At 37.3% G+C, this 115,343-nt stretch carries 116 protein-coding genes, 2 pseudogenes and 1 riboswitch (2 of these 119 only partly in view); of the genes and pseudogenes, 97 read left to right on the top strand and 21 right to left on the bottom strand.

Annotated features, from left to right (window positions below; translation table 11 throughout):
• From ACMGGO_RS17105 to ACMGGO_RS16985, 25 genes and pseudogenes are all read left to right on the top strand, one after another.
• A protein-coding gene (locus ACMGGO_RS17105) for a lantibiotic protection ABC transporter ATP-binding protein (RefSeq protein ID WP_420282097.1) crosses the window boundary here: on the top strand, positions 1–223 show its 3' portion. The gene continues 485 nt to the left of window position 1, outside the view; only the last 223 of its 708 coding nucleotides appear in the window; the start codon falls outside the window, past its left edge; the stop codon is at positions 221–223.
• 1 nt (position 224) lies between these two features.
• Positions 225–953, top strand: coding sequence for a lantibiotic immunity ABC transporter MutE/EpiE family permease subunit (locus ACMGGO_RS17100; RefSeq protein ID WP_221682720.1), 729 nt, complete (start codon positions 225–227; stop codon positions 951–953).
• Positions 954–956: 3 nt separating this feature from the next.
• A complete protein-coding gene (locus tag ACMGGO_RS17095) occupies positions 957–1,709 on the top strand; it encodes a lantibiotic immunity ABC transporter MutG family permease subunit (RefSeq protein WP_420282096.1) in 753 nt (250 codons plus the stop codon).
• A gap of 26 nt (positions 1,710–1,735) precedes the next feature.
• Positions 1,736–2,398, top strand: coding sequence for a response regulator transcription factor (locus ACMGGO_RS17090; protein WP_221682718.1), 663 nt, complete (start codon positions 1,736–1,738; stop codon positions 2,396–2,398).
• On the top strand, positions 2,386–3,768 hold the full coding sequence (locus tag ACMGGO_RS17085) for a sensor histidine kinase (RefSeq protein WP_420282095.1): 1,383 nt from the start codon (positions 2,386–2,388) through the stop codon (positions 3,766–3,768). The genes ACMGGO_RS17090 and ACMGGO_RS17085 overlap by 13 nt, the downstream gene beginning before the upstream one ends.
• A 188-nt stretch (positions 3,769–3,956) precedes the next feature.
• Complete coding sequence (locus ACMGGO_RS17080; protein ID WP_004224884.1) at positions 3,957–4,562, top strand: TetR/AcrR family transcriptional regulator; 606 nt, start codon at positions 3,957–3,959, stop codon at positions 4,560–4,562.
• 1,063 nt (positions 4,563–5,625) lie between these two features.
• Complete coding sequence (locus tag ACMGGO_RS17075) at positions 5,626–9,441, top strand: InlB B-repeat-containing protein (RefSeq protein ID WP_420282094.1); 3,816 nt, start codon at positions 5,626–5,628, stop codon at positions 9,439–9,441.
• 160 nt (positions 9,442–9,601) lie between these two features.
• Positions 9,602–12,532, top strand: coding sequence for a cadherin-like beta sandwich domain-containing protein (locus ACMGGO_RS17070; RefSeq protein ID WP_420282093.1), 2,931 nt, complete (start codon positions 9,602–9,604; stop codon positions 12,530–12,532).
• A gap of 75 nt (positions 12,533–12,607) precedes the next feature.
• The gene (locus tag ACMGGO_RS17065) at positions 12,608–12,751 is read left to right on the top strand and encodes a hypothetical protein (protein ID WP_420282092.1); all 144 of its coding nucleotides are present in this window, start codon (positions 12,608–12,610) and stop codon (positions 12,749–12,751) included.
• Between the two features lie 167 nt (positions 12,752–12,918).
• Entirely contained in the window at positions 12,919–13,182 is a 264-nt protein-coding gene (locus ACMGGO_RS17060) for an S-layer homology domain-containing protein (protein WP_420282091.1), read from the top strand.
• Positions 13,154–13,240, top strand: a pseudogene (locus ACMGGO_RS17055) (hypothetical protein); the annotation flags it as partial. The gene ACMGGO_RS17060 and the pseudogene ACMGGO_RS17055, both read left to right, overlap by 29 nt.
• 9 nt (positions 13,241–13,249) lie before the next feature.
• A complete protein-coding gene (locus ACMGGO_RS17050) occupies positions 13,250–13,504 on the top strand; it encodes an S-layer homology domain-containing protein (RefSeq protein ID WP_420282090.1) in 255 nt (84 codons plus the stop codon).
• Positions 13,505–14,011: 507 nt separating this feature from the next.
• Complete coding sequence (locus tag ACMGGO_RS17045) at positions 14,012–14,950, top strand: ABC transporter ATP-binding protein (protein WP_420282089.1); 939 nt, start codon at positions 14,012–14,014, stop codon at positions 14,948–14,950.
• Between the two features lie 3 nt (positions 14,951–14,953).
• A complete protein-coding gene (locus ACMGGO_RS17040) occupies positions 14,954–15,706 on the top strand; it encodes an ABC transporter permease (RefSeq protein WP_004225875.1) in 753 nt (250 codons plus the stop codon).
• A gap of 28 nt (positions 15,707–15,734) precedes the next feature.
• Positions 15,735–16,952, top strand: a complete 1,218-nt coding sequence (locus ACMGGO_RS17035; RefSeq protein ID WP_420282088.1) for an aminopeptidase — start codon at positions 15,735–15,737, stop codon at positions 16,950–16,952.
• Between the two features lie 12 nt (positions 16,953–16,964).
• Positions 16,965–17,483: a hypothetical protein gene (locus ACMGGO_RS17030; RefSeq protein ID WP_420282087.1), complete on the top strand. Its 519-nt coding sequence runs from the start codon at positions 16,965–16,967 to the stop codon at positions 17,481–17,483.
• Between the two features lie 72 nt (positions 17,484–17,555).
• Complete coding sequence (locus ACMGGO_RS17025; protein ID WP_255601691.1) at positions 17,556–17,933, top strand: ELKS/Rab6-interacting/CAST family protein; 378 nt, start codon at positions 17,556–17,558, stop codon at positions 17,931–17,933.
• A 234-nt stretch (positions 17,934–18,167) separates the two neighbouring features.
• Positions 18,168–19,256, top strand: coding sequence for an ABC transporter substrate-binding protein (locus tag ACMGGO_RS17020; RefSeq protein ID WP_066036561.1), 1,089 nt, complete (start codon positions 18,168–18,170; stop codon positions 19,254–19,256).
• A complete protein-coding gene (locus tag ACMGGO_RS17015; RefSeq protein WP_066036562.1) occupies positions 19,246–20,082 on the top strand; it encodes an alkaline phosphatase family protein in 837 nt (278 codons plus the stop codon). Before ACMGGO_RS17020 ends, ACMGGO_RS17015 begins: the two co-directional genes overlap by 11 nt.
• 71 nt (positions 20,083–20,153) lie before the next feature.
• Positions 20,154–20,999, top strand: a complete 846-nt coding sequence (locus tag ACMGGO_RS17010) for an ABC transporter permease (protein WP_181574653.1) — start codon at positions 20,154–20,156, stop codon at positions 20,997–20,999.
• Entirely contained in the window at positions 20,996–21,781 is a 786-nt protein-coding gene (locus ACMGGO_RS17005; protein WP_281216816.1) for an ABC transporter permease, read from the top strand. Before ACMGGO_RS17010 ends, ACMGGO_RS17005 begins: the two co-directional genes overlap by 4 nt.
• On the top strand, positions 21,778–22,779 hold the full coding sequence (locus ACMGGO_RS17000; RefSeq protein ID WP_066036564.1) for an ABC transporter ATP-binding protein: 1,002 nt from the start codon (positions 21,778–21,780) through the stop codon (positions 22,777–22,779). Before ACMGGO_RS17005 ends, ACMGGO_RS17000 begins: the two co-directional genes overlap by 4 nt.
• Positions 22,776–23,561 (top strand): DeoR/GlpR family DNA-binding transcription regulator, encoded by a 786-nt coding sequence (locus tag ACMGGO_RS16995; RefSeq protein ID WP_420282086.1) that lies wholly within the window; start codon positions 22,776–22,778, stop codon positions 23,559–23,561. Before ACMGGO_RS17000 ends, ACMGGO_RS16995 begins: the two co-directional genes overlap by 4 nt.
• Complete coding sequence (locus tag ACMGGO_RS16990) at positions 23,558–24,568, top strand: histidinol phosphate phosphatase domain-containing protein (protein WP_305193150.1); 1,011 nt, start codon at positions 23,558–23,560, stop codon at positions 24,566–24,568. Before ACMGGO_RS16995 ends, ACMGGO_RS16990 begins: the two co-directional genes overlap by 4 nt.
• A gap of 115 nt (positions 24,569–24,683) precedes the next feature.
• Positions 24,684–25,952 (top strand): ATP-grasp domain-containing protein, encoded by a 1,269-nt coding sequence (locus ACMGGO_RS16985; protein ID WP_066036565.1) that lies wholly within the window; start codon positions 24,684–24,686, stop codon positions 25,950–25,952.
• 1,575 nt (positions 25,953–27,527) lie between these two features.
• Here the strand turns inward: ACMGGO_RS16985 and ACMGGO_RS16980 are convergent.
• Positions 27,528–28,256, bottom strand: a complete 729-nt coding sequence (locus ACMGGO_RS16980; protein ID WP_244205561.1) for a hypothetical protein — start codon at positions 28,254–28,256, stop codon at positions 27,528–27,530.
• 349 nt (positions 28,257–28,605) lie between these two features.
• Between ACMGGO_RS16980 and ACMGGO_RS16975 the strand changes: the two are divergent.
• From ACMGGO_RS16975 to cobT, 22 genes and pseudogenes are all read left to right on the top strand, one after another.
• Positions 28,606–29,809: pseudogene (locus ACMGGO_RS16975) on the top strand (IS3 family transposase); the annotation flags it as partial.
• Positions 29,810–30,591: 782 nt separating this feature from the next.
• Positions 30,592–32,145: a tRNA (N6-isopentenyl adenosine(37)-C2)-methylthiotransferase MiaB gene (miaB, locus tag ACMGGO_RS16970; RefSeq protein ID WP_004225844.1), complete on the top strand. Its 1,554-nt coding sequence runs from the start codon at positions 30,592–30,594 to the stop codon at positions 32,143–32,145.
• A complete protein-coding gene (locus tag ACMGGO_RS16965) occupies positions 32,146–32,583 on the top strand; it encodes a RicAFT regulatory complex protein RicA family protein (protein ID WP_048391473.1) in 438 nt (145 codons plus the stop codon).
• A gap of 134 nt (positions 32,584–32,717) precedes the next feature.
• Positions 32,718–33,371: an outer spore coat protein CotE gene (cotE, locus tag ACMGGO_RS16960; RefSeq protein ID WP_175400709.1), complete on the top strand. Its 654-nt coding sequence runs from the start codon at positions 32,718–32,720 to the stop codon at positions 33,369–33,371.
• 128 nt (positions 33,372–33,499) lie between these two features.
• Complete coding sequence (mutS, locus tag ACMGGO_RS16955; RefSeq protein ID WP_054550560.1) at positions 33,500–36,070, top strand: DNA mismatch repair protein MutS; 2,571 nt, start codon at positions 33,500–33,502, stop codon at positions 36,068–36,070.
• 15 nt (positions 36,071–36,085) lie between these two features.
• Positions 36,086–37,948 (top strand): DNA mismatch repair endonuclease MutL, encoded by a 1,863-nt coding sequence (mutL, locus tag ACMGGO_RS16950; protein WP_420282085.1) that lies wholly within the window; start codon positions 36,086–36,088, stop codon positions 37,946–37,948.
• 18 nt (positions 37,949–37,966) lie between these two features.
• A complete protein-coding gene (gene glpK / locus ACMGGO_RS16945) occupies positions 37,967–39,460 on the top strand; it encodes a glycerol kinase GlpK (RefSeq protein WP_054550562.1) in 1,494 nt (497 codons plus the stop codon).
• Positions 39,461–39,478: 18 nt separating this feature from the next.
• Positions 39,479–41,125 (top strand): glycerol-3-phosphate dehydrogenase/oxidase, encoded by a 1,647-nt coding sequence (locus ACMGGO_RS16940; RefSeq protein ID WP_349725368.1) that lies wholly within the window; start codon positions 39,479–39,481, stop codon positions 41,123–41,125.
• A gap of 3 nt (positions 41,126–41,128) precedes the next feature.
• Positions 41,129–42,046, top strand: coding sequence for an alpha/beta fold hydrolase (locus ACMGGO_RS16935; RefSeq protein ID WP_016991959.1), 918 nt, complete (start codon positions 41,129–41,131; stop codon positions 42,044–42,046).
• Positions 42,033–42,935 carry a tRNA (adenosine(37)-N6)-dimethylallyltransferase MiaA gene (miaA, locus tag ACMGGO_RS16930; protein ID WP_420282084.1) on the top strand — a complete coding sequence of 301 codons (903 nt, stop codon included), beginning with the start codon at positions 42,033–42,035 and terminating at the stop codon, positions 42,933–42,935. Before ACMGGO_RS16935 ends, miaA begins: the two co-directional genes overlap by 14 nt.
• A gap of 97 nt (positions 42,936–43,032) precedes the next feature.
• Entirely contained in the window at positions 43,033–43,263 is a 231-nt protein-coding gene (hfq, locus tag ACMGGO_RS16925; protein ID WP_004225825.1) for an RNA chaperone Hfq, read from the top strand.
• 95 nt (positions 43,264–43,358) lie between these two features.
• Positions 43,359–43,661: a rhodanese-like domain-containing protein gene (locus tag ACMGGO_RS16920; RefSeq protein WP_009371183.1), complete on the top strand. Its 303-nt coding sequence runs from the start codon at positions 43,359–43,361 to the stop codon at positions 43,659–43,661.
• Between the two features lie 291 nt (positions 43,662–43,952).
• Positions 43,953–44,807, top strand: a complete 855-nt coding sequence (locus ACMGGO_RS16915; RefSeq protein ID WP_319840032.1) for a polysaccharide deacetylase — start codon at positions 43,953–43,955, stop codon at positions 44,805–44,807.
• A gap of 30 nt (positions 44,808–44,837) precedes the next feature.
• Positions 44,838–45,698, top strand: a complete 861-nt coding sequence (locus tag ACMGGO_RS16910) for a nitrilase-related carbon-nitrogen hydrolase (RefSeq protein ID WP_257961774.1) — start codon at positions 44,838–44,840, stop codon at positions 45,696–45,698.
• Positions 45,699–45,709: 11 nt separating this feature from the next.
• Positions 45,710–46,723, top strand: coding sequence for a sugar ABC transporter substrate-binding protein (locus ACMGGO_RS16905; protein WP_112117529.1), 1,014 nt, complete (start codon positions 45,710–45,712; stop codon positions 46,721–46,723).
• An 88-nt stretch (positions 46,724–46,811) separates the two neighbouring features.
• On the top strand, positions 46,812–48,338 hold the full coding sequence (locus ACMGGO_RS16900; RefSeq protein ID WP_112117530.1) for a sugar ABC transporter ATP-binding protein: 1,527 nt from the start codon (positions 46,812–46,814) through the stop codon (positions 48,336–48,338).
• On the top strand, positions 48,335–49,333 hold the full coding sequence (locus ACMGGO_RS16895) for an ABC transporter permease (RefSeq protein WP_112117531.1): 999 nt from the start codon (positions 48,335–48,337) through the stop codon (positions 49,331–49,333). Before ACMGGO_RS16900 ends, ACMGGO_RS16895 begins: the two co-directional genes overlap by 4 nt.
• Before the next feature lie 14 nt (positions 49,334–49,347).
• A complete protein-coding gene (locus ACMGGO_RS16890) occupies positions 49,348–50,094 on the top strand; it encodes an SDR family NAD(P)-dependent oxidoreductase (protein WP_420282083.1) in 747 nt (248 codons plus the stop codon).
• Positions 50,095–50,115: 21 nt separating this feature from the next.
• Entirely contained in the window at positions 50,116–50,874 is a 759-nt protein-coding gene (locus ACMGGO_RS16885) for an SDR family NAD(P)-dependent oxidoreductase (RefSeq protein ID WP_181574654.1), read from the top strand.
• Positions 50,875–50,896: 22 nt separating this feature from the next.
• Positions 50,897–52,237 (top strand): sensor histidine kinase, encoded by a 1,341-nt coding sequence (locus ACMGGO_RS16880; protein WP_288584043.1) that lies wholly within the window; start codon positions 50,897–50,899, stop codon positions 52,235–52,237.
• 26 nt (positions 52,238–52,263) lie between these two features.
• Positions 52,264–53,574, top strand: a complete 1,311-nt coding sequence (locus ACMGGO_RS16875) for a response regulator (RefSeq protein ID WP_112117535.1) — start codon at positions 52,264–52,266, stop codon at positions 53,572–53,574.
• A 417-nt stretch (positions 53,575–53,991) separates the two neighbouring features.
• Positions 53,992–54,168: riboswitch (cobalamin riboswitch) on the top strand.
• Positions 54,169–54,258: 90 nt separating this feature from the next.
• Entirely contained in the window at positions 54,259–55,314 is a 1,056-nt protein-coding gene (gene cobT / locus ACMGGO_RS16870) for a nicotinate-nucleotide--dimethylbenzimidazole phosphoribosyltransferase (protein WP_420282082.1), read from the top strand.
• Positions 55,315–55,365: 51 nt separating this feature from the next.
• Here the strand turns inward: cobT and ACMGGO_RS16865 are convergent, their stop codons facing one another.
• Positions 55,366–55,971, bottom strand: a complete 606-nt coding sequence (locus ACMGGO_RS16865; RefSeq protein WP_004225816.1) for a trimeric intracellular cation channel family protein — start codon at positions 55,969–55,971, stop codon at positions 55,366–55,368.
• A gap of 341 nt (positions 55,972–56,312) precedes the next feature.
• On the opposite strand from ACMGGO_RS16865, the gene ACMGGO_RS16860 reads away from it, so the two are divergent.
• The 3 genes from ACMGGO_RS16860 to glnA all read left to right on the top strand — a co-directional run bounded on the left by ACMGGO_RS16860 (position 56,313) and on the right by glnA (position 59,488).
• Entirely contained in the window at positions 56,313–57,566 is a 1,254-nt protein-coding gene (locus tag ACMGGO_RS16860) for an aminotransferase class I/II-fold pyridoxal phosphate-dependent enzyme (protein WP_420282081.1), read from the top strand.
• Between the two features lie 154 nt (positions 57,567–57,720).
• A complete protein-coding gene (locus ACMGGO_RS16855) occupies positions 57,721–58,098 on the top strand; it encodes a MerR family transcriptional regulator (RefSeq protein ID WP_004225812.1) in 378 nt (125 codons plus the stop codon).
• A gap of 55 nt (positions 58,099–58,153) precedes the next feature.
• Complete coding sequence (glnA, locus tag ACMGGO_RS16850) at positions 58,154–59,488, top strand: type I glutamate--ammonia ligase (protein ID WP_004225810.1); 1,335 nt, start codon at positions 58,154–58,156, stop codon at positions 59,486–59,488.
• Between the two features lie 98 nt (positions 59,489–59,586).
• Here glnA and ACMGGO_RS16845 read toward each other — a convergent pair whose 3' ends face one another.
• Entirely contained in the window at positions 59,587–59,892 is a 306-nt protein-coding gene (locus ACMGGO_RS16845) for a CotD family spore coat protein (RefSeq protein WP_016991980.1), read from the bottom strand.
• Between the two features lie 553 nt (positions 59,893–60,445).
• On the opposite strand from ACMGGO_RS16845, the gene ACMGGO_RS16840 reads away from it, so the two are divergent.
• From ACMGGO_RS16840 to ACMGGO_RS16820, 5 genes are all read left to right on the top strand, one after another.
• On the top strand, positions 60,446–61,456 hold the full coding sequence (locus tag ACMGGO_RS16840) for an ABC transporter substrate-binding protein (RefSeq protein ID WP_420282080.1): 1,011 nt from the start codon (positions 60,446–60,448) through the stop codon (positions 61,454–61,456).
• Between the two features lie 123 nt (positions 61,457–61,579).
• Positions 61,580–62,596 carry a FecCD family ABC transporter permease gene (locus ACMGGO_RS16835; RefSeq protein WP_112117540.1) on the top strand — a complete coding sequence of 339 codons (1,017 nt, stop codon included), beginning with the start codon at positions 61,580–61,582 and terminating at the stop codon, positions 62,594–62,596.
• Complete coding sequence (locus ACMGGO_RS16830; RefSeq protein WP_066036575.1) at positions 62,589–63,629, top strand: FecCD family ABC transporter permease; 1,041 nt, start codon at positions 62,589–62,591, stop codon at positions 63,627–63,629. Before ACMGGO_RS16835 ends, ACMGGO_RS16830 begins: the two co-directional genes overlap by 8 nt.
• Positions 63,630–63,635: 6 nt before the next feature.
• Entirely contained in the window at positions 63,636–64,505 is an 870-nt protein-coding gene (locus ACMGGO_RS16825; protein WP_259419278.1) for an ABC transporter ATP-binding protein, read from the top strand.
• Positions 64,502–65,263, top strand: coding sequence for an IucA/IucC family C-terminal-domain containing protein (locus ACMGGO_RS16820; protein WP_112117543.1), 762 nt, complete (start codon positions 64,502–64,504; stop codon positions 65,261–65,263). Before ACMGGO_RS16825 ends, ACMGGO_RS16820 begins: the two co-directional genes overlap by 4 nt.
• 63 nt (positions 65,264–65,326) lie before the next feature.
• Here the strand turns inward: ACMGGO_RS16820 and ACMGGO_RS16815 are convergent, their stop codons facing one another.
• Positions 65,327–65,899 carry a TetR/AcrR family transcriptional regulator gene (locus ACMGGO_RS16815; RefSeq protein ID WP_420282079.1) on the bottom strand — a complete coding sequence of 191 codons (573 nt, stop codon included), beginning with the start codon at positions 65,897–65,899 and terminating at the stop codon, positions 65,327–65,329.
• A 165-nt stretch (positions 65,900–66,064) separates the two neighbouring features.
• On the opposite strand from ACMGGO_RS16815, the gene ACMGGO_RS16810 reads away from it, so the two are divergent.
• The 5 genes from ACMGGO_RS16810 to ACMGGO_RS16790 all read left to right on the top strand — a co-directional run bounded on the left by ACMGGO_RS16810 (position 66,065) and on the right by ACMGGO_RS16790 (position 71,785).
• Entirely contained in the window at positions 66,065–66,988 is a 924-nt protein-coding gene (locus ACMGGO_RS16810; RefSeq protein WP_387254802.1) for a DsbA family protein, read from the top strand.
• 14 nt (positions 66,989–67,002) lie between these two features.
• On the top strand, positions 67,003–67,323 hold the full coding sequence (locus tag ACMGGO_RS16805) for a monooxygenase (protein ID WP_420282078.1): 321 nt from the start codon (positions 67,003–67,005) through the stop codon (positions 67,321–67,323).
• A 385-nt stretch (positions 67,324–67,708) separates the two neighbouring features.
• Positions 67,709–69,064 (top strand): YjiH family protein, encoded by a 1,356-nt coding sequence (locus ACMGGO_RS16800; protein WP_416141417.1) that lies wholly within the window; start codon positions 67,709–67,711, stop codon positions 69,062–69,064.
• Positions 69,065–69,370: 306 nt separating this feature from the next.
• Positions 69,371–69,622 carry a phage holin gene (locus tag ACMGGO_RS16795; RefSeq protein ID WP_048391360.1) on the top strand — a complete coding sequence of 84 codons (252 nt, stop codon included), beginning with the start codon at positions 69,371–69,373 and terminating at the stop codon, positions 69,620–69,622.
• Positions 69,623–69,703: 81 nt separating this feature from the next.
• Positions 69,704–71,785 (top strand): DUF2339 domain-containing protein, encoded by a 2,082-nt coding sequence (locus ACMGGO_RS16790; RefSeq protein ID WP_420282077.1) that lies wholly within the window; start codon positions 69,704–69,706, stop codon positions 71,783–71,785.
• A 73-nt stretch (positions 71,786–71,858) separates the two neighbouring features.
• On the opposite strand, the gene ACMGGO_RS16785 is transcribed toward ACMGGO_RS16790, so the two are convergent.
• The 3 genes from ACMGGO_RS16785 to ACMGGO_RS16775 are packed head-to-tail and all read right to left on the bottom strand — an operon-like array spanning position 71,859 to position 74,076.
• Positions 71,859–73,163, bottom strand: a complete 1,305-nt coding sequence (locus ACMGGO_RS16785) for a hypothetical protein (protein WP_420282076.1) — start codon at positions 73,161–73,163, stop codon at positions 71,859–71,861.
• Positions 73,163–73,597, bottom strand: a complete 435-nt coding sequence (locus tag ACMGGO_RS16780) for a prepilin-type N-terminal cleavage/methylation domain-containing protein (RefSeq protein ID WP_066036581.1) — start codon at positions 73,595–73,597, stop codon at positions 73,163–73,165. Before ACMGGO_RS16780 ends, ACMGGO_RS16785 begins: the two co-directional genes overlap by 1 nt.
• Before the next feature lie 11 nt (positions 73,598–73,608).
• Positions 73,609–74,076: a type IV pilus modification PilV family protein gene (locus ACMGGO_RS16775; protein WP_066036582.1), complete on the bottom strand. Its 468-nt coding sequence runs from the start codon at positions 74,074–74,076 to the stop codon at positions 73,609–73,611.
• Positions 74,077–74,504: 428 nt separating this feature from the next.
• On the opposite strand from ACMGGO_RS16775, the gene ACMGGO_RS16770 reads away from it, so the two are divergent.
• The 11 genes from ACMGGO_RS16770 to ACMGGO_RS16720 all read left to right on the top strand — a co-directional run bounded on the left by ACMGGO_RS16770 (position 74,505) and on the right by ACMGGO_RS16720 (position 84,831).
• Positions 74,505–75,836 carry a G5 domain-containing protein gene (locus tag ACMGGO_RS16770; RefSeq protein ID WP_420282075.1) on the top strand — a complete coding sequence of 444 codons (1,332 nt, stop codon included), beginning with the start codon at positions 74,505–74,507 and terminating at the stop codon, positions 75,834–75,836.
• Between the two features lie 17 nt (positions 75,837–75,853).
• Positions 75,854–77,524, top strand: a complete 1,671-nt coding sequence (locus tag ACMGGO_RS16765; protein WP_374805857.1) for a GspE/PulE family protein — start codon at positions 75,854–75,856, stop codon at positions 77,522–77,524.
• An 11-nt stretch (positions 77,525–77,535) separates the two neighbouring features.
• On the top strand, positions 77,536–78,582 hold the full coding sequence (locus ACMGGO_RS16760) for a type IV pilus twitching motility protein PilT (protein WP_048391346.1): 1,047 nt from the start codon (positions 77,536–77,538) through the stop codon (positions 78,580–78,582).
• A complete protein-coding gene (locus tag ACMGGO_RS16755) occupies positions 78,579–79,784 on the top strand; it encodes a type II secretion system F family protein (protein ID WP_036080216.1) in 1,206 nt (401 codons plus the stop codon). Before ACMGGO_RS16760 ends, ACMGGO_RS16755 begins: the two co-directional genes overlap by 4 nt.
• 125 nt (positions 79,785–79,909) lie before the next feature.
• A complete protein-coding gene (locus tag ACMGGO_RS16750) occupies positions 79,910–80,386 on the top strand; it encodes a prepilin-type N-terminal cleavage/methylation domain-containing protein (RefSeq protein ID WP_328012218.1) in 477 nt (158 codons plus the stop codon).
• A gap of 56 nt (positions 80,387–80,442) precedes the next feature.
• Positions 80,443–80,889 carry a prepilin-type N-terminal cleavage/methylation domain-containing protein gene (locus ACMGGO_RS16745; RefSeq protein ID WP_420282074.1) on the top strand — a complete coding sequence of 149 codons (447 nt, stop codon included), beginning with the start codon at positions 80,443–80,445 and terminating at the stop codon, positions 80,887–80,889.
• A 112-nt stretch (positions 80,890–81,001) separates the two neighbouring features.
• Positions 81,002–81,976: a type IV pilus biogenesis protein PilM gene (pilM, locus tag ACMGGO_RS16740; protein ID WP_054550587.1), complete on the top strand. Its 975-nt coding sequence runs from the start codon at positions 81,002–81,004 to the stop codon at positions 81,974–81,976.
• On the top strand, positions 81,976–82,569 hold the full coding sequence (locus tag ACMGGO_RS16735; RefSeq protein WP_115673522.1) for a PilN domain-containing protein: 594 nt from the start codon (positions 81,976–81,978) through the stop codon (positions 82,567–82,569). Before pilM ends, ACMGGO_RS16735 begins: the two co-directional genes overlap by 1 nt.
• A complete protein-coding gene (locus tag ACMGGO_RS16730) occupies positions 82,566–83,258 on the top strand; it encodes a hypothetical protein (protein WP_054550589.1) in 693 nt (230 codons plus the stop codon). Before ACMGGO_RS16735 ends, ACMGGO_RS16730 begins: the two co-directional genes overlap by 4 nt.
• Before the next feature lie 64 nt (positions 83,259–83,322).
• Entirely contained in the window at positions 83,323–84,075 is a 753-nt protein-coding gene (locus ACMGGO_RS16725; RefSeq protein WP_319840052.1) for a prepilin peptidase, read from the top strand.
• 33 nt (positions 84,076–84,108) lie between these two features.
• Positions 84,109–84,831, top strand: a complete 723-nt coding sequence (locus ACMGGO_RS16720) for a gamma-glutamyl-gamma-aminobutyrate hydrolase family protein (protein WP_315054919.1) — start codon at positions 84,109–84,111, stop codon at positions 84,829–84,831.
• A gap of 107 nt (positions 84,832–84,938) precedes the next feature.
• Here the strand turns inward: ACMGGO_RS16720 and lexA are convergent, their stop codons facing one another.
• Positions 84,939–85,556 carry a transcriptional repressor LexA gene (lexA, locus tag ACMGGO_RS16715; protein WP_004232118.1) on the bottom strand — a complete coding sequence of 206 codons (618 nt, stop codon included), beginning with the start codon at positions 85,554–85,556 and terminating at the stop codon, positions 84,939–84,941.
• A gap of 166 nt (positions 85,557–85,722) precedes the next feature.
• Here lexA and yneA point away from each other — a divergent pair, with 166 nt between their 5' ends.
• Positions 85,723–86,037: a cell division suppressor protein YneA gene (gene yneA, locus ACMGGO_RS16710; protein ID WP_066036589.1), complete on the top strand. Its 315-nt coding sequence runs from the start codon at positions 85,723–85,725 to the stop codon at positions 86,035–86,037.
• Positions 86,034–86,699, top strand: a complete 666-nt coding sequence (locus ACMGGO_RS16705; protein WP_004232122.1) for a YneB family resolvase-like protein — start codon at positions 86,034–86,036, stop codon at positions 86,697–86,699. Before yneA ends, ACMGGO_RS16705 begins: the two co-directional genes overlap by 4 nt.
• 28 nt (positions 86,700–86,727) lie before the next feature.
• Here the strand turns inward: ACMGGO_RS16705 and def are convergent, their stop codons facing one another.
• The 4 genes from def to ACMGGO_RS16685 form a co-directional block, all read right to left on the bottom strand.
• A complete protein-coding gene (gene def, locus ACMGGO_RS16700; RefSeq protein WP_259950923.1) occupies positions 86,728–87,303 on the bottom strand; it encodes a peptide deformylase in 576 nt (191 codons plus the stop codon).
• A complete protein-coding gene (locus ACMGGO_RS16695) occupies positions 87,296–87,487 on the bottom strand; it encodes a helix-turn-helix transcriptional regulator (RefSeq protein ID WP_066036592.1) in 192 nt (63 codons plus the stop codon). The genes def and ACMGGO_RS16695 overlap by 8 nt, the downstream gene beginning before the upstream one ends.
• Positions 87,488–87,585: 98 nt before the next feature.
• Positions 87,586–88,119, bottom strand: coding sequence for a DJ-1/PfpI family protein (locus ACMGGO_RS16690; protein ID WP_048391323.1), 534 nt, complete (start codon positions 88,117–88,119; stop codon positions 87,586–87,588).
• A 1-nt stretch (position 88,120) separates the two neighbouring features.
• Positions 88,121–88,654, bottom strand: coding sequence for a GNAT family N-acetyltransferase (locus ACMGGO_RS16685; RefSeq protein ID WP_420282073.1), 534 nt, complete (start codon positions 88,652–88,654; stop codon positions 88,121–88,123).
• Positions 88,655–88,841: 187 nt separating this feature from the next.
• Between ACMGGO_RS16685 and ACMGGO_RS16680 the strand changes: the two genes are divergently transcribed.
• The 3 genes from ACMGGO_RS16680 (at position 88,842) to ACMGGO_RS16670 (ending at position 91,953) form a co-directional block, all read left to right on the top strand.
• Entirely contained in the window at positions 88,842–89,075 is a 234-nt protein-coding gene (locus ACMGGO_RS16680) for a DUF896 domain-containing protein (protein WP_004232132.1), read from the top strand.
• 126 nt (positions 89,076–89,201) lie between these two features.
• Positions 89,202–91,196 carry a transketolase gene (gene tkt, locus ACMGGO_RS16675; protein WP_103117634.1) on the top strand — a complete coding sequence of 665 codons (1,995 nt, stop codon included), beginning with the start codon at positions 89,202–89,204 and terminating at the stop codon, positions 91,194–91,196.
• 109 nt (positions 91,197–91,305) lie between these two features.
• Positions 91,306–91,953: an HAD family hydrolase gene (locus tag ACMGGO_RS16670; protein WP_374805858.1), complete on the top strand. Its 648-nt coding sequence runs from the start codon at positions 91,306–91,308 to the stop codon at positions 91,951–91,953.
• Between the two features lie 45 nt (positions 91,954–91,998).
• Here ACMGGO_RS16670 and ACMGGO_RS16665 read toward each other — a convergent pair whose 3' ends face one another.
• From ACMGGO_RS16665 to ACMGGO_RS16645, 5 genes are all read right to left on the bottom strand, one after another.
• The gene (locus ACMGGO_RS16665) at positions 91,999–92,631 is read right to left on the bottom strand and encodes a response regulator (RefSeq protein ID WP_009370700.1); all 633 of its coding nucleotides are present in this window, start codon (positions 92,629–92,631) and stop codon (positions 91,999–92,001) included.
• A complete protein-coding gene (locus ACMGGO_RS16660; protein ID WP_103117635.1) occupies positions 92,606–93,646 on the bottom strand; it encodes a sensor histidine kinase in 1,041 nt (346 codons plus the stop codon). The genes ACMGGO_RS16665 and ACMGGO_RS16660 overlap by 26 nt, the downstream gene beginning before the upstream one ends.
• A complete protein-coding gene (gene liaF, locus ACMGGO_RS16655) occupies positions 93,643–94,326 on the bottom strand; it encodes a cell wall-active antibiotics response protein LiaF (protein ID WP_066036595.1) in 684 nt (227 codons plus the stop codon). Before liaF ends, ACMGGO_RS16660 begins: the two co-directional genes overlap by 4 nt.
• A 112-nt stretch (positions 94,327–94,438) precedes the next feature.
• Positions 94,439–95,077 (bottom strand): PspA/IM30 family protein, encoded by a 639-nt coding sequence (locus ACMGGO_RS16650; RefSeq protein ID WP_009370701.1) that lies wholly within the window; start codon positions 95,075–95,077, stop codon positions 94,439–94,441.
• Between the two features lie 15 nt (positions 95,078–95,092).
• On the bottom strand, positions 95,093–95,449 hold the full coding sequence (locus tag ACMGGO_RS16645) for a hypothetical protein (protein ID WP_048391315.1): 357 nt from the start codon (positions 95,447–95,449) through the stop codon (positions 95,093–95,095).
• 338 nt (positions 95,450–95,787) lie between these two features.
• Between ACMGGO_RS16645 and sirA the strand changes: the two genes are divergently transcribed.
• The 3 genes from sirA (at position 95,788) to ACMGGO_RS16630 (ending at position 97,145) form a co-directional block, all read left to right on the top strand.
• On the top strand, positions 95,788–96,213 hold the full coding sequence (gene sirA / locus ACMGGO_RS16640) for a sporulation inhibitor of replication protein SirA (RefSeq protein ID WP_004232148.1): 426 nt from the start codon (positions 95,788–95,790) through the stop codon (positions 96,211–96,213).
• 99 nt (positions 96,214–96,312) lie between these two features.
• Positions 96,313–96,531, top strand: coding sequence for a YneF family protein (locus tag ACMGGO_RS16635; protein WP_004232154.1), 219 nt, complete (start codon positions 96,313–96,315; stop codon positions 96,529–96,531).
• 110 nt (positions 96,532–96,641) lie between these two features.
• The gene (locus tag ACMGGO_RS16630; RefSeq protein WP_048391314.1) at positions 96,642–97,145 is read left to right on the top strand and encodes an S-ribosylhomocysteine lyase; all 504 of its coding nucleotides are present in this window, start codon (positions 96,642–96,644) and stop codon (positions 97,143–97,145) included.
• Between the two features lie 48 nt (positions 97,146–97,193).
• Here ACMGGO_RS16630 and ACMGGO_RS16625 read toward each other — a convergent pair whose 3' ends face one another.
• Positions 97,194–98,165 carry an alpha/beta hydrolase gene (locus ACMGGO_RS16625; protein WP_036080551.1) on the bottom strand — a complete coding sequence of 324 codons (972 nt, stop codon included), beginning with the start codon at positions 98,163–98,165 and terminating at the stop codon, positions 97,194–97,196.
• Between the two features lie 207 nt (positions 98,166–98,372).
• On the opposite strand from ACMGGO_RS16625, the gene ACMGGO_RS16620 reads away from it, so the two are divergent.
• The 3 genes from ACMGGO_RS16620 (at position 98,373) to ACMGGO_RS16610 (ending at position 100,532) form a co-directional block, all read left to right on the top strand.
• Entirely contained in the window at positions 98,373–99,557 is a 1,185-nt protein-coding gene (locus ACMGGO_RS16620; protein ID WP_374805585.1) for an acetyl-CoA C-acetyltransferase, read from the top strand.
• 23 nt (positions 99,558–99,580) lie between these two features.
• The gene (locus ACMGGO_RS16615) at positions 99,581–99,847 is read left to right on the top strand and encodes a YqkE family protein (RefSeq protein ID WP_036080173.1); all 267 of its coding nucleotides are present in this window, start codon (positions 99,581–99,583) and stop codon (positions 99,845–99,847) included.
• Positions 99,848–100,025: 178 nt separating this feature from the next.
• Positions 100,026–100,532, top strand: a complete 507-nt coding sequence (locus ACMGGO_RS16610) for a GNAT family N-acetyltransferase (protein WP_048391312.1) — start codon at positions 100,026–100,028, stop codon at positions 100,530–100,532.
• A gap of 16 nt (positions 100,533–100,548) precedes the next feature.
• Here the strand turns inward: ACMGGO_RS16610 and ACMGGO_RS16605 are convergent, their stop codons facing one another.
• Together ACMGGO_RS16605 and ACMGGO_RS16600 are read right to left on the bottom strand one after the other, a co-directional pair.
• On the bottom strand, positions 100,549–101,028 hold the full coding sequence (locus tag ACMGGO_RS16605) for a VanZ family protein (protein ID WP_066036598.1): 480 nt from the start codon (positions 101,026–101,028) through the stop codon (positions 100,549–100,551).
• Positions 101,025–101,924, bottom strand: coding sequence for an aldo/keto reductase (locus ACMGGO_RS16600; RefSeq protein ID WP_420282072.1), 900 nt, complete (start codon positions 101,922–101,924; stop codon positions 101,025–101,027). The genes ACMGGO_RS16605 and ACMGGO_RS16600 overlap by 4 nt, the downstream gene beginning before the upstream one ends.
• Positions 101,925–102,000: 76 nt before the next feature.
• On the opposite strand from ACMGGO_RS16600, the gene ACMGGO_RS16595 reads away from it, so the two are divergent.
• The 12 genes from ACMGGO_RS16595 (at position 102,001) to ACMGGO_RS16540 (ending at position 112,741) form a co-directional block, all read left to right on the top strand.
• Positions 102,001–102,558: an NUDIX domain-containing protein gene (locus tag ACMGGO_RS16595; protein ID WP_048391304.1), complete on the top strand. Its 558-nt coding sequence runs from the start codon at positions 102,001–102,003 to the stop codon at positions 102,556–102,558.
• Positions 102,559–102,611: 53 nt separating this feature from the next.
• Complete coding sequence (locus ACMGGO_RS16590; RefSeq protein WP_004232169.1) at positions 102,612–103,124, top strand: hypothetical protein; 513 nt, start codon at positions 102,612–102,614, stop codon at positions 103,122–103,124.
• 122 nt (positions 103,125–103,246) lie between these two features.
• The gene (locus ACMGGO_RS16585) at positions 103,247–103,711 is read left to right on the top strand and encodes a Fur family transcriptional regulator (protein WP_004232171.1); all 465 of its coding nucleotides are present in this window, start codon (positions 103,247–103,249) and stop codon (positions 103,709–103,711) included.
• Between the two features lie 175 nt (positions 103,712–103,886).
• Positions 103,887–104,789, top strand: a complete 903-nt coding sequence (xerD, locus tag ACMGGO_RS16580) for a site-specific tyrosine recombinase XerD (protein ID WP_054550601.1) — start codon at positions 103,887–103,889, stop codon at positions 104,787–104,789.
• Between the two features lie 98 nt (positions 104,790–104,887).
• Positions 104,888–106,069 (top strand): phosphopentomutase, encoded by a 1,182-nt coding sequence (gene deoB, locus ACMGGO_RS16575; RefSeq protein ID WP_066036601.1) that lies wholly within the window; start codon positions 104,888–104,890, stop codon positions 106,067–106,069.
• A gap of 13 nt (positions 106,070–106,082) precedes the next feature.
• Positions 106,083–107,333 carry a thymidine phosphorylase gene (locus ACMGGO_RS16570; RefSeq protein ID WP_054550603.1) on the top strand — a complete coding sequence of 417 codons (1,251 nt, stop codon included), beginning with the start codon at positions 106,083–106,085 and terminating at the stop codon, positions 107,331–107,333.
• A 239-nt stretch (positions 107,334–107,572) separates the two neighbouring features.
• Complete coding sequence (gene spoIIAA / locus ACMGGO_RS16565; RefSeq protein WP_004232181.1) at positions 107,573–107,926, top strand: anti-sigma F factor antagonist; 354 nt, start codon at positions 107,573–107,575, stop codon at positions 107,924–107,926.
• Positions 107,919–108,359 (top strand): anti-sigma F factor, encoded by a 441-nt coding sequence (spoIIAB, locus tag ACMGGO_RS16560; RefSeq protein WP_048391296.1) that lies wholly within the window; start codon positions 107,919–107,921, stop codon positions 108,357–108,359. The genes spoIIAA and spoIIAB overlap by 8 nt, the downstream gene beginning before the upstream one ends.
• A gap of 10 nt (positions 108,360–108,369) precedes the next feature.
• Complete coding sequence (gene sigF, locus ACMGGO_RS16555) at positions 108,370–109,161, top strand: RNA polymerase sporulation sigma factor SigF (RefSeq protein WP_009370709.1); 792 nt, start codon at positions 108,370–108,372, stop codon at positions 109,159–109,161.
• Between the two features lie 15 nt (positions 109,162–109,176).
• Positions 109,177–110,625: a spore germination protein gene (locus ACMGGO_RS16550; protein WP_374805586.1), complete on the top strand. Its 1,449-nt coding sequence runs from the start codon at positions 109,177–109,179 to the stop codon at positions 110,623–110,625.
• Between the two features lie 225 nt (positions 110,626–110,850).
• Positions 110,851–112,170 (top strand): diaminopimelate decarboxylase, encoded by a 1,320-nt coding sequence (gene lysA / locus ACMGGO_RS16545; RefSeq protein WP_103117641.1) that lies wholly within the window; start codon positions 110,851–110,853, stop codon positions 112,168–112,170.
• Positions 112,171–112,369: 199 nt separating this feature from the next.
• Positions 112,370–112,741, top strand: coding sequence for a GNAT family N-acetyltransferase (locus ACMGGO_RS16540; protein WP_004232192.1), 372 nt, complete (start codon positions 112,370–112,372; stop codon positions 112,739–112,741).
• Here ACMGGO_RS16540 and ACMGGO_RS16535 read toward each other — a convergent pair.
• Entirely contained in the window at positions 112,738–113,244 is a 507-nt protein-coding gene (locus tag ACMGGO_RS16535; protein WP_066036604.1) for a DUF309 domain-containing protein, read from the bottom strand. The genes ACMGGO_RS16540 and ACMGGO_RS16535 overlap by 4 nt on opposite strands.
• Positions 113,245–113,299: 55 nt before the next feature.
• On the opposite strand from ACMGGO_RS16535, the gene ACMGGO_RS16530 reads away from it, so the two are divergent.
• The 3 genes from ACMGGO_RS16530 to ACMGGO_RS16520 all read left to right on the top strand — a co-directional run.
• Complete coding sequence (locus ACMGGO_RS16530; protein WP_066036605.1) at positions 113,300–114,079, top strand: segregation/condensation protein A; 780 nt, start codon at positions 113,300–113,302, stop codon at positions 114,077–114,079.
• Entirely contained in the window at positions 114,051–114,644 is a 594-nt protein-coding gene (gene scpB / locus ACMGGO_RS16525; RefSeq protein ID WP_048391293.1) for an SMC-Scp complex subunit ScpB, read from the top strand. Before ACMGGO_RS16530 ends, scpB begins: the two co-directional genes overlap by 29 nt.
• A gap of 77 nt (positions 114,645–114,721) precedes the next feature.
• Positions 114,722–115,343 carry the 5' portion of a D-alanyl-D-alanine carboxypeptidase family protein gene (locus tag ACMGGO_RS16520; protein WP_054550607.1) on the top strand. Its footprint extends 449 nt past the window's final position, so only the first 622 of its 1,071 coding nucleotides appear in the window; it begins with the start codon at positions 114,722–114,724; its stop codon lies beyond the right edge, outside the window.

Below are 115,343 nucleotides of genomic sequence, written 5' to 3'. Positions count from 1 at the left end.
AATCGGTATACAAGAGCTTCGTAAGCTCATTCGCTCCTTTCCAGAACAAGGTATCACTGTTATATTGTCTAGTCATATTTTGCCTGAGGTAGAACAAGTCGTGGATGATATTGGCATTATTGCTGGTGGCAAGCTTGGCTATCAGGGACCAGCTCCACAAGGTCATGAATTAGAGTCACTCTTCATGCAGGTTGTCACTGCCAACAGAAAGGCAGGTCATTAGTATGTTAGCCATCATGAAAGCAGAACAATTAAAATGGAAGCGAACTTTTATTCCCAAACTACTTTGGCTTACGCCACTTATAACCTTACTTATAGGCGCTGTACTTATGGGAGGGGAGTATTTTCAAACAGGAGCTTATAACTGGTGGTATACGATGCTTCTGCCAGGTGCACTGACGATTTGCTGTGCCTTAGTGATCGAAAAAGATAAGAAGTTGAAATACCATAGTATACTTGCACTACCACTTGGCCTCAAAAAGGTTTGGTTGGGAAAAATCCTTTCATCAGGTGTATGGCTTTTCATTATCACTAGTATGTTCTTTGGAGGAATTACAGTAGGGGGCTGGCTATTTGGTCATAGCTTACCAATAACAAGCAGCTTATTAAGTTCTCTAGTTATTTTCGTAACGTTTTTGTGGCAAATTCCCTTATGTCTTTTTCTGGCAGCTAAATTAGGAACCTATTTGGCTATTTTGCTCAATGTAGTTGCCAATATCGTAGGGATTGTAGTATTTGCTGATGGAGAGCTATGGTATTGCTATCCTTTTGCAATTGGTGCACGTCTATTATGCTCAACTCTCGGTATATTACCAAATGGTCTACCAGTACCTGAGGGTAGTTCTTTACTCAATAACGATGTTATATTTCCTGGATTATTGATAACGATCACTTGGTTTATCATAATCACTTCACTCACGACAAAGTGGTTTCAAAAAAGGGAGGCCAAATAGCAAATGGACATGTTACGATTATTGAGAGCGGAAAGTCTTAAAACAAGACGAACTCCATTACTACTTACACATCTACTTGTCCCCATTGCTATTTCTGGATTGTTTTTAGCTTACTATTCCTATTCACCATGGGATTTTCACGGAAAAGTAACTGCCTATTTTCAAGGCCTAGCGTGTGGACTACCTATGATTATAGGATTAGTATGTGCAATGGCATCCGATCAGGAGGCGAAGGCAGGTCATTATCAAAGCATGCTAGTCTCAACAAAAATAAAAATAAAGGCATACTTGAGTAAGCTTATATTATTATTGATGTATAGCTTTGGAGCCATCTTTATGTCTGTAGCTATTTTTAGTATGGGCTTTAGAGAATTATTACATGAAGTAGATTTTGACTATTTATTTTATAGTGTTGCTGCCTGTATTTTATTCAGCAGTCATATTATTTTTTATATTTTACATTTATTTGTAAGCTTCCAATTTGGAAAAGGTGCTTCGATTGGTTTAGGCATTGTGGAAGCCCTGCTGGTCGCTTTGTTGCTTACTGGTTTAGGTGATGCTATTTGGCCCTTTTTACCGTATGGATGGAGCGGTCACTTTGTTTCTTTATGGATTTTAACTTCGGCGGGCACAAATTTAATATGGCTCGAAGGAAGTATCCAAACTAGTATAATATGGTGCTTAGGTGGAAGCATACTAGGTTTTGCATTATCTTGCCTATGGTTTTGGAGATGGGAAGGTAGAGCAGCTGAATAGTAGGAATGGATGGTTGAGGATAAATTATGGCAAATATATTAGTAGTTGATGATGAAATTGATATTTTAATGCTGGTTAAAAATGCACTACATAAAGATAATCATTTAGTAAATATTGTGTTTAATTCGACAGAGGTAGAGAAGATGGATCTAGGCTTTTTTGATCTAATCTTACTTGATGTGATGATGCCTGCTATTGATGGCTATACGCTATGTAGGCAAATTCGCCATGCTGTAGATTGTCCGATTCTTTTTCTTACCGCTAAAACCTTAGAGGAAGATATTATGTTTGGTCTTGGCTTAGGTGCAGATGACTATTTAATCAAACCTTTTAGTATTGGGGAACTACGGGCAAGGGTAAATGCTCATATTCGACGTGAAAATAGAGAGAAACGGAATGTTCTTTATCATGGTAAAGTTCATTTTAATCTTTCTGGTAAAGAACTATTTGTTCAAAATGAGAGGATTCCGTTAACCAAAAGTGAGTATGAAATATGTGAATTTTTAGCACGTCATCGCGGGCAAGTTTTTTCTAAAGATCAAATATACGAAACGATTTTTGGGTTTGATGGCAAAAGTGACAGTACAGCGATAACAGAGCATATTAAAAATATTCGTTCAAAGCTGCATGCATTTGATATAGAAGTCATTGATACGGTTTGGGGGATTGGCTATAAGTGGAAACCGTAAAACCGAGGAAAGGAACACGTCTGCATACATTTTTTCTGAGATATTTATTTTTTCTGTGCATTGGCATCATTCTTTTAGTGGCACTATTAATAGGTCTATTTATGTTTGCCTTTTCAGCTAATATTATTTTACCTGCAAATTATGCAGAGGCACAAATCACGTTAGCAAAAGATCGAATTGCTACAAGCAGCTCGGTAACGGATGCGATGATCCCTGACCTTGTAGAATATGCAGTGGTTTCAAACCAGGGAGAGTTTATTTCAGGCAATTTAACTAAAGAAGAGGCTTCCTATGCATGGCAGTTAAAACAAAAAGGAGAAAAGCAGGGAAGTTCTCGATTTTATGCATTTATTGAGCGCGAACAGGAAGTATGTATTTTACGCTATAGTTTAGTACCTGAGTATCGCTCTGCCATCATAAGAAATTATTTACCTAATCCGCAATTAACGGTTTTATTAGTTTTTATTATTGGAGTTGTTGTACAAGCAGCGGTACTTGCTGTTCATTTTGGCAGAAGACTAAAACAAAAAATGATGGGCTTACAAGAAGCTATTGAAAAAATACAACATCAAAATTTGGCATTTCATTTACAACCGTCTGGAATCCAAGAAATTGATGATATTGCTCTTTCCTTCGAACAAATGAAGGAAGCATTAAATACTTCTTTGACACAGCAATGGCGGGCAGAAAGATTGCGCAGAGAACAAATATCAGCACTGGCACATGACCTGAAAACACCATTGACGATTATTCGGGGAAATGCCGAACTTTTATTGGACACCGCCCAAGATGAAATGCAAAAAGAATTTAACCATTATATATTAAAAAATACGGTTGAAATTGAAAAATTCACAAAGCAATTAATGGATCTTTCGAATGTGGAGCAAGGTATTGTCACCTCAAAATCAAATGTCGCCATGCATTCTTTTATTCAACAGGTCGAACAACAAATGAAAGCTCTTGCTTTAGAAAAAAATCTTGAAGTTACTGTAGAAATGGTCAGGCTACCTACTTCCATTATGATAGAGGAAGAGCTTTTTTATCGGGCTCTATTAAATGTGATTGTCAATGCGGTTGAGCACACACCAAATAACGGGAAAGTCACTTTATCTATTGAAGGAAAGGTGAATGTTATTCATTTTACTGTGAAAGATAGTGGTACAGGTTTTTCAGCAAAAGATTTAAAAGAGGCTACCAAACAATTTTATCGTGGAGACCCAAGTAGAAATACAACAGATCATCATGGTATGGGTCTTTATATTGCAGAGTCAGTTATTAAAAAGCATGATGGGGTAATAACACTCGCTAATGATTCGATAACGGGTGGAGGAAAAGTGACAGTCACTATTCCTGTTATGAGGATGGAGTAACAGTTTATTTTTTCCAATTTACTGCGGGTAGAAATCAAAGTCATTGCTCTAATGAAGTCCTTCATGTTACCCTAGTAATAAATTTAGTCCTTTTTATTGGAAGTAAGGTTTTACAACTAACTATCCTTATAAAGGGCTTTTTTTATAGAAAAAAGTTTTAAGGGTACTTAAATGGAGGAGTTTTTTTTATGGCAGAAAGAGGTAGACCAAAAGGCGCAAGTGGAGAAGAAAGTCGCGCATTATTACTTGAAATTGCAGCGAAAGAGTTTGCGCAGCATGGATATCATGAAACGAAGGTGAGTACGATAGTAAAAAGTGCATCATTAAGTCAGCCTACTTTTTACCTGTATTTTAAAAATAAAGAGTCCATTTTTGAAGAATTAGAGAATCTTTTTCGTTTACGAATGATGGATTTAGCCAAAAAAAGCCGCTTACAGCCTGCATTAGAGCAAGCAACAGTAAAATCACGTATTATCCATAATGTTAAGGAATTATTAGCGTTTTTTGCTAAAAACCCAAATTTAACAAGAATTGGATTATATTTATCGACAAAGGCTGATGAAATAAAGGCACAAATCGTCAAGCAAATTAAAGAGAATCTGGATTATGAAGTAGATGCTGGCTATTTTCGGAAAGATTTAGATACACATATAGTTGCAGAGAGCTTAATAGGTATTATTGAGCGATTAACATTTGTTCAATTACTGCCAAAGCAAAAAAAGCCAGAAGAGATAGCCACTGATATTGTGAATTTATTAATAGATGGTATGTTGGATAGGGGAAGTCATGACTAATAATCAACCACTTCATAATTTTAAAAAAAGAAAATACTGATTTTTTCTTTTTTTAAAGTTGAATATTACTTTTGAGTAATATAATATTAGGAATATGTAGTGATTACCATTAGTATTTCAAATGGTTCACTCAATTAAAGAAGAAAAGAGGAGGTGAATGTAATGATGTATCCACCAATGCCATATGTAGGAGATAAAGGTGGCCGTATTACTGTTAAGTAATTATTACTTAAGGGTCTGGCTTATTTAGTCAGACCTTTATCTTTTAAAAGGAGAGACTGTTTAATATGCTTGAACAGAGTAAGTTAGAAAATGTAACTTTCTACTACAGAAAAGAAGGTATAAAGCAATTGATTGGTCAATTAGCAACTGTAGATGGATTAGTGAAATTTCAGGGGACAAGAAGATTCAGAAATACAAAGGTATCATTCATCTATGCGGGGTGTTTTTGGAAAGATTTAGTTACACATATGGGTTTCAGAGTGTTTTAGTGAATTGATTGAATGATTAGCATTCATTCAATTGTTGCCAAAGTAAAAAAGCCAAGAGATAGATAATTGTAACTTTAGTAATAGAAAGGATATTTACTAGAGAAAATAGAGGAAATAACTATATAAAAGAAAATGATTTTCTTTTATATAGTTTAATATTACTTTTGAGTAATATAAAATTGCTTATTGTTATTTTATATCAAGATGTAGAAAAAAGGATCTATGAGTACCAAAATAACATCTCTGTTAACGTTCATCCAGATTTTTTAGGATTAAATCAAACCTTCTAAACTACTGTAAAAATCGATGGGGCTTTAAATAGACTTAGTGAATGAGTGACACCATTAAGAAGAAGGGAGATTGTACATGGGATTGATGTTTAATATGTAAAATTAATCCAAAATGGAGTCGCATTTTGCTTTTATAGCAATTTAAAATTTTTAAATAATATAATTATCGTATATGTTTGTTATTCGTATATGCATTAGAACATGATTGATGTAAGAGAGTGCTCCTATTCTTTTTCAATCACATATTGGTAGAAGTAAAATGTATAGAAAGAGGAGAATGCTATGAGAAAATGGCAGCAGGCAGTATCGGTATTTGTCATCTATTTGTTAATGGCACAGATTGTAGTTGGTAGTTTCCCAGTGTATGCTGAAACGAATGATCATGAACAGCCCATACTAACTGTCACACTCACAACAGATGGAGAGCCTTATATAGATGGTGACATTGCTTCAAGTCCTGTTACTATTCAAGCGACAACAACTACAGTTGATAGTGCTAGTCTACAGATAGAGACTTCTAACGACAAAGGAAATACATGGACAGTATTCAATACTTTAACGCCACTTGTTTTAACAGATGCAGGGGACTATCATATTTGGTTTAGAATCATTGGGCAATCCGCCATTAGTAAGCATGTAATTCGCATCGCAGAACAAAAGCCATCGTTATTGTCAGCAGGTAACTCTATTATTTATGTGGACGCAACTGCTACTGTTGGGAATAATGATGGTACAAGTTGGGACAATGCATTTCAAGATTTACAATCCGCTTTACATAGCGCACTAAGTGGACAGCAAATCTGGATTGCCCAAGGAACATACACACCAACTAGAAAAATGGATGTAAATGATTCACGCAGCGTAGCATTCCGAATGAGAAATGGTGTGGAAATTTATGGCGGTTTTAAAGGTGATGAAGAGACATTAGCGCAGCGAGATTTTAACACATACAAAACTATACTAAGTGGAGCACTTCCTAGTGGAGAAAATGCCTATCATGTATTTTATCATCGATATGACCCTGATGTAAGTGTATTAAATGAAACAGCCATTCTCGATGGTGTCACCATTACGGGAGGTTTTGCTAATAAGGGGACGCATATGTATGGTGGTGGGATGTACAATAGCGATGGCAATAACCCACTCTTAAGAAATGTCCTATTTACCGGGAATAAGGCACAGGGAGATGGTGGAGGCTATGGAGGTGCTATGTATAATACTAGAGGAAGTAACCCGATTTTAACAAATGTTCGATTTAGCGGAAATGAAGCGTACCTAGGTGGCGCTATCTACAATGCTAGTAGTAGTCCAAGATTAAGTGGTGTCAAATTTGATGGAAATAAAGCGACTGGCTATGGAGGCGCTATCTATAATGGTGGTAGCAGTAGTCCGACTTTAACAAATATAACATTTACTAGCAATGAAGCAGTATACGGAGGTGGTATATACAACGGTAACGTGAGTAATCCCATCTTAACGGAAGTTGAATTTAATAGAAATAAGGCAACTCAACATGGTGGTGGCATGTACAATTATGCCAATAATCCAACTTTAACAAACGTAACCTTTAATGAAAATGAAGCTACTTTTTATGGAGGTGCTCTATACAATGATGCTAGCAGTCCCAACTTAATGGAGGTAACATTTAGCGAGAATAAGGCGGAGTATGGAGGAGGGATGTTTAATACTGGTAGCAATAGTAGTCCACTATTGAAAAATGTGCTATTCAATAAAAATCAGGCAAGTCAGTTAGGAGGAGGGATGTTTAATACGAACTATAGTATCCCAAGCTTAACTGATGTGACGTTTGATCAAAACAATGCAATCAATGGGGGCGGCATGCACAATACCAATAGTAGCCCGATGATGACAACTGTAACATTTCGTGAAAATAAGGCCGGTTATGGTGGAGGGGCTATGTCTAATGATGGTGTCAGTAATCCAATTTTAACGAATATGATATTCATTGGAAATGAAGCGTATATTGGGGGTGGTATGTTCAATGATGGCAGTAGCAGCCCCAATTTAAGAAATACGTTATTTACTGGCAACAAGGCAGATTTTGATGGTGCTACTATAAGTACTGACTCTCCAACTAGTAATATCATCTTAACGAATGTGACCATCAGTGGCGATGTTCCGAAATATGGAGTGGCTGCTATTTCTGGAGGTGGCTCAGCTAGTAAAATTCAAAATAGTATTATTATCGGCAATAACAAGAAAATTGCCTTTTATAATTATAAAGGTAAAGTTGAAAATAGCTTGCTCGATGTGGAAGTAGGAAAGAACATAAGAGGGAAACTATTTGATACGACTGGGACGGCTGTTGATACGCCCACTTATCTGCCAACAGATGTGTTTATGGATTCAAGCAAGAAAGATTATCGCTTAAAAGCAGATTCTCCAGTAATAGATCAAGGGAATGCTAGTTATCCTGAATTAGCAGATATAACGACAGACCTTGCTGGGAAAAAACGTGTGCAAGGAGCGGCGATTGATTTAGGCGCGTATGAAGTGCCAAATTATTATAACATTATCTACGATGCAAATGGAGCAACGGGAGGCAGTGTGCCACAAGATGATCAGAAATATGAAGAAAATGCCCTTGTGACAGTGAAGGTTAATAGCGATAATCTTGTGAAAACAGGCTATACCTTTAAAGGCTGGAATACACAGGCAGATGGTAAAGGCACAGCATATGCAGTGGATGATACCTTCCCAATGGGTACAGATAATATTATATTGTATGCGGAGTGGGTAGCTAACCAAACATATACAGTCAAATATGATGCAAATGGCGCAACAAGTGGTATAGTGCCACAGGATAGTCCATTATATGAGGAAAATGAAAAAGTAATGGTACAAGGAAATAGTGGAAATCTAGTAAGAGCAGGCTACACATTCAAAGGCTGGAATACACAAGCAGATGGTAAGGGAATATCCTATGCCGAAAATGCAACCTTTCAAATGGGAAAAGCCGATGTCATCTTGTATGCCCAGTGGACAGCGAACCCAACTTATACAGTCATATATAATGCAAATGGTGCAACAAGTGGGACAGTGCCAAAGGATAGTACATTATATGAAGAAAATGAAACAGTAATGGTACAAGGAAATAGTGGAAATCTAGTAAGAACAGGCTATACTTTTGCGGGCTGGAATACAGCACAGGATGGTAAGGGAATAGCCTATATAGCAAATACGCCTTTAATAATAGGTGAGGCAGATATAATTTTGTATGCTCAATGGATAGCGAATTCTTCAACACCTGGTGGAGGTAATGCCAATGGTCCTTCAATGCCGGATGGAGGTAGTGCTTCTCATCCATCAACGTCTATTCAAATATCCTTCGAGACAAATGGTGGCCTATCTTTAGAGGACATGGAGATTACCTATAATACAAGAGTCAGTGATTTACCTGTACCAACAAAGGAAGGTTTTCGTTTTGACGGTTGGTATATAGATAAAGCGCTAACGATACAATGGGCTGAAGATACGCTTATGAGGGAGAATTTAACGCTCTATGCAAAATGGATAACATTGACAGTGGAAGAACAGAAAGAACCACAGCAAAAGCCTTCCGTGATGACTTTCCAAGATATCGAAAACCATTGGGCACAGGATATGATTGAGGCATTAGCAACGCAGGGCATTATTAAAGGATATGAAGATGGTACTTTCCGACCGAATGAATCAATTAGCCGCCAGCATGTTGCCTCATTATTCACACGTGCTTTTGAATTCGAGGTGATTCGTCCAACAGCAGCCTTTTCGGATGTAGCATCAAATCATATGTACTATGATGCGATTATGACCTTACAGCAGGCAGGCATTATTGATGGAGCGGATGGAGCATTTCGTCCAACAGACAATATCACACGGGCACAATTAGCTAAAATTTTAGCAAATACACTACAGCTGAAATCAGAAGGTAAGAGTTCTTTTAAGGATGTAGATAGCAATCATTGGAGTGTTGGCTATATTGCGGCATTAGAGCGAGCAGAGATTACATTAGGGGATAATGGCAAGTTCCACCCTGAAGCTTCTGTGACAAGAGCCCAATTGGCGGTCTTTTTATACCGTGCAATGCAGCAATAAAAATGATTTTTTAGGCGTGAGGCTATCTAACAACTTCACGCCATTATACTATGATAGAGTAATATTTTTGTTAAATATTACTTTTCGGTAATATAAAGTAGTGAATAGATAGTGAGGATATTTCTGATGAATCACTAAATAAAGAAGAATGAGGGATTAGATGCAACAACCATTAAAAAAGGGGAAGCTATTGTTAGTCACTAGTGTTGTTATTATTTTATGTAGTTTAGGATTTTTACCAAATGCAGCAAAGGCAGCAGAAATTACAGTTAATGGAGAGGTTATATCCTATATCCAGTACCTAGAAGGAGATTCTGCAGGGATTCTTCATATATATAGTGGAGATTATTTAACAAAAAATTTTACCGATAGAGATAGTTTACCGACAGATGCGAAATGGATAACATTTTTTCCAATTACTTTGCCATTAGATAATGGTATAGAATACATGTTTAGTCGTGATGGAAAATCTGTAGAAAAGCAGTATGTTCACAATTGGACTGATATTCCTTCTGATGTTAAGTGGATAACAGTAAGTAATTTTGATGGTGATATTGGGAGTGGTAAAAACCCAATAACGAATCAAAAATACCGCTATAGTGTAGATGGTGTAAATGTTGTGGAAAGCGCTACCGTTCCTGCTAATGCTTTATGGGCTAATTTAAGCTACTATGAAACCATTTCTAATGGAACACATAAACGTTTAAGGTATGAAAAAGTGAATTACACATTAAAATTAAATCCAACTCCACCAGTGATCAATTTAACAAAGTCCCCTACAGGATGGACAAATGGTGATGTTACAGTTACGGCAAATATTAGTAGTGAAAGTGATTTGAAGATTCAAAAGTGGGATTATGGCATTCAAAATGAATCATATTTTAATACAGCTGGAAACTCATTAGTAGGTTCTTCTGTTAGTGTAGATCAAAATCGAACGATTACGTGGTATGCAAGGGATATTTTATTAAATTCAACTGTTCAAACGATTACTATTGATAATATCGATAAAGATGCACCAATCATTACAAGTGGCAATATGACCATAATTACCAATCAGAAATTAGAAGTTCCAATTACCATTACTGATAGTAAAAGTGGAGTGAAAACGAAGAAATGGGCATTTGGAAATCAGAATGAATCTTATTTTTTGACTGGAGGAAATACGTTCACTGAGAATAAAATTGTTGTGGATAATTTTGGGACATATACATTGTTTGCGGAAGATCATGCAGGAAATAAGTCAATCTCCACCGTGCATTTATATTCAGCGGATTTAGAGGGCTTACATTTAAATGAAGGAACGCTTTCCCCACAATTTTCTAAAGAAATACTTTCTTATGATGTCAATGTAATGAACACGGTTTCAACCATTACAGTCATACCAAATGCTATAGATTCAACTGCAACAGTTAAGGTTAATGGGAATCTAGTCAGTAGTGGTGCAACATCAGCTACAATTCCCCTTAATGTTGGAAGTAATACAATATTAATAGAAGTAACAGCTTTAAATAGCACAAAAAAGACATACCAAGTGAAAGTAACGAGGGCGCTATCAAGTAATGCTAATCTAATTAGTCTTACTTTAAGCTCAGGAATACTATCTCCTGAAATTAGTTCAGGAGATAGCAATTATACAGCAAGCGTAGAGAATGCCATTACTAGTTTAACAATAACACCAACAACAGCAGATGCTACAGCTAAAATAAAGGTGAACGGGCATGCCGTTAACAGTGGTACAGCATCAAATTCGATACCACTGAATGTAGGAGTGAATACAGTAACAATAGAAGTAACAGCAGAAGATGATACAACGCAGAGGACCTATACAATAACGATAACGAGATTCCCATCGAGTAATGCTAACCTGAGTGATCTCACTCTAAGCACGGGGTCATACCTTCCTGTATTTAATGGGGGAGATTTCACCTATACAGCAAGCGTAGAGAATGCTATTACTAGTTTAACAGTAACACCAACAGCAGCAGATGCTACAGCTAAAATAAAGGTGAACGGGCATGCCGTGAGCAGTGGCACAGCATCAAATCCGATTCCGCTGAATGTAGGACAGAATACGGTAACAATAGAAGTAACAGCAGAAGATAAAACAACACAGACCTATACAGTAACGGTAACGAGATTCCCATCGAGTAACTCAAATTTAAAAAGTCTAACGTTGAATTATGGAATTTTGAAGCCATCATTTGATTCTCAAAGAGAAAAATATTCAGTTAATGTTGATGTAAATGTGAATAGTATAGATTTAACACCAATACTCGATGACAATGATGCAACGCTGATGATTAATGGATTACCAAGCAGCAGTGGAAAGAAAATGACAGTGTCACTAAACTTCGGGGCAAATACTATTATACTAGAAATAACAGCACCAGACGGGGTTACGAAAAAGAAATACAAAGTTGAAATATATCGTGAACAGCTACCAGCACCCGTAGATTCACCACAAATTCCAGGAAACTCAGCGCCTGTAGAGCCAGCAGCACCAGCAGCACCAATAGAGCTTCCTCAGCTGGTACCTACTGATCCTAAGCAACCGCAAGAGCCCATTACAGATATTATCTTTCCAGACGTGCCCGTGCATCATTGGGCTTACACAATGATTGGTGATTTTGCTAAACGTGGATATATTACAGGGTATGCGGATGGTACTTTTAAACCAAATGATCCGATTTCTCGTCAGCATGTTGCGTTAATATTTTCCCGTATTTTTAAACTAAATCCAATACAGGAAGCACAAACATTTAAGGATATTCCACTAAATCATCGGTATTATGAAACCATCAAGTTGGTGCAACAAGCTGGTCTGTATCAAGGTATTAACGGATACTTTAAGCCAAATGAAAATATGACACGTGCTCAAATAGCGAAAGTATTAGCTATAGCATTAAACTTATCACCAACGAGCACACATACATTTAAAGATATTCCATCAACACATTGGGCACATGACTATATTATCGCTCTGGCGGCAAATGATATTGCGTTAGGGGATAGCGGTTACTTTAAACCAGAATCTTCAGTAACACGTGCCCAATTTGTAGCATTTTTATACAGAGCCTTACAACAATAATCAAATCTCCATCATGGTTCATATTTGTATAATTTTGTTAATCAACATGTGTGATTCTGGGATAAAGGGGATGTTATGAGAAGAACATGGCAACAAGTGGTTTCGTTATTTGTCATCAGGTTGTTACTTATACAACCTGTGTTTGGTAATGTGACCGTATTTGCAAATATAAGTGAGACACTTCATTTTACAATTACAACAGAATCCATCATCAGGTGACAATACCACATCCCCAAACGATAATAACTACTCTTCATTATCAACTGTAAAAATCATTTTTCATACAAATGGTGGTACAATACTTCCGCCACTAGAGATTGCTTATAATACAAGAATAAGTGATTTACCTTTACCTACCAAAGATGGATTCGCTTTGGAGGCTGGTAATGAGGATGCATGTAAAATTAAGTGGGATGAAGATACAGTTATTCGAGTTTGCCAGTGTACGACCGCAAGCACTGGTAAGGTTCGATGATATGGATAGCCATTGGGCAAAAGAGATAGTTGAGGAACTAGCGACACTAGAGATTATCCAAGGTTATGAAGATGGCACTTTCCGTCCGAATGAACCAATTAGTCGAATGCATGTAGCAGTATTATTTGCACGCGCTTCGAGTTTGAATCAATTGCTCAGCAAAAGTCTTTTCTGATATAGCAACAAATCATATCTACTATGAAGAGATCAACACGCTACAGCAAGGGGGAATTATTGATGGGATGGGTGACACATTCCGACCATTAGAAGCTATTACACGTGCACAAGTAGCAAAAATTTTAGCAAAAACATTACAACTAACTTCTAAGGGTACAAGTCCATTTAGTGATGTTTCTAGTAATCATAGGAGCACGGGTTATATTGCAGCACTAGAACAGGCTGGGATTGCATTGGGGAGTAATAGTGAATTTTATCCCGAAACGCCAGTAACACGTGCCGAGCAAGAGACCTTTTTATACAGGGCACTCCAATTTTAACTATCTTTTGTGTAATCTAACAGCTTCACATCGTTATGAACACAGTAAAGTCGAATATTACTTTAAGTAATATAGATTAGCGGTGAATAGATATTTTTATAATAACATTTGAAAGCTCATTAATTTAAAGAAGAAAAGTAATGGATATTACGTATAGCAACAAAGGGTAAAAATATTTACTTTTTGTAAATAGTCCAATAGATAGAAGAAATTATAAGTTAAATTAGTCTATTATTAGAAGTAAGAAAAAACTGATTTTTCTATTTTTCTAGTTGTATATTACTTTAAAGTAATATAGAATCAAAAATAAGTAGTGATTATCATTAGCTTATCTGATGGTTGTTCACTCAATAGAGAAAAGAAAGTGAGGTGAAAAGTAATGATGTTTCCTCCAATGGGTTTCCCAAAAGGCGATACAAAGCCATTCGGTAAATAATTATTACCTCAAGGTCTGACTTTTTAGTCAGACCTCATCTTTTGAAATTTAATCAGGGAAGGCTGTTTACCATGCTTGAACCAATATATGAATTAGAAAATGTAACTTTCTACTATAAAAAAGGTAAATTTAGAGCAAATAATGGCATTTCACTGACTATATATAAAGGTGAAATAATTGGGTTATTAGGACCGAATGGCGCAGGAAAAACGACACTGATAAAGCAAATGATAGGACAGTTAGCACCAACAGAGGGATCCGTGAAATTTCATCAACAAGAAGTATCTAAGAATCCGAAGTATGTATTGAAACAGATTGCCTATTATTCACAGGAGACTTTTGCTTTATCATTTTTAAAAACATGGGAAGCCATTTATTTTACGGGTAGATTAAAGGGGCTTTCCAAAAAAGAGTCGAAGCAACAGACAGATAATATTTTGCTGAGGTTAGACATGGAAGCTTATCGAGATAAGCTATTGTCAAAGCTTTCGGGTGGTCAAAGAAGACTCATTAGTTTAGGAGCAACTTTGATTGGTCAGGCATCCGTTATGATTTTGGATGAGCCTACAAATGAGCTGGATCCATTAAAACGGAAATTAGTATGGGACATCATTCGTGAGCTTAACCAAAAGGGTACAACAATTATTTTAGTCACTCACAATATTTTGGAAGCTGAAAAAGTTGTTCATCGTGTAGCTGTTATAGATAACGGAAAGCTTTTAGCCATTGACCATGTCGAAAAGCTTAAGAAAAGAGTAGACCAAAGAATGCGTTTAGAAATTTATGCACAGGAGGCCTCTATTCACAATATCAAAGACAGACTGAAAGATTTTGGACAAGCAGAATTAGTAGAGGATACAAAACTCACGATGTTAATCGAGAAAAATATGGTTCGTACTATTGTTGAAATAATACAGGATGGGACATTGAACATTAACCAATACTCTCTGTTTCCACCAAGTCTAGAAGATGTCTATTCACTACTTCAAGAACAGCAAAGGAGTGAATAGTTAATGAATGCCTTTAGTCAATTCTTTGTTGAATTACTTATTTTATTTCGTATACAAATAGCTATTGTAAGGCACCAATTATTATGGATTATTGCAATGTCTTCCATTTTCCCAATAGTTACTTTAGTTTTTCTAGAATTTTTACTGGGTGAATCTAGCTCTGAACAATTGGCACGATTAATTATCGGTAATATGATTTTTAGTATTCTATTAATGGGGATGAATATTCTAGGGCAGGATATCTCGTATCAAAAATTTGGGGGCTATTTTACATATTACTCATCCCTTCCCATTCGAAAGGTTAATTTTATTTTATCTTTGTTGTTTTATGGTATTTTAACTTCCTTACCTTCGTTTATTATTGTATTTACGTTTGGTCAGCAAATTTATGGGGTGAATCTTCATTTTGAGTGGCTTTTACTACCAGTTGCTTTATTGGCGATTTTTAGTGTAGTAGGCATTGGTGTATTAATGGGTTTTTTATCTCCAAATCCTCAATTTACAAATATTGTAGCGCAATTTTTGTTGATGTTTGTTACTTTCTTAACACCAGTTATGATTGAACTGAAAGACCTTCCCATCGTTCTGCAGTGGATTTCCTACGTGTTACCTACAACATATGTAGCGAATGTATTACACGGTATGTTAACTGTTGGATGGACCAATTCTACATTCATAGATGTTCTTATCTTACTTATTTTTTCCTGTTTTTCTTATCTATTGATCAGTAAAAAAATACATTGGCGTGTTCAATAAATTATTTGAATAGGGAGTTAAATTTATAATGAAAACTTTTGAAACTAAGATAGATCAGTATGCTGAATTGGTCATAAAAATAGGTATTAATATTCAACAAGGACAGACTTTAGTGATTTCTGCCTCGATAGCTGCTGCTGATTTTGTTCGGAGGGTTTGCCGACATGCCTATCTCAATGGTGCACATTATGTTTATATAAAGTGGATTGATGAAGAGCTTGCTCGAATTGAATTTGAATATATGACAGAGCAAGGCTTAGCCTATACACCAGATTGGCTTGTGAAGGGGTATGAAGAAATGGCGAGTAGTGGTGCCGCTTTTCTTTATATTATTTCACCCCACCTGCAAAATATGGAGGGAATAGACCCTGTTAAGGTAGAAAAAGCAGAGTATGCTTCTGCACTTGCTTTTCGTTCTTTTACCGAAAAATTGATTAAAATGCAAGTTAGTTGGACTGTTATTGTTTATCCGACGGAGCAATGGGCAGCATCTATTTTCCCTGACTTAGAGCCCAAAAATGCTCTTGAGGAATTATGGGAAAAGTTTTTTGAAATACTAAGATTAAATGAAGAGAGCCCACTACAAGCTTGGGAAAAGCATGTTGAAACATTAAATAAAAGGGCCACGTTATTGAATGAAAAGCATTTCCGTTATTTACATTTCATTAGCGAAGACACAAATCTAAAAATAGAGCTACCACAAAATCATCGTTGGGTTAATGGCTTGGAAACGAATGACAAGGGAAGCTCATTTATTTGTAATATGCCGACTGAAGAAATTTATACGACACCACTCAAAAAAGGAGTAAATGGAATAGTCAAAAATACAAAGCCATTAGTTTATGAAGGGCAGATCATTGATCAATTTACACTTACATTTAAAGATGGTGAAATTATTGATTTCTTTGCAGAAAAAGGGATGGATGCATTCCAAAGTATTCTTCAAAAAGACGAGGGTGCTAGATATATAGGTGAGGTTGCATTGGTTCCTCATGATTCTGCAATCTTTGCGAGCAATCTACTATTTTATCATAATTTATTTGATGAAAATGCATCCAGTCATTTAGCCATTGGGCAAGCCTATACTTCAGGCTTGAAAGAAGATGGTGCAAACCTAGAAAACATAAATAATAGTATGATCCATATTGATTTTATGATAGGCTCACAAAACTTACAGGTGAATGGAATACGAGAGGACGGTACTGCCGAAGCGATTTTAGTGAATGGTGAGTGGGTAATTAAATAAGGGGGAAGATGAATGGGAATAGTGCAGTGTAAGACTGATAAGGATTATGAAAAATTCGCTGTTTTCTTTTTGCAAAATAGAAATATATTTGACGATATGTATCCGATTTTAGATACACTTGGTAGTTTATATGTCATGATAGAGGAAACAAATCTGCTCCTCTTTCAAAATACACAGCAGGAAGTATTTGCTGCAGCAAGCTATACATTGGGTGTAAGAGAAGATCAATTTAAAAATAAACATATCGTTTTTATTGATTGCGCACTACTAAAGAAAGAATATCAAAATAGTCGATCCTTTGTTAAGGGTTTTCTACAAATGCTAAAACATATATTAGAAGAACACCCAGAAGTGAAAGAAGTCCAATTTTATGCTTATCGCCATCATGGCTATATTCACCGTCTTTATAAAAAGTTTGCCACTATTATAGATGAAAAAGAAGGATATTTTGGAATGCAAGATGTCTTCTCTGTGGAATTTCACAAATTGACTACTTTTTTAGAGGAATTTAATAAAAAACAAACCATTTAAATGGAATGGATAAAGGGCTATTTCGGGCAATGTTTCTATAAAAAATGCTACAATAAAAGAAAAAAAGAGGCGATGTACGTGAATAACGTCATTGATTTTATTGCAAAAAAAAAGGAACGTGAAGACCGAAAGCGTGCTCAGGATTTAGAACGTTATGTAGCTACACAATGTAATTTTCAACACCCTGAAAATATTGATGCTCTTGTAGAGGACAAATTGATTGAGGTTAAAGATCATACGTTATTTCTTGGCTTTCTATCCATTTTAAAGGATGAGCAAATAGAACCGTTAGATATTTTTCAAGATGTCTTTTCATTAGAGCCCCCTCGTTTTGAAATGTCCTACAATATGAGATGGTGGTCAGTTGTGCAATTGGCATTTACATTTTTAACAATTCTCAAGGAAAATGAGCCGCATACCTATGCTGATTTTTTAGGTCTCTCCAAATAACCTAAGTATGTGTACGTCTGTAAAGCAAACGTACACATACTTAGATTTTTCTTATCTTCCCCCGCTAGCTTTACAAGCCTACTTCATTTATTTATTAAATTCATAGATATTTATAATTCCTCAATAATTTTTACTAAATATTCTTAACACCTCCATACTTGCTTAATGTTTGTTTTATAACATAACGTTTGTAAGCAAATAAAAATAAAGCAAAACAAATGGAGGGTCCAACACATGGCAATTCAAAAACTGTGGAAAAAAGGTCTAATTGGTGCATTAGCTATTTCCATGTTGGCAGCTTGTTCTGACAGTTCATCTAGTGCAAATGAGGTAAACAAGGATTTATCGCTTGAGGACATTACAGAAAAAGCAAAGGAAGAGGGCACTGTTAATTCTGTCGGTATGCCAGATACATGGGCGAACTGGGTAGAAACCTGGGAGGAACTCGGGACCGAATATAGCATCAAACACAAGGATACGGACATGTCGAGTGCAGAGGAGTTAGCGAAGTTTGAAGCAGAGAAGGATGATGCTACGGCAGATATTGGAGATGTCGGGATTGCTTTTGGACCAATCGCTAAGGACAAGGGCTTAACATTACCATACAAAACGTCTTATTGGGATGAAATACCTGATTGGGCTAAAGATGATGAAGGACACTGGATTGTTGGCTATACAGGAACCATTTCTTTTTTGACAGATAAAAATAATGTGAAGAATGCTCCAACCTCATGGGAAGACCTAAAAAATGGAGATTACACAGTAAGTATTGGGGATGCATTAACAGCTAACCAAGCACAGTTTGCCATCTTAGCAGCGGCTATGGCATTTGGTGGAGATGAGTCCAACATCCAGCCAGGTATAGATTTCTTTGCTGAATTAGCGAAGCAAGGACGTCTACAGGGAGATCCATCAGTAGCAAACCTAGAAAAAGGTGAAATAGATGTTGCGATCTTATGGGACTTTAATGCATTAGGTTATCGTCATCAAATTGATGAGGACCGCTTTGATGTAGTGATACCTAAGGAGGGATCTGTCACTTCTGGTTATGCAACGGTAATTAATAAATATGCCAAAAACCCACATGCTGCCATGCTAGCACGTGAATATATTTTATCTGATGCAGGTCAAGAAAATTTAGCAAAAGGCTATGCGCGTCCAATTCGGGACGGAGTGAAATTACCACAGGATGTAAAAGATTTACTATTACCTGCTGATATGTATACGAATGCACAACCTGTTAAAGACCAAAAGAAATGGGAAGATACAACAAAGCAAATCCCACAACTCTATCAAGAGCAGGTGTTAATCCATGCAAAATAACAAAGTGGTTCTCATTGTTATCGATGCCTTGCGCTTTGACACAGCCTGCACACATATGGGGTTCTTGCACCATTTAGTCGAGCGTCAGGTAGCTGCTCGCTATAAGGTTTGCTCAGAGGTGCCTTCTTTATCAAGACCATTGTATGAGACGATTTTAACCGGTACACCCCCTATTGTACATGGCGTTACCAGCAATATGACAGTGCGTTTATCGAAAGGGCAAAGTATCTTTCATATCGCAAAGGAGCATGGTTTAACTACAGCAGCCTCCGCCTATTATTGGGTGAGTGAGCTTTATAATAGAGCGCCATTTAATCATATGGAGGACAGGTTACAACTCGATACACATTTACCAATTGACAATGGTATGTTCTATTTTGAGGATCATTATCCAGATAGTCATGTATTTGCCGATGCAGCATGGTTAATGGCTCAAAAGCAGCCTGATTTCCTGTATATTCATCCAATGAATGTTGATGATGATGGTCACAAATTTACGGCAGATTCTGCTCAATATCGCAATCGAGTTTTAGCGATGGATGCTTTACTATCCTTGTTTATTCCAAAGTGTATGGCGCTGGGCTATGAGGTTATCGTTACGGCTGATCATGGCATGACAAGAGATGGTAATCATGGCGGTACCACACATGAGGATCGTCATGTCCCGCTATTTGTCATTTCAGATGCTGTAAAGGCTGGCATAAAAGAAGGCATTATTTCTCAATTACAAGTTGCACCACTGTGCTGTCATTTATTAAATATCAAGCCTGCTGAAGATATGGTACCACTCCTGTTAGAAGGTGTGTTTACAGCAAAAGAGGTTTAAATAATAGTAGTCGCTCTTATTATAAGGAGCGGCTATTATCCCCATGAGCCGCAAGTCATTTATAGAAAGAAGTGAGTGTGTTGATATCGAAGCGGCAATCCATTGCTTGGCTTTCGCCTTTTCTTGTATTACTATTACTGTTTTTCTTAGTACCGCTCCTATATATGCTCATTACAAGTTTTCAAAATAGTGAGGGCTTTACTCTGAAGCAGTATGAATCAATTTTTACGAACGACTACATTCTTCAAGGTTTTAAAAATAGTATTACTTTATCTGTTATCTCAGCTATGATTGCGTTACTTATCACCTTGTTTGCAGTTTATGCCATGATGAAGTTTTCAGAGCCAGTACGGGAGAAGATTTTAATACTTACGAACTTAACCTCCAATTTTTCAGGTATTCCGCTAGCATTTGCTTTTATCGTTTTACTTGGCAATAGTGGTTTATTTACATTGTTATTTGACAAATGGGATATTGAGGCGTTGACATCCTTTTCATTATACAGTTGGAGCGGTTTGTTACTTATTTACATTTACTTTCAGCTGCCATTATCACTAATGCTGCTATATCCCATTTATGATGGAATTCAGCAACAGTGGAAGGAGGCGGCAGCTCTTCTTGGTGCATCTAGCTGGCAGTTTTGGATGAAAATTGGTCTCCCTGTTATGCTCCCAGGAATTGTGGGAACCTTTAGTGTATTGTTCGCCAATGCTATGGGTGCGTATGCTTCTGCTTATGCATTAACAAGCAGTAATTATAATTTAGTGGCGATTCGTATCGGCTCCTTAATAAAAGGTGATATATTTGCTCAGCCAGAGCTAGCCAGTGCCATTGCAGTTATATTAGCAGTGACAATGGTGACGGCCATGCTGATCAGTGAGTGGAGCATCTCTAAAACAAGGAGGAAAGTAAAATGAAAAAGCGTGGTTTGGCTGATTTCTTTTTCCTTCTGCTCATGGGATATTTACTATTACCAGTGTTAGCAACAATGCTCTATGCGTTTGCAACAAAATGGAATAAAACGATATTGCCAGAAGGACTCACACTAAAATGGCTTTCGGCATTGTTTCAGGATACCGATTTTATGCAAGCATTTGGCCGCTCAGTATTTTTAGCAGGGGGGGCAGTTAGTATTGCACTCCTTGTCATTGTGCCAGCTATTTTCGTCATCGTCCTATACTTTCCAAGATATGAAAAATGGATACAGATGGCAGTGGTGATGGTGTATTCTTTTCCAGGAATCATTTTAGCTGTTGGGCTTATACGCGTTTATAGCCAAATAGGTATACCGATGATATTTGTTGTTTTAGGGGCCTATGTTGTGGGAATTCTTCCTTATATCTATCAAGGTACACGAAATAGTTTAAGAAATATAGATGCGAGGCAGCTACTTGATGCCGCTCAATTACTAGGCGCATCCAAAAGGCAGGCATTCACAAAAATTTTACTGCCTACCGTTTATCCAGGCTTATTTGCAGGGGCATTATTATCCTTCTCTGTCTTATTTGGTGAGTTTGTCTTAATTAATCTTGTTGTAGGTTCTCGCTTTGAAACCGTTCAAATTTATTTAATGAAAAAGCTTAGCACAAGTGGACATATTGCTAGTGCTGTTGTTTTCATCTATCTCGTGCTAATGGGTCTTTTAACATTCGTCATTGCTATCGTAACGAAACGATCGAAAGGTGCTACAAATCTATGAGTTATCTTGTTATTGAAGGGCTTCATAAAAAATATGGACAAGTATCTGTTTTAACCAATATTCATATGGAAATTCAAAAAGGAGAATTTATCACACTATTAGGTCCTAGTGGCTGTGGAAAGAGTACGATTTTGCGTATTGTTGCAGGCTTAACAGATGCATCGGCAGGAAAGATTTTGATTGAAGGAAAAAATATGAGTGGGGTACAACCGAAGGATCGTCAAGTGGGTATGGTCTTTCAATCCTATGCACTTTTTCCTAATATGACTGTGCTCGAAAATGTTGCTTTTGGTTTGCGTATGCAAAAAGTTAATAAGGCAGATATAGAGCAGCGTGTTCATGAAATGCTAGCGCTTGTTCATCTAAGTGAGAAAGCTAATGCGTATCCGAAAGAATTATCTGGAGGTCAACAGCAGCGTGTTGCTCTAGCCCGTGCATTAATTGTCCGACCTAAAGTACTGTTATTAGATGAGCCGCTTAGTGCGCTTGATGCTCAAATTCGCAAAAAACTTCAAGCAGATTTACGAGCAATTCAGCGAAAATTAAATATGACAATGATTCTAGTTACACATGATCAGGAAGAGGCAATGGCTGTTTCGGATAGAATATTTGTCATGAATAATGGCAGCATTGCCCAAAATGGTACGCCAACGGAAATCTATACGAAACCAAATAATGAATTTATTGCTAATTTTATCGGTCATTATAATGTTTTTCCACGCCAAACTTTAGAAAAAATGCTTGGAGCATCTTTAATAGAGCAAGCTACGAAATTTGCTATACGACCTGAGGCGTTACATCTCGATCAACGAGATGGGGACTTATGTCTCTTTGGGGTTGCCAAACAATCATTAATGAGCGGCAATATTATCCGTACTACGTTTGAAGGAGAAATGGCGTTTACAATGGAACAACTGCATCAACAAGGGTATTCGATTGAAATGGGAAAATCCTATAAGTGTTATGTCGCACAAGAAGATGTGATTGCGCTATCATGACTTACGCTAAACTGGAAAGATTTGAATTTATTTTAAAACAATTAGATTCTGAAGGGAAAATTATTGTTGCCAATATTGCCGATGCCCTTCAGGTAGCACCAGAAACAATTCGCCGAGACTTTGATGAATTAGAACAACAGCATTTATTATCAAGAGTTCATGGCGGGGCTATTAAATATACGAATGTACGTAATGAACCGATATTTTTACGCAAGCTACAAATGCACAAGGACGCAAAGAGACAAATTGCTCGTATTGCTGCAAAACGCATTTGCGACGGCGATACTATCGCAGTAGATACAGGTACTACAACAGTACATATAGCCGATTTTTTACTAGCTGTGGAAGATATAACGGTTGTAACGAATTCAATTGCAGCAGCTATTCAATTTAATTTAGCCATAGAAGAACGACGCATGACAGGCAAGGTCATATTACTAGGAGGTACGGCGAATCCAAAACAATCTTCTGTTGCAGGTGCTATGACGTTAGAAATGCTAGATAATATGAATTTTGATAAGGCCTTTTTATCGTGTGGTGGCATGAGTGAGGGCATGGTTTATGATTACGATTTGGATGAATCTCTTATTTCAAAGAAAATGCTCAAGCATAGCAAAGTGAGTTATTTATTAGCCGATGCATCTAAAATTAATGGCAAATCATTTTTTCAAATCTGTCATCTTGATGAATGTACAGAAATTCTTTGCGAAAGCACTTGTCCATTAGAATGGCAGGCTTATGAGGAAAAATGGACGATATGTAATGGAGGGAAGAGTGGATGACAATTGATTATCACGTACATTTAGAAGAGGGGCCTTATTCATTTCGCTGGCTAGAGCGTACATCGCAGGCACTGGAGTTTTTTTATCCGGATGATGAAACGGAAAAAGGCTCCAAACAACAAATAACTTGTCATTTACAGCGTCTAGCAAGGCGTGTGAAAAATGGCTGTTATAGTGAGGAATGGTTGGATTTATATCTTGAACAGGCAAAGCAGCTCGGCTTACGTGAGGTGGGGATTGTCGATCACTTATATCGTTTTCAAGAAACGCGTGCCTATTTTGAGCGTTTTATGAGGCTGGATGATAGTGAAATTGGACAAATTCAGCGCTATTGGCTGGATCGTGTGATGACAGAAAATATGGACGCTTTTGTGACGACCATTCAGCAGGCAAAGGAAAAATGGCGTCAACATGGCATTACACTGAGACTTGGTATAGAGGCAGATTATTTTGTTGGTGGTGAGGAGGAATTAACTGCTTTGCTAGCAGGTTATCCTTGGGATTATGTAATTGGTTCTGTTCATTTTGTTGATGGGTGGGGCTTTGATAATCCACAAACAAAGTATCTTTTTGAGCAAATGGATCAACCCTCTTTACAACAAAATTATGAGCGTTTTTTTAAAGTAGTAGAGAAAATGATTCTTTCCAATATGTTTGATTTTGTTGCCCATTTAGATAATTTTAAAGTATTTAATTATCAGGTGGAGGATCGTGCGTTTCTTGAAGTTTGGTATAAACGTATTGCAAAGGCACTAACGTCTACTGAAACCGCCACTGAAATCAATGCCGGGCTGTATTATCGTTACCCTGTACAGGAAATGTGCCCGGGTCCTCGTTTTTTACAAACCTTACTTGAGCATGGAGTTGCTTTTACTGTATCCTCTGATGCACATTTCCCAGATGATTTAGGTAAATATACATTTGCCAATACAGAGCTGCTAAAGGGTTATGGCGTTCAAGCTATTGCCTCCTTTGAACAGAGAGTGAAAAAAATGATGACGTTATAGGTTGAGTAAAGGGCACTAAAGCTTCAATGTAGTGCCTTTTATTCGTATTACATAAGTACAATTTTACTCGCATACAAATGATTAAATTCATTTTTATAATGTGAGGCGATTCAGATTGACATCTATTAAAGAACAACCCTTTTTACCTATTATTATACAATCGGGTCAGCATGCGTACGGGGTAGCACGCTCATTTTATGCAGCCTACCGCATGAAAAGTCTTGTCATTGAGCCAGCAAAAAAAGGGAGGACGATGCGCTCACTCCTTTTGAAAGGCTCACAGGGAATTGCCACGCAGAATAGCGGTATTCTGGATTTTCAATACGTTGAACATTTAGATGATCCTACCCGTTTTGTACAAGTGCTAGTGGGATTGGCCATGCAGTGCCAACAAAAGAAATTGATTTTATTAGTTTGTGACTGCTACTATGCAGAGCTTATCATTGAAAATAAAGAGCAGCTTGAAAAGTACTTTATTTTACCTTACATTGATCAGGCTTTACTAAATAGGGTGCAAACAAAGGAGAAGTTCTACAGGCTTTGTGATAAATATCAGTTAAAATACCCCAAAACCATCATTATAACAAAGGAACATCATCCAAATAGAGAAATTCCAATCCAGTATCCCATTATTATTAAACCCTCCAATACCGTGGCATATACGAACTGTTCCTTTCCTGAAAAGAAAAAAATATATCTAGTGCACGATGCAGATGAGATGCAGCACATTATTCGCTGTATTTATCGTTCTAGCTATCAAGACACCTTAATCGTTCAAGAATTTATTCCAGGCGACGATTCCTATATCCGTGTTCTAGATGTATATGTAGGAAGAGATCGAAAAGTAAAATTAATGTGTCTTAGCAACAAGCTACTCGAAGATCCATCTCCACAAAACAAAGGTATTTCTTTAGCTGTTATGACCGATTATGATGAACAGCTAATGGAATCCATTCGGCATTTTTTAGAGGACATCGGCTATACGGGCTTTGCTAATTTTGATATGAAATATGATGCAAGGGACGGGAAATACAAGCTATTTGAAATGAATTTGCGAGCAGGGGCTTCAAGCTACTATGTGACCGCAAGCGGGTATAATTTAATGCAATATGTGGTGGATGATTATTTATACCAGGTTAATCATGAACGAACATATGTCCAGACGAAGCATGTATGGTCACTACTTCCTGCAAAAACGCTATTTAAATACATGAAGAATGAAAAATTAAAAATAGAAGCAAAGCAATTAATGAAAGAAGGGCAATACACGGATGCATTACTATATAAAGAAGATATGAATATCAAGCGTTGGATAAAGCTGAAATTGTATCATTCATATTTACAGATAAAATACAGCAAGTATTTTAACAAAAGCAATGGTTAGCATATGTGAAATGAAGGATAGGGCTTTAAGATTCGTATTTATTATTTCATTTTGTTAAGTGATTTAGATATTGAAAAGCGTTATGAGACATTAAATTTAGGTATAGAAAATGCTTTAATAAGAATGAATCAAAGAAAGGATTATCTTTTAGATGAAATTGTTTTAGAAAGCTTCGAATAACTGATAAATAAAAATTGGTACCTTCAAATATAGTAAAAAAATATTGTAGTACTTTATTGGAAATAACGGATGAATTGCGCAAAAATAAAATTGAAAATGATGGGTATTTCAATTTGTTAAAAATAATTAGTGAATATAATATTGATTATGCTTATAAAATCTTTTAATAGCGAGTTCACATGTGTATGACAATAGGGTTAGGAAAGACTCTTTTGAGAGCGCTGTGGATAATATCGAACAATTAAAAGCTATAGAGTATTTTCATAAATTGTATAAATCAGAAATCAAATTATTTAAAGTTTATCTAATGAATTTAAAGATATAAAGATTGATTTGTTGACTTTAGAAGAAAAACTAAACCAACAGTAGGAAAAGATTTAACCAATAATCTTATTAATATTGAAATGATATCAACGAAAACATCTCAAAGATTTTTTCGATGGAGACTTAATTCGCTTAATTGATTATCTAAGAGAAAGTAGCTATTCAGATTACAGATATAACAATTATGTATCTGATACAATACATTATATAGTTGCTGCGGCTTTTAAAAAAAGTCACTTAGATATCAAATAAAAATAGTGGAGCACTAAGGTTATTTTGAATTACTTCAAATATATTCGCTTTTAGAAGGAAGTGGAGATAGAGAGAAATGTAGAGAATTATTTAGTTTCCTATAAAATTAGTAGAATTATTGGTCTTTTAAAGAAATAATTTTTAAAAATGAAATGATAGAATCTTATCTTTACAGACTGTGCTTTTTCTTTTGGTTATTTATAGCAATAACAGTTTCGGAATATTCAAACATATTTTGATGAGAATATTTAAATTTTACCGATTTATATTTGCCGAATCGACAAATCATACTTATAGCTCAATCTCTTATCACCTCTTAAAAAGGTATATTTGTTATTTTAAGTTATTCTTTAATCCCCACTATTATCATATCAATTTATGTTTAAATGACAAAATATATAAGTGAAAATGAGTGTGTATTTTATGGTAATTTTATGACATTGTAAATATAGTGTAGTATAAGAAAAGGCGTGTGCGCACGTGACCTAGAATAGCATAAAAAAGAACACTCATTTGTTTTTAACTCTAAAACAAATGAGTGTTTTTTCAGCTTTCATCGTTCTGAATAGTAGTCTGATTCAGAGGTTCTGCTCATTCCCACTTCAAAAAAATAACAATGTTATTTAATGAAATAGTGCAGAATACAATAGCACTAAAAAACTAAGTAGAGTGAAACTAAATAGAATTATTAGAGGTAATTTCTCTTTACGTTCTTTGATTCGATTCATTCTAAGAAATAGTACAATACAAAGGGTGAGTGAAATACCAAAAAGAATAATAGGAACTATAGATAACACAACTATCCCCCTTTTTTAATAATTAACATTGAGAACCTATCCAGAAAGGATCTGGATTTACTGTACCTGTCCATTTAATCCATAATCCACAGTCCTTAACGCTTGATAAGTTTAAGGCAGTTGCCCCAATATCAATTAATCCTATTGCAATAATAGTAGCTAATCCAAGAGGAGGAGCAATAAAGGCAGCGATAGCAGCTCCAAGTGTAGCTATTCCTGCTCCAATTTGAATATAAGTTATTATCTTGGAAGCTTGACAACTATCAAAGTAAGTATAGAATCCAACTGAAGTCTTTTCATACTTACTTTTACCGTTACATGCAGCTAACGGCTGGACAGAATTCATTAATTCAAAGTCTTTTGTAGTAGACTCAATTAAGTCTTCAGATACATTTTCTTTTCTAGCTGACTCTTCATCAAAATAAAAACCATTTTCATCATATGTTACAAATGGCTGTATAGCCAATGTATCGTTTATTATTTGATTATGTTCATTTACTTTTGATATTGCAAGCTTGATATCAGAATCTGTTGCACCTTGTTTTTTTGCTAAATTAGTATCTATAGCAATATAGTCTCCATAGAAACCTATTGTTTTATCAAATTCTTTATCTAATTCTAATACACTTGTAAGAATAGTCGATAAATTATCTATTGTTTCATTTTCTATTTGTGCTGCGGTTGCGGGAAACTGCGTTGTTATTGAAAACATAAAAATTATTGCAACGATTCCTGTAATAATTTTTTTCATTTTTTATCCCATCCTTTTAATAATATGATTCTCAACACTGTGTGACAACCAATATCTAGTAAACTATATTATTTCCATTTAGTAACCTCCTTCTAGTAGATTATTTATATAATAACATAATAATTTACAAAAATAAACAAATATTAACAATTTTGATAATGATTATCCAATTGTGGAATTATTAATAGGGTTTTAACCAAAGATAAAATTATATAGCTTTTCATAATCTTTATTTAACGTAGTGCTTTATTTAAATATTCGATTTATGAAATATTAAATCTGTACATTTTAAATTTAAATAATTTATTAAATCTGTGCAAATATTGCATAAGTAAATAGTTCTATATAAGGAAGAAAGAAAACGTTTGAGGAACATATTCAAATTGTCAACTACTGTTTAAAGAGCCAGAAAAATTATCAATTAGCAGCACAAGCCTATGATGTTTCGTATCAACAGGTATACCATTGGGTGAAGAAATTTGAAGCGACTGATGAAGAGGGATTACGTGATCATCGCGGTCGAACAAAAAATGAAGTTGAATTAACAGCCGAAGAAAAACTTAAGGTTAGAAATCAAACGAATCGAGCGTGAAAATGAGTGCTTACGTGCTGAAAATCTATTTTTAAAAAAGTTAGAGGAAATCGAAAGGAGGCGTCGCTAAGCCAAATTCGCTTACAACAACGCTATTTAGCAATTCAAGAATTACACCAAGAGGAGAAACTTTCGATTCTTTTATTATGTGAAATCGTGGGTGTTTCGCGCGCCGCTTACTATAAGTGGCTAAGTCGTAAGCCATCTAACAGAGAAGTTGAAAATGAAGCCATTTCAAAGGATATTGATCTCCTTTACCACCAAGTAGATGGCATTTACGGCTATTGTCGTATGACATTGACAATCAATCGTCAGCGAATAAAGAATAATCAAGCGACGGTTAACGAGAAGCGTATTTATCGTTTAATGCAGGTGAGTGGATTGAAGTCCGTTATTAGGCGAAAGAGAAAGCCTTATCGTAAATCTCCAGCGCATCAGTGGCGGAGAACGTATTAATCGGGCATTTACCTCGGAAAAGCCAAATGAAAAATGGTGTACAGATGTCACAGAGTTTAAGTATAGAAACGGGAAAAAACCTTATTTAAGTGCAATTATCGATTTATATGATGGTTCAATTATGAGTTATGTGTTAGGTCATTCGAATAATAATTCCCTTGTTTTCAAAACAATAAAATCAGCTATTCAATCATTACAATCAGGCGAGCAGCCATTAATACATAGTGATCGAGGTTTTCAATATACATCGAAGGGATTTAAACGAATTGTGGAAACAGCCAATATGACACAAAGTATGTCCCGTGTTGGTCGATGTATTGATAACGGACCAATTGAATCATTTTGGGGCACATTGAAGTGTGAGAAGTATTATTTGCATAAGTTCGATTCATATGAAGGGTTAAAACTAGCGATTGATGATTATATTCATTTTTATAATTACTATCGTTATCAGAAACGATTAAACGGCTTGAGTCCTTTAGAATTCAGGGCTCAAGCCGCTTAATACATTTTTTATTATTTCCACTGTCTACTTGACAGGGAGCAGTTCATTACTCTGGTGTCTTTTGTTATTTATTATTGATCAATAATATCTCAATCTTTCAATGTTCGTACATTTTCGTATTCATTAGCTTTAGTTTTATAACTTTGAGGGTGTTGCTTCCAAAATAATATTAGTATAGCCTGTTTTGATTGTAGAACAAATAATCTGAAAACAAATTGTTCGACACAGTTTTACCATCAACAATAACAGTTTGAGCTAAAGCCATTATATATTTTGAACCGCCACCTTCTTTAGCTAAAAGAGGTTTAAATTCTTCACTTGTAACCTTTGATAATAATGCAATCTGTCCAAAGCTGTGCCTCCATTTACAACTATCAATTCATCTTTTGCAGTTGAATGTAAGTCATAAATTGAAGTAATATCATTATCTACTCAAAAATACCCTGGTTTGTACTCAAAATTACTTATGTCGGGTTTTCCTTCAAGATCGTTTGTAATTCCACTGATTTGTCAGCTACAACAGTAAAGCCTATAACGCCTAAACTCCTTTGTTTTATATAAATCAATAATAACAAAGGTTTGGAATTATTTATAAACTATTCTAATTATTGTTATAACTATTGAGAAAGGTGAAGTTTCATCTATTATAAAGGATTAGTAAAAATTATTTGTATGGACAGGAAATGTGACGTTTTAGTTTTGTAACAATTACTTTTTGCTTATTAATGATAAAACATAAAAATAATTGTATAATTCATTTGTGAGGAAGGAGCGTCCGTTTAGTGAGTGAAGAAATGAGAACAGGTAAGAGTGTTTTTGAATTAGAGCAAGAACAACTAAAAACATTACCGAAAAATAAAAATAAAGAATCAGAAAAAGATTATTCAACATATTTTCAAGGGCCATCAATGATTGATGGAAAAAAACGTAAAACAGTAGCTGAACATATTCAATATGCTTTAGAAAACGGTTTCCGTGGAATAGGCGAGGGAAAAAGTTATCATATCATGACTTATGGCTGCCAAATGAATGAGCATGACACAGAAGTAATGGCCGGGATTTTTATGCAGCTAGGCTACACACCAACAGAGGTGATTGAAGAGGCTGACGTTGTCTTGCTAAATACATGTGCTATTCGTGAAAATGCAGAAAACAAAGTATTTGGAGAACTTGGTTTCCTGCTGAAATATAAACGAAAAAACCCTGAGATGCTAATAGGGGTTTGTGGCTGTATGTCGCAAGAGGAATCTGTGGTTAATAAAATTTTAAGAAGCTACCCACATGTTGATATGGTGTTTGGTACACACAATATTCACCGTCTGCCAAACATTTTAAAAGAAGCCTACATGTCAAAAGAAATGGTCATAGAGGTTTGGTCTAAAGAAGGCGATGTCATTGAAAATCTGCCGAAGAAACGTCTTGGCTCCATTAAGGCTTGGGTTAATATTATGTATGGTTGCGATAAATTCTGTACGTATTGTATCGTTCCATATACACGTGGAAAAGAGCGCAGTCGCCGACCAGAGGAAATCATTGCTGAAGTTCGTGAGCTAGCGGCAGCGGGCTACAAAGAAATTATGTTATTGGGACAAAATGTCAACGCTTACGGTAAAGATTTTGAGGATATTGATTATCGTCTTGGCGATTTAATGGATGAATTAAGAAAGATCGATATTCCGCGGATTCGATTTACAACGAGTCATCCACGTGACTTTGATGATCATTTAATCGAAGTTCTTGCAAAGCGTGGCAACTTAGTGGAGCATATCCATTTACCAGTACAATCGGGCTCGAATGACGTGCTAAAAATTATGGCGCGTAAATACACACGCGAGCATTTCCTTGGTTTAGTGGATAGAATTAAAGCGGCAATACCTGAAGTAACATTAACAACAGATATTATCGTTGGCTATCCGAATGAAACAGAGGAACAGTTTGAGGAAACATTGTCCTTATACCGTGAAGTTGGCTTTGACGCAGCCTTTACGTATATTTATTCGCCACGTGAAGGTACACCAGCTGCAAAAATGATTGACAATGTACCTGAAGAGGTGAAAAAAGAGCGTCTTCAACGTTTAAATGAAGTGGTAGGTGAATACTCTCGCAAAGCATTAGAGCGTTTAAATGGCCAGGTTGTCGAAGTATTAGTTGAAGGCACAAGTAAACGACGCGACGATGTGTTAGCGGGCTATACGAGGAAAAATCGTTTAGTTAACTTCAAAGCACCAGCAGAAGTAATTGGTCAATTAGTGAAAGTAAAAATAACAGAGACTACATCCTATTCACTTACTGGTGAATTTGTGGAAGTCGTAAAAAATGAAAAGGTGGAAGCATAAATGACACAAGTCTTATATACAAAAGAAGATTTAATTAAAAAATCACATGAAATTGCACATATGATTGCAAATACGCCAGAGGTTGAATTTTTCAAAAAGGCAGAAGCGCAAATTAACGAAAATCAACAAGTACGTGAACGTATTGCAAGCTTAAAAAGCTTACAAAAACAAGCGGTTAATTTCCAACACCTAGGGAAAGAAAAAGCATTAAAAATGATTGAAGATAAAATTGCTAAAATCGAGGAAGAAATTAATGCCATCCCAGTTGTGCAACAATTTAAAGAATCACAAGGCGATGTGAATGATTTATTGCAACTTGTTTCAAATACGATCGCAAATAATGTTACAAATGAAATTATTCGCTCAACTGGTGGCGATGTTCTTCGTGGTGAAACGGGTTCATACGTAGAAAATAGTCAACCAGGTAGCTGCTCTTAACAGATTATAGAAATCAAAGCTCGAATGCTGTCATTCGAGCTTTTTTTACGTCTTCTTCTATTGAAGCATTCAGCTGCTATAATAGACCTCTCATCGCAAAGTTTTAAATGATCCATTTCATTCTCTAAAAATATATGTTCACCCAATGGGCGCTACCTGCATATGATGGAGTGAAAAGAGTCGAAGGAGGAATTGCGCTGAAACGTTTACGACAAATCGTGACGAAAGCAGTAGTTGCCAAAGGGAAGAAGAGAACGGAAGAACGTGTAACATTATCACCAACAAATAAACCGACAAGTATTTTAGGGTGCTGGGTAATCAATCACACTTGCTCTGCAAAAAGAGTCGGGAAATTTGTAGAAGTAACAGGGAAATTTGATGTCAATGTTTGGTATGCCTATAGTAATCATTCGAAAACAGCTGTGTTTTCTGAAACGATTCACTATAAAGACAAAGTGAAGCTTCACTATCGAGACGGTGAAATTAGCGTTGGTGATGATGTTCGTGTACGTGTGATACAAGAACCAAATTGTATTGAAGCGATTATCTCTCCATGTGGTACAAAGTTTGAAATTGTAGTGGAACGTGAAGTAGTTGTTGAGGTAATGGGTGAAACAACAATTTGTATTAGTGTCCATCCACTAGACTATGAAGAAGATTGGAGCCTTAATGATGAAAGTTCATCTTCATCCTCATCAAGCTCTAGTTCTAGCTCCTCTTCAAGTCCTGAAGGAGAAGGCAGGTATGTGTTAGAGTCTTCATCGTTTCCTGATGAACGACCAAGATAAGTCTAAAAAACATCATTTTTTGATACATGCGAAATGCTAGCATCTTAAAAAAGGTGAATAAAGCGTTTCGCATGTATCTTTTGTTATAATAAATATATCTATAAGGCAAGAGCGAGGTAAATAGTGATATGACAACATATACACCAATGATGCAACAGTATCTACAGGTAAAGGAAGATTACAAAGATGCCTTTTTATTTTTTAGATTAGGTGACTTTTATGAAATGTTTTTTGAGGACGCAATCAATGCCTCACAAATTTTAGAAATTACATTAACAAGCCGAGATGCAGGCGCAAAAGAGCGAATACCAATGTGCGGTGTGCCGCATCATTCGGCTAAAAATTATATTGAAACACTTGTGCAAAAAGGCTATAAAGTGGCTATTTGTGAACAAACAGAAGATCCAAAGCAAGCAAAAGGTGTGGTCAAACGTGAAGTTGTTCAGCTTATCACACCAGGAACAATTATGGAAGGAAAGGCTCTTGATGGTAAATCTAATCATTTTATTGGAGCGGCAGAGCAATTAGATGACACAACATTTGGCTATGCTTATTTAGATTTATCCACAGGTGAAGCCGTAGCGTCTTCTATTGAAGGCGATGGAAAAGCCTTATTAATGCAAATGCAGGCTTACGGAATTCGAGAACTGATTGTAACGGATAGTTTGCAGCTATTATTAGCAGAGCATGCCGTCAATGCTGGGATCGTACTTTCAATTGAAGTGAATGAAATGCCAATGGACAAAGCAGCAAGTTATCTAGAAGCTGTACCACAACCGTTACAAATTGCGTGTCTTCGATTGTTAGCTTATATTGACCAAACACAAATGAGATCTTTATCACATATTCAGGCATTCACGTTTAATGAAATTAAAAATTATTTACGCATTGATTCTAGCTCAAAGCGCAATTTAGAGCTGATTCAATCGATTCGAGGTGGCGATCAAAAAGGTACACTCTTATGGCTATTAGATGACACGGTGACAGCGATGGGTGGACGGAAATTAAAGCAATGGCTACACCAACCGCTTGCCACACGTTCAGCAATCGAGGCTAGACTAGCGATTGTTACGGATTTATTGGAAGAATATTTTGTACGAACAGAGCTTCAAGCATCCTTAAAACAAGTATATGATTTAGAGCGTTTGGCTGGTCGTGTTGCTTTTGGCAATGTGGGTGGACGAGATTTAGCCCAATTGCGTGATTCTTTACGCCAAGTGCCAACTATTCAACAGCAGTTGGTGGGGTCAAATAAAGAAACATTACAGCAATTAGGTGCGGAACTTGATACATGCTCAGATGTCGAGGCATTATTAGCAAAAGCGATTACAGATAATCCCCCTATTACCATTAAAGAAGGGGATGTTATCCGTGACGGCTATAATGAACGCTTAGACGAACTTCGCTATGCCGCTCGTAATGGTAAGGATTGGATTGCCCAACTTGAACAAGAAGAGCGTGTGAAAACGGGTATTAAAAATTTAAAAATAGGCTATAATCGCATTTTTGGTTACTATATAGAAATTACAAAATCAAATATTCATTTAGCAGATTTAACACGCTATGAGCGAAAACAAACACTGGCGAATGCGGAACGCTATATTACACAGGAACTAAAAGAAAAAGAAGCATTGATTTTAAATGCTGAAGAAGAAAGCTTAACATTAGAGTACAACCTGTTTGTAGAAATTCGTGATGTATTAAAAACTTATATTCCGCGTGTCCAAGCACTAGCAGCAAACATTAGTGAATTGGATGTCTTATTAAGCTTTGCAAGCGTCTCAGAAAAATATCGATTTACGAAACCAGAATTTCATGGTGGACGTGCCCTTAAAATTATAGAAGGACGCCATCCTGTCGTTGAAAAAATGCTGAACAAGCAAATGTATGTACCAAACGATTGTGTGCTAGAAGAGCAGAACAATATGATGCTTATTACAGGGCCGAATATGTCTGGTAAAAGTACTTATATGCGTCAAGTAGCATTAATTGTTGTTATGGCTCAAATGGGCTGCTATGTACCTGCTGAAAAAGCGAAGCTACCAATTACCGATCAAATTTTTACTCGGATTGGGGCGGCTGATGATTTAGCGGCAGGACAATCTACATTTATGGTGGAGATGCTTGAATCGCAACATGCTATTATGCATGCAACAAAAAATAGCTTAATGCTATTTGATGAAATTGGACGTGGAACATCGACCTATGATGGTATGAGCTTGGCACAATCGATGATGGAATATATTCATGACAAAATAGGAGCCAATACGTTATTTTCTACGCACTATCATGAATTGACAGCACTTGAAAAGGATTTGCCACGCTTACAAAATGTGCATGTTTCAGCCACTGAAAAAAATGGTACGGTCGTTTTCCTGCATAAGGTGAAAAAAGGAGCGGCTGATAAATCCTATGGTATACATGTGGCACAGCTTGCTCAATTACCTGAGGAAATTTTAGCTAGAGCACGTGTATTACTTGAGAACTTTGAGGCAGGGAAAGAAGTAGTTGCCGAAACACAGGTGATAGCTGAACAACCAATACAGATGTCTTTATTTACAGAGGACGAACCGATTTCCCCAGCCGAGACAAAGGTGCTAAAGAAATTAGAAAAGGTAAATATTCTAGGTACTTCACCGATGCAGGCAATGAATATTTTATATGAGCTACAGCAAGAGCTAGTGAACGCTAAAAAATAAAGGAGTGATACGTTAGTGGGAAACATACAAATTATGGACGAATGGCTATCCAATAAAATCGCAGCAGGAGAGGTAGTAGAAAGGCCAGCTTCTGTTGTCAAAGAGCTAGTGGAAAATGCTATTGATGCTGGGAGTACGTCCATTGATGTTTTTTTACTAGAAGCAGGTCTCACTTCTATTCAAGTAATAGATAATGGTAGCGGTATGGATGAAGAGGATGCACTAATGTCATTCTCTCGTCATGCTACTAGTAAAATTCATCAGGAACATGATTTATTTCGTATTAGAACACTTGGCTTCCGTGGTGAGGCGTTAGCATCCATAGCCTCTGTTTCTAAAATGACATTGATTACATCAAATGGTGAATCTGGAACACATTTAGAACTTGAAGGTGGACATATCCTCACTCATAAACCTGGTCCGTTACGTAAAGGGACTGATTTAACAGTCTCCCAGCTATTCTTTAATACACCTGCCCGTTTAAAATATATGAAAACCATTCAAACCGAACTAGGGCATACAATAGACCTGATGAATCGCCTCGCACTTGGTAATCCACAAATAGCATTCAGATTATTGCATAATGGTCAACAACTACTGCAAACAAATGGCCGAGGAGATGTACAACAAGTGCTAGCAGCTATTTATGGAATACATAATGCGAAGAAAATGGTGTCATTCCAAGGCGAGTCACATGATTATCGAATTTCTGGCTTTGTATCCTTACCAGAGGTAACACGTGCTTCTAAAAATTATATGTCTCTATTTGTTAATGGTCGTTGGGTCAAGCATTATTTAGTACAAAAGGCCATTGTGGATGCTTACCATACGTATTTACCTATCGAGCGCTTCCCAATAGTTGTTCTATATATAGAGGGTGATCCTTACTTAACAGACGTGAATGTGCATCCTGCAAAACATCAAATTCGTTTAAGTAAAGAGGCTGAGCTTTTAAAGTTAATAGAGGAAACCATTCGTGAAACAATACGCAACATTATTCGAGTCCCACAAATGGAAAAGAAAGAAAAAATAGTTAAACCAGCTACTGAGCAATTAAACATTTGGAAGCCTGCTCCGAAGATCGATGTAGAGAAAATGAATGCCATCGTAGAAAAATTATATGATGCCCAAACCATTCAAGAAAACAATCTTGAACAGATAGATGAGCCTAAGCTAATTTCTACGGTTCGAGAAGAAAGTTGGCAGCCTACACCACAAATAGAGGCTGAAACAATTGATGAAGTAACAATAGCTGCACAGTCGGAAATATTGGAAGAGACGCCTACGAAGGAACCCTTTCCTGAACTCGAAGTAGTGGGACAAATCCATGGCACATACATTGTCGCACAAATGGAGGATGGTTTTTATTTAATTGATCAGCATGCTGCTCAGGAACGTATTAAATACGAATTCTTCCGTGAAAAAGTCGGTCAAGTTAATCCTCATGAACGTCAGGCATTATTGTTACCACTAACATTCCATTATGCAGCAGATGAAGCACTGATCTTACGAGAACACAGGCATGAATTAGAAGCTGTAGGCGTATTTTTAGAGGAATTTGGACAGTCATCTTTTGTTGTACGTGAGCATCCGAGTTGGTTCCCACAAGGGGAGGAACAGGAAATCATTGAGGATTTAATTGAACAGGTGTTGACAACTAAAAAGGCTGATATCAAAAAACTGCGTGAGGCAGCCGCAATTATGATGAGCTGTAAAAAGTCAATCAAAGCCAATCATTATTTAACAAAAGAGCAAATGGAAACATTGCTACGAGATTTACGCAATGCAGATAATCCATTTACATGCCCACACGGACGTCCAGTGCTTATTCACTTTACATCATATGAAGTGGAAAAAATGTTTAAACGGGTTATGTAAGGGAGAGGGGGAAAATGGATGGGTGAATTTATTTTAGCGATTGATCAAGGAACGACAAGTTCAAGAGCCATTTTATTTGATAAAAAAGGTCAAATTGTTCATGTAGCACAAAAAGAATTTCAACAAATTTTTCCAAAGGCTGGCTGGGTAGAGCATAATGCCAATGAAATATGGGGTTCTATCTTGTCCGTTATTGCGGCGGTATTAACCGAAAGTGGCCATGAAGCAAGTGAGGTTCATGCGATCGGCATTACCAATCAGCGCGAAACAACAGTGGTGTGGGATAAACACACAGGTCAGCCGATTTACAATGCGATTGTCTGGCAATCACGCCAAACACAGGACATTGTGAATACCTTAAAAGAACAAGGACAGGAAGAACATTTTCAGCAAAAGACAGGGCTTCGCTTAGATGCTTATTTTTCAGCGACAAAAATTAAATGGATCTTAGATAATGTTGAAGGCGCTCGTGAAAAGGCAGACAATGGGGATTTATTATTTGGGACGATTGATACATGGCTTGTTTGGCGATTATCAAAGGGAAAGGCTCATGTGACCGATTACTCAAATGCAGCTCGAACAATGCTCTACAATATTCATGAATTGAAGTGGGATGAGGAACTTTGTGAGCTTTTAGCTATCCCAATGTCCATGCTTCCAGAAGTGAGAAATTCATCAGAAATATATACAGAAACGGCTCCAAGTATATTTTTTGGAGAAAAAATTCCGATAGCTGGAATTGCGGGTGATCAGCAAGCCGCACTTTTTGGACAAACTTGTTTTACCAAAGGAATGGCTAAAAACACGTATGGCACTGGCTGCTTTATGCTATTAAATACAGGAGAGCAGGCAGTGACATCGGAAAATGGTTTATTGACAACCATTGCGTGGGGAATTGATGGGACAGTGACCTATGCATTGGAAGGTAGTGTATTTGTAGCAGGATCAGCTATTCAATGGCTACGCGATGGACTTAGGATGATTCGTACAGCAGAGGATTCTGAATCCTATGCTAGAAAAGTAGATCATACCGATGGGGTTTATGTTGTCCCTGCCTTTGTTGGACTCGGTACACCTTACTGGGATACAGATGCACGTGGCGCCATTTTTGGGTTAACACGTGGAACATCAAAAGAACATTTTATTCGAGCAACACTAGAATCATTAGCCTATCAAACGAAAGATGTACTAGATGCAATGGAAGAAGCAGCAGGTACTCCGATTGAAGTACTCCGTGTAGATGGTGGAGCTGTCAAAAATCAATTTTTAATGCAGTTCCAAAGTGATGTTTTACAGCTACAAGTAGAGCTAGCAAAACTGAATGAGTCAACAGCACTCGGTGCAGCCTATTTAGCGGGGCTGGCGACAAGCTTCTGGCCAAATCAAGAGGCTTTATCTGCATTATGGGTGAGTGGGGAAACCTATCAACCTCACATGGATGAAGAACAAGCCACAGCTCTGTATACAGGATGGCAGAAGGCTGTAGAGGCAACACGTATTTTTAAATCATAGCTATTGGGGGAGAAAGGTATGTTTTCATTTGAGCAGCGACCAAAAATTTTATATTATCTAGAGCACTATAGCTTTGACGTATTAGTCATTGGTGGTGGTATTACAGGTGCAGGAATTGCATTAGATGCCGCATCAAGAGGCCTTTCTGTCGCATTAATTGATATGCAGGATTTTTCAGCTGGTACGTCGAGCCGTTCAACCAAATTGATTCACGGTGGTCTACGTTATTTAAAGCAATTTGAAGTAGGAGTTGTAGCCGAGGTAGGGCGAGAGCGTGAAATTGTTTATGATAATGCTGTACATGTCACAACGCCTGAAAAAATGCTATTACCTTTATATAAAAAGGGTTCACTCGGTCCCTTCACAACATCTATGGCATTAAAGGTCTATGACCGCTTGGCAGGCGTCAAAAAACATGAACGTAGAACGATGTTAAATGCTCAGGAAACCCTGGCATTAGAGCCATTACTTAATCAAGATGGCTTAGTCGGCGGTGGCTATTATGTAGAATACCGTACAGATGATGCCCGTCTAACAATTGAAGTATTAAAAAAGGCTGTAGAATATGGAGCGCTTTGCCTCAACTATGCTGAAATGACGGAATTTATTTATGAAAAGAAAAAGCTTGTTGGCATTAAAGTGAGGGATCATGTGACGGGGAAAATGCTCAATGTCCATGCCGCCCAAATTGTGAATGCAACGGGTCCTTGGGTTGATGACGTACGACAAAAAGATAAAGTAGCAGATAACAAGCAATTACGTCTAACAAAGGGCGTTCATATTGTCCTCAAACAAAAGGATTTCCCGCTAAAGCAAGCTGTTTATTTTGATATTGCTGATGGTCGTATGGCCTTTGCCATTCCACGAGATGGCAAAACCTATGTAGGGACTACGGATACTGTCTATGAAGGTAATCCTGTACATCCAGTGGCAACACAGCAAGATGTGGATTATCTAATTGAGGCTGCTAAAAAGGTCTTTCCAACTGCTACTATCACAAGAGACACAATTGAATCCTCTTGGGCAGGCGTACGACCTCTGATTTATGAAAAAGGTAAGGATCCATCAGAAATTTCAAGGAAAGATGAAATTTGGACAGCGCCAAGTGGTTTAATGACGATTGCGGGTGGCAAGCTTACGGGCTATCGCCAAATGGCTGAAACGATTGTGGATAAAATTGTGAAGTCCCGTCGCTACAAGCATGCAAGTGCCTGTTTAACACGTGAGCTAGCACTTTCTGGTGCAAAGGGAATTAACGCTATTAATTTCCCGGACTATATTGCCTATAAAGCTCGTGAAGGCGTACAATATGGCTTAAATTATGATGAAGCCAAGCATCTCGTACAAAAGTATGGCACGAATGTAGATGCCTTATTTGATCGGGTGAAATTTTTACATGAACATGGTAGTACAATGCCTCTTGCCTTACATGCGATGCTACTGTATGGCATTGAAGCCGAAATGGTCTATACACCAAGCGACTTCTTTATCCGTCGGACTGGTTTATTATACTTCGATATTGAAGCAGTAAAACTTTATAAACAGCAAGTGATTCAGGTGATGCAACAACGCTTAAATTATACAGAGGAGCAAAAAAATAGATATATTGCTGAATTAGAGCAAGCCATTAACGATGCAACAAATTTTGTGAAAGAAGGGGAGTAAGGGATGGAGCGTTATATTCAAATGTCGGATGAACAATTTGTCTTCACGCGAACATTGGAGCCTTCAACGCCATGTATTGGACATATTCACATTTTGCATGGCATGGCAGAGCACAGCGGTCGCTATTTAACATTTGCGAAAACACTCAACGCAGCAGGCTATGTTGTGACGATGCACGATCACCGTGGGCATGGTGAAACGGCAGCATATAATGGGACATTGGGCTTTTTTGCTGAAGAAAACGGCTTTGAGCGTGTTGTAAAAGATGCTCATGAAGTGATTACACAACTTCACGTACCATACGCTAATGTACCATTAATTCTCTTTGGCCATAGTATGGGTTCTTTCATTACTAGACGCTATATTCAATTATACGGAGAGCAAGTAGATAATGTTATTCTCTGTGGCACTGGAAATGTGACAGCCTTGCATGCTGTAGGAAATCTAGTAGCCAAGGCTTTAGCTAAGGGACTAGGAAAAGAAACTGAAAGTAAGCTGTTAAATCAATTGAGCTTTGGTAGCTTTAATAAGCAATTTCCCAATCCGAAGACTGCCTATGATTGGTTATGTTCAGTACAACAAGAGGTGGAAAAGTATATCGATGATCCTTATTGTGGCTTTATTCCAACGAATCAATTTTTCGTGGATTTGACAACTGGCTTTGCCACACTAAATCGTAAAAGAGAATTAGCAAAAGTAAGAAAAGACCTCCCTATTCTCTTGATTAGTGGCAGTAAAGATCCGGTTGGTGAACAGGGGCTAGGCGTTTACAAAGTTGCTGAACAGTTAGCAGCGGTGGGAGTAGAGGATGTAACGGTTTATTTATTCGAGGATAAACGACATGAAATTTTAAATGAAGACAATCAAGAAGCGGTCTTTCAAGTTTTATTACGGTGGTTAGAAAAATATGATAGAAACTAAATTGCAGCAGGCAGAGGTCGTAGCAATAGTGGGACCGACTGCCTCTGGTAAAACGGCATTAAGCATTGAACTGGCAAAAAAATATAACGGTGAAGTCATTAATGGTGATTCCATGCAAGTTTATAAAGGGCTCGATATTGGGACAGCTAAAATTACCGAAGAAGAGATGGAGGGCGTTCCTCATCATCTACTTAGCTTTTTAGAGCCTACAGAATCTTTTTCGGTAGCAGATTATCAAAAATTAGTACGTGCGAAGATCGCGGAAATACAAGCTCGTCAAAAATTACCTATAATAGTAGGAGGCTCTGGCTTATATGTACAAGCTGTCCTCTATGATTTCCAATTTACTGATGAAAAAGTAGATGAAGAAGCACGAAAAGCCTACTATGAGGAATTAGAAAAGCTTGGCCCTGAGGCAATGCATGACAAATTAAAAAAACTAGACCCTCAAACAGCGGAGACAATCCATCCTAACAATACACGTCGTGTTATTCGTGCATTAGAGATGCTGGAATTAAGCGGTGTATCAAAAGCAGCTGAAGCGCAAAATCGAGGAGAAGTACCCCTTTACAACCATGTTATTTTAGGGTTAGGTCAAAACATGTCTCGAGACGTGCTATATGACCGTATTAATCGTCGTGTTGATTTAATGATGGAAAATGGTCTTCTGCAAGAGGTGAAGGGATTATGGCAGCGAAATATCCGTGGTGTGCAGTCTATACAAGCCATCGGGTATAAAGAATTATATGATTATTTAGATGGTAAATGTACCCTAGAGGAAGCCCTTGATAGCTTAAAACAAAATTCCCGTCGCTATGCAAAAAGACAGCTTACTTATTTCCGTAATAAAATGGATGTCCATTTTATTACGCCTGATGATCGATTATAAGAATAAAGAAAAATTTCTAAAAATTACTAATTGATAAATTGGTAGAACATGCTACTATAGGAATGAAGAGGTAGAAAGTTAGTAGGGAGGCTATTTGATGAAATCAATCAATTTGCAAGATACGTTCTTGAACCAACTACGTAAAAACAGTGTTTTTGTAACTGTATTTCTGTTAAACGGATTTCAGTTAAAAGGGACTGTGAAATCATATGATAATTTTACAGTATTACTACTTGATGCTGAAAATAAGCAGCACCTAATCTACAAGCACGCCATTTCTACATTCGTACCAGCAAAACAAATAGAGTTTTTAGAGACAGAAGTATAATAAGTTTGTTAAACAGTTAGTGTTCTCACACTGGCTGTTTTTTTTGCTACAAGCTATAATGATAGTGGAATTTGATATTTTGGAGGACAAAGTTTATGAAAACAATGGAAACAACACAATTATTAGATCTGTTAGATGCAAATGAGGACCTATATATTATCGATGTACGTGAAGAGGATGAAGTAGCCCATGGCATGATCCCAGGTGCTCAACATATTGCACTCGGAACTATCCCTGAACGTTTAGAGGAATTAGATGTAGAAAAGCCATATATTATTGTATGTAAGGCTGGAGCTCGTTCTGCCAATGCGTGTGCTTACTTAGAGGCACAAGGATTTGATGTAACAAACCTTGAAGGCGGCATGCTGGCTTATGATGGAGAATTAGAATTTAAATAGCTAGATTTTTAAGCCTTCGAGTTAGTATGCGAGGGCTTTTTTAGTATATCAAGTAACAATATTCTACCCTATTGCAAAAGCGTTGCAGTCGGAAAAGACAGGGAATAATCATACTAGTCATTATAAAATTCCTTAAGAAAATACATAAGAATCACCAATTAGAAGATTGATGCAAAAAAGCAGCTATTTTTTGTTTTATTTAAAAAATAACTGCTTTTTAAATTTTTGCATTTTTAAAAATAATCAGAATTATGTATATTTTTGTTGTAGTTAAACAAAGGAGGAATTGATATGCAAAGTACAGGTAGAGTGAGAATCCCTGAGGGAAAAAAAGTTGCCGTAAACATTGGTGTAGATTTTGATGCAGCATCTGTATGGTATGGCACGTTTGGTCAAACATCTCCAGCCTATTTGGCAAGAGGGGAATTTGGAGCTGAGGTCGGTGTGCCAAGATTATTGAATTTATTTGAGAAATATAATATTAAAACAACATTTTGTATTCCAGGACATACGATAGATACACACACAGAGACGGTTAAAGACATTATTAAAGCTGGACATGAGATATGCCATCATGGCTATGCACATGAAAATCCAACCAATATGAGCTATGAGCAAGAGGAAGTTATTATGTTAAAGGGATTAGAGGCCTTAAAACGAGTCGGGATTGAACCTGTAGGCTATCGTTCACCAGCGTGGGATTACAGCCCAAATACATTAAAGCTATTAGAAAAATATAATTTTAAATATGATAGTAGTTTAATGGGGAATGATTTATATCCATATCGTCCAAGAGAAGTAAATGTCGATTTTGACAATGGCAACACGTTTGGTCCTCCAAGTGATATTATTGAAATTCCTGTTTCATGGTATTTAGATGATTTTCCAACTCAAGAATATGTGATTGGCGGGGGAGAGGGTCTTCGTTCAAACACAGAAGTATATGAGCGTTGGCAATCTATTTTCGATTATGCAGTCGAGCATGTAGAGGGGGCATGTTATATTTTAACCGTTCATCCTCAAACAATAGGACGAGCACATAATATACAGATGCTAGAAAAGCTAATTCGATACATGGAAGAGAATGGAGCTTGGTTTACAACACTTGCAAATATTTGCTCGGCATACGAGGAAAGTGCAAATTAAATGATCAGACAAAAAGGAGGAAATAAATCCATGCAAGTAAAGGTTTCGAATGTTCAATTTAAATTTGAAAGCTATTTATCTTTTGAGGATTTTGCCAATACGGTCCAACGAATTTTTAAAGATATTCCTTTAGAAAGTGATTATGTTTTATTCCCTGAACTCGTAACAATTGGTCTATTAACAACTTATGACGATTATCACACATTTACAAGTCAAGATAATCGTAAGCTTGCTAATTTTTTAAATGAGTATATTGAGCTGTTTAACACATTATCTAAAGCTAGAAATCAAATTATTATTGCTGGCTCCACGCTTGAGCAGGAAGGATCATATATTTATAATACAGCTTATATTTTTGATGGAAAAGGGAATTATGCTAAGCATAGAAAAACGCATATTTTCCCAGCAGAATCGAGTTGGGATACAAAAGAAGGCGATACACTTGAAACATTTGATATTGGACCAGTAAGAATTGGGGTAGCTATTTGCTATGAAATTGAAATACCTGAAATAGCGACAATTTATAGTAGACAAGGAGCGGACATCATTTTCTGTCCTTCCTATACATTTACTAAGCATGGTTTTTGGCGTGTTCGTCATTGTGCTGAAGCAAGATGTGTTGAAAATCAGTTATACGTTATTCATTCCCCTATTATTGGGGAGGTGGATGGGGTTATAGAAACAGGATTTGGATATTCTTCGAATTTATCCCCTTGTGAGCTACCATGGACACCTAACGGGATAATGGAAGAATGTACGACAAGCGATTTTGAGGTTATTACTTCTATACTAGAAATAGATACGTTATATGACAAACGAAAAAATGGTGTTGCTACTACTTATCATGATAGAAAACGGAGAAATGATATATATCAAAAATATAATAAGTAAGAGGTGTTTTTATGAAGAAATGGTTAACAGTGTGTTTATTCGTAGTTATGATCATGTTGGTGGCATGTAGTAGTACGGATGATTCAGGCAGCTCAGAGGACAAGCAATCCTCTGACGATCAGAAAACAATTGCCTTTTTCTCAGCAGGAGCTAGTAATAATTATTTACAAACAGGCATTAAAGAGGCTGAAAAGGTGGCAAAGGAATACGGGTGGAAAATTGAAATATTTGATGGCGGCTTTGATCCACTTAACCAGCTTAACCAGCTCCAAAATGCTGTAGCACAAAAAAAATTTGACGCCTTTTTAATTGAAGCAGTGGATGGCAATCAGCTATGTGATTTGGTTCAAAGCTCAGTTCTCCCTGCGAATATTGCCGTTTCAGCTATCAATATTGAATTGTGCGGAGCTGTTGATGATGCTGCTGAGGGAACCCTTACGTTTGTCGGTGGACAAGGTGTAAATGTTTATCAAGATATTTATAAGGATATTGTTGCAAACAATCCAGGTGGTGGGAAAATTGCCATTATTGGTGGACCGTCTACTGGGACCCCTTATTTAAACAATATAAAAGGCATGGAGCTTGAGATAGCCGATAATGATAAGTGGCAAATCATTGGCCCATATTCAACTGATTACACTGCAAATCAAGCGTTCCAAGTAACACAAAACGCTTTGCAGGCTCATCCTGACTTGAAGGTTATTTTTTCAAACTATTCAGGTATGTCAGCAGGGGTTGTAGAGGCTGTGAATGCTGCTGGTAAAAAAGGAAAAGTGAAAATTTATGATTTTGGCGGGGACGAGTGGTCCTTTGAAGCAATTAGAAATGGTGATATTGAACAAACCGTTATTATGCTTCCAAAAGAAGAGGTACAAAGAGGAATGGAAGCGATTAAAAATCATTTTGAAGGAAAGGATTATCAATCCTTTTATGATTTAACACAAGAGGAAATCTTACCAGGCACACCTTATGTAAATAAAAATAATATCGGAGATTTTGAGACAAAAGGGTTACCAGAATATTAGATGTAAGCCATCGTGAAAATATAGGGCAAGTTCACAGATTCTATTTAATCACCTTGTGTGCTTGCTTTATCAGGAGGAGAGTGATTTTATGATAAAGGCGACACCCATTATCAATATCACTAATTTATCAAAAAAATATGGAGAATTTTTTGCTAATCAGAGTATTAACATCACAATATCAAAGGGTCATTGTCACGCTTTTATTGGGCAAAATGGCTCAGGTAAATCAACGCTTATTGGCATGCTTTCAGGTAGAATTAAGCCTACAGAAGGCAACATTTTTATTGAGCAAAATGAATTGCATTATGGTGATCCTTATAGTTCGAGAGAGGCTGGCATTGCCACAATTTTTCAGGAATTAACCATCATACCGAATATGACTGCCTTAGATAATGTATTTCTTGGCTTTAAGGAAGGCAAGTCGATTTTGGTTAATCGAAAAAAACGGTTAGAACGATTTTATGAATTGAGCAAGCTTTTAAATACCCATATTTCACCAAATTCTTATGCCATTGATTTATCTGTAGCTGATCAGCAAATTCTTGAAATTATGAGATGTTTAAATTTAGATTCCAAAATATTAATTTTGGATGAGCCTACTTCTTCTTTAGCACAGAATGAGAGAGAGGCTTTATTAGAGGCTTTAATGGAATTGAAAAAAAGAGGAATCACCATCCTTTACGTTAGCCATCATCTAGATGAAATTATGAAAATTTGTGATTCATTTACGGTATTAAAGAATGGTGTAGTTACAGAGCATAGGGACATAGAGGGTTGGACAAAGCAAAAAATTGTTCATGCCATGCTTGGTGAGGAAATTGACAGCGATTTTAAAGAAATCTTAATGCAGGAGTATCCTCATCAAATTCCTTCAGAGGAGATTGTATTAGAGGTTGAAAATTTGGAGAGCTTCCACTTTTTAAAAAATATCTCCTTTACATTAAAGCGGGGAGAAATTTTAGGATTGGGTGGGTTAGTGGGCTCAGGCAGAAGTGCAATTGCTCACACGCTCTATGGGCTAGGAGAAGGCTGTAGGGGAACGCTTAAATTACAAGGTGAGTCTCTTAAAATTCCTTCTACACCAAGACAAGCAATGGGATATGGAATTGTATTAGCTCCAGAGGATCGGAAAAAAACAGGTCTTCATCTAGGTTTTGAAGTACATGAAAACATTCATCTAATTGATTTAAAACGTATTGGTTCCTATGGTTTTTTATCTACTAAAAAATCTAAAAATCTTGCGCAACAATATATTCGAGAGTTTAAGTTAACACGACCAATTAACTCCATTGTTAAAAATTTATCGGGTGGAAATCAACAGAAGGTTTTACTGTCAAAGGTTACAAGTGTTAACCCAAAGGTTTTAATAGTTGATGAACCTACTAGAGGGATTGATGTTGGCGTTAAATTAGATGTATTACGTAAATTAAAGGAGTTAGCGATGCAAGGTATGAGTATCATTATTATTTCCTCAGAGCTAGAAGAGGTAGTTGCTGTTAGCAATCGTGTACTTGTTATATCTAAAGGGGAAATTGTTAATGAATTAACGGGGAAAGATATTAGTGTTAAAAAAATCGTTGAATCAACGTTTTTGGAAGGGAGTCACCATACATGATGAACAAACTATCTGAAGAGCAGAATTTGACTTCTTATAGCAACAAAATTCTGAATTTTGGAAATATCAAGAATTTTGGATTTAGATATGGAGTAGTGTTCGCATTTGTAGTGCTAATTATTATTTCATCGATTGTTTACAATGGGTTTTTAAATCCTACAAATGTATTAAATATGCTAAGTCAATTAGCCATTATTGGCATCATGGCTGCTGGAATGACCTATGTTATGATCACTGGCGGCTTAGATATGTCCATCGGGGGATTATACGCTGCAACGGCTGTTGTAGCTGCAAGCTTAGTTGATAGCACGTCTATTTTTGTAGCTGTGATAGTCGGTCTATCCATTGGTCTCATTGCAGGCTTGTTAAACGGTGTGTTAATCACTTATTTGAAAGTTCCTCCCTTTGTAGCCACACTAGGAACAGGCTCTATTTTCACTGGCTTTGCATTAGTATACTCAAAGGCACAGCCATTTTTTGTAAAAGACCCAGCCTATAAGTTTTTTGGTTCGCATTATTTAGGACCAATCCCCGTTTCAGTCATTATTCTAGCTGCTATTTTTATTACGCTAGGGATAATTCTCTCTTACACGCTATATGGAAAGGCTCTCTATGCTGTAGGAGGAAACCGTGAGGCTAGTAGATTAGCAGGTTTAAAGACAAATCGCCTAATCATTAGCACATATATCATCTGTGGTCTATGTGCCTCAATGAGTGGTATCATTTTATCTTCTCGACTTGCACAGGGGCAGGCAAATATAGGAGAATCAATTGTTTTGGATGTAATAGCTGCCGTCGTTATTGGAGGCACTTCCCTTTCAGGGGGGCAGGGTGCAATTTGGCGAACATTTATTGGTGGAAGTATTTTAATCATGATTTCAAATGTTTTTGATAGTCTTTCCATCAGTACGTATTGGCAATCAATTTTTAAAGGTGCCATTATTATTGTCGCTGTTATGATCGATTTTTATGGTCGTTCGAAGATTCAGAAATAGAGAGGATGAATAAAATGCGCTTACACAATAAGGTAGCAATCATTACAGGTGCAGGAAATGGACAAGGGTTAGCAGAGACTGAATTGTTTTTACAAGAGGGAGCGAAAGTAGTTGCCACAGATATAAACGGGGAGGCATTGGACCTTTTGATGAAGCGCTACCCGAGAAGTGATCATCTTTTTATGCATAAGCATGATGTATCCTCTGAAGCAGAGTGGGATAGCGTTATCCAAAAGGCCATTCAATTGTTTGGACGTATAGATATTTTAGTAAATAATGCTGGCATTCCCTCAAGAAACTCAATTATACAGGAAGATTTAGAGGGCTGGAATAAGGTTATGACCATTAATGCGACAGGTACTTTTTTGGGTGTTAGAAAATGTGCTGAGCATATGATAAAGCAGCGAGCGGGAAGTATTATTAATATCTCTTCGGTCTATGGAATTATTGGCGAAAAGGGCTATGTGTCTTATCATGCCTCAAAGGGAGCTGTCAGAAGCTTAACAAAGGCAGCAGCAATGGATTTAGCAGAATATAATGTACGGGTAAATTCTGTGCACCCTGGCATGATTAAAACGGAAATGACACGAGATCTTTTTGAGAATAACGAAAAAGCGAAATGGATGAAAGAAGTAACGCCTTTGCCATTACTTGGAAATCCTATAGATGTAGCCTATGGTGTTTTATATTTAGCGACTGATGAAGCGAAGTTTGTAACAGGCAGTGAGCTAGTGATTGATGGTGGTTGGATTGCGAAATAAAAATTATTAATGGAGGTATTTATGACGAAGCGTATTCTCATTACAGGGGCTACTGCTGGCATTGGCAGAGCTACTCTCGATAAATTTTACCAGGAGGGTTTTCATATCCTTGCATGTGATATTAATGTAGCGGAAGGTAGCAAGCTAAGTGATATTTATGGTGCTCAGGTTGATTTTATAGAATTGGATGTTACAAATGAAAATAAATGGAAATCATTACAAAGATATATACATGACAAAGGCTATGAAATTGATGTATTGTTTAATAACGCTGGAATATTTGTCATGAATGATCTTACTACAACTACAGAAAAAGAGTATCAGTCTATGTTTGATATTAATGTTAAGGGTAGCTTTTTAGCATTAAAATATATTGCACCTATTATGTATAAACAGGAAAATGGCTCGATTATTAATGCATCGTCCAATGCAGCCTTTTTTGGAGCAAAAGGTTTAGGAATATACGGGGCTACTAAAGGTGCTATTCGAACACTTACAAAAAACGCAGCGATGGAATTTGCACCTTTTATTAGAGTAAACTCCATTCATCCAGGATATATCCAAACACAGATGATTGAATATGCAGCACAAAAATCAAATAAGACACCTCAGGATCAGGTAAAATATGTACCTTTAAAAAGATTAGGACGTCCAGAGGAAATTGCATCCTTAGTCTATTATCTAGGGAGCGAGGATGCTTCCTATATTACGGGTAGTGAAATTGTCATTGATGGTGGTGTTTCAAGCGGCCAGTCGATCTGGGAAGAGGAACATTGCTAAGAAGCTTGAAAGGGTGAGAATGATGTATTTATCGTTAAAATATAAATATCTTATTCTTACCCTTGTTGTATTTATTTTACCGTATTTTATGATGACCATAATTTATATAAATAATGTTGGCGAATATCAAAAGAAACTTTTAATAGAAACAAGGCTAGAGGTATTAAAAAAAATTCATTATTTTAATTCGTCTTTTGAGAGTAATCAAGCAAGTACAAAAGTATATCATGAAGTGTTAAATTCTATTTGGGGAAGCTACTCTGATTTTCTTTTATTAACAGAGCAAAAAGATATAAAATTCAGCACAAATTCCCATATATCAGAGCATGAGGAGTATTTTCTTAAACTGGAGCCTCAGAAAACCAATTACTATAAAATTGATTATTTGAATGTAGAACGAATTCTAATGTATTCATTTGATTCCTTTAATAATTGTTACTATGTTGTCATTGCTACGTCTGACTCCATTTTTAAAGAGGTAAATAATAAAAAGGAGGATTTAATGGCTTTTGCAATTGCTTCTACCTTACTGCTAACCATCATCACCTTTTTATATTCCAATAAAATAAGCACAACGTTACAAATGCTTATTGAACGTATTACCTCTTATAGAAAAGCAATTTATCATTTTGAAGATAAAGAGAAAAAGCATGTTTGGATTAATGATGAGTTAGATATTGCCAGTCATGAATTAAACCAAACCATTGCTTATATGGTAGAAAAGGAAAAAGGCTATGTTCGAGAAAACTATGAAGCGCAATTGAATAATTTACAAAGCCAAATTAATCCTCATTTTCTTTACAATACCTTAGATAATATTAATCAATTAGCCATGATTCATGAGGTTGAGGAAATTTCTACATTGAGCGTTGGGCTTGCAAAGCTTTTTAGATATAATACGGGCAACAGTGAAAATGAAACAACCATTGAAAAAGAGCTAGAGATTATTGAAGAATATATTAATATTATGAAAATAAGAATCTCTTATTTACTATTTGACATTCAAATAGAAGAAAACGATTTATTACAAAATGCTATTTTAAAATTTACACTCCAACCAATTGTAGAAAATATTTTTAAGCATGGTTACAACCATAAAGAAGCTCTATCAATAAATATCAAAATTTATCGAAAAAAGAATTATGTAATAATTGAAACTTATAATAAGAGCGAATATAAGGATACTGCTAGAATAGCTATGCTAAATGATAAAATGAATGAAGAAAATCACGAAGGCAGTATTGGTTTAAAAAATGTAAATAGGCGTTTAAAGATAAAATATGGAGAAGCATATGGTGTAATGGTGCTAGTCAATGAGCAACAATACTTTGTGTCGAGAATTTTGTTACCATATAAGAAATAATATCTTCTAACGGTGAGGTGAGCTCTATGAATCTTTTTATTGTAGAAGATGAAAACTTTATTAGAGAGGGTTTAAGCTTTTTTATTAACAGAAATTTTATAGAATCCTTACGTGTTTATTCTTATACAACGGGGGAGGATATGCTGCTGGCAGCTAAAGAAATTGCTCCAGATATTGTTTTATCGGATATTAATTTACCCGGGATAAGTGGAATAGAGGCTGTTCAGGAGCTAAAAAAGTTTCATCAATTTAAGGTGATTTTTCTATCTGGCTATGACGATTTTCAATATTTACAAAGTGCTATTCAAATTGGAGCTGAGGATTACATTTTAAAGCCAATCGATTATAAAAACCTAAAGCTAAAGCTATCACAAACGATGGAAGCATTGAGCATGAAAAAGCAAGTAGATTATGCAATTAAATATAATCAATTATTAAATTTACTATTGGCCTTTGATCAACAAATGACAGATTGTAGTATCTATTCATTTGAATACTTTATGGTTAGTATAAATCAAACAAAAAATATCGGAATTTCACATGCTCATGAGTTATTTTACTTTAATATTTTTGGGGAACATATTGAGATTATGAATACCGATTTTGTATTGTCATATAGTCAGCATAATCATATTGTTCTTCCAAAAAAAGACTTACATGATTTAAATCAAGCTGTGCTGGAGTTGCTTCTAAAGAGGCATCTAAATACTGATAGCACTGTGCTAAATAAAAGAAAATCCATTTTTGATAATCAAATCTTTACAGATGAATTAAAATTAAAAGAATTTATTGTGGTTTTACAAAATATAAATATTGATTTTCAGCAGAGGTTAGAAATCATGATTATGTTTTTATTACAATATAGCATCTATTTCAATTGCTTGGAAACATATCATCGCGCTCAAAAAATAATTGGTATCCAACATCAAATGATTAAAGAAGCCAATTTATCAAAAATAGTAAATAACTATATCATGCCACTCGTCGATAAAATACTTAACTTACATGGCAATAGGGATAATTTAGGTAAAAAAATAGTCGATTATATTTATACGCATTTTGATGATCCGCAACTAGATTTGAATTATTTATCAAACATCTTTAACAAAAGCCAAGCAAATTTAAGTATATTAATAAAAAAAAGCATTGATAAAAATTTTATCCACCTATTAAATGAACTTAGAATTAACAAAGCTAAGCAGCTATTAGATTATAGTGATAAAAGAAATAATGAAATTGCTTTATTAGTAGGTTATAGCAATGAAGAATATTTTAGTAAAGTATTTAAAAAATATGTTGGTATGACACCTGCTAAATATCGATCCATAAAAAAATAGAAAGAATGATGTACTGTAGATTCGTTCTTTATAGGCTAAACACGTAGAAAGTAGGAACCAGAAGAGAGTTGACAAATTGTGTGTGTTAAAAGAGCTTGTTAAAAAAATTCTGCAATTTTCTTTAACAATGTTATTTCTCAGACTTTAGTAACTAGTAAATTTTAAATCATGTATATCGATGTTAAATCTATTCTTTTACTTATGTTTGGCATTAGCCATCCCGGTATAGGCTCATCTTTTTTTGAGAATAGTCATTTGAAGGGGCAAAGTGTATTCATTTTAAACTATATTGACTCGCTAACAATATTGGTTTCTATTCAATAGTTATAGGAACTATGTGAAATAGCTCCAAATAAAAATACTTTACTTTAATTGTTTCGTATTGATAGCAAGAAAGCTTTGTAGTAAATTAAAAGAAATTACATAAAAGCAATAGGTGCCCATTAGGGAGAATAGGGAATAAAGTGAAAAGCTTTAGCGGACCCGCCACTGTATAAGGGAATTTCATAGTGTATGCCACTAGCAAATTGCTGGGAAGGTACTATGAGGTGTTGAACTTGAGCCAGGAGACCTGCCTACATGCTATAGAAGATATAGATGATGGAAAAGTCTGTAGTTTATTTGTCATGACAATAAACTACAGACTTTTTATTTTGTCTTATGAGAACGAGAGGAGAAATAATCATGCAATTATTACAAGACACAATTCAAAACATTCAGGGGGCTGATATGAAAAGTATGGAGCAAGCTAGAAAGCGGATTGATGCGCTTTGTAAGCCCCCAGGTAGCTTAGGTAAACTAGAATCACTTGCCGTACAGCTCTCTGGTATAACAGGACAATTATATCCGATGGTCGACAAAAAAGTGATGATTGTCTGTGCTGCAGATCATGGTGTTTACGAGGAAGGTGTAACCACGAATCCACAAGATGTTACGGTCTTTCAAACATTAAATTTTCCTAAGGGGGGTACAGGCGTTTGTGCGATTGCGGGGATTACCAATGCAAAGGTGGTCACAGTAGATGTGGGTGTAAAAGAAGATATTCCACTTGATGCAGGTGTCATTATTCATAAAATTAAATATGGTACAGATAACATGGCACATGGTCCAGCTATGGCCAAACAAGAAGCCATTCAATCGATAGAAGTAGGAATCCGTGTGGCCACTGAGGAAATCATAAAAGGTGCTGATGTACTTGGGACTGGAGAAATGGGCATCGGCAATACAACACCAAGTGCTGCGATATTAGCTGTTTTAACGGGATGCAACCCTATCGAAGTAACGGGGTTTGGTGCAGGAGTAGGCCAAGGAGGCATTGCCTATAAAGCAGCAGTTATTGAAAAAGCAATTACCTTAAATAAGCCTAATCCAAATGATGTTATTGATGTTCTGGCTAAGGTTGGAGGGTTAGAGATAGGGGCGATGACAGGTATTATTCTTGGCGCTGCTGCCCATCGTAAACCCGTTGTCATTGATGGATTTATTTCAACTATAGCAGCCCTCATTGCTTATAAGCTCGAACCAAAAGTAATCGATTATATCATTCCTTCCCATGCTTCAGAGGAACCAGGGGCAAAAATTGCCGCTGCCTTACTAGGCATTGAACCAATGTTGCACATGAATATGCGTTTAGGCGAAGGTTCTGGAGCAGCCTTAGCCTTTCCTATTTTAGATGCAGCTTGCTCGATGATGAAAAACATGGCGACTTTAGAAGAATCAATGCAGTTGTTAAAAAGATAAAAACAATAAAACAGCCAATGACTTAATTTTTGGTCATTGGCTGAATGGTGTTTATGCACGATTTAACTTTCGTAATGGCAAGCGCCACTTCATCATATAGGAAAGAATACGTAAAGCTGTAATCACTGCGAATAAAATATAAAGGAAAATGTCTCCTGTAAAAACCTCGAATCCGATTAGCAATCCTGCAAGAGCTGCCCAAACACCATAAACTTCATCACGGAGAACTAATGGTTTTCTTCTAGCTAATAAATCTCGTACAATACCCCCACCTGAACCTGTCAAAACAGCAGCTACAATGACTGCGCTTACTGGCATATCAAGCTTAACAGCATAGAGTGCGCCTTGAATAGCGAATGCTGATAAGCCAATCGCATCTGTGAAGTTACCCCAACGATGCCAATGTTGAATCAGATGATGCGGAAAAATAAAGAATATCGTAATCGCAGCAAGCGCTATTTGAAACATCATATCCTGTCCCCAAAGTGTTGTGACAGGTAGTCCAATGAGTAAATTTCGGATAGCTCCTCCACCAAAAGCAGTCACAATACCAAGTATATATACACCGAATAAATCGTATTCTTCTTCCATGGCAATAATTGCCCCAGAAATAGCAAAGGCAATTGTTCCTATAATACTAAAAACCTCCCAAGCCATCCCTTTCACCCCTTCTATCAATAAATAAACTTTATTAAAAGTTAAAAGACTTTTTACGTAACAGAATCTATGAATTTAATAGCCAAAATCGGTCATTAAATACGCATCTTGAAATGAGTCCGCACATTAGCTTAGCGTAAAATCCTCTTAGAAACAATAGGCAAGTTTTACAGGTGCACATACAAATTGATAAAATGTGATTAAAATAAAGAAAAACATTCGTCAAAAGCGTTCATATACCAGTAGTTGGTTAGGGAATTCTAGAGTGATTGAAGTCAATTTAGATAGTCAATAAATCTTACTGATTGAAATGCGAGACATTGTGAAATGGAGAAGAAAGAATGACGTTTACATCAAATTTATCAACAGAAACGCTATCGTTAGCGGCAAAAGTAGAGGAGCAAGTTCGGCCTTATCATGCCAATGTAGAAGAAATGGCGTTCTACAATCAGCAGAAGGTGCTAGCAGCTTTCAGAAAGCATCAAGTAAGTGATTATCATTTACACCCATCAAACGGCTATGGCTATGATGATGAGGGGCGCGATAATCTAGAGCGTGTTTATGCGGAGGTATTTGGTGCAGAGGCAGCCATAGTCCGACCACAAATTATTTCAGGCACACATGCAATCACGCTTAGTCTATTCGGTGTTTTGCGTCCTGGTGATGAGCTGCTTTATATTTCTGGTCAGCCATATGATACATTGCAATCCATTGTCGATGGTGGTGATAAAGATACAGGTTCACTGAAAGATTATAAAATCGGTTATCGACATGTGGATTTACTAGATAATCAGGTTATTGATTGGGCAGGTGTTGAAGAGGCCATTACAGCACAAACCAAAATGATTGCGATTCAGCGTTCAAAAGGCTACGCCACACGTCCATCCTTTACAATTGAAGAAATTGCAGAAATGTGTGTAAAGGTACGTAAATTAGCTCCGAAAGCTATTATTTTTGTAGATAACTGCTATGGCGAGTTTGTAGAGGCGCAGGAACCTACAGAGGTCGGTGCTGACTTAATGGCAGGCTCGCTCATTAAAAATCCAGGTGGAGGCTTGGCTAAAATTGGTGGCTATATTGCTGGCCGAGCAGATTTAGTGGAGAAATGTGCCTATCGTATGACATCTCCAGGTATTGGAGCAGAAGCGGGGGCCACATTAAATACACTAGGTGATTTTTATCAAGGATTTTTCCTAGCACCACATGTTGTATCGCAAGCACTAAAAGGGGCAATATTTACAGCTGCAATGCTTGAGGAAATCGGCATGAGCACTTCTCCAAGCTATCACGCGAAGCGTACAGATTTAATTCAATCAGTATCGTTCCAAACAGCACAGCAAATGATTGACTTTTGTCGTGAAATACAAGCGAACTCACCGATAAATGCCCATTATGCTCCTGAACCAGCCTATATGCCAGGCTATGAAGATGATGTCATTATGGCAGCTGGAACATTTATTCAGGGGTCCAGCATTGAGCTAACAGCGGATGGCCCAATACGACCTCCATATACAGCATTTATCCAGGGCGGACTAACATACGAACACGTAAAATTTGCTATTTGCAGTGCGGTTCAAGCCATTCAAAAAGCATAACAAGACAATAGATAAAGCCTAAATATGAATAGTTTTTTACAATTTTTAATCGAATTGAAAAAAATAGTGCCAACCATGTTAGATAACCTTACATGGTTGGTTGACAGTAAAAAAATTTCGTTATATGATAAGCGGGTATTGGAGGAGGACTTAAATGAGTCGTGAAATTAGACGAACTATGCCGTTATTATCGATGAGTATCGTGATGCAATTAACAGAGCTTTCGGCAAGACAAATTCGTTATTATGAAGAACACCATTTAATTGAGCCGCACCGAACAGAAGGCAATCGACGTATGTTTTCACTAAATGACGTCGACACATTGCTTGAGGTTAAAGATTACTTAGAACAGGGTATGAATATGGCGAAGATTAAAAAAATATTTGCTAAAAAGAAAAATCCTGTTGCAACAACTGATGAGCAAGATTTAAGTGATTCAGAATTACGCCAAATTATGCGCGAAGAAATGCGTCAAGCACAGCGCATGCAAAAATCGTCCATCCGAAGAGGGGATTTATCTCGATTCTATTAATAAATAGAGTAGGGTAAACATAAAAGCTAGACAAATTATAGGAGTGTGGAAAACTGTGGGTAAATACACAAAAGAGGACATTAAACGTCTCATCGAAGAAAAAAACGTAAGCTTTATTCGTTTACAATTTACAGATATTCTTGGCACTATCAAAAATGTTGAGATTCCTGTAAGTCAATTAGACAAAGCACTGGAAAATAAAATGATGTTTGATGGCTCATCTATTGAAGGTTTCGTTCGAATCGAAGAATCTGATATGTATTTATATCCTGATCTTGATACTTTCGTAGTATTCCCTTGGACTTCTGAAAAAGGGAAAGTAGCACGTTTTATCTGTGATGTATACACTGCGAAAGGCGAACCGTTTGCTGGTGACCCACGTAACAACCTAAAACGAATTCTTAAAAAAATGGAAGAAATGGGCTTCTCAAGCTTCAATTTAGGGCCTGAGCCAGAATTCTTCTTATTCAAATTAGATGCAAAAGGCGAACCAACATTAGAAGTAAATGACCATGGTGGTTATTTCGATTTAGCGCCAACAGATCTTGGTGAAAATTGCCGTCGTGATATCGTGTTAGAGCTAGAAGAAATGGGCTTTGAAATTGAAGCATCACACCATGAGGTAGCTCCAGGACAACACGAAATCGACTTTAAATATGCGGATGCTGTTACTGCATGTGATAACATCCAAACATTCAAATTAGTGGTTAAAACAATCGCTCGTAAACATGGCTTACACGCTACATTTATGCCAAAACCACTATTTGGTGAAGCAGGCTCTGGTATGCACTTTAACGTGTCACTATTTAAAGGCAAAGAAAATGCGTTCTATGATGAATCTACAGAATTAGGTCTTTCTGAAACAGCTATGCAATTCATGGCGGGTGTTCTTGCACACGTACAAGGTTTCACAGCTGTAACAAACCCAACAGTTAACTCTTATAAACGTCTAGTACCAGGTTATGAAGCACCATGTTATGTAGCATGGTCTGCACAAAACCGTTCACCATTAATTCGTATTCCATCTGCACGTGGCCTTTCAACTCGTGTTGAAGTACGCTCTGTAGACCCTTCTGCAAACCCATATTTAGCGATGGCTGTTATTTTAGAAGCAGGTCTTGAAGGTATTCGTCAAAGCCTAACACCACCTGCTGCTATTAACCGCAACATCTATGTGATGTCGGAAGAAGAGCGTCAAGCAAATGGTATTGAAAACCTACCTGCAGCACTTGATGATGCACTAACATTACTTGCTAAAGATCAAGTAGCACAGGAAGCATTAGGTGAGCATATTTATGCAAACTTTAAAGAAGCAAAAGAAATCGAGTTCGATATGTACCGTACAACTGTTCATCAATGGGAACGCGATCAATATTTAAAAATGTATTAATCATAAAGATACCGAGTGCCTGATAAAGGGTACTCGGTTTTTTTCTGAACATATTAGGAACGATGGGGTCATATGACAACCCCATCGTTATTTTAGTATTAGCGCATATGTTTATGATGGTGTGGCATATGGCAAGGGTTAGGTGGCATACCGCACATTGTATGTGTTTCACAGCATTCATTCACGACAGATTCTGTGCATGGGAAATAATACTGATGATCAATCATATGTTTGTTCACTGTTGTAACATGTGCAGGTTGTACGTGTGGAACAACTGTATGGATATAATTTGTGCGTACATATTGCTCTGGTGGTAAAAATTGTGGTGGATCATATTGCATTGGCATCATTTGTGGCGGACAGCAGTGAGGACCTTTTGCCGGATGGCGTCTTCGTTGAAACATGTTATTACCTCCTGTTTTGATAAGTTGTAGTTCATTATTAAGATATGAGATATACGTCGATAGGGTCTATTTATTTGCCTATTAATGCATAGGTAAATCTAACAAGTAACTAAAATAGTAGAAAATCTATAATCAATTTGCCTACGTCTTTGAGTGAAATGAAAGCATGACATATTGTTGAAAATGATGATGTCAACGGCAGGAAAAGCAATTTCGCAGGGCGAGGCGTTTTCCGTTCCATCATCGTCCTTTCCAAAGGGCGATGATCCTCCCCTGATCATGCTGCAAAACTTCTTTCATGTCTAACAGTAGTGAACAAAATAGCACATATTTTCAAAGTGAAGATAATGAGTCTAACAACCATCCAAATGCTTGGTTTTCAACACGATGAATAGGTTTTTCAAATAACGTTCTTCCTAGCGTCATAATGTAAAACTTTTTATTAAAAAAGTATGTTTTTTGAAAAAATAGATATTGTCAATAAAACAATCGTACAGTATACTCTTTAATTGATAATGATTATCGTTGTCGATTATTTCTTAGGAGGAAATGTATGCCAAAATTATCACTGCAAAAAAAGAACTTTTTTATACTTTTCACACTACTATTAACCTTCACGTTATTATTAGTTGGATGTGGGGAGAAAACATCGAACTCCAGTAGTTCACAAGAGAACGACAAAGCAGAAGAAAGCAACACTGAATCAGAATCTTCTAGTCGTGAGATTACACATGCAATGGGTACTACAACGATTGAAGGCACACCTACAAAAATCGTTACACTATATCAAGGCGCAACAGATGTTGCAGTTGCTATGGGCATTAAACCAGTTGGGGTAGTAGAATCTTGGGCAGAAGCGCCTGTTTATAATTATATGAAGAATGAGCTTGATGGCGTTGCAATTGTAGGACAAGAAACACAACCAAACCTTGAAGAAATTGCAAAGCTTAAACCAGATTTAATTATTGCTTCTAAAGTACGTCATGAAGAAATTTATGATCAGTTATCGCAGATTGCACCAACAGTTGCTCATGAAACGGTTTTCGATTTCAAAGGAACAGCTGAAATGATGGGTCAAGCAATGAATCAAGAAGATAAGGTGAATGAATTACTTGGCGATTGGGATACACGAGTAGCTGATTTCCAAACAAAAATCAAAGAGAAGCTTGGCGATAAATGGCCATTCCATGTCTCTGTTGTCAACTTCAGAGCAGACCATGCTCGTATTTATGTGACAGGTTATGCGGGTTCTATTTTATCTGAGCTTGGATTCCAAGGTCCTAAAAATTTAACAGATGATTCTTTAGAAATTGTGAAGCTAACTGACAAGGAAAGCATCACACAAATGAATGCTGATGTTATTTATATGTTTATGGAAAATGATGAGACAGTGAAAAAAACTTATGAAGATTGGACAAACCATCCACTTTGGAAAGAGCTTGACGCAGTGAAAGCGAATCAAGTTTATCAGGTAGATGAAATTAATTGGAATCTAGCAGGTGGTATTACTAGTGCTAATTTAATGCTAGATGATATTTATGACAAGTTTGAATTAGAAAAATAGTGAATGAAGGATGGGCTGTTAAAAGTGTTAGAGAATACTTGAATAACAGCCCTCTCATTGTAGTGTTTGAGCATAATTGAAACCTACATAAGCTAAATCGTGGATCAAGAAAGTTGGCATAACATGAGAATTATTCTTTCCAGTACACCGATGAAACAAATAGGTTTATTCATCAGCTGTTTGATTCTTTTGCTGGCATTTATATTCAGCATAGCTATTGGTCAAACATCCATACCTTTTTCGTCAATCTATGATGCTATTTTTCATTTTGATGCTGCTAACAAGGAGCATGTCATTATTCGAACATCTAGATTTACAAGAGCTGTGATCGCTACAGTAGTTGGCGCAAGCCTTGCCATTGCGGGCGCATTAATGCGAGCATTAACAAGAAATCCTTTAGCAGCTCCTGATATTTTAGGTATTAATGCAGGGGCCATATTTTTTATTGTCAGTGCTATTACTCTTTTTTCCGTTCAATCTTTAATGAGCTATATGTGGATTGCCTTTTTAGGGGCAGGTGCAGCGGGGGCGATGGTTTTTTTCCTAGGCTCATTAGGAAGAGATGGGTTAACACCGATAAAAATAGTATTAGCTGGTGCAGCGATTACAGCTCTATTTGTCTCGTTTACGCAGGGGCTTTTAGTCATCGATGAACAAGGTTTACAAAGTGTCCTGTTTTGGTTAGCAGGTTCTGTATCGGGGCGTAGTATTGAAATGCTCGTGCCTGTCCTACCGTTTATTTTAGGAGTGACAGTTGTGGCAATATTTATGGGGCGTTCAATCAATATTTTACAATCAGGAGATGATATTGCCAAAGGATTAGGACAACGAACAATGCTCACGAAAATCACACTAGGCATAATTATTATCATACTGGCAGGCAGTTCAGTAGCTGTTGCAGGTTCAATAGGCTTTATTGGCTTGATTGTCCCTCATATGGCGCTCCATCTTGTTGGCACGGATTATCGCTGGATTATTCCCTACAGTGCCGTGTTGGGAGCAATATTGCTACTGTTGGCTGATATTGCGGCAAGATATGTGATTATGCCATTGGAAATGCCGATTGGTGTCATGACAGCCTTAATCGGAGCTCCTTTCTTCATTTATATTGCACGAAAGGGGTTAGCAAAAAATGCCTAATTATGTGTCGGTTCGAACGAAAACTAATCGTATATCTTTTCAAATTGCTAAAAGAACGGCTTGGATTCTACTACTTTTAAGCTTATTATTAGTCCTCATAACGGTTCTTGGTTTATCTGCGGGGAGCGAGTTTATCCATCCTGTCACTGTGGTGAAAGAATTATTAGGCTATGGCAATGGAGATTACGATTTTGTCTTACATACATTAAGGCTCCCGCGTGTGTTGATGGCCTTATTAGTTGGTGCTGCGCTGGGAGTGGCCGGTTTAATTTTACAAGGAATTATCCGTAATCCTCTTGCTGCCCCAGATATTATTGGTATAACGAGCGGAGCATCGATGGGGGCAATTATTTTTATTGTGTACTTTATGGGATCAGTCAGCATTCAATTTTTACCGTTAGCTGCTATATTAGGTGCTGGTATTGTCTCCTTCATCATTTACCTACTATCATGGAGAAAAGGAGTCACACCAATTCGAATGGTACTAATTGGAATTGGCATCTCAGCTTTAGCAAAGGCGGTTGTGACGATGCTGCTTGTAATCAGTAATGTAGCCGCTACAACGAAAGCCTATTTATGGCTGACAGGTAGTTTGTATGGGGCCAATATGCAGGATGTCTTTTTGCTATTACCATGGCTAGTCATTTTAGTGCCACTAACATTTATTTTAGCAAGAACGGTGAATGTGAAGGAATTAGGCGATGAAATAGCGATAGGGCTAGGAGTAAAAGTACAAGTGTATCGTTTACTTTTTCTACTCATTAGTGTCATGCTAGCTGGTTCTGCAGTAGCTTTTGCTGGTGGCATCGCCTTTGTTGGATTAGTGGCTCCTCATATGAGCAGAATGCTTGTTGGGCGTTCCTTTGCAGGATTAATTCCTGTGACAGCTATTATAGGTGGAATCATTGTCATTGTGGCTGATATGGTGGCACGCACAGCCTTTTTACCAAAGGACTTACCTACAGGAGTCTTTACTGCTGCAATTGGCGCACCATTCTTTATTTATTTATTATTTAGAACGCGCAATCAATAAAGCTTCATGATAAAAAAGTTAAAAGCGGGAGAAGAAGGTGACAGGAATTTGAAACATGTCTTAGAAGCACAAAATTTACATGTAAGCTATGGAGAAAATCTTATTTTAGAGGATTTGAATCTTCAAATACCAAAAGGAAAAATTACAGTACTAGTTGGGGCTAACGGTTGTGGAAAATCTACACTACTTCGGACATTTGCACGATTACAAAAAGCGAAGTCGGGTGAAATTTTTTTAGATGAGAATAAACTAGATGCCATTTCAACGAAAGAGGTAGCGAAACGTTTAGCTATTCTACCGCAGGGCCCTGTTGCACCAGAAGGATTAACTGTTCAGCAATTGATTAAGCAAGGTCGTTATCCACACCAAAGTTGGTTAAAGCAATGGTCTATGGAGGATGAAAAAATTGTAAACAATGCGCTTGCAGTAACGCAGATGACTGAATTTGCCGATCGTCCAGTAGATGCATTATCAGGTGGTCAGCGACAACGTGTATGGATTGCTATGACATTAGCGCAAAAAACAGATCTTATTTTACTAGATGAACCTACAACTTATTTAGATATGGCTCATCAAGTAGAAATTTTAGATTTACTATTTGATTTAAATGACAAGGAAGGGCGTACCGTCGTTATGGTATTACACGATTTAAACTTAGCCTGTCGCTATGCCCATCATATTGTGGCGGTACGTAATAAACAGGTTTATGCCCAAGGCAAGCCAGAGGAAGTGGTGACAGCAGAGATGGTCCAGGCTGTTTTTCGTATGGATTGTACCGTTATTAAAGATCCGCTCTTTGGGACACCTTTATGTGTGCCACATGGCAAGGGGCGAACAGTTCAAACAGTGGAATTAGAGGAGGTAGGGGTCTGTTGAGCCTATCACTGTCAGCTGAAGAAACATCCGTGTTACTAAGAGAGTATCGATTGTCGATAGAGCCTGCAGTAGATGCTACATACTCTTTATATGCCAAAAATTTATTGGACAATGAACAAGCTCTAGATTATTTACAAAAAATTGCCCATTTCTTTCAATCGCCTTCTATCCTAGTTACGGCATCGTTGTTTGCGAAGCGCTATAGCGTCTTAACGATAGCTTCAGCCTTCTATGCTATGTCCAGATACGATAAAGGACTACATTGCAGAATTGAAAATATGTGGGTAGAAGCGGAATCTTCAAAACCTTGGCTTCCTACTATTCGGCTAATTGATCGCACAGTGTCAATACCTACTGAAGACCGTGAAAAATGGCGAGATGAGGTTCTTAGAGAAATCTTTGCGAATAATTTAGCGAAGGTTTGGCAGTCATTAGCAAAAATAAGTAAAATTCCAAAAACAATCTTATGGGAAAACACAGCTATTTATGTGAATTGGCTCTATGAAACGAAAATAGGGGAAGGAGCCAGTGAGCAAGAAAAGGCTCGTATACAAGAGGATTATCACTATATTGTAAACCTAGCACCAGGCTCCATTTTTGGAGAGAGAAAAAATCCTTTGACGGACTACTGTGGTCCTAAAGTGACAATTATGGAATCGGAGCAACCTGTACGCTTGAGAAAAACATGTTGTTTCTATTATCATACCTCTGATGAAGCAAATGATTATTGTATCTCCTGTCCAAAAATAAAAAGATAATCATAACAACAAAATCTCTAAACCACCAAAAGTGAGTAAACACTTATAGCCTTTCATAGGTGTTTACTCACTTTTATTTTTGCCATCAATACCTGCCATTAAATAAGGAATTGCAGGTTTGATAAATTCTTCGGGCTGTATCTCCTGATTGCTAGTTCTCCATTCTATAGAAGCGCCATAGATTCCCCAGCTTAATATTACAGCAGTCATTTTTAGCGCTTCGTTCTCTGTCGTTACATTTTGTTTCAATAACATTTTGTAAAAGATAATTTCAAGCTGCTCTCTAATAATGCGAGCAATTGTCTCTTCATAGCCTCTATGACAACGATTAGACAATGACTTTTGAAAATTAGTTATCGCTTTAAAGAGAATAATGAAAGCTCCTTCATTAAGTTCGTTATGCTCTAGAAAGTCATCATTCAAATTAATTAATAATACTTCTGATAGGACCTTCTCTAACAAATCATATATATCTTCAAAGTGATAATAAAAAGTCGCACGATTAATCATGGCCTCTGTCGTAATATCTTTAACCGTTATATCCTTGAACTCTTTTTTACTAGAAAGTGTAATGAAAGAATCCATGATTAATTTACGAGTCCGTATAACACGAAGATCTGTCTTAGATGAGGTCATTACTTACACTCCTTTTTAAACAATTTCTTCAAAGTGTTGTATAAACAACAATTCAAATAGATTATTGGTTTATTGATGATTTTATTATGAATAAAATACAACTGTAAGGCAAATAAGAGAGTTATATATTTATATTTAATGAAAGTAAGAAAAGGGGATAGTCTATTGAAGAATCATCCAATGGTTTGTGATTTAGAGACAGGTGTATGTGGAGTAGCTGGCGAGGAGGAATTGGGGATAATTGATTTTAATCAACCAAAGAAATCCATTGAAGTATACTATGTAACTGATCCAATATGTTCTCATTGTTGGGCACTCGAACCCGTTCTTCGACGTTTTATCGAGCAGTACGGACACTATTTTAACTTTCATATTATTATGGGAGGATTACTAGAAAAATGGGGTGATGGTCCAGTAGACCCTGCTAATGGAATATCTGGACCTGCTGACGTTGTAGGACACTGGAGAGAAGTTGGAGAATATTATCGCATGCCAATAGATGGAACAGTGATGATGAACAATCCAGTGCAATCATCCTATCCACCATCTCGTGTTTTTAAAGTGATTCAAAAAAATCAGCATGATGCTATAGCATTTGAATATTTGCGCAGAGCAAGAGAAGCGCTATTCGTATTTAATCAAAATATTGCAGATACATCCGTTATGATTGACATTGTAAATAGACTGGGGCTTGATGGAGCGGCTATTGTAAACGAATCAGAACAAACAAGCGGGCAACAGTTATTAAATGAAGATTTTGACCTTGCAAGAAATCTAAGCGTAAGAGGATTTCCAACTATTATTATGATGAATGAAGATAATAAAGGGTTGAAAATTGTTGGTGGGCGTCCATTTGTAAACTATGTGGAAGGACTAAAACAGGTTCTCAATTTTGAAGAGCTGCAACCAAAACAACAGCCATCTCTTTTAAGCTTGCTTGAAAAAGAAAAGCTTCTATTTTCGAAAGAAATTGAAGTCATGTATGATTTGGAAAAGTCAGAGGTTATATCTTATGTGAAAAAAGAGCTTTCATCAGATCAATATGAAATGAAGGAAATACTTGGTGAATGTTACTTTACTACTAAATAATGAGGAGAATGACAATGACATACGTATTACAAGCAGATTTTAAATTGGATGGACCATTTGGTGATGTGATGGCAGAAGCGTTTTCTGACTTAGCAAAAAGTATTTATGAAGAGGAAGGACTTTTGTGGAAAATTTGGACAGAGAGCCCTGAAACAAACGAAGCGGGCGGCATCTATCTATTTGAATCAAAACGCACAGCTGAACAATATATAGCAATGCATTCAAAAAGGCTAGCTGAATTTGGAATCACTACTATCAACGCAAAAATCTTTGCTATCAATTCAAAACTGACTGAAGTTACGAAAGGTCCAATAAAACAATTAAAAAATCACTGATGCATCATAGAATTACTAGCTAATTCAAAGGAGTCTAATTTCTAATTAAGAAGTTAGGCTTTTATTTTATGAATGTATAAATATTCTGAATATTGTGAGGTTGAACCAATTGCGTTGTAGCGTTTACAATAGTTTTATATCACGTTTATGTTATAAAAACATGAATAATTTGAGTGTTTTTCTGTTTAATGCTTAATACTTCAAAGCTTTTAAAATCGTTCTATAGCAGAAGGAGGGATGAGATGTTGAATGAAAACAACATATTTTTGCTTATATAGTAGTACAGCAATTGATAAATAAATGTTTCTTATAAACACTATTTTAATTGTTGTTATGCAAAATACATAAATTATTGAGATTAAAAGAGATGAGGTTTTATAAAAAAATGAAAAAGTATTCTGTTGCTACATATTTTTACTTCATTATTCCGTCTTTAATTGGTGTCTTTCTATTTATGACCCCCATTTTAACGGAAGAGGGCTGGAAAGTACCCATTGCCATATTAGCCAATGTTTTAGCGGGGATTGTGGCCCCGATCATTAGCTATTTTACAATTGGAATGTTTGCCATCTCTGCAATTGGTGCACTTATAGCGAAATTTATCCCTCGTAAAAATGCTAAAGAACCTAGTATGTTGGATACATTGTTTTATGTTAATTGGTTTTGGACAATTACTCGTATTATCGGTTTAGCCTTTGCTTCAATGGTGGTCTTCAATTTTGGACCTTCTGCCATCAATAATGAAAATACGGGTGGACTTCTCATGGATCCAAATGAGGGACTTGTGACGTTTTTATTTACCATTTTTTTGTTTGCGGGTTTCCTTTTACCATTTTTAACAAACTTCGGTTTACTTGAATTTTTCGGGACAATGATGGTGAAAATTATGCGGCCACTGTTTAAAAGTCCAGGGCGTTCTTCAATCGACGCTCTTACGTCATGGGTAGGTGATGGCACAATAGGTGTGTTAATGACCAGTAAACAATATGAGATGGGGAACTACACAAAAAAAGAAGCTGCGATTATTGCCACAAGTTTCTCAGTAGTGTCCATCACATTCTGTATCGTTGTATTGGATACTGTACATTTGGCACGCTATTTTATTCCTTATTATTTGACAGTAGTACTTTGTGGAATTGTATTAGCCATTATTATGCCTCGAATCTATCCACTTGCGAAAAAGGAGGATACGTATATAGATGGGACACCAGTGGATTATTCACGTGAGAAATTACCAGAGGGCTATAATTCTGTTTCACATGGTTTAGAAAATGCACTTGCTATTGCGCATGCAAATCGTGATCCTCGACAATTTTTCAAAGACGGTTCTAGAAATGTAATTGATTTATGGGTGGGTGTGGCCCCTATTGTTATGGCTTTTGGGACAATTGCCTTAATGCTTGCTGAATTTACAAGTATTTTTGCGATTTTAGGAAAACCGTTCGAGCCAATTTTAACTGTGCTTGGCTTGCCTGAAGCGGCTGAAGCAGCGCAAACAATGGTCGTAGGCTTTGCCGATATGTTTCTACCCTCTATTTTAGGTGCAGGGATTGAATCGGAAGTTACTAGATTTGTTATTGCTGTTGTTTCTGTGTCACAGCTGATCTATATGTCTGAGGTAGGTGGACTTATTTTAGGTACAAAAATTCCATTGAAGTTTTTGGATTTAGTCGTCTTATTTATACTACGTACGCTTATTTCTCTTCCAATTGCAGCATTGGTTGGTCATCTACTCTTCTAACTAAAATGCCAAGTCTTAAATGGACTTGGCATTTTTCATGTTGTTGAAATATCAACGGTAGAAAATTTCTTGACGCCATAAAAAATGGGGAGGTAGCTGGTACTGGTAGGGACGTTTTACTCCTTTTCCATTTCTACAATACGGCAACCTAACAAAATATATGAATATGCCTTCTGTGTTTGAAAATAGCTTGCATCACAAAATATTATCAAAAAATCCTAGTAACTTGGCAAGAGTTCCATTTTTGCATATGTGTCACATAACCACTATGCATATACTGTGGCAAGAGGGGGGAGGTGAGCTTTTATGAGAATTAATTGGAAGGTTCGTCTTCAACATATTCCATTTCTACTAGGGCTATTTTCATTGTTGCTCTTACTCGCACAACAAGTGGCTGCAATTTTTGGCTATGATTTTACAGGTGTGATGAGTGAGCAAATATCATCTATTTTAAATACAGTCTTATCCATTTTTGTGTTAATGGGGGTCATTGTCGATCCAACCACACGTGGCACTAGTGATAGTGAACGTGCCTTAATGTATCGGAGACCGAGATAAAATGAACAAAAAGTGTAATTTTACAATAAGGATAAATATGTTATAATATTAGAAAATTGATAAAGTGGGGAGGATGATTGAATGTCCCTTGAATTGGAGCGCAGAATTGCGAAGCTCGAGGAGGAAATGGCAGATTTACGTCAGGAGTTGTCAATATTAAAAGGTTCGCAAAGCACTGAAAAAAATAATACTCTTGATGCCAGACAGTCGATGATCAAGCAATCAGAACCAATTAAACCAAAACCAGTACTGGAGTCGAAGCCTATCCCGACTAAAGTAGCGGAAAAAGAAGTGCAACCACAGCCATCGATGGAGGAACGTGTTATGTGGGCACTTCCAAAAGTATTCATGGTTATTTTAGTAATGGGCGTACTTTGGGGTCTAAAACTTGTCAGTGACTATGGCTATTTATCGGATGGCGTGAAAATCATCCTTGCCTATGTACTATCGTTGGGATTGGCGGTTATTGCCTATGTACTAGAGCGTAGGAAAGTAGGCTCATCGGCTATAACGATTTCTTTATATGGTGGGGCATTTATTGTCGGTATTTTAACAACCGCAGCAAGTGCCATATTATATGAAATCATTGGTCTTATTCCAGCACTAGGCATTACGCTGCTTTATATTGGCTATGGTATTGCTATTAGCTATTTGAAGAAAAATGAAGCACTAACTGTTTTTGTTGCCTTTACATCATTATTACTACCTTACTTACTAGAATATATGGATTTTAGTGCTGTCATTATTTTATTATTTGTGGTCGTATTGTTTGCTGCATTGCAAGTAGTTATTTACCAGCACAAGCAAAAACTAGCCCTTTATATCGCCACATTCTTTTCAGTGCTAGCAGTGAGTGTTGTAGCATTTATGAATAGTGATCAGCAAGTAGTTTTTGCACTTGGTTTACTTGTGATTCTAGCAATCTTTTATGCAATATGGTGTTTACTGTATAACGCACAATCCAAATGGAAGCCACTTCACATTGGACTCCAATTTTCTTTAGGCTCATTTAGTTTATTACTGCTGAATTTAATCATTCGTTCTCTTGAAAATGGAGAAATGCTACTCCTCATTTTTATGGCTTTATTTGGCGCTGTAGCGTTTTATAGCTATCGTCAAAAATGGCAGGAGGTACTGGATAGTGCTGTGACACTTGTGTTTATCACCTTCTGTAATATGATACTTGTATTGAATATTCCGAATAAAGTGGATGATTTATTGTATCCTTTGATTGCATTTGCAGGCGTGATGATGAGCTTACGAATACGTGCAAGTATGATGAAGATCGTTACTTCACTTTCCCTTGTGATGACATTTACACTAAACTTTGTTTTCCATGAACCAAGTCCATTTTTCAGCATCGATCATTTAAGCTTATTTATGCCAATCATCTATTTCATCATTATTTATTTATATGCAAGACGTCCAAAAGAGACACTCTCACCTTTTGAAAAGGTCATGAAGGATTTGTATGTAATCGATATTTTAGCAGTGGTCACAGCTGGCTATTTCTTAGCCTATATTAGCAAGCTAGATGCCGTATACTTTACAGCCGCAAATGGCATTCCATATATGGTGTGTATCGTACTAGCTGTCTTATTTACTGGTTCTTTATTTGTAGAGGAAACTTACAAAGGACGTGCATTAACGCCAGTACTTGGCGCATTTTTCCTACTAGTCTCCTTGATGATCAGCACTAGAGTGTCAATGTTGGAAAGCTTAAACACTATCACTAGATTAATTTATTTAGCAGTGATTGTAGCGATTGTCGCTGATGTGCTTGTAAAAGGAATTATTTATCGATTGTACGAGGACCGTCTGGGGAAATATGTGGACGCCATTGTAAGTACGGGGATTGTGCTCACGATGATTTCGATATGGGGGCTGATCCATCAGTTTACGTTTATCAACGCACTTGATTGGAAGCTAAGTATCGCTCTTACAACTATTACATTATTCTTAACTGCTAGTGTATCACTATGGATTAATTCCACACGTCATTTAAAAACATTGCGCACAACAGGCTTTATTATTTTAGTTATCGCATTTATTAAGCTAATTTTCTTTGACTTATCTGCCCTTGATTTATTAATTAGAGCTGTTCTATTTATTACCATTGGTGGTATTGGGATGCTGTTGTCGGGTAGGTTGTTGAGGAAATAAAAAATGGGTTATTTAGCGTGCTTTATTCATCATCGCACGCTAAATAACCCTAAATTTTTTACGTTTTTAGTTCTTAATATGAATATTCATATTCAGTAGTATAGTCAATTGAACCAGGAGACACTGTAGGGCTACCGCCTGCGCAGGCAGCTTCAAACGTGTCATTGCCAACAATAACAGATTTATGAGTGCTAGAAGAAGTTCTAGCATATATTTTACTCGTACCGCCTGAATTATCATTGATATTGCCTATAGCTAAATCCCCATTGACACAAATGTTTGCATTCCTTCCAAGATTCACTCCCTGATAAATATTGGCACTTCCTTGTACATATATAGTTGAGTTTGAAATTTGATTTATCTGTCCCATCATAAATGATCCACCGATATACATAGTTGAATTGTTTAGATTATCTAAATTTCCATACAAAGTGGTACTTCCCGCAACTTCAATAACAGAGTCGACTATACGACCATTAAACTGATTTACAAAAAGCGCACCACCAACATGTAATTTTACGTTAGTCATTGAATTTAAGTTTTGACCATTCATACTACCAACTATATAGAGTGTTGAGTTGGAACTAGGGTAATTCATATTTGGAACTGTAAGAGTTCCACTTACTCGATAGATGGAGTTATTGAATTTTAACTCATCATTTTGAGAATAAGTAATATTTCCTTTGATTTGGCATTGTTTATTGGATAAATCCGCCCTTGTTCCAGTTGGACAAATATTTAAACTAGTCCCTGGATCAGCAATTGTATTGCCTGTAATAATTGATTCGTCAGATTCATTATTAGTTGTTGGGTCAATCATATTGGAAAAATCAACTGAAATTGTTCCCTTAATTTCTGCATTTTTTGCTTCGTCATGCCCTATACTTGTAAAGTTAATAATAAGTGCATCATCAGCTCGTGAAAATGTTACAGGGGTAACCTCAAAGGAATTTTTAGGATTTGAGTGTACTTTCATTTTAATAGTTTTTTCTTCAGGATCATCTTCTTTATCATCACTTTTTTTTAAAGATAAAACTATATCTGTTAAAACCTCTTCCATATCTTTTATAGCCAAACCTATATAATGTTGATCATCTTGTAATTGCTTTGCTTTAATATCTTCGTTTCTCTGATCTATAATCTTTTTGATAATATTCTCTTGTTTTGTAATAATTTCATTTGTCATAGCATGTTGAAAATAACTTGCGCCCATTTCTGCGATAGATTGGGATTGGAATGTACTTTCCACAATGTTATGTTGTTTTGTTGTATTGGAGGAAATTGCTAGAAATGAGAAGAAAATCACAGTAATTAATATAGATATAATTAATACTAACGCCAATGCATAACCATTATTATTATTTAGGACATTCCTCACTATTTTTTATCCTCCTTTAAGCGACTTAATAAAGAATTGATTTCGATTTTATTTTTAGGGTTGCTCTTTTCCTCAATTGTTAAGTGTATATCTGCATCAGTTGTTTTGGGATTTATAGTAAAATCATTTGCTTGGATACACATCTGACTATTTTCAAACACTTCTGTTTTTGTTGTACTTTTGGTAGTGTATTGAACCGATAGGATACAGTTGTTTGAAGTGGCACCATATTCAATAGAACGTTTATGAATAGAGTTTAAACTAGCAATAATAACATTAGCTTCTTGTTGCATTTGATTTTTAGATACAGCTTTCTTTGAATATTCTGTGCCTTGAAAAAATATACTCCATGCTAGAATTGAAATGATAGACAATATAATCACTGTTGCTAACACTTCTACTAAAGTAAGTCCTCTTTCATTATTATTTTTCATAATTTTCACCCTCAGTAAAAGACATAACCATAAGTTTCTGCTACTAAAATATTGTTATTTTTATATATAAAAATACTAATCTGATTGGCTTTTGTGGGTTGTGAATCTAGATCTGGTGTTTTTGTTATTTTAATCTCAGTATAATATTTTGAAGGCTTTGATCTAGTATTAGATGTTTTAATGGTAATCGTATCATCACCATCATATGTAAGCTTGTCATCAGATTTGATAAATGAAAACTTACCATTTGGATTAGCCAACAAAGTATTAAAATCACTCTGTAATGCAGATTGCCAATAAGCTAGCTCTTTTGATGCAAGGTTTACAGCAATTTGTTTATCTTCATTCTGGTTATTTTTTTTACCCATTTGGGGTAGTAAATTAATTACAGAAACCAGTATGATAGCTAGAAGAACGATAGACGCAACAACCTCTATTAGTGAAATACCACGTTCGTTAAATACCTTTTTGGGGCTCATTTCTTCAACACCTTTCCATGATAAAAAAATTGAAGACTAAGTAATGATAGTGCTAAATTTATGTATTTAATTAAATTGACATCTTGGTGAACTATTAAAATTGGACTATTCTTCAATAATCACAATTTGATATTTTGGGTTCGAATAATTTACATCCTAATATCATACAACGGGATTACATACTTGAAAAAATTTAGATAAAAATTACTATCTAGGATATTATAACAAATTACAGAGTTGTTTCTATAGAATTATAAAACACTTTGTGATTCTATAGAACTACCTTTTGAATTATTTTTGAATTTTTGTATAAAAATCAAAAGTAAAATCGGAATAAAGTTGCATTTTGGTAGTGTCAGAATACCATAGTTGTAGTATCATTTGTATATAAATAGAAAAACCACTAAGTTAAATAAAGGATGATGTGGATGAAAACATACATAAAAATAATTAGCTTGTTTTTGGTAATTGTTCTAATTGTGGGATTTTTTGTTCCATCATTTGTGCTAAAAGACACGGTTTTTGCTAAAGAGGGTCCTGAATCTTCGACCATTGGGGGTATTGAGATCCATGATGTGAAAACAGCAGATTTAGCAACTACGCTACAAAATGCAATTTCTGAATGGCAAGGTGCCGACATGGAAATTGTTAGTGATGGTATAGCCAAAACCATTGACTCGAAACAATTTGTTTTTGATCCATCAGCAGCTATTGCTCAGTATGAAATGCAGACAAAAAAGCCTTGGTATGCTTTTTGGCAAAAAGAAAAAGTAGTTCATATTCCCATTCCTGTTACCGTCAATGAAGCGATTACGCAGCAAATAGATGAAGCAGGGGTATGGGATACCGATAAAACACTCCAGAAACTAATCTTACAAGCCAGCTATTTGAAGGAGCATAAGGTCGAAGCCGTTATCAATGAAGGTTCCATGCAAACCGGGGAAAGGATTGCCTTTCAGATTGCCGAGCTACCAGCAAATAGTCAAGGAGTAGCAAAAATCATTCCGTTATTAAATGATGTAAATCTAGTTCCAAATCAATCCATCTCGTTGCTTACACTTTTAGGTGAACAGGCCGGGGTTGTCAATGATGCAGGTTTAGATTTTGTGGCATCAATGCTATATAGTGTAATTCTTCAAACGGATTACGAAATTTTAGAAAGACACTCTCAGGAAATAAATCCAAGCTATTTGCAACAGGGAATTGAGGCAGATATCAATGCAGCATTAGCAAAAGACTTACAATTTATTAATCGGTCTGAGCAGCTCGGTAAAATGAAAGCATCTATAGAGGGTAATCAATTAAAGATAGAAGTTTTTGCAGCCGCGAAAGACAAGGACATCACAGTACGTGTTAGTAAGGATAAAATTGTAAAGCCACGCATTATTTATCGCTATTCGAAGGAGTTAAAGGCTGGACAAGAAAGAGTGGAGCAAGAGGGGAAAGAGGGTTCAAGAGTGGAAGTATATCGTTCCATTTTAGAGAACGGAGCAACAGAAGAACAATTCATTAGTAGAGATTATTATGCACCTCAAAATCGAATTGTTACGCGTTCTTCGCAGGAGCCTGTGATTATCACAACGCCTACTCAGAACGTAGGGGCGGGTGCATCAGATCCTGATTTAGAAGTGGATTTAGATGGTAATGGTTTGCCTGATGTGAAACCTTCAAAATCAGAGGAAACAAAGCAAGAAGATGGACCAGAAATTGTCTATGGCTACTATGATAAGGGTGGTAATTTTGTACAAACAAGTCCATAACGATTGGAGGTATGTTTATGGCAATGAAGCCAGGGCGTAAACGTTTAGGGGATTTACTGGTGGAATCAGGTGTTATCACAGCTGACCAGCTTGAGTACGCATTAACTACTAAGATGAAAAATGAGAAGCTTGGAGATTTCCTTATCAAAGAAAATTTCTTAACAGAGCAGCAGCTTATTGAAGTCTTAGAATTCCAGCTTGGTATCCCTCATATCAGCCTGAATCAGTTTTCAATTAGTCCCGAATTATTACAGCTAATTCCAGCGGAGCTGGCAAAGCGGACAAATATTATGCCGATTCGCAAAGAAAAAAATAAATTGTTTATTGCAATGGAAGACCCAATGGATTATTTCGCCATTGAGGAAGTTCGTATGACGACAGGCTGTCAAATCGAGACAAGTATTGCGGCAAAAGATGATTTATATCGGACGATAACAAAATACTATGATTTACAGGAATCAATGGATGCGGCAATGTTGGATTTGGCTGCCACAAGTACGGAAACACAAGAGGAAATAGAGAATGAGGATTCACCTATTGTTCGTTTAGTGAATCAAATTATTGCGAATGGTGTCGCACAGCGCGCTAGTGATATCCATTTTGATCCGCAAGAAACAGAGCTTCGTGTCCGCTATCGGGTAGATGGTGTGCTACGTACTGAGCGATCCTTACCAAAGCACATGCAAAACGTCGTATTGGCGCGTATTAAAATTATGGGGAATTTAAATATTACAGAAAATCGTATTCCGCAGGATGGACGTATTAAAACCAATGTTAATTTTAGACCTGTCGATATCCGTTTAGCTACACTACCAACAGTTTATGGTGAAAAGGTAGTTATGCGTATTTTAGATTTAACTAATTCAGCTAATGATATTGATAAATTAGGCTTTAGTGCAAGTAATGAAGCACTTTTCAGGAAAATGATAGCCCATCCAAACGGTATGATGCTGATTACTGGACCAACAGGCTCAGGTAAGTCCTCTACGTTATATGCGGCCCTTTCCCATTTAAATGAAGAAGGCGTCAACATAATTACGGTTGAGGACCCAGTAGAATATCAGTTAGATGGTATCAATCAGATTCAAGTAAAAGAGGAAGTCGGCTTAACATTTGCTGTAGGGTTACGCTCAATTTTACGACAGGACCCCGACATTGTAATGGTAGGGGAAATTCGTGATCTTGAAACAGCTCAAATTGCTATCCGTGCTTCACTAACAGGCCATTTAGTATTAAGTACACTGCATACTAACAGTGCCATCGAGTCTATCTCACGGCTCCATGACATGGGGATCGAGCCATTTTTATTATCCTCTTCCCTTGTAGGAATCATGGCGCAACGTCTGGTACGAAAAGTTTGTCGTGATTGTGCTGAACCATATATATTCACTTCTCGTGAACTAGAAATACTTGAGGAGAATGGGGTGGAAGGCAAAACACATGGTAAAAAAGGGCGTGGATGTCCTGCCTGCAATCAAACAGGCTACAGAGGACGTATGGCGATTCATGAAATCCTCCCAGTTGATCGCCAAATAAAGGATATGATTTTAAATCGTGTTGGTGATCGCGTCCTCCGTGATTATATGAAAGAAAAAGGCTACCATACCCTATTAGTGGATGGATTACAAAAGGTTGTAGCAGGCCAAACAACCACTTCAGAAATATTACGTGTTGCAACTGCAGACTAGGGGTGAAAAAAATGACAGCATATTCAATCGTTGAATTATTAACACGTGCATTTGAAGAAAAAGCATCTGATCTTCATTTAACAAAAGGTATTCCACCAGTATATCGTATCCATGGGCAACTAGAGCATTATGGCACAATCCCACTTGAAACAGAGGATTTGAAGGCAATGGTAAAGGTCATTCTTCCTGTCCATAAACAACAGGAATTTGAGGATAAGGGAGAAACGGACTTTAACTTTTCATTGCCTGGGAAATGTCGATTCCGTGTCAATGCATACCATCAGCGAAATGAAGTGACGATTGCAGCTCGTTTAATTGAGGCTAAAATTCCTTCTATTGAAGCACTCAATATGCCACAGGTGTTATATAAGCTTGCGGAAAAACCACAAGGCTTAATTTTAGTAACTGGCCCAACAGGCTCAGGGAAATCAACTACCTTGGCAGCAATGATAGATCACATCAATGAAACAAGATCTAAACATATTATTACGTTAGAGGATCCAATTGAATATTTGCATACACATAAGAAGTCTGTCATCAATCAACGTGAGATTGGTGTCGATACAATGAGCTTTGCCAATGGTTTACGTGCATCATTACGTCAAGACCCAGATATTATTTTAGTTGGGGAGATGCGAGATTATGAAACCATTTCAACGGCTATTACGGCTGCTGAAACAGGGCATTTAGTTATGGCTACACTGCATACAAGTAGTGCACCAACGACGATCGACCGTATTATCGATGTATTTCCACCGCATCAGCAGAGTCAAATTCGTGTGCAGCTTGCGAATGTACTACAAGGTATTGTTTCTCAGCGTTTATTTGTACGTAAGGATGTAAAAGGGCGTATTGCTGCGACAGAAATTTTAGTACAGGCACCTGCTATTTCAAATTTAATTCGTAACGAAAAAATTCACCAAATTCCAAGTGTGATGCAAACAAGTAAAGCATTGGGTATGCACACATTGGAGTATTCCATGCAACACCTAATTACCACAGGTAAGATTTCACTAGAGGATGCAAGACCATATATGAACGCTGGTGATTATAGTTGACGATATTTCGTTATAGTGGTCGGACCAAAACAGGAGCGCCTAAAAAGGGCATTATCGAGGCACCGAATAAAAAGGTAGCCATGGAAAAGCTTCGAGCACAAGGAATTAATGCACGAGAACTTCAGGAGTCAAATAGCATTTTACATAAAGATATTGCTTTTGGAACAAAAGTAAAGCACCAGGAATTTGTTATTTATTGTCGACAATATGCGACATTAATTCGTGCTGGCGTTCCCGTTGTTGAAGCGACCCATATTTTGGGTGAGCAAACACGGAGTAAACCACTAAAGCGAGCATTGATGCAGGTTGAAGAGGATATTCGAAATGGTATGGCATTTTCAGATGCAGCAGGCAAACACCCAAAAGTGTTCCCATTGCTATTTGTCAATATGATGCGTGCTGGTGAGGCTACAGGGAACGTCGACGATACATTAGATCGTCTTGCAAGCACACTAGAGAAGCAATACAACATTAAGAAAAAAATTCAATCTGCTATGACCTATCCAGCGATTTTATCGCTTCTAACACTAGTGGTTGGTATGTTTTTAATGGTGTTCATTGTGCCAACCTTTATGGATGCATTTAAAGAAATGAATTTGGAAATGCCGTTAATAACGGTCATTGTAGTGGGTATTAGTGATTGGCTCATTCAGTTTTGGTACCTTGTGATTTTAGGGCTATTGGTATTAGTAGTGGGCCTTCACTATTTCTATAAAAATAATAAAGAGTTTCATTATGCCGTCAATGTATTTTTACTGCGTATGCCAATCTTTGGACAGCTTTTGCAAAAGGATATTATCGCGAGAATGACAAGAACCTTGTCAACACTCTTTAGCAGCTCCGTACCAATCTTACAAGCCTTAACAATTGTCGAAAAGGTTGGTGGTAATCCGGTAATGGGGAAAGTAGTACTGGAAGCGCGCGATAATTTAGAAAAGGGTGGCACATTATCAGAGCCACTTGAAAAAAGCTGGCTATTTCCACCGCTTGTAACACAAATGACATCAATTGGCGAGAAAACAGGGTCCTTGGATTACATGCTCGAAAAGATCGCTGATTTTTATGAAGAGGAAGTAAACCGTGCTGTCGATACCATGAAGTCACTCATTGAGCCTTTAATGATTGTGGTACTGGCTCTAGTTGTTGGAGTCATCGTTGCGGCTATATTCTTACCAATGTTCCAACTATATGAAAATATGTAATGTTTACAATATTTATATGGATGCCCTTTTGTTCCGCTTAATGGGAAATATCTACTTAGATTTGCTAACAAAAGGAAGCGGCAAGTAGGTATCTTCATGGTTAAGTATTAAAGGAGAGACTGGACATGGAAATTAGGGTAAAGAACGAAAAGGGCTTGACATTAGTCGAGTTATTGGCAGTCATTGTTATTCTAGCTATCGTTGCTGCCATTGCAATTCCAGCTATAAGTAATGTCATTGATAATTCACGTTATAAGGCATTAAAAGCAGATGCCATTAATGTTATTCATGCTGCGCAGTTTTATTTTATGGAGCATCCAACCGCTAATCAATGGCAAATAGTCGAAGTGGAAAAATTAGTATCCGACGGTTATTTAGACAGTGCTGGCAAAATATTAGAGGCAGATAAAGAGGGTCAGAGTGCCAATGTCCAATTTATCGAGGGCACCTATTACTTCAATGCGCATGCGATTTATTACAGCAATGGAAAATATATTAATTTTGATAATGCCACCTTACAGCATATTGCAGACGATATTCGTAAGGGCAGCAAGGGAACTGGTGGCAAATGTATAGGGCGAGATTGTGCAGCTTCGCCATAATGTTCAGAAGCGCGTGTACACACACTTCATATAAAACTATTAAGGAGGATTTCATTATGTTAAAAAAATGGAAAAATAAAAAACTATTGAAAAATGAGAAAGGTTTAACATTAGTTGAACTATTAGCTGTAATTGTTATCCTAGCAATTATCGCAGCAATCGCTGTACCTGCAATTGGTAATATTATTAATAAGTCGAAGGACCGTGCAATTTTAGCGGAAGCATCAAATATTCTCTCAGGGGCAAAGATTGCTTATATTGATGGGGCTTGTGTGGATAATTCATGTAGTAATACTGAGTTACAACCTTTTGTGGATGGCATAGTGCTACAGTCTGGTGATAAAGTAGACTATAATGACACGGCTAAAGAATGGACAATCACCTATTCAAGATTTGATGACTTAAAATTAGACGGATCTAAAACAAATCTTTCTGGAAAATCTATAACTGAAAATAATTTAAATAAGAATTTGACAAAAGCGGGCGTTCCAACGACACCTTAATCAGTCCTCCCAACCCATTCAGAAGCGCAGGAAAATTTGCGTTTCTGGCTGGGAAATGGATGACTAATTGAAAAAATCATTTATACTGAGTAGGATAAGGAGGTCTTTTCACATGTTTAAGAGAAAAAGAAAGTCGCATGTTTCGATTGAACTGAAGGATTATGTGCTACGTGCGATTGTGGCGAAAGGACCAGAGCCTAATCAGTGGCAGGGCTATGAATACCCTTTAGCAGCTGGAATCGTTGAAAATGGAACTATTATCGATGAGGTAGCTCTTTTTGAGGTAATTAAAGAGCAAGTAATGAAATGGACAGGGAAAAAACAGGCTGTTCGTATGTTTGTCCCTGATACGACGGTTCTATTAAAAAACTTTGAGCACCCTAAAGATGTAAAGCCTCAGGAATTAAGAGGATATGCTGAAATGGAATTGGGACATTCTATTCATTTACCATTTCAAGACCCTTTAATTGATGTGTATGATGCAGATGCCGAGGACGGCAAGGCTATCTTATTTGCTGCACCTTCTGAAGAGATTACGAAACTGGTTGGGATGCTGTTAGATGTTTCATTAGAACCCGAAGCTGCCGATATTCGTGCGCTTTGTAATATACGTTTATTAGAGCACATGTCCTTATTAATGCCTAATAAAACATATTTAATTGCAGAATGGTCGATTAATGAACTCTCCATCAGTATTTTTTCCAATGGCCAAGTGGAGTTTTTGCGCTATCAAACTATTGAAGTAGATATGACGCAATGGCAGGGGAAGAAAGAGAATGAGTCTAGCTATCAATTTATCTATAATGGCGAATCAGAGAATTATCAAATGGTCGTAATGGATCAGGTTTTGGAGATTGATCGGATGATGAATTTCTTTAAGTTTTCTTTACATAAAGGTGAAAAAACAGTGGATGAAATTATCATGCTTGGCGATAACCCACTATTGAAATCAATTGGGAACTTACTAGCTTCTAATTTAGAACCACCACTAAGGGTTGTCGATGGGAAAAAAATTGAGAAATCGTTTCCGCGCTTTAAGCGAGAATTTTCAACGTTGCTTGGCTTAGCTTTGAAGGAGGTTCGTTAATGGTTCCAGATATAAACCTCTTACCACAACTTGAAAAAAGAACAACCTCTCCCAAGCTTTTTTATAGCTTGGTGATTGTCATTGTGGGACTTATTGTAGCTTATTTACTTTTTTTATTTTTTACATCCAATAGTGAATTGTCACGATTGACTGCAGAGGAACAGGCATTAACAACACAGCTTGATCAATTGCAGCAAGAGCTAGACGCACGACAAAATGTCGATCAGGGTTCGTTGGAAAAGTCAGTAACTTTTATTCAAAGCGTTTCTTATCCTGTAACACCGTTAATTGATGAAACAAAAACTTTATTACCAACTCATTCCTATTTACGTAGCTATGTTTTCGGAGAGAACTCGGTGAATATTGAAGTGGATTTTGAAACGATGACAGATATATCGAAATATGTGGAGCGACTTTTAATGAGTAGCTATTTTACAGATGCTCAAATTAACACTGTCTCAAACTTTGAAATAGAGCTAGGTGAACAAAGGGTGTTAACACCCCAACAAAAATTTAAAGAAGTACCGCGATATTCAGTGTCCATTACAGCGACAATCGATTTTATGTATTTAGCTGGAGGACGACGCTCATGAATAAATTAACGAGTAGTAAAAATTCGTCTATGATCTTGTTACTGGCGCTGATAGCTGCTATTTTATTTGCGCTGTATTATTATTTGCTTTCACCAAAATTGGATGAAGTGAATGAAAAAGAGAGTAATGTATTGCAGGTGCAGCAAGAATTAGCTAGTGTCAAAGAACAACTAGCACAATTAGACAAAGAGCAGGGACAGCCTACTATCAATATATTAGCCTTAAGACAAAAGCTACCTGTAACAAGAGCCGTTGAAAAGATTATTCTTGATTTAGCTGAGATTGAAGAGGTGACAGGAACTCGTGTACTGTCTTTAACTGTTCAAGGTGAGGACGGCACTGTGACACCTTCAGATGAATCGAATGATCTTAATATGTTGGAGCAGGCTGAAGCAGAGGTCAATGGTGATCAGGAGAACAAGGAGACTACTACACCGATTGCATCTCTTTCGAAGGACTCTTTACCAACTAATTTAAAGCTTGTTACTTTTATATTAGAGGTGGGTGCGCTTGATTTTAATTCTCTTGAAAGCTTTTTACAGGAGGTTGAACAATTAGAGCGTATCATGAAAACCGATAAGATTGAATTTAAATTGCCTGGAGAGCAGGCACAGCTTGAGAAAGATGCAGATCTTACGTTAAAGGCAACAGTGCAAGTGACGACGTTCTATTACGAAGAACAACAATAACTTTATTGATAGGCGCACCATACTTCATTTGTATGGGCGCCTATTGGTTTAGGAGGACATAAAATTGGAAATGGCTTATACGATCTTTATTTTTTTATTTGGACTTGTCTTTGGCTCTTTTTATAATGTAGTTGGCTTACGTGTACCACAGAAGGAGTCGATTGTACATCCTCCTTCACATTGTCCAAAATGTCAGAGACGACTGACGGCGCTTGATTTAGTACCAGTTTTGTCTTATGTATTTTTAGGAGGAAAATGTCGGGGTTGTGGCAATAAAATTTCTTGGGTTTACCCAGTCATAGAATTAATGACAGGTGTATTATTTGCCTTTGCTTATGGGCAGTTAGGCTGGGGCATAGAATTGATAGTAGCACTCTTTTTTATCTCTTTATTAATTATTATCGTTGTATCAGATTTAGCATATATGCTAATTCCAGATAAGGTGTTAGTATTCTTTTTACCTTTGCTAGCTATTGGACGAGTGCTGTCACCATTAACACCGTGGTGGGACTCTCTTGTGGGTGCTGTGGTTGGTTTTGGCATATTATATATCATTGCTGTGCTATCAAACGGTGGCATGGGTGGAGGCGATATTAAATTATTCTTTTTAATTGGTCTCGTTCTGGGTACGATTGATACACTGTTAACGCTATTTTTAGCTGCAGTTATTGGTATGATTGTCGGGATTACCATGTTATCGAAAAACAAACAGGGGAGAAAAACACCCATTCCGTTTGGGCCATCTATTGCATTGGCCGCAGTTATTGTTTATTTCTATGGCGATGTATTAATTAATTGGTATCTAGGCTTTTGGTAATTGTGCAATTTTCAAGAATTTGGAGGGAAGCAAGTGAAACCGATTATTGGTATTACAGCCTTTGTTGAGGATGATTTATCCTCTCGATTAAATGCTGCTTACAGTAAAAGCATCATTGAAGCAGGTGGAATTCCACTGATTATTCCAATTGGAGTAGAAGAAGAGGCAGCCCAGATTTTAGCCCTTACAGACGGTTTATTATTATCTGGTGGTCATGATGTGCACCCATTTCTATTCGGGGCTGAGCCTTCATTAAAGCTTGGAAAAATTCATCCAGCGCGAGATACGATTGAGTTAGCATTGATTGAAGCCGCATTCCAACGTAAGATGCCTATTTTCGGGATCTGTCGAGGAATTCAAATACTAAATGTTGCATTAGGTGGTACCTTATATCAGGATATTGATAGTGATCACTTTAGTACCAAGTTACTCCAACATATGCAGCAATCAGGTCGAGCTGTAGCTACCCATTCTGTACAGGTTATTGCTGACAATCTATTAGCGACTATCGTTGAACAAGAGAAAATAGCAGTGAATTCATTTCATCATCAAGCGGTGAATGTTTTAGCAGAAAAATTAAAAGTAGCGGCAAAATCTAACGACGGTATTATCGAAGCGGTAGTTCATGAGGAGATGCCATTTTGCTTAGCTGTTCAGTGGCATCCTGAGGAACTAGCCATAGCAGGAGATGAGAGTGCTCAAAAGCTATTTTCAGCCTTTATTGAAGCGAGCATAAAATTTAAGAAGGAAGCTTAGAAGAGGCATTGTACAAAGAATCCAATCGTATGTGGATTCTTTTTTTGCGTAAAAAAGAGGATACATGCTCTTAGAAGGAACATAATCCTCAAAATCTGCTTTAATCGTTAATGTACACGTCTATAAAGACCTACAACTTGTCCTAAAATAGAAACTTGATCGACAATAATTGGTTCCATAGAAGAATTTTCAGGCTGTAAACGGAAATGGTTTTTCTCTTTAAAGAAACGTTTTACAGTTGCTTCATCCTCAGCTGTCATAGCTACAACAATATCCCCATTATTAGCTGTTGCCTTTTGTTTTACAATGACTAAATCTCCATCTAAAATCCCAGCTTCAATCATTGATTCCCCCATGATTTCTAGCATGAACAATTGATCTTCACTTGTGCCATACGTATCGGGTAATGGGAAGTATTCTTCAATATTTTCAATTGCTGTAATTGGAGAACCAGCTGTAACCTTCCCGACAAGTGGGACATGGATCACCTGTTGTTTTTGAATGGATTCTTCAGGCTCTAAAATTTCAATTGCACGTGGCTTTGTTGGATCTCGACGAATAAAGCCTTTTTGTTCTAATCGAGCTAAATGTCCATGAACAGTTGAACTGGAAGCAAGTCCAACTGCTTCACCAATTTCACGTACTGATGGCGGATATCCTTTAGCTCGTACCTCTTCCTTAATGAAAGCTAAAATGTCCTCTTGTCTTTTCGAAACTTTTTTCATGAGTGCTCACCTCTTTTTTCTAAAATCATTCTTCTTATTTGATAGTATAACAGAATGCGAACATGTATGCAAACATAGGTTCGAAAAGTGTTTGACAAAAACGTTTGTTCGCTTTATTATAGGAACATACATTCCGAACAAACATTCTTAAAAAGGGGTAATGATTATGACATGGTTGAAGAAAAACACACATATCTCAATTTTAATAGGAGCTTGTTTATTATTTGCAGCATACCTTTACATTACTGATCCAGGAAAAGTTAGTTACGCAGAAATTCAAATCGAACATGGGGATAGCTTGTGGTCGTTAGCCGAGCAATATCGTGGTAAGATGAGTACTGATGATTGGATAAAGCTTGTAAAAACTGAAAATGAACTAGCAGATATTAAAATTGTAGCGGGAAAATCTCTAGTTATTCCTGTAGTGAGTGATCAAGCCAGTCCCATCAATACTATCGAAATTGCGAGAAATGAACAATGATAAATAATCAACTATCGGCTGTTGTCTATTGTCGCGTAAGTACTGAAAAAGAAACACAAAGCTCCTCATTAGAGCGCCAGCAGGAAGAGTTGCTGCGCTATGCTAAAGAGCAAGGCTATGCGGTGAAGGGCGTGTTTAAAGATCAACATAGTGGCTATGATGTAGAACGTGAAGGCTTGCTAGAGATGCTTGATTTTATAAAAGATAAGAACATTAATGCTCTTTTTGTCCAAGATGAAACTCGTTTAGGACGAGGCAATGCAAGGATGGCTGTATTACATTTATTACAAAAGTCAGCAACTGATGTTTTTTCTATGCGTGATGCAGGCCCAGTCCAATTAAATGAAATGGATACGATGCTGCTTGAAATTTTAGCGATTGTAGAGGAATATCAGCGTAGAATCCATAATGCTAAAATTCGACGAGGTATGCGACGTGCTGTAGAAAACGGTTATCGTCCAGAAAATAATTTATCGAATCGAGGTAATCCGCAGGGGCAGGAGCGAAAAGATCTACCTGTAGAGGAAATTGTGAAGCTACGCAAACGTGGATTTACCTTTGAAGAAATTTCTATAACGCTTAGAGGGTTAGGCTTTGAGGTAAGTAAGGCGACAGTACATCGTCGTTTCCAAGAGCACCAAGAAAGATTAGCAGGAAAATAATATTCCTGCTAATTTTTTTTGTAAAAAACTACTGAAGGGAAGAAAAACTTTCGATGATAACATGATTTGGCAGTTGGAAAGGGTACTCTTTATTTATTCGGTCATAAAACATGATGCCATTTAAATGATCGATTTCATGCTGTACAACGATGGCCCCGTAGCCCTGTAACTGTACAATGATTTCATGTCCATCGATGTCGTAAGCTTTGACTTTAATTCTCTCATATCTCGGTACAAAACCAGGGACAGGTCGATTTACAGATAGACAGCCTTCTCCTTCCGGTAGATAAATCATATTAAGGGAATGACTCATTATTTTAGGGTTAATCAGCATCATTTCTTGGTCATCAAAGAGTACAACAAACATTCGTTTATCTACGCCAATTTGATTAGCAGAGAGTCCACTTCCAGGGCGAAGCTTATATTTTTTTGCTAGCGTTTGATTTTGGCTATTTTTCAGATATTGCAGCATGGCTAGGAGGGTATTTCGGTCCTCATTTGTCACTGGTATCGACACTTCTTGAGTTTGTTTTCTTAAAATTGCCGAGTGTTCTTTCACAAAATCCTTCATTGTAATCATATAATCCGGGTGAAATTTAGTCATAGATAAACACCTCATCAATACGGCTATTGAGAACCTTAGCAATCTTAAAAGCTAATTCTAGGGTCGGATCATATTTATCATTTTCAATACTATTAATGGTCTGTCTCACAACTCCACACTCTTTTGCAAGAGCAGCTTGTGTTATGCCTAATTTTTTTCTTAAAATTTTGATGATGTTCTTCAGAAAGATCCCTCCATTTTGTCCAAAGTATTAGACATATATCGTAAGATAAGAATTAAAAAATGTCCAACTAATTGGACATTTGGGTTTTAAATCATCACTTAATACCAATTTTCATCAAAATTTAGCTTTAACGCATGCCCGAAACAAATACCGAAAGGAATAAAACCTCTTCCTCTTGCTGTAATGATATTTCCATCTTGTACCACTAGTTCATCTGAATAGTTATGAAGTTCAAAGCACCCTAACTGCTCCATGCCATCTAAAGGTAGTCCTACTGTATATTTTTTGTTCTTTAAGACCCCTGCTTTTGCTAATAGGTAAGGGGAGCTAGAAATACTTGCAATCATTCCTCCTTTTGCAGATAGAAGACGAATGAAGTCTAGTAAGCTCTCTTCAAGTTGTAATGTAGAAATATCCATACAGCCTGGTAATAGTAGACTATCAATATCGTCAAGCTCTACCTCATTCACGGATAAATCAGCTATACAATTTAAACCAGATTCTCCTCTGATAGGTTTGGTATTCGATCCAAGTGTGATGATGGGTTTACCGCCTTGCATTAATATGGACAAAGCAACACTCAATTCATATTCACTAAATTGTGGGTATAATAACACCGCAGTTTTCTTCATTTCATACACCTCTTACCTTTTGATTGTTCCATTCTTCCTCTAAAATAGCGTAATAGTATTCATCCCACCAAGTCTCTCCATGAGGAATGCATTTTTTGAAAAATCCTTCTTGGCGCATTCCGATTTTTTCCATGACTCGGTAAGAAGCGATATTTTCTGGCTGGCATGTGGCAATAATTCGATGAAGTTTCATTTTATTAAAGCCGTGATCTAATAGGGCCTGAGCAGCTTCAGAAGCATAGCCATGATTATGATAGGCAGGGTTCATAACCCATCCAATTTCATACGTATGGTCGCCAAAGTATTTGTGGAAAACAAGATGACCAATGACTCGCTGTTGTTCACGTAAAACAATGGCGAAATGTTTTGCTTGCTCGTTGCTATTCTCTGTTACGAAATTTTGAACCTGATCTTCATTCAACACACCCTCTGGCATATAGTGCATGACCGTTTTGTCGGACATATAGCTATAAACTGCCTGCCAATCTTGGGCTTCAAATGTTCGAATAAGTAGTCTAGGTGTTGTGATGTTCATGATAGCCCCTCCTATTATCTATCAAATTTTTCCTTTTATTATTAGTTATACACCTCTAACTTCTGGAAGTCATGTAAATAATGGCTAAGAAGTGTTTTTAAGGGTTGGTATAACTGCATTTTAAGGGAAACCATGCTATACTTTGCATACTGAGGTCATTAAGCTAGGTACTGAAAGGTGTGTAACCATGTTATCAAAGGAAAAAATTAACCGAATTAATGAATTATCTGCTAAAGCAAAAAGCGGACAATTAACAGAGGAAGAAGCAAAGGAGCGAACAGCGCTTCGCAAGGAGTATTTAGATACGTTTAGAGCAACTATGCGAGATACAATTGAAAACGTTAAAGTGGTAGATGCAGAAGGAAATGATGTAACTCCTGAGAAGGTAAAACAAGCACAAAAAAATAAATTTCTAAATTAATGTGACACAATTCAATAAAGTATGTATGAAAACGCAAATAGTATAACAAAAGCATTGTTTTCTAAAGCAATGTTGACTAAACTGTAAAAGAACAATATATAGGACGAGAAAGGATGTCACAATATAATGACTCAACACGCGGATCTTTTAGCTATTAATGCTATCCGAACTTTGTCAATCGATGCTATTGAAAAAGCAAATTCTGGTCACCCAGGTTTACCAATGGGAGCAGCGCCAATGGCTTATACGCTTTGGACAAAACAATTACGCCATAATCCAGCAAATCCAAAATGGTTTAACCGTGATCGTTTTGTACTATCAGCAGGTCATGGCTCAATGCTTTTATACAGCTTACTTCACCTTGGAGGCTATGGTTTACCAATGGAAGAAATTCAAAACTTCCGCCAATGGGATTCATTAACACCAGGACATCCTGAATACGGTCATACAGTAGGGGTAGAGGCAACAACTGGTCCTCTTGGACAAGGAATCGCTATGACTGTTGGTATGGCAATGGCTGAGCGCCATTTAGCCGCTACTTACAATAAACCAGGTCATGACATTGTTGACCACTACACATTTGCGTTATGTGGCGATGGGGACTTAATGGAAGGTGTAGCAGCAGAGGCGATTTCATTAGCTGGTCACTTAAAACTTGAAAAATTAATCGTACTTTACGATTCTAATGATATTTCTTTAGATGGTGACTTAGAAAAGTCATTTTCAGAAAACGTTCAAAAACGCTTTGAATCTTATGGTTGGAATTATTTAAAAGTGGCAGATGGTACAGATGTAGATGCTATTAATGCAGCCATTGAAGAAGCCAAAAAATCTACTGGCAAGCCAACATTAATTGAAGTGAAAACAGTGATTGGTTTTGGTTCTCCAAATAAATCTGGTAAAGCAGATTCTCACGGTGCACCACTTGGTACAGATGAAGTTGTCTTAACGAAGGCTGCCTATGAGTGGGCACATGAACCATTCCAAATTCCTGCAGAAGTTTACGATACATTTAATGCGGCTGCTGAAGTGCAAGGCGCACAACCAGAGGAAGCTTGGAATGCAAAATTTGCTGCATACAAAGAAGAATTCCCAGCGTTAGCAGCTCAATTCGAGAAAGCGATGAATGGTGAATTACCAGAAGACTTTGCTTCTGAGTTACCTGTATATGAAGCTGGTAAATCTGTAGCAACTCGTTCTTCTTCAGGCGATGCAATTAATGCTATTGCGAAGAAAACACCTTCATTCTTTGGTGGTTCAGCTGACCTTGCTGGCTCCAATAAAACAACGATGAAGGGTGCAGGAGATTTCTCAGCAGACGACTATGCTGGACGTAACATCTGGTTCGGTGTTCGTGAATTTGCAATGGGTGCTGCTATGAACGGAATGGCTCTTCACGGTGGTTTAAATGTATTCGGTGGTACATTCTTCGTATTCTCTGATTACGTTCGTCCTGCAATTCGTCTATCTGCATTAATGGGTCTTCCTGTAACATACGTATTCACACATGATTCGATTGCAGTAGGGGAAGATGGTCCAACACATGAACCAATCGAACACCTTGCATCATTACGTGCAATGCCAAACCTATCTGTTATTCGCCCTGCGGATGCAAATGAATCAGCAGTTGCGTGGGAGCTTGCAGTAGCAGCAGAAAAAACACCAACTGTTCTTGTATTATCTCGTCAAAACTTACCTGTTCTTGACGCTTCTATTGAAACAGTACGTGAGGGCGTAGCAAAGGGTGCTTACACAGTGTCTCCAGCTACAAAAGAAGTGGCAGATGCTATTTTAATTGCAACAGGCTCTGAGGTTTCGCTTGCTGTCGAAGCACAAAAAGCATTAAAAGCAGATGGTATAGATGTAGCAGTTGTTTCTATGCCATCTATGGATCGCTTCGAAAAACAAGACGCAGCTTACAAAGAATCTGTTCTACCAAAAGCTGTTACAAAACGTCTTGCAATTGAAATGGGGGCATCATTCGGCTGGCATAAATATACTGGCTTTGAAGGCGATGTTCTAGCAATTGATAAGTTCGGTGCATCTGCTCCGGGTGAATTAGTAATGGAAAAATACGGCTTCACTGTTGAAAACGTAGTAGCAAAAGTGAAAGCACTATAATTTACAACAAATACCACAATACTCAGCGATTTAAACATCAACTGAGTGTTGTGGTACTTTTTTTAGCGGCAAACACAGTATGTGAAAACTCCATAAAAAGGGTGAGCGAATGAAGAACTATAAAGTTGTGTTATTTGACCTAGATGGAACATTATCTGATCCCAAAATAGGAATCACTAAATCAGTGCAACATGCTTTACAGAAGGCGGGCGTCATGGTGAATGATTTGGATGAACTGGAACCATTCATTGGACCACCATTACAAGTATCTTTTCAAGAAATTTATGGATTCAATGATACACAAATAACGCAAGCAATTAGAGATTACCGAGAACGATTTACGGAAAGGGGAATGTTTGAAAATAAATTATATGAAGATATTCCAGCTTTGTTAGCTCATTTAAAGCAACAAGGATATATACTAACTATTGCCACCTCAAAACCAACTGTCTTTGCGGAACAAATCATAAAGTATTTTCAGCTAGAGTCCTATTTCGATCTAGTCGTAGGAAGTCACTTAGATGGTTCACGTTCTGCCAAAGGTGAGATTATTGCAGAGGTACTTCAACAACTTGATTCCTATCCAAAAGAGCAATTTATTATGATTGGGGATCGAAAATATGATTTAATCGGCGCTCGTGAAAATCAAATCGATGCCATCGGTGTGACATATGGTTTTGGGTCGCTAGAAGAATTAAAAAATGAAGAGCCTATATATATTGTGGACCATGTAAATGATCTCCTAAAATACCTCTAAAAACACGAAAAACTGCATGTCAGCATGCAGTTTTTTTATGTAGGATTATTTAGCAAGTCCGTTTTGGAAGGCGTAGACGACGGCTTGAGTACGATCTTGAACTTCTAGCTTTGCTAAAATATTACTAACATGTGTTTTTACCGTTTTCAAGGCAATATATAGCTCATCAGCGATTTCCTGATTGGCTTTACCCTGGGCCATTAGCAATAATACTTCCATTTCACGTTCAGTCAATTGTTCGTATAGTGGCGTACTATTGCCGTGGCGCATGCGGTGCATCATTTTGGAAGTGACCTCTGGCTCTAATACCGTTTCGCCACCCATCGTTTTTCGAATAGCATCTGCAATTTGTTTGGCATTAGATGTTTTTAAAATATAGCTTACCGCGCCAGCCTCTAAGGCAGGATATACTTTATCATCATCTAAAAAACTAGTCACCATCATGATTTTTGCCTCAGGCCATGCTGCTAATATTTCCACTGTTGCCTCTGCTCCTGTCATAACAGGCATCACATTATCCATTAAAATAATATCAGGCCTTAGCGCTAGGGCACGTTCCACAGCTTCTTTACCGTTCTCAGCCTCACCTACAACCGTAATATCTGGCTGTGCTGAAAGATAGGCTGACACACCAATCCGTACCATTTCATGATCATCCACTATGAGCACTTGTATCATCGACATTGACCTCCTCTTTTTGTAAAGGAATTTTAACCTCTACAATTGTTCCTTCACCAGGCACTGATACAATTTTATAGGTGCAGCCAATTTCAACTGCTCGTTCAGCTATATTTTGTAAACCGTATGATGTGGATTTATCTTCCTCCACATCAAAGCCTAAACCATTATCTTGAATTCGTAAAATAGCTAAGTCGTCTCGTGCCACAAGAAGTAATTCCACCTCACTTGCTTTGGCATGACGCAGCGTATTGGAGAGTGCCTCCTGTGCAATACGAAATAAATGATCTTCCTCTGCTTTAGTTAAGGCCATTTCTTCTAATTCATATTCTATATGGAAATAAACTTTTTGCTGAAGTTCAATAATCAATTCCTCTAAGCCTTGTGCCAATGTTTTATTGTGTAAAGCTACAGGCCGTAAGTGTAGCAGTAATGCACGCATTTCTAGCTGAGCCTGCTGAACGATTTTCTCCACCTGTTTTAAGCTAGTAGCATGTTCGTCATTTTCAGTTAATGCAGATAGTAACATAGAGGCAGCAAATAGTTGCTGTGACACAGAATCATGGAGTTCTCTAGCTAGTCGTTGGCGTTCAGCAATAATACGCTCCTGAATAATTTTATCATTGGCCTCAGCCCGTTCATTGGACAAACGCTGTAAACTTTTACGTTGCGTATCAATTAATTCACTCGTTTGGACAAGTGCCTTTTTTAACGATTTCGGAAGAGCTTGTTTTTTAGGAAAAACAAAATCAGGCTCGATCAGTTGTTTCACTATTCGTGTTGCCTGCGCTTCTCGTGCCCTTGCAGTCATACTGATCCAGCTGGCAAACAGGAAGCTAAGTATAAACAGGCTAACTATGATGATGCCACCTAGAGGGATATTATCGTAATTCTGCTGCCATAAGGGCTCCCATGTTTTTTCATCAGGATTTCCCCATAGTGCAACAAGAAGACCGAAAACAGCACTCATTAAAATAAAAAGTAATGTAAATAATCTTGAGATAAAGGCTATCATTTTCGTAGCACCTCCAAATCTCCAAGCCAGGTTGCGACATGAATAATTAGTACACGTTTAGCATCCTCAGGGTTGCCGTCTGAGAAAGTAATACTTTCATTTACTATACGTTGCGGCCCTACATGTAAGCAGGAGAGCTCACCAAATAACGTCGTATACTGTAAACGGAATGGAATTTCATAAGGAATATAAATTTGAACTTTACCAATACCTTGTCGAATTGTAATAAGACTAGTGCCAGCTGGTAAAATCGTTTGCGTTGTATCGATGGTAATATCTCCAGCGAGGCGCTGAATTTGTACATCTTGCCATTTATAAGCTTCTATAGGCGCTGGCATTGTACCAATTAAGTCATTTTTAATCGCAGGAAGCTTTTCAAAAAGCTCTGCGCCAACTACTTTTGGCTCGTTTTCTCTTTGCAAGTATTGATAGAGCATATATAAGAGCATGATGACAATAAATAAACGTAAGCTCCACATCGTGAACAAAGCAATGGCAATAAAGAAAATTCCTGTCCATTTAAAAAATCGAACTTTTTTGGAAAAACTCAAATAAAGAAGTACAGCCCCAATCAATAAACAGAAGGCACCACCATTATTAAATATAGTTAGCTCCACAAAGACGAGTAAAAAGAAGCAAAGAACCCAAAATGTGAGCTTATTTGTTGTGAAATTTTGCATGAGGGTCACCCTTCCTTCTACTAATAGTATAAGAGAGGGAATGGGACCCTCTATTCTTAAACGTGAAAGAATGCGCCTTTTAATGTTGGCGCATTGCTTTCATTATACCATGTTATTTATTTTCAATTAGCAGTGGTGAGCTTTCTTCTACTGCTTTTTTTTCTAATTCTGCCAGTCTTGCCTCAAAAGTTGTAAGCTCATGGTCTTTATCGATTTGATAAGCTAATTTATCGATATATGCTTCTAAATCTTCAAAGTTTGTTTTATTATTTTTGGCGATCATTCCATCCATTTGATGATGGGCGCGAGTTACATTTTCTTTCCCCATCAGCTGTAATTGACGTACTTTCATATCTTTAATTTTATGCTTCATTGTTTCAAATTTACGCTCGAGCTCGAAGTATTCACGAGTACTTGCTTCAATGCTAGCTTGTAATGTAAGGTTACGAGCTGAATAAGCTGTTACTTCATCCGTAGCGAAATCAATTAAGTCCTGCTCTCCGCTAGATTTTGCTAATGCTAATTGAGATTCACGTTTCGCTAGTAAATCTGCGTTTTCTTTGTATTCTTGTTCTAGCTTTTCTTTTAATTGCCCTTGTCGCTCTAATAATTTGCCTGTTTGTTCTGTTTGCTTTTCTGCTTCACGAATGTATTGATTTAACATCGCAATCGGATTTTTTTGTTCCTTCTTATCAAATAATTGGTGTAAGTCTGCCTCTACTGTATATCTAAAACGTTGAAATAAGTTCATTTAAAATCGCTCCTTTTATTTTGTTAAATTTGACCATTCTTTTTCAAAGTTTGTAAACGGATCTTCTTCTTTTTTTCCTTCAATTGTAGGGATTTTTACATCTTCGCCATTCCATTTTTTATAGATAACATAGATAATGGCGATGGCAGCAAGTCCTACCATTGCTGGAATGTTAGACACTGCTGATAGGACACCGATTAAACCAACTGTAAACCAGAAAATTTTACCGAAAGATGACTTACTAGCAATGTAGAAGTGCATGCCCAGTGCTACAAATAATCCAGAGAATAATAACCCCGCCAGTGGTCCAATTAACGCTAGTGCAACACATGCTGCAATGACGCCTCCAGTTAATAAAAGAAATTTTTTCATTTGTTTTAGCTCCTTTCGTTTGTACCTTTATGTTACCTATTTACAAGATTGTCTAAAACGGACTCGAAATTGATTTTGAACTAGGTCTTGAGGCTGAGATCCATCTAAGCAGCCAAAATAGAAGGTTTTTAGCTGTGTTTAATAAGACTTTTTCTTGTTTTTGGAAAAATATTAATTATTTTTGGTTGAAAATACCATTTGCCATAAAGTCATTTATAGACCCGAAACTAGAATTTTTTCGACAAAAATAGAAGAGAGATCCCTCCTTCGTTTGACAAATAAACAAGATTGAATGAGCTATACTTATGAAAAAGAAACTGAGCGAAGGAGGATTTCTGGTGAGAACCTATTCGATATATAAGATAAAAGAAGAGCATTTAACGTTTATTTTTGGCAGAGAGCGTAAGTTGTTAGAGATGATGCAAGGTTGTGAAGATGCCAATGAGAAATCCTTAAAAGAGCTTGCATATATATGTGAATCCGTTCGTTTTGAGGAGATTGCAGCCATGTTAGAGCATCAACTTGATTCCAAATATGCACACCTAGAAAGAGCTCGTAATGCTTTGTTTTTAGAACATCCGATCAAAGGTAAAATGGCTATTTATTTAGTAGATCGTAAAATTTGTGTTTACTGTGAAGGTTCGCGAATGCTAGATTTAGATTTATTTCAAATGCTTGCTAAAATGAGTGAACGTTTTATTGCTTTTAATAAACAGGATAATGAGTGTGGGTGGTTAAAGCCGATGAAGTATACAATGCACTAGGAAAATTCACTACAATATATAGTAACACGCTATTATTTGGTGTATAATGGAGCGTGGAGAGTTTTTTCTCGGTATATTGTAGTGGAGGAGGTTGGTTGTATGCCTACATGGGGCTGGATTATTATCGTAATTATCGCATTAGCAGCGGGCGCAGCACTTGGTTTCTATTTCGCTCGTCAAGCTATGATGAAATATTTGAAAGAAAACCCACCTATTAATGAGCAAATGATTCGTATGATGATGGCGCAAATGGGTCGTACGCCGTCTGAAAAGCAAGTACGTCAAATGATGGCGCAAATGAATAAATTCCAGAAGTAATTTGGAATGTTCCGAGCAACTAGTTCAAGCTTAACTAGTTGTTTTTTTATTTTTAATAGTATTTAAATAATTCTTAAAAATCATACAACTCTATCGGGAAACTATGTATAATGGAGTTACTATACGGAAGGGAGTTGTGTATATTGCAAAAAGAAAAAACAAATGTAGAAAGTTTTGATCTAGATCATACAAAAGTGAAGGCACCTTATGTTCGTTTAGCCGGTGTGAAAACGGGCAAAAATGGCGATGAAGTATATAAATACGATATTCGTTTTAAACAGCCAAATAAGGAGCATATGGAAATGCCTGCATTACATTCTTTAGAGCATTTATCTGCTGACATTATCCGTAATTACTCTGATCATATTGTTGATTTCAGTCCAATGGGTTGTCAAACAGGCTTCTATGTGTCCTTGATCAATCATAATGATTATGAGGATTTATTAGCTATTTTAGAGAACACATTTACAGATGTGACAAAGGCAACCGCAGTGCCTGCCTGCAATGAAGTGCAATGTGGCTGGGCTGCTAGCCATAGTTTAGAAGGGGCCCAAGCATTAGCGAAAGAGTTTTTAGCGAAACGTGATGAATGGCATATTATTTTTGAAGATTAAATAAAATAAAAACCTTGCGAGTAAAATGACGCAAGGTTTTTCATTGCCCTAAAAATGGAATGGAATGACATTGGAAGAAGAAGAATCCCGATTGATTTTTTGATAAATAAAATTGTCTAAAAAATCATGAATTAAATCCTCATATTCATCCATATTTTCATTAAAGGATTGTGCATGTGCCCCCGTATCAAAAAGTTTTAATTTTTTTGGACCGGTTTTTTTATTGTAGAGATCGAGTGACATGGAAGCTGGAATAAACGTATCGGGAATACTATGGATAAAGAGCACAGGTTTTTCAATATGTGTGACGGCTTCGGCAGGTGTTACACTTTTAAATGAGTAACCATCTCTGAGGCGAACAAAAAAGTCAGCAAAACGAATAGGAATAATGGAGCCATATTTAAATTCAGTTTTCGCAATTTGTTTGAGTAACATAGAAAAGTCGGAGAACGCACAATCTGAGATATAAAAATCAGCGCCATCCTCGACTGTTCCTGCATAGAGGAGCATGGTTGCAGCACCCATCGATTCACCGTGAATGCCAAGTATAGCATCCTCTCCAATCATGGCTTTTACTGTTTTCACCACGGCATCAAGATCGTTTTTCTCATAGTAGCCATAGCTTGTTGTCTTGCCTCCAGATTCACCATGGCGACGGTGGTCAAATATAACAGAATTATAGCCAAGTCTTTCAAAAAGGCGAGCATATTTCACGGAATTTATTTTATTTTCGGTAACACCGTGGCAAATGATGATCGTGTTATTTGTTTGCAATGGCTGAAACATAATGCCTCGAATTGTATAGCCATTTGGAGAATCAATATTCAGTTCACATTTCAAGTTTTTATTGTACCAAGCCTCATCAAAGCGCTTTGCGGTCGTTTCTCGTTCCCGTATAAATTCAGGGTCTTTTTGTTGGATATACATTAATTTATTGGAAAGCGCGAAGCCGAACAGACCTGTTGCAGCGGCGGCTAGCGTTGTTGTAATACCAGAGAATAAAAGCATCTTCTTTTTCATCATAAAACACCTCCACATGCTGTTTCTTATTTGTAATGTTCCCAACTAAGATTGTTTAAAACACGTCAACATTTTACAATATCTTTGGCAAAACTGCGATTATTTCTATTATCGAAAATCGTCATAATATTTGTTAAAATATACATATCTGCTAGTAGCATATGCATGCAGTGTTGATTCTTGAACGGGGAAAAGGGGAGAATGATTATGACAAACGAGGTAGTAATCGTGAGTGCGGTGCGTACAGCAATCGGCTCATTTCAGGGGACATTAAAAGACGTACCAGCGACAACGTTAGGTAGCATTGTCATTAAAGAGGCATTAGTGCGTGCTGGCGTAGCAGGAGAACAGGTCGATGAGGTCATTATGGGGAATGTTTTATCGGCTGGACTTGGACAAAATCCAGCGCGTCAAGCGGCAATTAAAGCGGGGTTACCTCAAGAGGTATCAGCTTTAACAATTAATAAAGTATGTGGATCAGGTTTAAAGGCTGTTCATTTAGCAACACAGGCGATTTTAGCGGGAGATGCAGAGATTGTTGTTGCAGGTGGATTTGAAAATATGAGCCAGGCTCCATACGTCTTAAAAAATGCACGAGAAGGCTTCCGAATGGGCGACCAAAAGGTAGTAGATACAATGATTCAGGATGGCCTATGGTGTGCTTTTAACGATTATCATATGGGCATTACAGCTGAAAATTTATGTGATATGTATCAAATCTCTCGAGAAGAGCAGGATGCTTTTGCAGCTCGTTCTCAGCAACGTGCAGAGGCAGCGATTGCAGCGGGCAAGTTTGAAAATGAAATCGTTGCTGTTGAGATTCTACAGCGCAAGGGAGAGCCACTGCTTTTCAATAAAGATGAATTTCCACGAGCAGGTGTGACAGCGGAATCATTAGGTAAGCTACGACCAGCATTTAAAAAGGATGGCTCTGTCACAGCAGCGAACGCGTCTGGTATAAATGATGGTGCGGCAGCGGTAGTGGTGATGTCAAAGGAAAAAGCACAAGAGCTAGGCATTCAACCAATGGCGATCATTACAGCGAATGCTAGTGCTGGTGTAGATCCTGCAATTATGGGGACAGGTCCTGTAAAAGCAGTACAAAAAGCGCTGACAAAGGCTGAGATTACTTTAAACGATATCGATTTAATTGAAGCAAATGAAGCATTTGCAGCACAATCAATTGCTGTAGATCGTGAATTAAGCTTTAATCATGATAAACTAAATGTTAACGGGGGTGCTATTGCTCTTGGTCACCCAATCGGTGCAAGTGGTGCTCGGATTTTGGTAACGCTATTACATGAGATGGAAAAGCGTGATGTGAAAACGGGCTTAGCCACATTATGTATCGGTGGTGGACAAGGCGTAGCAACAGTTGTGAAGCGCCCTTGATGTCAATAAGAAGGTGAATAGAAATGGGAAAGAAACGAAAACAGCAACAGCATACTGACAATAGCGTAACAGCTAGTCTACCTAAGCAAGAGGCCGTTACATTAGCAGATCAGCTAGGTGGCGATGTGCTAGCAAAATTAAAAGCAGCGAAGCAAGATTTAACTGCTAAAGAGCAGGCGGCAGAAGAAGAGCGTCAGGCAAAACTAGCTTTTGAACGTAAACAACGAGAAAAAAACAAATCGTTTGAAGAACTTTTAAACGAATACGGCGATAAAGGTACTAAATATTAAGAGAGAACAGTGAATTCACATAAGTGGGTTCACTGTTTTGTATTTTACAGCATAAAATTTATATGGCTGTGGTCGATATAGAGGGAGAGGTCTTTGAATTTAAACGAACGGGAGACGCTGCCAATAACATATACCTAATTGTAGTTTAGTATCAATTAAATTATGTTAGGAGACCAACATGGTAGAATTACAAACAGAAAGAATAAGATTAATTCCTTTAAACGCTAAGTATCTTAATTTACTAATAGAGCATGAGGAGCAAATGGCGGCGGAGTTGTCATTAAGTAAAGGTGTAGGGAGTTTAGATTGCGAGCTTAAACAAGCCCTGTATTTTAGACTTTGCAAAGTACTAGAAGATGAGCCAAATTATCTATGGCATACGAATTGGTTACTTGTATTAAAAGAAAAAAATTGTGCTGTTGGTGGCATAATGCTAAAAGGTACGCCAAATGAGCAAGGGGAAGTTGTGATCGGGTATTATACTTTGCCTCCTTATATGGGGCAGGGCTATATGACAGAATCAATCATAGCTCTTAAAGACTGGTTACTCCATCAGCCAAATGCAAAATACGTTATCGCTGACACGGAAAAAGAAAATATGGCTTCCCATCGAGTTTTGGAAAAAGCAGGGGCTGTCTTGTTTAAAGAAACGAAGTCCCTCTATTTTTGGCGGTTCCACCTTTAAAATAAAAGACAAAAGGCTATAATTGAGCCTTTTGTCTTTTATTTTTGAGTATTTTTCTTAGTGCAACAACGAGACTAACAAAAACAATGGCTCCAGCTGTATCGACAAGCACATCTTGAGCACTCATTGTACGACCTGGCGTAAAGCTTTGACGAAATTCATCAAGCACTGCGATTGTAGCCGTTCCACCGATAGCAATACTTGCTGCAAAACGTCTTTTTCCCCAAGCGAAGTAAAGGCCAAGTGCGATGCATCCAAATCCCATGAAGTGTGTCAATTTACGAATTAAAAACTCTACAAATGGAAAATAACCTCGCTCTTCCACTGAAACGATGGTTCCCCAATAGGGAATTTTTAAAATAGATAGTTGTTTTTCAAAAGGTTTATTGGCGAGCAAATCTTCTAATTCTGGTAGTATACTCTGTTGCTCATAGGTCATACTAGAGGAGATTACTAGTACAACTAGACAAATGAGTAAAATTAGCCATTTTTTCATCGATGTTCTTGATAGTACTCATTTTTTGTTAGCTCATTAGCTACCTTGAAATCTGTTATTGAATTAATTTTCTCGTAGGAAGCAAGCGTTTGTGCTAGTTGTTGTTGAGAGCTTGCGCCAATGACCGTAGAAGCGATTGTCGGCTCTTTTAGATTAAAAGCGATAGCCAAAGCATGCAAGTTATTATAGTGTAAAGCTAAGTCTGTTAACGTTGTTGTTAACTCCTCAGCAGTATAGGTGTTAAAACCATTAACATGTTGTAGACGTTGTTGCCAGCTATTTGTTAATAAGCCCTTTGCCACTGTGCCACGTGTTACAACAGAAGCACCCTGTTTCGCAATAAAGTTAAACCATTCTTCAGGGCGGCGATCGAGGGCACTGTATTGCATCATGACGCTTCTAGCGGAGCTTGCAGGTAAAAATCGCTGCAATACATTAGGACGAATGGAGGATATACCATATTCACGAATGAGCCCTTCTTTTTTCAGTCCTTCAAATGTGTCAATTATCTCTTCCCAATCATCTTCGATTGTGCCACCGTGTAATTGATATACATCAATGTAGTCTGTTCCTAAACGTCGTAAGCTAGCATGGACAGCTTCTTTTATATAGGATGGTGATGCGTCCCAATGCCAGCCATCTACCCCTTCTGCCCACCGATTACCTACCTTTGTTGCTAGGATGACATCATGACGACGCTTACCTAACGTTGCGCCAATAATCTCTTCATTTGCACCATAATCATATAAATCAGCTGTATCTATATAGTTAATGCCAGCATCTAATGCCATATCGACAATGGCAGCTGCTTGTGTTTTATCTGTCGAAAGAGACATGCCTCCTAAACTAATCTCTGAAATAAACAATTCACTTGTACCAAGCTGTCTTTTTTTCATACGAATGACCTCCTTCGATTTCTCTACTTGTAATGGTACAATGAACATATCTGAAGAACAAGCGAGGTTATCGTCAATGAAAAAGTTTGAGGAAAAAACAACGAAAACGACACCGATCTATGACGGAAGAATAATAAAACTACAAATTGATGATGTCACTTTACCAAATGGACAGGTTGCAAAACGTGAAATCATTAAGCATCCAGGTGCCGTAGCGGTGATTGCTGTTACGGACGAGGGTAAACTAGTGTTAGTAGAACAATACCGCAAAGCGCTGGAGCGTTCTATTATTGAAATTCCCGCTGGAAAGCTAGAGCCAGGTGAGGAGCCAGTGATGACAGCACGTCGAGAATTAGAGGAAGAAACAGGTTATGGCGCGCATCAACTTACTTTTTTACAAACATTTGCAACATCACCAGGCTTTGCGGATGAAGTTCTTCATTTGTTTGTGGCGAGGGGATTATATACAATAGACAATAAAGCAGATTTAGATGAGGATGAATTTGTCGAACTATTAGAAGTTTCGTTGGAAGAAGCACAAGTAATGGTGGCTGACCAGCGTATATATGATGCTAAAACAGCATTCGCAGTGCTATGGCTAGCTGCAAATTTAGAAAATAATCTTTTAGCATAATAGAGACGGACGAGCATAAGCTGTACAAACCTTGATAGAAAAGGAGCATGTTTATGTCTCGTACGGTGTCTATTTTTTATCACGCTTCCATCATTGCAGTAAGTTTTGTTTGTGGCGTTATTTTCTTTCATATTATTGGTGGACCGAAAGCGGAACCCTTTATATTATTTATAGAGCCTCGTTTAGCAGATGGGGACAGGCAATCCATTTTTCGTTTAGTACTGCCTGTTGCTATTTCCATAGGTCTTATATTATTACTAGCAACACATAGCGTCTTAAAGGTGTTAGTGCGTGTGACTGTAGCCATGCGTGCCACTTTTTTTGGCTTTAGTTCGGTTTTTTTATTACAAAAACTTGAAGCTTTTTGGCTTTATACGATTTGGTGGTTTCCATTTCAGCTCATCTATTGTATATTGTTGCTAGTCCTATGCAATTTACTTGTACCCGCTTGGTCAAAGCGAAAAATCGGGAAACAAGTATCTGGTCGGACAATTTTGTTGAATTTTATCGCATTTTTCATCATAATAGTTGCTGAGTTTATTGTTATTTCTTATGTGTTAAAATGATGGATTGAATAGACCAAAATTGTGATCAGATAAAAAAGTAGAAGCATGTTAGAAATCTATTCACTATCTTGTAATAGGATTTACTCCTTTGGTATAATGGAAAGAGTTTAGGGGGGCGTCACATGGAGAGCCGAATTGATCGTATAAAAAAACAGTTGCATAGTGCTAGTTACAAGCTGACGCCGCAGCGAGAAGCGACAGTTGCTGTTTTGCTTGAGCACGAAGAGGACCACCTAAGTGCTGAAGATGTTTATCTTTTAGTAAAAGAAAAAGCACCTGAGATTGGTCTAGCTACTGTTTATAGAACGTTAGAATTATTAACTGAGCTCAAAATTGTCGACAAAATCAACTTTGGCGATGGCGTATCGCGCTATGATTTACGCCAAGAGGGAGCTGCCCATTTCCACCATCATCTTGTTTGTATCGAATGTGGTGCTGTTGATGAAATTCAAGAAGATTTACTTGAAGATGTGGAAGCCGTTGTTGAAAAACGTTGGAACTTTATCATAAAAGATCACCGACTAACTTTCCACGGCATATGCTGGCGCTGTCATGATAAAAACGACGAATCGAATGAAGAAAAATAACGAAAAACTGTCTGTTTTAATCTTTGGTATAGATTGAATCGGGCAGTTTTTTGTTTTTTTTATTGAAGTATAGACACCATTAGGGTTGGTGGTTTATGTCGAATGGAGGGTCCTTTAGCACATTTCTTAAGGCCATGCTAAAATAGAGAATAATTGACAGTGAGGGGGCGTTGTGATGAATGAATTTCAATATGCAGTAGAGGACTATATCCATTTTATTCAGGTGGAAAGGCAGTTATCTGTTAATACATTAGCATCCTATCGCCGAGATTTAGAAAGCTATGTACATTTTTTAAAGGAAGCAGAAGGTATGTCTGATTTTAGTGTGGTAGAACGGACAACTATATTACGCCATTTAGAGCAATTGCGGGCACAGGGAAAGACAAGTCGTACCATTGCCCGTCATATTTCATCGATTCGAAGTTTCCACCAATTTTTACTACGAGAAAAGCGCGCAGAAACTGATCCGACAGTCCATTTGGAGATGCCGACAATTGAGCAAAAGTTGCCTAATATTTTATCTATCCAAGAGATTGAAGCTTTACTAACAGCTCCAAATAAAAGTAAGCCACAAGGTATACGTGATCTTGCCATGCTGGAGTTACTATATGGGTCTGGTATGCGCATCAGTGAACTTATTGCACTGGATTTAGCTGATATTCATTTAACCATGGGCTTTGTACGTGTATTTGGGAAGGGTGGCAAGGAGCGAATCATTCCACTCGGCAAAAGCGCACTTTCGGCAATAAATGCCTATTTAAATGGTGCTCGTAGTCAATTACAGGGAAAGTACCCCAAAACAGATGCGTTTTTTATTAATCAAAGAGGGAAACGTTTAACAAGGCAGGGTTGTTGGAAATTAATGAAGGAGCATGCGTTAAAGGCAGGCATCCAACATGAATTAACACCACATACATTGCGTCATTCCTTTGCCACTCATTTGGTTGAAAATGGAGCCGATTTACGAGCGGTGCAGGAGATGCTTGGTCATGCAGATATTTCTACTACCCAGATTTATACACATATTAGCAAAACAAGATTATCTGAGGTCTATAAGCAATTCCATCCACGTGCTTAAAAGATAATAGGAAAAAATTATGTTTCAGTCGGATGTCTGACCTTTATTTTTCGCATTTTTTTGGTAAAATAGAGTCATGAGATTAGGAGGCAACCATTATGAATAAACCTTTTAACAAAATCCATGTTGTTGTCATGGATTCCGTAGGTATTGGTGAAGCGCCAGACGCTGCTAAATTTGGGGATGTTGGCGCACATACACTAGGACATATCGCTGAAAAAATGAATGGGCTTACAATGCCAGTAATGGAGTCATTTGGTTTAGCGAATATTGAACCATTGCATGGAATGCATGCAACTACTGACCCTAAAGCATACTACGGTAAAATGCAAGAAGCATCAGTTGGTAAAGATACGATGACTGGCCATTGGGAAATCATGGGGTTAAATATTGATAAACCATTTAAAGTGTATCCAGATGGGTTTCCAGCAGAGCTAATTGATGAGCTAGAGAAACGTACAGGTCGGAAAGTGCTATGCAATCAGCCAGCAAGTGGTACACAAGTAATTGAAGATTTTGGGAAGGAGCATATGGAAACAGGTGCGATTATTGTCTATACATCAGCCGATCCTGTTTTACAAATTGCTGCTCATGAAGAAATCATTCCACTAGAAGAGTTATATAAAATTTGCGAAATTGCTCGTGAATTAACATTACAGCCTGAATATTTAGTAGGTCGCGTCATCGCACGACCATTTGTGGGTACGCCTGGAAACTTTACTCGTACATCCAATCGTCATGATTATGCGTTAAAGCCATTTGGTCGTACAACAATGAATGTTTTGAAGGACGCGGGATTAGATGTGATTGCAATTGGAAAAATCTCAGATATTTTCAATGGTGAAGGTGTAACAGATGCTGTACGTACAAAAAATAATATGGATGGTATGGATCAATTTGCAGAAGTTGTACGTCGTGACTTCCGTGGTCTAAGCTTCTTAAATTTAGTCGACTTTGATGCCAATTTCGGCCATCGACGTGATCCTCTAGGCTATGGACAGGCATTACAAGAATTTGATGCACGTCTACCAGAAATTCTAGAGGCAATGTCAGAAGACGATCTATTAATTATTACAGCAGATCACGGCAATGATCCAACCTTCCCAGGGACAGATCATACACGCGAATATGTACCACTAATTGTCTATTCACCACGTTTTAAAGGTGGTGCGGAACTTGCGCTTCGTGAAACCTTTGCAGATATTGCAGCAACAGTTGCAGAAAACTTTCATGTAGAAGCACCGCCATTCGGTAAAAGTTTCTTACATGATTTGAAATAAGGGGGTTTTTTGTATGAATATGGTTCAATTGTTTGAAAAGAAAAAACAAGGATTAGAGCTTTCTCAAGCTGAAATTCAGTATTTTGTTGAAGGCTATACGACAGGCTCTATCCCAGATTATCAAGCAAGTTCTTTATTAATGGCGATACGTTTACTAGGCATGTCTGATGATGAGACATTTTATTTAACAAAGGCAATGATCGAATCAGGCGATGTCATTGATTTAACATCTATTGAAGGCTTTAAAATTGATAAACACTCAACTGGAGGGGTTGGTGACAAGGTTACACTTGTTGTTACGCCAATTATTGCTGCTCTAGGAATTCCTGTTGCGAAATTTAGTGGTAAAGGCTTAGGGATTACTGGGGGGACAATTGATAAACTTGAATCCATTCAGGGCTTTAAAACAGAGCTTTCATCACAGGAGTTCATTGATAATGTCAATCAGCATAAAATTGCCGTTGCTGGACAAACAGGTAATCTAGTACCAGCCGACAAAAAATTATATGCATTACGTGATGTGACAGGTACTGTCGATTCTATTCCATTAATCGCAGCGTCGATTATGAGTAAAAAAATTGCAAGTGGTGCCGATGGTATAGTCCTCGATGTAAAATGTGGCTCAGGTGCGTTTATGAAGACGCAGGAAGAAGCACAGCGTTTAGCAGATACAATGACGGCTATTGGAGAAAAACTTGGCCGTAAAGTCATCGCACACATCAGTGATATGGATAATCCTTTAGGGAAAATGATTGGTAATAAGCTTGAGGTAGTGGAGGCTTATGCCCTATTAAGTGGACGTATGGCAGAAACGCATGAAGATTTGGTTGAAGAATGTGTTGTCATCTCTTCCTTGATGTACCAAATTGCGGCAGGTGTGAATGAATCGGAAGCGACAGCTGCTGTTAAGCGAGTGCTAGCAGATGGCTCTGCAGCTGCAAAATTCGAGGAGTTTATTGTGGCGCAAGGAGGAGTAGTCTCTGATATTGTTCAAAATGACACAGCTCATAAAGTAGCAGTGACAGCGGTTTCAGAGGGCACGGTGGAGACGATTAATGCTTTATTAGTTGGAGAAGCAAGTGTTAGTCTAGGCGCTGGACGTTTAACGAAGGAATCAAAGCTTGATTATGATGCAGGAATTCAGCTAATCGCCAAAAAAGGTGATCATGTTAATAATGGTGATACGATTGCTTATTTGTATTCAAATCAGCCAATTGACGAAGAGACAATTAATAAAATTCAGCAAGCTTATACAATTGCATAAAGATTATTAGCGAGAGCCCTCACTTATGAGGGTTCTCGCTTTTTTGTGCGTTCGATGAATCGCCAAAATTTAGAGCTCGATAGCGTTTAGAAATTGTAGATTTATCCCATACTGCACATAACCTAAAAAGCTATAAGTATGTCGATTAGACACTATTTCGGAAGACTTTGCACTAGTTCTGTCAGCCACAAGGATTCAATCTATTGAATGTGGAATTGCACGAGGAGGAGGCGATGTTCATGCATTATCAATTAGAAATGGTCACAAGAGAGACAGTCGTTATACGTTTGTTTGGGGAGCTCGATCATCATGCCGTTGAACAAATTCGAGCGAAAATTTCTGCAGCAATTTTTCAAGGCACTGTGACGACCATCATTTGGAACTTGGAAGGACTATCTTTCATGGATAGTTCGGGAGTTGGATTAGTGCTTGGTCGTATGCGTGAGTTAGAGGCAGTTGCTGGGCGAACTATATTATTGAATCCATCGCCAACAATGCGAAAAGTATTTCAATTTTCAGGTTTAGGACCGTGGATGATGGATGCAACAGAGGAACAAGCGATTGATCGCGTAAGGGGGATTGTAAATGGATAACGAAATGACATTAACTTTTTTGGCAATTAGTGAAAATGAAGCTTTAGCGCGTGTAGCTGTTACAGGCTTTATTGCACAATTAGATCCAACTATTGATGAGCTATCAGAATTTAAAACAGTTGTCTCAGAAGCAGTTTCCAATGCTATTATTCATGGCTATGAAGAAGATGGTAAGGGTGTTGTGACAGTTCATGCTAAACGTGAGGATGATATTGTGACAGTATCTGTCATGGATAAAGGGATAGGAATTGAAGACGTTAGTCGAGCGATGGAGCCATTATTTACAACAAAAAGTATGATGGAGCGTTCGGGTATGGGCTTCACGATTATGGATAGCTTTTCAGATCAGCTAACAGTTATATCAAAATGGCAAGAAGGAACAACTGTAACATTCACGAAGAAATTTTACACAGTTCGCACAGCGGTAATGTGAGGTTAAACCCGTGAAGCCGTTAGAACAGTCGTCCGATAAGCTATTGTCTCAGGAGGAAATGCGTGATTTAATTGCACGCGCACAGCAGGGCGATCATGAGGCTCGTAAACGAATGGTAGAAGGCAATACGAGACTTGTGTGGTCCATTGTTCAACGTTTTACAACGAGAGGTGTTGAGCTTGAGGATTTATTCCAGATTGGCTGCATAGGGCTCATGAAATCTGTGGATAAATTTGATTTAACCTATGATGTGAAATTTTCAACCTATGCTGTACCGATGATCATTGGAGAAATTCAGCGCTTTTTAAGGGATGATGGTATGGTGAAGGTGAGCCGCTCTATTCGTGAGCTCAATTTTAAAATCCGTCATGCTACAGATGAATTTATTAAAAAGAACGAACATCCACCAACCATTCAAGAGCTTGCTCAGGTGCTTGGTGTGACAACAGAGGAAATTGTTACAGCATCCGATGCATTGAGAGACCCTGCCTCTCTTCATGAGCAATTGTATGAGAGTGAGGGTGATTCCATTACACTAATGGATCAAATGAAGGATGAAAAATCGGAGCAACCATTTGATTACATCCCATTAAAAGAAGTACTAACGAGACTTGAGCCAAGAGAGCAGTCTATCATATATCTTCGCTATTTTTCAGATTGCACGCAAACTGAAATTGCAAATAGATTAGGTATATCGCAGGTACAGGTTTCCCGATTAGAGAAAAAAATCCTTGCCCAGCTGAAAAGTTGGATGGCAACTAGTGCAACAGTGGAGCAGGAAGTAATAAAAAAAGACATCTAAGAAAATGGTGACAGCATGACAAATAAATTATTTAACAGCTTAGAAGAAGCCGAAGATTTTCTTATCGAACAATTTGGTGACGGCGAATCGTTTGACGTTGGTATTAAACACTTATTTGTCAAAGATTTGCCGGTCCTTTGTGCATATATTAGTGGGCTTGTAGATGGAGAAGCTTTAACACAGTTGCTGTCTAGCATGCTTCCAGATGAGGACATTGAAATTGATGTAGAGGATGAGAAGGAATATTTTGAGTCTTACTTTAATTTCCATGGACGTTCAGAAGAAACAGAGCGTAAAGCCTATTTACTAGCCATTTTAAGTGGACAAGTCACCTTTATTACTAAAAGTGGCTATTGCTATGTTGCAGAGCTTAGAAACTATCCAGGACGCTCTCCAGAAGAGCCAGATAATGAAAAAGTTATCCGTGGATCAAGGGATGGCTTTACAGAAGGGATTTCTCAAAACACAGCCTTAATACGTAGGCGAATTCGTAATAGTAATCTACGTTTCGAGCTACATAAAATATCCAAAATCGGTCAAACCGACGTGGCGATCGCGTTTATGAAGGATGTTGCCAATGAAGATATGCTCGAAAGTTTACGACAGCGTCTTGGACAAATAAATCATGATGGCTTGACGATGGCCGATAAATCATTAGAAGAATGGCTCTTTAAACAAAAGTTCCACCCAGTTCCATTTGTACGTTATACGGAGAGACCTGATATTGCTGCAGCTCATCTACTTGAAGGGCATATAGCTATATTAGTCGATACCTCTCCATCCGTTATTTTAGTACCTGTTACAGTGTTTCATTTATTGCAGCATGCAGAGGAATATCGTCAGGCACCCACAGTAGGGACGTTTGTACGTTTTATGCGATATTTTGGCTCTGTAATGGGTTTACTTTTATTGCCATTGTGGTATGTATTTGCAACGAATGAATCCCTACTTCCAGATGCCCTCTCCTTTTTAGGTACGGAGGAGAAATCGCATGTACCTTTATTACTACAAATTTTGATTGCAGATATTGGAATAGAATTTTTGAGGATGGCCGCCATTCATACTCCGTCACCATTGTCCACAGCGATGGGATTGGTTGCGGGGGTAATCATTGGTCAAATTGCGATTGATGTTGGATTATTCTCTTCAGAGGTGGTCCTCTATACAGCGGTGGCCGCCATTCTTATTTTCATTATTCCATCCTATGAGCTTAGTATCTCCATTAAAATTTTTAGGTTACTGCTACTTCTGATGACGGGTCTCTGGGGTGTCAATGGGTTATTTATTGGTTTATTTTTATTGTTTACGTATTTATGTTCATTGCGACCAATGCAGGCACCTTATTTATGGCCGCTTGTTCCATTCTTTCCAACAGCAATGCTTCGCGTCATTATTCGCTTCCCAATGACATCGGATGCACTCAGACCTTATGTAGTCGCTTCCAAACAGCGAAAAAGATCATAGGAGCCGTTGCACTCGTTTTTTTCATGTGATAAAGTTCACATATAGTATTTTGTGATTTTTGCAAAAATTATTTTCATTCAAGAAAAAGCAAGTACTATACATTTGTTTTTTTATATGTGAAGGAAATAATTTTTTGATGGAATGGTTCTAATATAGTAAAGAACCCTTCCACTTTCAAACCGTAAAAATAACAAGATGGAACGATGTGAAAAGGGAGAGATGCACATGCATTTATATGGAACACAAGCGATTTCTGAAGATGGTCATTTAACAATTGGACAGGTAGACACATTAGAGCTAGCAAAAGAGTATGGTACACCACTTTTCGTGTATGATACTGCACTTATTCGTAAGCGTGCGCGCAGCTTTATCGATACGTTTAAAAAACTAGGTGTAAAAGCAGAAGTAGCTTATGCTTCAAAAGCATTTGCATGTGTAGCGGTGTATCAATTAGCAGCAGAAGAAAATTTATCATTGGATGTTGTATCTGGTGGAGAATTATTTACTGCCTTAAAGGCAGGTTTCCCTGCAGAGCGCATTCATTTTCATGGTAACAATAAAAGCATTGCTGAATTAGAGCTAGCTTTTGACTCCAAGATTGGATGTATTGTTGTAGATAATTTCTATGAAATACAGCTTTTAAAAGATATTTCGGAGCGCCGTCAGCAAAAAATGCGTATATTATTACGTGTTACACCAGGTGTTGAAGCACATACGCATGATTTCATCACGACAGGTCAAGCAGATTCAAAATTCGGCTTTGACTTAAACAATGGTCAAGCGGATGAAGCATTCCAACAAACATTTAACCATGAATTCCTAGAGCTACTTGGTTTACATTGCCATATTGGCTCACAAATTTTTGACACTGCCGGTTTTGGATTGGCTGGAGAAAAATTGATTGACAAAATTTCTGATTGGAACAAGACTCACGGATTTACATGTACTGTGTTAAACTTAGGTGGGGGCTTTGGTATTCGTTATACTGAAGAAGATGCACCGCTTGAACCACAAGTATATGTAGAGGATATGATTACAGTTGTCAAAAATAAAGCAACTGTTCTTGGACTGAAGATGCCGGAAATTTGGATTGAACCAGGTCGATCACTTGTAGGTGATGCAGGAACATCTCTTTATACAATCGGTTCACAAAAAATTGTGCCAGATGTGCGAAAATATATTGCTGTCGATGGAGGTATGAGCGATAATATCCGTCCCGCATTATACGACGCTAAGTATGAGGCAGTCATCGCAAGTAAGGCGAACGAGCCGAAAGATGAACTCTATACAGTTGCTGGTAAATTATGTGAATCTGGCGATAAATTAATTATTGATGCTAAACTACAAGATGCTGCTTCAGGTGATGTGTTAGCCATCTTCTGTACAGGTGCGTATGGTTATTCGATGGCTAGTAACTATAATCGTGTGCCAAGACCTGCAGTTGTATTTGTAGAGGATGGACAGCATCAACTAGCTATTCGCCGCGAAAGTTATGAAGATATTGTGCAAAACGATCTCCCGCTAACTTTAAAAAAGGGTGAGTAAATTTGAGGAAAAATAAGTGGGTATTACTAGCGTCCATTACAACATTTATTTTATTATGGGGCGTAGTCTATTGGGTGTTGGCGTCGAAAGGTATTCTCGGACCTGGTTCGTAAGACAGAAATTGGCTTGCGGTAAAAGTACAAATCGTGTAGGATAGTCAAAGATTATGTACAGCTAGAAAAAGAGGGAATAGACAAATATGTTAATTCGATATAAAAAAGCTTTAGAGAAAATAGCAATGGGGCTACTTTCATTTATGCCTAACGAAAAAGACGTAAAAAAGCTTACAGAAACCATCCACTCCTATGAAAATGACGATAATTGGGTTTTATACTTATGGAAAAAGAATGATGAATATGTTGGCATTGTAGGGCTTGTTGTTGACGAGCATAATATAGCCACAATCCAGCACGTGTCGGTGATCCCTTCCTATAGGGGGGAGGGAGTAGCAACGGAGATGCTTCAAGAAGTGGCGGAACTTGGCCAATATGAAAGTGTGCGTGCTACAGATGAAACACGTAGTTTTGTTCAAAAATGTATTCATTGTATCGATGAAAAAGCAGACGATTAACAACGTCTGCTTTTTCTTTGTTTGCTTTCTTGTCGCTCTGCAAGAATATGTGAGCGATCTCGAAGCATATGTTTATGAAGAAGATAATTTGAGCTATTTGATGGCAAAAGCTTTATACGTGCTAGGGCTAAATCCAGCAAGTGAGGTGAGAGAGGAAGCTGGAAAGTTTGAAAGGACTTGCCCATTTCAATCGAAGTGATAGCTTTTGTTATTTGTGTTAGGAGTTCAAGATAATCAATTTCTTGGAAAAAAACATGCCCTTCATTTTCTTGAAAGTTATGAAGTGCTTTTTCTAAAATTCGTTTAGCACCAGTATTATTACCACGTCGCCAATGATAGAAACCTGTTGCCAGCTGCACATAGCCGACAAGCGGATGCATTTTATCGCCAGGTGCAATTTCCTTCCAATATTCCTCTAGCACTTCATGGCATTCAAAAAAATCTTGATTGCCATTAAAATAGGCACAGTAATCTATAAATAAAGTATGATGCTGTGGATGCATTTTGGACTCCTTTCCACTATACTAAAAGAACATAGAATCTCAGGGTGGTAAAATAATGTCTTATGAAGTAAAATTAGAAGCCTTTTCAGGGCCTCTTGATTTATTATTGCATTTAATTCACAGATTGGAAATTGATATCTATGATATCCCAATGGCTGAAATTACACAACAATATATCGACCATATACATGCAATGCAAGTATTAGAGTTAAATGAAGCAAGTGAATATTTAGTAATGGCAGCAACGTTACTGGCAATTAAAAGCCGCATGTTATTGCCCATTCACGAAGGAGAGATGGAGGACGCAGAATTAGAAGTGGACGGCCCTGACCCTCGTGAAGAACTCGTGCAACGCTTAATCGAATATAAAAAATACAAGGAAGCAGCTAGTAATTTGCAGGAGCTTGAAACAGACCGAGCACAGGTATTTACGAGGCCACCTGCTGATTTAACAGGATTAGCCTCAGAAGAACAGATGGCTTTATTTGATTTGAATGTGAATATCTATGATATGCTTGGAGCATTTCAAAAATTGATGCGTCGCAAAAAATTAAAGAAACCATTAAAAACAACTGTAGCAAGGCAGGAGCGATCAGTAAAAGATCAAATGCGCTCTGTTGTGGATTCTTTACGATTAACAGGTGGACGTGCATCATTTTTCGAGCTTTTTCCCTATGAAGATAAGCCAACACTTATTCTGACGTTTGTATCCCTACTTGAACTGATGAAACGTCAGGTCGTCATCGTAGAGCAAGATGGTAACTTTGAAGAATTAACGGTTACCTTACAGAAGGAGGAATGGGAAGATGACGAAAACTTTGATGTTACAGAGTAGAATTGAAGCCTTATTATTTGTTGTGGGAGATGATGGCTTAACGATTAAACAACTTTCACAACTCTTAGGAGAGCAGGAAGAGCTGATTCTGCAAACAATGAATACATTGAGAGAAACCTACGAAGAAGATTTAACAAGAGGAATCACGGTGAAAGAAATTGCAGGCGTTTATCAGCTCATTACAAAATCTGAGTTTGCCGATACGATTCAAAGATTAGTAGAAAATCCAACCGCACAATCCTTATCTCAAGCCTCCCTTGAAGTGTTAGCGATCGTGGCATACAAACAGCCCATTACACGTGTAGCAATAGAAGATTTGCGCGGTGTGAAGTGTGAACGACCAATCCAAACATTAGTTTCACGAGGATTAATTAAAGAGGTAGGACGGTCAGAAGGGACTGGACGTGCCATCTTATATGGAACAACAAAAGAATTTTTACATTATTTTGGCTTAAATAGTATAGAAGAAATGCCTCCTCTACCTGAAGAGGACCTTGCTGATACAGAACAAGAAACAGATTTATTTATGACGAAGTTCCAAGAGACTTTTAGCGGAGCAAAATAATGGTTAGGTATAATGCGTAGCCTTCAACATAAATTTAAATCTATAATTTCCTATCACATTGAATAAGGAGTGGCTCGTTGCTTCGGTTATTTCGTTTAACACTGTTTATGATCATTGTGTTAATGGTAATGCTTCCTCAGACTAGCTTTGCAAGAGGAGGAAGCGGCTATGCTGTCTTGGATGGCGATACAGGTCGACTTTTAATTGGATCCAATAGCGATGAACGATTACCTATTGCTAGCCTCACAAAAATTTGGACAGCACTTGTGGCAATTGAAAATAGTGACTTGCAGGATGAAGTCGTTATATCCCCTAAGGCTGCTATGGCTGAGGGGAGCTCTATTTACCTACAGGCTGGTGAAACGGTGACAGTTGAAACGTTATTGTATGGCTTAATGCTACGTTCTGGCAATGATGCTGCAACAGCTTTAGCCGAACATGTAGGAGGGTCTGTAGAGGGTTTTGTCAAATTAATGAATGAAAGAGCTGTTATTGCAGGTCTTACCAATACCGTCTTTATGAATCCTTCTGGTCTTCATCATGATGAGCATTTATCGTCTGCAAGAGATACTGCTGAGATGTTAAGACTTGCGTTGCAAAATAAAACATTTGAGAAAATCGCTTCAACGGTACTTTATCGGGCAAATACAGTAAACGGAATGTTATGGGAAAATAAACACCGTCTATTAAGAGAGGGTT

Source organism: Lysinibacillus sp. BNK-21 (assembly GCF_048684915.1).
Lineage (GTDB): Bacteria > Bacillota > Bacilli > Bacillales_A > Planococcaceae > Lysinibacillus > Lysinibacillus capsici.
This window is presented reverse-complemented; position numbering and strand designations above follow the sequence as displayed.

What these genes read in the sequence shown, in the direction of transcription:
- ACMGGO_RS17100 (WP_221682720.1), top strand. Translation starts at nt 225, where the DNA reads ATGTTAGCCATCATGAAAGCAGAACAATTAAAATGGAAGCGAACTTTT.
- ACMGGO_RS17095 (WP_420282096.1), top strand. Translation starts at nt 957, where the DNA reads ATGGACATGTTACGATTATTGAGAGCGGAAAGTCTTAAAACAAGACGA.
- ACMGGO_RS17090 (WP_221682718.1), top strand. Translation starts at nt 1,736, where the DNA reads ATGGCAAATATATTAGTAGTTGATGATGAAATTGATATTTTAATGCTG.
- ACMGGO_RS17080 (WP_004224884.1), top strand. Translation starts at nt 3,957, where the DNA reads ATGGCAGAAAGAGGTAGACCAAAAGGCGCAAGTGGAGAAGAAAGTCGC.
- ACMGGO_RS17075 (WP_420282094.1), top strand. Translation starts at nt 5,626, where the DNA reads ATGAGAAAATGGCAGCAGGCAGTATCGGTATTTGTCATCTATTTGTTA.
- ACMGGO_RS17070 (WP_420282093.1), top strand. Translation starts at nt 9,602, where the DNA reads ATGCAACAACCATTAAAAAAGGGGAAGCTATTGTTAGTCACTAGTGTT.
- ACMGGO_RS17065 (WP_420282092.1), top strand. Translation starts at nt 12,608, where the DNA reads ATGAGAAGAACATGGCAACAAGTGGTTTCGTTATTTGTCATCAGGTTG.
- ACMGGO_RS17060 (WP_420282091.1), top strand. Translation starts at nt 12,919, where the DNA reads ATGAGGATGCATGTAAAATTAAGTGGGATGAAGATACAGTTATTCGAG.
- ACMGGO_RS17050 (WP_420282090.1), top strand. Translation starts at nt 13,250, where the DNA reads ATGGGTGACACATTCCGACCATTAGAAGCTATTACACGTGCACAAGTA.
- ACMGGO_RS17045 (WP_420282089.1), top strand. Translation starts at nt 14,012, where the DNA reads ATGCTTGAACCAATATATGAATTAGAAAATGTAACTTTCTACTATAAA.
- ACMGGO_RS17040 (WP_004225875.1), top strand. Translation starts at nt 14,954, where the DNA reads ATGAATGCCTTTAGTCAATTCTTTGTTGAATTACTTATTTTATTTCGT.
- ACMGGO_RS17035 (WP_420282088.1), top strand. Translation starts at nt 15,735, where the DNA reads ATGAAAACTTTTGAAACTAAGATAGATCAGTATGCTGAATTGGTCATA.
- ACMGGO_RS17030 (WP_420282087.1), top strand. Translation starts at nt 16,965, where the DNA reads ATGGGAATAGTGCAGTGTAAGACTGATAAGGATTATGAAAAATTCGCT.
- ACMGGO_RS17025 (WP_255601691.1), top strand. Translation starts at nt 17,556, where the DNA reads ATGTACGTGAATAACGTCATTGATTTTATTGCAAAAAAAAAGGAACGT.
- ACMGGO_RS17020 (WP_066036561.1), top strand. Translation starts at nt 18,168, where the DNA reads ATGGCAATTCAAAAACTGTGGAAAAAAGGTCTAATTGGTGCATTAGCT.
- ACMGGO_RS17015 (WP_066036562.1), top strand. Translation starts at nt 19,246, where the DNA reads ATGCAAAATAACAAAGTGGTTCTCATTGTTATCGATGCCTTGCGCTTT.
- ACMGGO_RS17005 (WP_281216816.1), top strand. Translation starts at nt 20,996, where the DNA reads ATGAAAAAGCGTGGTTTGGCTGATTTCTTTTTCCTTCTGCTCATGGGA.
- ACMGGO_RS17000 (WP_066036564.1), top strand. Translation starts at nt 21,778, where the DNA reads ATGAGTTATCTTGTTATTGAAGGGCTTCATAAAAAATATGGACAAGTA.
- ACMGGO_RS16995 (WP_420282086.1), top strand. Translation starts at nt 22,776, where the DNA reads ATGACTTACGCTAAACTGGAAAGATTTGAATTTATTTTAAAACAATTA.
- ACMGGO_RS16990 (WP_305193150.1), top strand. Translation starts at nt 23,558, where the DNA reads ATGACAATTGATTATCACGTACATTTAGAAGAGGGGCCTTATTCATTT.
- ACMGGO_RS16980 (WP_244205561.1), bottom strand. Translation starts at nt 28,256, where the DNA reads ATGAAAAAAATTATTACAGGAATCGTTGCAATAATTTTTATGTTTTCA.
- ACMGGO_RS16965 (WP_048391473.1), top strand. Translation starts at nt 32,146, where the DNA reads ATGACACAAGTCTTATATACAAAAGAAGATTTAATTAAAAAATCACAT.
- cotE (WP_175400709.1), top strand. Translation starts at nt 32,718, where the DNA reads ATGTTCACCCAATGGGCGCTACCTGCATATGATGGAGTGAAAAGAGTC.
- mutS (WP_054550560.1), top strand. Translation starts at nt 33,500, where the DNA reads ATGACAACATATACACCAATGATGCAACAGTATCTACAGGTAAAGGAA.
- glpK (WP_054550562.1), top strand. Translation starts at nt 37,967, where the DNA reads ATGGGTGAATTTATTTTAGCGATTGATCAAGGAACGACAAGTTCAAGA.
- ACMGGO_RS16940 (WP_349725368.1), top strand. Translation starts at nt 39,479, where the DNA reads ATGTTTTCATTTGAGCAGCGACCAAAAATTTTATATTATCTAGAGCAC.
- ACMGGO_RS16935 (WP_016991959.1), top strand. Translation starts at nt 41,129, where the DNA reads ATGGAGCGTTATATTCAAATGTCGGATGAACAATTTGTCTTCACGCGA.
- miaA (WP_420282084.1), top strand. Translation starts at nt 42,033, where the DNA reads ATGATAGAAACTAAATTGCAGCAGGCAGAGGTCGTAGCAATAGTGGGA.
- hfq (WP_004225825.1), top strand. Translation starts at nt 43,033, where the DNA reads ATGAAATCAATCAATTTGCAAGATACGTTCTTGAACCAACTACGTAAA.
- ACMGGO_RS16920 (WP_009371183.1), top strand. Translation starts at nt 43,359, where the DNA reads ATGAAAACAATGGAAACAACACAATTATTAGATCTGTTAGATGCAAAT.
- ACMGGO_RS16915 (WP_319840032.1), top strand. Translation starts at nt 43,953, where the DNA reads ATGCAAAGTACAGGTAGAGTGAGAATCCCTGAGGGAAAAAAAGTTGCC.
- ACMGGO_RS16910 (WP_257961774.1), top strand. Translation starts at nt 44,838, where the DNA reads ATGCAAGTAAAGGTTTCGAATGTTCAATTTAAATTTGAAAGCTATTTA.
- ACMGGO_RS16905 (WP_112117529.1), top strand. Translation starts at nt 45,710, where the DNA reads ATGAAGAAATGGTTAACAGTGTGTTTATTCGTAGTTATGATCATGTTG.
- ACMGGO_RS16900 (WP_112117530.1), top strand. Translation starts at nt 46,812, where the DNA reads ATGATAAAGGCGACACCCATTATCAATATCACTAATTTATCAAAAAAA.
- ACMGGO_RS16895 (WP_112117531.1), top strand. Translation starts at nt 48,335, where the DNA reads ATGATGAACAAACTATCTGAAGAGCAGAATTTGACTTCTTATAGCAAC.
- ACMGGO_RS16890 (WP_420282083.1), top strand. Translation starts at nt 49,348, where the DNA reads ATGCGCTTACACAATAAGGTAGCAATCATTACAGGTGCAGGAAATGGA.
- ACMGGO_RS16885 (WP_181574654.1), top strand. Translation starts at nt 50,116, where the DNA reads ATGACGAAGCGTATTCTCATTACAGGGGCTACTGCTGGCATTGGCAGA.
- ACMGGO_RS16880 (WP_288584043.1), top strand. Translation starts at nt 50,897, where the DNA reads ATGTATTTATCGTTAAAATATAAATATCTTATTCTTACCCTTGTTGTA.
- ACMGGO_RS16875 (WP_112117535.1), top strand. Translation starts at nt 52,264, where the DNA reads ATGAATCTTTTTATTGTAGAAGATGAAAACTTTATTAGAGAGGGTTTA.
- cobT (WP_420282082.1), top strand. Translation starts at nt 54,259, where the DNA reads ATGCAATTATTACAAGACACAATTCAAAACATTCAGGGGGCTGATATG.
- ACMGGO_RS16865 (WP_004225816.1), bottom strand. Translation starts at nt 55,971, where the DNA reads ATGGCTTGGGAGGTTTTTAGTATTATAGGAACAATTGCCTTTGCTATT.
- ACMGGO_RS16860 (WP_420282081.1), top strand. Translation starts at nt 56,313, where the DNA reads ATGACGTTTACATCAAATTTATCAACAGAAACGCTATCGTTAGCGGCA.
- ACMGGO_RS16855 (WP_004225812.1), top strand. Translation starts at nt 57,721, where the DNA reads ATGAGTCGTGAAATTAGACGAACTATGCCGTTATTATCGATGAGTATC.
- ACMGGO_RS16845 (WP_016991980.1), bottom strand. Translation starts at nt 59,892, where the DNA reads ATGTTTCAACGAAGACGCCATCCGGCAAAAGGTCCTCACTGCTGTCCG.
- ACMGGO_RS16840 (WP_420282080.1), top strand. Translation starts at nt 60,446, where the DNA reads ATGCCAAAATTATCACTGCAAAAAAAGAACTTTTTTATACTTTTCACA.
- ACMGGO_RS16835 (WP_112117540.1), top strand. Translation starts at nt 61,580, where the DNA reads ATGAGAATTATTCTTTCCAGTACACCGATGAAACAAATAGGTTTATTC.
- ACMGGO_RS16830 (WP_066036575.1), top strand. Translation starts at nt 62,589, where the DNA reads ATGCCTAATTATGTGTCGGTTCGAACGAAAACTAATCGTATATCTTTT.
- ACMGGO_RS16825 (WP_259419278.1), top strand. Translation starts at nt 63,636, where the DNA reads ATGATAAAAAAGTTAAAAGCGGGAGAAGAAGGTGACAGGAATTTGAAA.
- ACMGGO_RS16815 (WP_420282079.1), bottom strand. Translation starts at nt 65,899, where the DNA reads ATGACCTCATCTAAGACAGATCTTCGTGTTATACGGACTCGTAAATTA.
- ACMGGO_RS16805 (WP_420282078.1), top strand. Translation starts at nt 67,003, where the DNA reads ATGACATACGTATTACAAGCAGATTTTAAATTGGATGGACCATTTGGT.
- ACMGGO_RS16800 (WP_416141417.1), top strand. Translation starts at nt 67,709, where the DNA reads ATGAAAAAGTATTCTGTTGCTACATATTTTTACTTCATTATTCCGTCT.
- ACMGGO_RS16795 (WP_048391360.1), top strand. Translation starts at nt 69,371, where the DNA reads ATGAGAATTAATTGGAAGGTTCGTCTTCAACATATTCCATTTCTACTA.
- ACMGGO_RS16790 (WP_420282077.1), top strand. Translation starts at nt 69,704, where the DNA reads ATGTCCCTTGAATTGGAGCGCAGAATTGCGAAGCTCGAGGAGGAAATG.
- ACMGGO_RS16780 (WP_066036581.1), bottom strand. Translation starts at nt 73,597, where the DNA reads ATGAAAAATAATAATGAAAGAGGACTTACTTTAGTAGAAGTGTTAGCA.
- ACMGGO_RS16775 (WP_066036582.1), bottom strand. Translation starts at nt 74,076, where the DNA reads ATGAGCCCCAAAAAGGTATTTAACGAACGTGGTATTTCACTAATAGAG.
- ACMGGO_RS16770 (WP_420282075.1), top strand. Translation starts at nt 74,505, where the DNA reads ATGAAAACATACATAAAAATAATTAGCTTGTTTTTGGTAATTGTTCTA.
- ACMGGO_RS16765 (WP_374805857.1), top strand. Translation starts at nt 75,854, where the DNA reads ATGGCAATGAAGCCAGGGCGTAAACGTTTAGGGGATTTACTGGTGGAA.
- ACMGGO_RS16760 (WP_048391346.1), top strand. Translation starts at nt 77,536, where the DNA reads ATGACAGCATATTCAATCGTTGAATTATTAACACGTGCATTTGAAGAA.
- ACMGGO_RS16750 (WP_328012218.1), top strand. Translation starts at nt 79,910, where the DNA reads ATGGAAATTAGGGTAAAGAACGAAAAGGGCTTGACATTAGTCGAGTTA.
- ACMGGO_RS16745 (WP_420282074.1), top strand. Translation starts at nt 80,443, where the DNA reads ATGTTAAAAAAATGGAAAAATAAAAAACTATTGAAAAATGAGAAAGGT.
- pilM (WP_054550587.1), top strand. Translation starts at nt 81,002, where the DNA reads ATGTTTAAGAGAAAAAGAAAGTCGCATGTTTCGATTGAACTGAAGGAT.
- ACMGGO_RS16735 (WP_115673522.1), top strand. Translation starts at nt 81,976, where the DNA reads ATGGTTCCAGATATAAACCTCTTACCACAACTTGAAAAAAGAACAACC.
- ACMGGO_RS16730 (WP_054550589.1), top strand. Translation starts at nt 82,566, where the DNA reads ATGAATAAATTAACGAGTAGTAAAAATTCGTCTATGATCTTGTTACTG.
- lexA (WP_004232118.1), bottom strand. Translation starts at nt 85,556, where the DNA reads ATGAAAAAAGTTTCGAAAAGACAAGAGGACATTTTAGCTTTCATTAAG.
- yneA (WP_066036589.1), top strand. Translation starts at nt 85,723, where the DNA reads ATGACATGGTTGAAGAAAAACACACATATCTCAATTTTAATAGGAGCT.
- ACMGGO_RS16705 (WP_004232122.1), top strand. Translation starts at nt 86,034, where the DNA reads ATGATAAATAATCAACTATCGGCTGTTGTCTATTGTCGCGTAAGTACT.
- def (WP_259950923.1), bottom strand. Translation starts at nt 87,303, where the DNA reads ATGACTAAATTTCACCCGGATTATATGATTACAATGAAGGATTTTGTG.
- ACMGGO_RS16690 (WP_048391323.1), bottom strand. Translation starts at nt 88,119, where the DNA reads ATGAAGAAAACTGCGGTGTTATTATACCCACAATTTAGTGAATATGAA.
- ACMGGO_RS16685 (WP_420282073.1), bottom strand. Translation starts at nt 88,654, where the DNA reads ATGAACATCACAACACCTAGACTACTTATTCGAACATTTGAAGCCCAA.
- ACMGGO_RS16680 (WP_004232132.1), top strand. Translation starts at nt 88,842, where the DNA reads ATGTTATCAAAGGAAAAAATTAACCGAATTAATGAATTATCTGCTAAA.
- tkt (WP_103117634.1), top strand. Translation starts at nt 89,202, where the DNA reads ATGACTCAACACGCGGATCTTTTAGCTATTAATGCTATCCGAACTTTG.
- ACMGGO_RS16670 (WP_374805858.1), top strand. Translation starts at nt 91,306, where the DNA reads ATGAAGAACTATAAAGTTGTGTTATTTGACCTAGATGGAACATTATCT.
- ACMGGO_RS16665 (WP_009370700.1), bottom strand. Translation starts at nt 92,631, where the DNA reads ATGATACAAGTGCTCATAGTGGATGATCATGAAATGGTACGGATTGGT.
- ACMGGO_RS16660 (WP_103117635.1), bottom strand. Translation starts at nt 93,646, where the DNA reads ATGATAGCCTTTATCTCAAGATTATTTACATTACTTTTTATTTTAATG.
- liaF (WP_066036595.1), bottom strand. Translation starts at nt 94,326, where the DNA reads ATGCAAAATTTCACAACAAATAAGCTCACATTTTGGGTTCTTTGCTTC.
- ACMGGO_RS16650 (WP_009370701.1), bottom strand. Translation starts at nt 95,077, where the DNA reads ATGAACTTATTTCAACGTTTTAGATATACAGTAGAGGCAGACTTACAC.
- ACMGGO_RS16645 (WP_048391315.1), bottom strand. Translation starts at nt 95,449, where the DNA reads ATGAAAAAATTTCTTTTATTAACTGGAGGCGTCATTGCAGCATGTGTT.
- ACMGGO_RS16635 (WP_004232154.1), top strand. Translation starts at nt 96,313, where the DNA reads ATGCCTACATGGGGCTGGATTATTATCGTAATTATCGCATTAGCAGCG.
- ACMGGO_RS16630 (WP_048391314.1), top strand. Translation starts at nt 96,642, where the DNA reads ATGGAGTTACTATACGGAAGGGAGTTGTGTATATTGCAAAAAGAAAAA.
- ACMGGO_RS16625 (WP_036080551.1), bottom strand. Translation starts at nt 98,165, where the DNA reads ATGAAAAAGAAGATGCTTTTATTCTCTGGTATTACAACAACGCTAGCC.
- ACMGGO_RS16620 (WP_374805585.1), top strand. Translation starts at nt 98,373, where the DNA reads ATGACAAACGAGGTAGTAATCGTGAGTGCGGTGCGTACAGCAATCGGC.
- ACMGGO_RS16615 (WP_036080173.1), top strand. Translation starts at nt 99,581, where the DNA reads ATGGGAAAGAAACGAAAACAGCAACAGCATACTGACAATAGCGTAACA.
- ACMGGO_RS16610 (WP_048391312.1), top strand. Translation starts at nt 100,026, where the DNA reads ATGGTAGAATTACAAACAGAAAGAATAAGATTAATTCCTTTAAACGCT.
- ACMGGO_RS16605 (WP_066036598.1), bottom strand. Translation starts at nt 101,028, where the DNA reads ATGAAAAAATGGCTAATTTTACTCATTTGTCTAGTTGTACTAGTAATC.
- ACMGGO_RS16600 (WP_420282072.1), bottom strand. Translation starts at nt 101,924, where the DNA reads ATGAAAAAAAGACAGCTTGGTACAAGTGAATTGTTTATTTCAGAGATT.
- ACMGGO_RS16595 (WP_048391304.1), top strand. Translation starts at nt 102,001, where the DNA reads ATGAAAAAGTTTGAGGAAAAAACAACGAAAACGACACCGATCTATGAC.
- ACMGGO_RS16590 (WP_004232169.1), top strand. Translation starts at nt 102,612, where the DNA reads ATGTCTCGTACGGTGTCTATTTTTTATCACGCTTCCATCATTGCAGTA.
- ACMGGO_RS16585 (WP_004232171.1), top strand. Translation starts at nt 103,247, where the DNA reads ATGGAGAGCCGAATTGATCGTATAAAAAAACAGTTGCATAGTGCTAGT.
- xerD (WP_054550601.1), top strand. Translation starts at nt 103,887, where the DNA reads ATGAATGAATTTCAATATGCAGTAGAGGACTATATCCATTTTATTCAG.
- deoB (WP_066036601.1), top strand. Translation starts at nt 104,888, where the DNA reads ATGAATAAACCTTTTAACAAAATCCATGTTGTTGTCATGGATTCCGTA.
- ACMGGO_RS16570 (WP_054550603.1), top strand. Translation starts at nt 106,083, where the DNA reads ATGAATATGGTTCAATTGTTTGAAAAGAAAAAACAAGGATTAGAGCTT.
- spoIIAA (WP_004232181.1), top strand. Translation starts at nt 107,573, where the DNA reads ATGCATTATCAATTAGAAATGGTCACAAGAGAGACAGTCGTTATACGT.
- spoIIAB (WP_048391296.1), top strand. Translation starts at nt 107,919, where the DNA reads ATGGATAACGAAATGACATTAACTTTTTTGGCAATTAGTGAAAATGAA.
- ACMGGO_RS16550 (WP_374805586.1), top strand. Translation starts at nt 109,177, where the DNA reads ATGACAAATAAATTATTTAACAGCTTAGAAGAAGCCGAAGATTTTCTT.
- lysA (WP_103117641.1), top strand. Translation starts at nt 110,851, where the DNA reads ATGCATTTATATGGAACACAAGCGATTTCTGAAGATGGTCATTTAACA.
- ACMGGO_RS16540 (WP_004232192.1), top strand. Translation starts at nt 112,370, where the DNA reads ATGTTAATTCGATATAAAAAAGCTTTAGAGAAAATAGCAATGGGGCTA.
- ACMGGO_RS16535 (WP_066036604.1), bottom strand. Translation starts at nt 113,244, where the DNA reads ATGCATCCACAGCATCATACTTTATTTATAGATTACTGTGCCTATTTT.
- ACMGGO_RS16530 (WP_066036605.1), top strand. Translation starts at nt 113,300, where the DNA reads ATGTCTTATGAAGTAAAATTAGAAGCCTTTTCAGGGCCTCTTGATTTA.
- scpB (WP_048391293.1), top strand. Translation starts at nt 114,051, where the DNA reads ATGACGAAAACTTTGATGTTACAGAGTAGAATTGAAGCCTTATTATTT.